The following is a 94327-nucleotide window of genomic DNA, read 5'->3' as shown; positions in this document are numbered from 1 at the left end:
TCCCGCCGATCACAACCCTCGATGAAACGCCCCATCTCACGCCTCCCAAGCAGGCCCGAAACATAGCACATCAACGCGTTTTCACACAGCCTCCAACCCTTCCAGACCTACTCTCTACCGAGCACCTGTTCTAAGAGCGGACGAAAGCGGCAGCCTCAGCCATCGATCCGGCCCTGGGCTCTTTCCAGAACCACCGTCAATCCGGCGGCCGGGGCGGGCTCCTTCAACGAGTAGCGGTGCGCGTCGGCGCGGGCGCGGGCAAGGATGGCTTTGGGGATCAGCGGGTCGTGGATCACCACATCCGCCGCGCCAAGCAAGCGGGCTTCGCGCAAGGTGAGGTCATCAGGATCATCGGTGCGTAGGGTGATGTGAACCCGTTCGGCCTTGTCGGGAGTAGCGCCTTCCAGCCATGCCGCGACATGGCCTGCGCTGTGCGCGACAAGCGGATCGAGCATTCCCCCCGTCGTCAGCGCCGCATCCAGTGCGCGGCGTCGGTCGCCGGCATCGGGAAACCGTTCACGCAAGGCCGCGCGCGCGTTCTGCAACGCCTCGGCCAAGGCACCCAGCGATTGAGGCAGCAGCGCTTCCAGCCGCAGTCGCAACTGCTTGGCCAGTCCGGCGGAGGCGCCCCCGGTCCCCACCGCAACCAGCACTGGCGACCGGTCCAGGATCGAGGGCACGGTGAAATCGCATAGCGCCGGACGGTCAGTGGCATTGACCAGCATCCCTGCCCGGCGGGCCAGCGCGACGTCGGCATTCGCCTGCGCTTCATCGTCGTGGACGATGAAGGCCAGCCTTGCACCTGCCGCCGCGCCTTCTGCCAGGTCGGTGTAAACCACCGCCCCTGCCCGTTCGACCAGCCGCCGCTTGGCCTCTGCCGCCGCCCCTTCGCCCAGCACGACCACCGGACGACCGGAAATGCGGAGGAAGAGGGGGAGCATGTCCATCAGCGGGTCAGTCCAGCCAGTCCGGCACCTGCTCGGCGGCGAGGATCGTGGCCGGATCGATGCGATTGGCGACGAGCGCCCACCTGTCGCCGTCCACCATCACTTCGGGCACCAGCGCGCGGCTGTTGTAGGTGTTAGCCATCGTCGCACCATAGGCACCCGCGGTGCGGAAGATCGCCAGATCGCCCGCCTTCACCACGTCGATGTCACGCGCCATCGCGAACGTGTCCGAGCTTTCGCAGATCGGGCCGACGATGTTCGCGGTCATCGTCTCGCCGGTGGGCGCGACGGCGGCAAAATCATGCCATGCATCGTACATCGCCGGGCGGGCAAGGTCGTTCATCGCCGCATCGACGACGATCCACGGGTTGATGGTGCCCTGCTTCACGCGGACCACTTCGGTCACGAGGACGCCGGAATTGCCGGTGATGACGCGGCCCGGCTCGAACATCAGGGTGACGCCCCAGTTCCGCGCCACTTCGGCCACCATGCGGCCATAGTCGGCAGGCGTCGGCAGGTCGTCTGTCGCCTTGTAGGGCACACCGAGGCCACCGCCGAGGTCCATGTGCGTGACCGTCAGCCCCTGCGACCGCAGCGCCTGCATCAGCGCGCCCATCTTGATGAACGCCTGCCGCGAGGGTTCAAGGTCGCTGATCTGGCTGCCGATGTGGACGGCAAGGCCGCGCATCTCAAGCCCCGGCAGGGCGGAAAGGCGCTCGTAGATGCCGGTGGCGCGGTCGTAGGCGACGCCGAACTTGTTTTCCGCCTTGCCGGTGGAAATCTTGGCGTGCGTGCGCGCGTCGACGTCCGGATTGACGCGCAGGGTGCAGGTGGCCTTCGCACCCTGCTGCACTGCGATTTCGGAAAGCTCCATGCCCTCCTCCTCGCTTTCGAGGTTGAATTGGCCGATCCCGGCGCGAACGGCGGCGATCAATTCGATGCGGGTCTTGCCAACGCCGGAGAACACGATGTCCTGCGCCTTCATCCCCGCCGCCAGCGCGCGGTTCATCTCACCTTCGGAGACGACGTCGGCCCCATAGCCTTCGTTGGCCAGCAGGCGCAGCACGGCAAGGTTTGGGTTGGACTTCACCGCGAAGGCGATGTGGACGCTGGGCAGTGCCGACAGGGCTTCGCGGAAGACACGGGCGTGGCGCGACAGCGTGGCGCGCGAATAGACGTAGACGGGCGTGCCGACTTCGCGGGCGATTTCGGCCAGCGGCACCTGTTCGGCGTTGATGGCGCCGCCTGCGATTGCAAAATGATCCATGGAAATTCTTACTCGGGCTGGCCGCTGGCGGCAGTGTCAGGCGCCGGCGTTGACTGGGCCGTTGATTGGGGCGTCGGCTGGGGCGCTTCGGGCGGCGGCAGGTCGAACGGGTCGTCCTGCCGTTGTTCCGAACGTGTCCGCAGTTCGACGCTGCGTTCCGGGATGGCGATGGTGGGCGTGGTCAGCAGTTCCGCCGATCCCGGCTTGTCGGCTCGCCCGTAAGGCGCTGGGGGAAGCTGCTGCCCCGGTTTCAGGCCGAGCGCCGATTTCTGCCCGCATGCAGCAAGCGTCAGAACCAGCAGAGCGACAACGGCCTTCTTCATCGACTTACTCCAGACCCAGCACGGCACGCGCATCGGCCACGCGCAGGCGCACCTGTTCGGGCGCGGTGCCGCCATGCGAATTGCGCGCGGCGACCGAAGCCTCGACCGAGAGCGCCTTGAATACGCGCTCGTCGATGCGGCTGTCGATCTCTTTCAGGTCTTCCAGCGGCAGCTTGTCCAGCGCCACGCCGCGCTGTTCGGCCAGCTTCACGGCAGCGCCGGTGATGTGGTGCGCTTCACGGAAGGGGATGTCGGCCTGGCGCACCAGCCAGTCGGCAAGGTCCGTGGCGGTGGCAAAGCCCAGTTCGGCGGCGGCGCGCATGCGATCGGTCCGGAACCGGGTATCGGCGACCATGCCGGTCATCGCCGCGATCGACAGCGCCAGCAGGCCGGCAGCCTCGAAGACGGGCGGCTTGTCGTCCTGCATGTCCTTGGAATAGGCGAGCGGCAGGCCCTTCATGGTCATCATCAGGCTCATCAGGCAGCCGGAGATGCGCCCCGAGTGGCCGCGCACCAGTTCGGCGGCGTCGGGGTTCTTCTTCTGCGGCATGATCGAGCTGCCGGTGGACAGCGCATCGGGCAGCGCCACGAAGCCGAAGGGCTGGCTGGCCCAGATGATGAACTCCTCGGCCAGCCGCGACAGGTGCAGCGCACACTGGCTGGCGGCCATCAGGTAGTCGAGCGCAAAGTCGCGGTCGGACACCGAATCGAGGCTGTTGTCGGTCGGCGATTCGAAGCCCAGCGCCTGCGCGGTCATCAGCCGGTCGATGGGGAAGCCGGTTCCCGCCAGCGCCGCCGAACCCAGCGGGCTGCGGTTCATGCGCTTGCGCGCATCGGCGAAGCGCGAACGGTCGCGGCCGATCATCTCGTAATAGGCCATCAGATGGTGGCCCAGCGTGACCGGCTGCGCGGTCTGCAGGTGGGTGAAGCCGGGCATGATCGATTCGGCATGCTCTCCGGCGCGAGTGACGAGCGCCACTTGCAGCGCCTGAAGCCCGGCGTCGGCCTGATCCATCGCATCGCGCACCCACAGGCGGAAATCGGTGGCAACCTGATCGTTGCGCGAACGGGCGGTGTGCAGGCGACCGGCGACAGGGCCGATCAGCTGCGCCAGCCGCGATTCGGTGGTCATGTGGATGTCTTCGAGATCCCAGTCCTCGGGCACGCCGCTGGCTTCGTACTCCGCGGCAACGGCGTCCAGACCGTCACGGATGGTCACCGCATCGGCGTCCGAAACGATGCCGCAGGCGCCCAGCATCGCGACATGGGCCTTGCTGGCGGCGATGTCCTGACGCCACAATGCCTTGTCGAAGGGAATCGAGGCGTTTATCTCGCGCATGATCGCCGACGGTCCCTGTGCGAACCGTCCGCCCCACATCTGGTTGGAGCCTGCCACCTTGCTGTCTTCCCGTTCGCTCAAGTCGCTTGTCCTGTGTTCGCTGGCCGGGGCGTCCGCCCTCGTGGTCGCGGGCTGCGATAGTAAAGGGAACAAGGACGCGCAACCGGCGCCTTCGGAAGAAGCATCGCAGGCCGGTCCCGCCCAGCCGCCCGAAGCCGGCGGAAAGCTGGACCGTTCGCACAAGGGCGAGCCGATGCCGACCGTAAGCCTGGTCGACAACACCGGTGAGAGCCTGGAACTGTCCTCGTTCAAGGGCAAGCCGCTGCTGGTCAACCTGTGGGCCACCTGGTGCGCGCCGTGCATCGCGGAAATGCCCACGCTCAACAAGCTGATCGACCGCGAACAGGAGTTGGGCGTGACTATCCTGCCGATCTCGCAGGACATGGGTCAAACTGACAAGGTGGTGGAAATCCTGCGCCGCCGCGAACTGGAGCAGATCCAGCCCTGGGTCGACGAACAGGGCGACCTCGGCTTCCAGTACGGCGGCAACCTGCCGGTGACGATCCTGTTCGACAGGCAGGGCAAGGAAGTCTGGCGCTACACCGGCGGCAACGACTGGACCTCGCCCGAGGCGCTGAAGCTGATCTCGGAAGCGAAGTAAGCGGAAATCCAGATAACCACCTAGCGCAGATAGAGGTAGTTTCGCTCCCCGTCGAAATGGCAGCAGGCGTAGCCCTGAGAGCGCAGCAGTGCGTCGATACGCTCGACCTGCGCTTTGCTTTGCGCGTTGGCGCTGCGCAGGACGTCGAATTCGACTAGGAGCTGGCGTGGCAGAACGGGCCATTGCGCGATTGACGACAGGATCTCCGTTTCCGCGCCCTCGATGTCCATCTTGAGCAGCGCGAACCGGTCCTGCGGCAGGTTTGCCAGAAGGCCGGCCAGCGTGACGGTGGGGACAAGAATGTAGTCGGCGTTTTCCTCTTCGGCGCCGAAACATACGGAATGGCTCACGTGGGCCGGATTGGCGGGCTTGTAGAAGCGCACCGGCTCCTCGTCGATCCACAACGCCTTTGGTTCGAGCCTCAATTGTTCGGGACGAATGGCGGACATGTCATAGGCCTCGACCGGTTGACACCCGCCTTTTACATATGCCGTGCTCGCGCTCTGGCCGACGTGGGCCACAAGCTGGTCGTAATGCGTGACTGATCGGGGGGTCGGGTCCACCAGGACCATGTCGGCGCCATAACGGGCGGCGAATTCGACATCGAAGCTGGCGTCTTCTCCAAGCCCGCAACTAATAGCCACGCAACCGACCAGATCTTGCGCATCCTTTATGGTCCATCCACCGTAGACAGACCCCAGCCGAGTCAGGCCAGCTACTTCTTCAACTATGATGGAAGGACGAAATATGCGCCGGTTAATTGACCCGGTGATACGATCTGCCAACTTCGATATATTGCCGATCATGTATTCTTATCCTCATCCCAGCCGCAGCATGTTGAGACTCGGTCATGGTATCTTATCGAAGGGTCGTGACAAGACGTTAATATCCTCGTCCTATCGCTATTAGAGGCGCCTTTCTATCCTGCTATTTATCAGCGCATGCCGATCTGGCAGGGATTTACATTGCAATGAACGTCTCATCGACGCAATCGCACAATCCGTCGCCCATTGATCGAACGATCCGATGAGACCAATCGGATGAAGGCGCTACAAATCGTCACACCCCCGGCCTATCTCCCTCCTCGACAGTTTCAACCACCCATCTGAGGGAGCATACATCCATGGGTATCGTCGGCAGCACCATCAAGCCGTTCACCAACACCGCCTTCCAGGCCGGCAAGGACTTCTTCGACGTCTCCGAAAAGGACATCGCGGGCAAGTGGGCCGTGTTCTTCTTCTACCCGGCGGACTTCACCTTCGTGTGCCCGACCGAGCTGGAAGATCTGGGTGAGCAGTACGAGACGCTCCAGGGCCTCGGCGTCGAAGTGTACGGCGTTTCGACCGACACGCACTTCAGCCACAAGGCATGGCACGACACTTCGGACAAGATCGGCAAGATCAAGTACGCGTTCCTGGGTGACCAGAACCACGCCCTGACCAACAACTTCGGCGTGCTGCGCGAAGGCGTCGGCCTGGCAGACCGCGCAACCTTCGTGGTCGATCCGGACGGCGTGATCCAGCTGGTCGAAATCACCCCCGAGGGCGTGGGCCGCAACGCCACCGAACTCGTCCGCAAGATCAAGGCTGCCAAGTACTGGCGTGAGCACCCCGGCCAGGTCTGCCCTGCCAAGTGGGAAGAAGGTTCGGAAACCCTCGCTCCCTCGCTCGACCTCGTCGGCAAGCTCTAAGACCCTCGCGAACCTTTAGGGTCGCGTACTGACGGTGTGCGGCCCCGGGGCTCCCTCTCCCCGGAGCCGCACCTCTGTGCGCCCTCCGCGGAACCGGATCCCGGGCCGCCCCGTTCACAACGAAATCTAAAGGACCAAAGACATGCTCGACGCCAACCTGAAGCAACAGCTCTCGCAATACCTCGCCATGCTGCGCGAGCCGATCGAGCTGGTCGCCTCGCTGGGCGACGATGTGAAGTCCACCGAGACCCGCGAGCTGCTTGAGACCATCGCCTCGCTCTCGGACAAGGTCACAGCCACTTTCGACGGCGACGATGCGCGCCGCCCCAGCTTTATCATCCGCCGCGCCAGCGACGCCAGCGCCTGGGTGCGCTTCGCAGGGCTGCCGCTCGGCCATGAATTCACCTCCCTCGTCCTTGCCCTGCTGTGGACCGGTGGCCATCCGCCCAAGGTCTCGGACGAAGTCATCGAACAGGCAAAGGCGCTGGAAGGCAGCCTGACGTTCGAGATGTACTTCTCGCTTTCCTGCCACAACTGCCCCGACGTGGTGCAGGCGCTGACGCTGATCGCGCTTAACAATCCGCACGCCGACGTGACGCTGATCGAAGGCGGCACGTTCCAGGCCGAGGTCGAGGAGCGCGGCGTGATGGCCGTGCCCGCCGTCTTCCTGAACGACCAGATGTGGGGTTCGGGCAAGATGAGCATCGAGGAGATCCTCGGCAAGCTCGACACCGGCGCCGACGCCAAGGCCGCCGCCAGGCTGGCCGAAAAGAAGCCTTTCGAGGTGCTCGTGGTCGGCGGTGGCCCCGCTGGTGCCGCCGCATCGGTCTACACCGCGCGCAAGGGCTTCAGCACTGGTATCGCGGCGGAGCGTTTCGGCGGCCAGGTGCAGGACACCATGGGTATCGAGAACTTCATCTCGGTCCCCTACACCGAAGGCCCCAAGCTGTCCGCCGCGCTAGAGGCGCATGTGGGTGAGTACGATATCGACGTTATGAACCTGCAGCGCGCCGAGAAGCTGATCCCGGCCAGCGACGTGGGTGGCTATCACGAAGTCGTGTTCGCCAACGGCGCCTCGCTCAAGGCTCGCAGCCTGATCCTCACCACCGGTGCCCGATGGCGGAACCTGGGTGTGCCCGGCGAGGCCGAATACAAGAACAAGGGCGTGGCCTACTGCCCGCACTGCGATGGCCCGCTGTTCAAGGGCAAGCGCGTGGCGGTGATCGGCGGCGGCAATTCGGGCGTCGAAGCGGCGATCGACCTTGCCAACATCGTCGGCCATGTGACCCTGATCGAGTTCGATTCGAAGCTGCGCGCCGATCAGGTTCTGGTCGACAAGCTGGCGTCGATGAAGAACGTCGACATCTTCACCAGCGCCCAGACTACCGAGGTCGAGGGCGACGGCGAAAAGGTCAACGCGCTGGTCTACAAGGACCGCAATTCGGGCGAAGAGCGCAAGGTCGAACTGGAAGGCGTGTTCGTCCAGATCGGTCTGGTGCCCAACACCGAATGGCTGAAGGACAGCGGCGTGAAACTGACGGGCCGCGGCGAGATCGTGATCGACGAGAAGGCGGCGACCAACCTGCCCGGCATCTTCGCGGCGGGCGACGTTACCACGGTGCCCTACAAGCAGATCATCATCGCCATGGGCGAAGGCTCCAAGGCGGCGCTGTCCGCGTTCGACTACCTGATCCGCAACGAGGCTCCGGAAGAGATCGCCCAGGCTGCGCAGGCTGCCTGAACTGCCAGACGGTTGAAAATGAGAGGCGGGTGGGGATCGCAAGATTCCCGCCCGCATCTCGTTGCACGGTTACAGGATCAGCACGCTGAAGGCCGTGGCGACCACCAGCGAAGCCATCGTCGCTGCCACCACCGGCATCGCCGCTTTCCACCCCATCTGCATCACCAGATCAAGGCGCGATCGCATCGCCGTCGCCGTGACCGCCAGCAACAGCAGCGCCTTCGACAGGGTCAGGTTCAGGTGAACCACGAAGGCGGGGATGGTCACCAGTGAATTGACGACAACCATGGCCAGAAACAGGGTAATAAACCAGGGCATCGCAAGTTTGCGGATCCAGTGCCGCTGGCCTGCCTCCTCGTCTGCATAGATCAGCGAGACAACCGCCACGATCGGCGCCAGCAGCGCCACGCGCGATAGCTTGACGATGGTGGCATAGCTGCCCGCGATGTCGGAATAGGCATAACCGCCGCCGATCGCCTGCGCTACGTCGTGGATCGATGCCCCGATCAGGAAGCCCGCCTGCCGGTCGTCCAGATGCATCAGGCCGGCCAGTGGCGGATAGAATGACATGGCGATGGCGCTGGCCATCGATATGACCACCAGCGTCAGCGCGAACTGCGCTTGGCTGATCCGCTTCGCCCCCAGCACCCCGAACAGCGCCAGCGCGGCGGAGGCCCCGCAGATCGCCGTGGCGCCACCCGCCAGAATGCCGATCGCGGTCGTGGCGCCGGTGATGCGCGCCACCCCCAGTGCAGCGGCCATGGCGGCGGCCATGACCATCAACAGCGCCAGGAACGGCACCGGCCCCAGCGCCGTGATCTGCGCCACGGTCACTTGCGTGCCCAGCACCACGATGCCCCAGCGCAGGCACGCCTTGGATGCGAAGTCGAGACCCGGGTGCGTGCGCGCCTCGCTCGTCACGAAGTTCAGCGACAGTCCGATCAGCAGCCCCATGAGGATGATCGGCGCGCCGTAATGCTCGGACAGCCAGGCGGCGGCGATGCTGGCGATGGCGCAGATGGCAAGGCCGGGCCACAGGGTCTTCCATATGTCGATGCGGCGGGCAGGCGCTTCCGGCTGGGCCAGGAACATCTCGCCGTAAAGATCGCCTGCGTGGTCTGCGCTCACTGGTCCCGTCCTTTCGCCGCACCCTTCTTTCCTGCGAGGGTGCGTGGCGTTGCGCGGTCAGGACGAAGGCGCTTGCCGTCTGTCCTGCGCTGTCATATCCACTTCTATGACCATGCCCGCGATGGAGCAAGCGCTTTGCGGAGAAGGGCGATGGCGAATTGCCGCTGGACGAACGGCGGGATAGGGAGAGCGTGATGACCATCCACCAGCCGACACCGGAGTCGCCCCCGGACCGGGCCGCAATCCGCACGCAGAACGTACTGATCGCGCTGATCTTTTTCGCGACGGCGCTGAACTATGTGGACCGGCAGGTGCTGGCCCTGCTTAAACCGATGCTGGTGGCGGAATTCCAGTGGGATGACCGGCAGTTCGCGCATCTCGGCTCCATCTTTCAGCTGGCGGCGGCGGCATCGCTGCTGGGCGTGGGCTGGTTCGTCGACCGGTTCGGCGTGCGCTTTGCATACGGCCTTGCGGTGGCGGTGTGGAGCCTTGCCGGCATGGCCCACGCGCTGGCGGCCAGTGTGCAGCAGTTCGTCATCGCGCGCGCCGTGCTGGCAACGGCGGAATCGGTGAACACCCCTGCAGCGATGAAATCGGCGGCGATCTACCTACCTGCCGCGCGCCGCTCGGTTGGCATCGGCATCATCAACACCGCGCCCAACATCGGCGCGATCCTCACTCCGCTCATCATCCCGCCCTTCGCGCTGGCATTCGGGTGGAAGGCCGCGTTCCTTGTAACCGGCGCACTGGGGCTGGTGTGGCTGGTGGCGTGGCGGCTGAACACGGCCAGGCTGGCACCGGTATCCGGGCAGGCAGCCAGTACGCGCGCGAAAGTCGAGTGGAGCGCGATCCTCTCGGACCGGCGCAGCTGGACGGTGATCGGCGCGAAGGCCTTCACCGACCTCGTCTGGTGGTTCGTGCTGTTCTGGACGCCGGACTTCTTCGCCCGCCGGTTCGATCTGGGGCAAGGCGAGCTGGGCTGGCCGATCGCGGTGATCTTCGCGCTGGCGGCACTGGGCGCGATCAGTTCAGGCGCACTCTATCCGGCACTGCTGCTGCGCGGCGCGTCGATGAACGCCGCGCGCAAAGGGTCGATGCTGGCCTATGCGCTGATCGTGCTGGCGATGCCGCTGGCACTACTGGCGAGCAACCCATGGGTGGCGGCAGTGTGCATCGGGCTGGGCCTGTTCGCGCATCAGGGGTTTTCGACCAACATCTTCGGCATGGCGACCGAGATCGTGCCTGCCCGCCACATGGCCACTGTGATCGCACTGGGCGCGGTGGCGGGAAACCTGACGGGGACCGGCATCATCGAATTCGCCGGATGGTCGCTGGCCACGGGCCTCGGCTACGCGCCGCTGTTCGTGATCTGCGGGTCGGCCTATCTGGTGGCGACGGGGTTCATCCACCTGATGCAGCCAAAGCTGACGGCGGCGGACTGAACTGATTTCCGGGGGAGGAGTTCGGGGGCCTCACCGGTGCCCCCCACCATTCTTCGGAAAAGCTCCCTCCCCGGCAGGACCGGGGGAGGATGAGCCTTACTGGAAGCGCGCGCGCAGGTTGAGGCCCGCGTAGCGATCGGCATCGCGCGGGATCATCAGGCGCTGGCCGGCCGTGGTGTTGAGCAGCACGTAGCTGTCATCCAGGATGTTGCGCACCATGAACGTCAGGCGATACCTGTCCTCGGCGTCAGACACGCCGACGCTAGCGTTCCAGATGCCGTAGGCGTCGATCGGCCCGCTTTCGCCAAGGTCCGAGAACTGCTTCGACACATGGTGCCAGTCGCTGGACAGGTACAGCTTCACCGGGCCGACGGGCACATCGTAATCGGCGCCGATGGTGTAGCTGAACTTGGGCGCCAGCGGCAGGCGGGTGCCGTCGCGCGCGTCAGGCGCGTTGGTCAGCGGGTTCGGGTTGAAGCGGCGAACCTTCGCATCCGCATAGGCAGCGTTGGCGCGCAGGGTCAGCCCTTCGGTCAGCGCAACGGTCAGGTCGGCTTCGAAGCCCTTGGACCGCACGGTGCCCGCATTGGTCAGGTTGGTGACCACGGCGCCGTTCAGCAGCACGAAGTTGTTCGCCTGGAACCCCTTGTAATCGACCAGAAACGCCGCTGCATTCAGCTGCACCATGCGATCCAGGAACTGGCTCTTGAAGCCCACTTCGAAGCTGTCCGACTTTTCGGGGTCGATCGGCGTCGAGTTGGTCGGCGCGACGTGGTTGAAGAACACGTTGAACGCCGGGCCCTTGTAGCCACGGGTGTAGCTGCCATAGAGCATCACGTCGTCCACGACGTCGTACTGCAGCACCGCCTTGCCCGAGAAGTTGTCGGCGCTGGTGCTTCCGCGCGAGGTGTTGGTGCCGTTGCCGCCGCCGGCGATGGTGCCGCCCGCGCCTACGCCCGAAAGACCGGCGCCGGTGGCCGGAAGGCCCGTGGTCGCATTGACCGCAGGTGCGCGGGTGTGGACGTAGCTGACGTCGTCATGCGTAAAACGGCCACCCAGCGTCAGGCGCAGAGCCGGGGTGAAGGCATAAGTCGCCTGCCCGAAGACCGCCCAGTTGCGGAACGACACGTCGCTGCGCGAGGTTGCGGTGGGGAACAGCGTGTTGACCGTGTCCGACAGGTTGCAGGGCCGAGCGCCGGTTGCCGGGTCGAGCGGCGAGGTGGACGTGGCACAGGTCACGTCGGCGCGGGTGAAGTCCTGCGTGTTCTTGGAATACCACAGGAAGCCGCCGACCTGATACGTCAGCGCCTGATCCTGCGGCGAGGCAAGGCGGACTTCGGCGGAAACCTGGTCGGTCTCCACCGTGCCGCGATCGTGCAGCTGCGGCGTGCCGACGATGGCGCGCGGCAGGAAATCGCCGTCGCGGATCTCGGTGTTCTTCCAGTTGCGGTATCCGGTGACGATGCTGAACGTGTGGTCCGCAAAGGTGTCGATGTCGGCGCTCATCGTGAAGCTGTACTGGCGGTCCAGCGAGCGGGTGACGAGGTTCTGGTTGACATCGCGGGTGTCTTCGCCGCGCGGCACGATGCCCAGTTCTCCATCGATTACGGCCCCGCGCGAAACGCCGGTCACTTCGGCGCAGCAATCGTCGTTGGCCCTGAAGTAATCCGCGATCAGGCGCAGGCGGCTGCCGCCCGCGTCATAGTCCACCACGCCGCGCGCACCGTAATGCTCGTAACCGTTGACGGTCCTGTCGTGATAGGTGTTCCTGATGTTGCCGTCGAAGTTTCCGTAGAAGCCGGTCAGGCGGCCGGTCAGGTTCTCGGCGATGGGGCCGGAGAGGGTCAGGCGGGTGCGGTACTCGTCGTCCGTGGTGCCGGACACGTTGGCCTCGGCCTCGAAGTGGTCGGTGCCGCCCTTGGAAACGATGTTGACGAGGCCCGCCGACGCGTTCTTGCCGAACAGCGTGCCCTGCGGCCCGCGCAGCACCTCGAGCCGCTCGAAATCGACGAGGTCGAGGAACGACTGGCCCGACCGGCTGAGCACCACGCCATCGACGACGGTGGACACGCTGGGTTCCGCCGCGATCGAGAAGCTGATCGTTCCCACGCCGCGCATCACGATGGCGCTGTTGGCGTTGGTGGTGCCCTTGCGGAAGGTCACCGAAGGCACGATGCTGGTGATGTCCTCAAGGCTTTTCGCGCCCGAGCGCTGGAACGCCTCGCCGGTGACGGCGCTGATGGCGATCGGCACGTCCTGGACGTTCTGCTGCACCTTCTGGGCGGTGACGACGATTTCCTCGACCTGCGCGTGGGCGGGCGTTGCCGCTGCCAGCAGCGCGGACGCGGACACCGAAAGGCCCAGCGCAACGCGCCCGAGCATACGACTACCTTGTGCGGAAACCATGATTCTCCCCTCCTGAATCCGATGAGACCGGGTCTTCGAAACCTCAGGTTGTCCTGTCGGTTGCGCCCCTACTTGATTGGCCGGGATATTTCTGTCAACCGTTGTCACATAGGGACAGGACAGTGGCGTCGCATGTGCTGCGCGATAGCCACAAGACCATGCTGATGGGATCGGGACACGTGGCGCTGACGTTCGATATTCACGAAGACGGCTTTGCCTGCACTCTGGCCGGGCGCGCCGTCCTGCGCGGTTCCCCCGCCGGGCCTGCCTGCGCGGTGGCGCGCGGCGCGCCCGACGTGAAGATGGTGCGCGGCAACTTCGCCATCGAGGACGCGCCGACGGACCGGGTGGAGCTGGGCTTCGCGCAGGCCGACGGCGACGGCCTGCTTCTGTCCGCCAGCGCCGGAAGCGCGCCAATGCTGCGCCTTTCGATCAACGGCAATGCGCTGGACGTGGCGGTGCTGGACCCCGCCCATGACCGCGTATGGATCGATCTGGCGGCACAGCCGGACGAGCATGTCTGGGGCGGCGGGGAGCAGATGAGCTACCTCGACCTGTCGGGCCGCCGCTTCCCGATCTGGACCAGCGAGCCGGGCGTCGGGCGGGACAAGTCCACCGAACTCACCCGCCTGATGGACCAGAACGGCATGGCCGGCGGCGACTACTGGTGGACCAACTACCCCCAACCGACCTTCCTGACCTCCACGCTGTGGGCCTGCCATCTGGGCAGCACCGCCTATTCCGTGCTCGATTTCACCGACCGCGCGCGCCACCGGATCGAAGTGTGGGAAGGCGCGTTCTCGCTGGAGTTCTTTGCAGCGGACGACCTGCCGGAACTCGTGGGACAGCTCAGCACCCGTTTCGGTCGCCAGCCTGCCTTGCCCGACTGGGCGATCAGCGGCGCCGTGGTCGGCCTGAAGGACGGGGACAACAGCTTCGCCCGGCTCGATGCGATGCTGGAAGCGGGCGCGGAGGTGTCCGGCCTGTGGTGCGAGGACTGGATCGGCATTCGCCAGACCAGCTTCGGGCGCCGCCTGTTCTGGGACTGGTCGTGGAACGAGGCGCGCTACCCCGCCCTCCCCGCCCGCATCGCCGCGCTGGCCGACAGGGGCGTGCGCTTCCTGGGCTATGTGAACCCCTACCTCGCCAACGACGGCACGCAATATGCCGAAGCCGAGGCGCTGGGCTATCTGGCGCTGCGGCAGGACAGCGACGCGGTGTACCTGGTCGATTTCGGCGAGTTCGACTGCGGCGTGGTGGACTTCACCAACCCCGCCGCGATGGACTGGTTCGCAGAGCGCGTGATCGGGCGAGAGATGCTCGATTTCGGCCTCTCCGGCTGGATGGCGGACTTCGGCGAATACCTGCCGGTGGACCTTCGGCTTCATGACGGCAGCGATCCGATGCTGATGCACAACCGCTGGCCGGTACTCTGGGCCGAAGCGAACGCGCAGGCCGTGGCGTCGCGCGGCAAGACGGGCGAGGCGGTGTTCTTCATGCGCGCCGGGTTCTCGGGCGTGCAGGCGCATTGCCCGCTGCTGTGGGCGGGCGACCAGTCGGTGGACTTCACCCGGCACGACGGGATCGGCACGGTCCTGACCGCCGCGCTGTCGGCGGGGCTGGTGGGCAACGCCTATTCGCACAGCGACGTCGGCGGCTACACCAGCCTGCACGGCAACGTGCGCACCGCCGACCTCATCATGCGCTGGTGCGAACTGGGTGCATTCTCGCCGGTGATGCGCAGTCACGAAGGCAACCGCCCGGACGACAACCTGCAGATCGATTCCAGCCCGGAACTGCTGGCGCATTTCGCCGCCATGTCGCGCGTGCACAAGGCGCTGGCACCCTACGTGCGCCACCTCAGCGACGAGGCGGTGACCAGCGGCCTGCCGGTGCAGCGCCCGCTGTTCCTGCATTATTACGAAGAGGCGCTGTTCGCCGTGCAGGACCAGTACCTCTACGGCGCAGACATGCTGGTCGCCCCCATCGTGCAGGCCGATGCCCGGTCCCGCACCGTGATCCTGCCCGGAGACACGCCATGGCGGCACCTGTGGACCGGCACGGACTTCGCGCCCGGCACCCACACGGTGGCTGCGCCTTACGGGCAGCCGCCCGTTTTCTACCTGCCGGACAGCCCGTTCGCCCCTCTGTTCGCCTCCTTGCAGGAGAGCGCATGAGCGAACGGTCCAATATCAAGGACGTCTCCGCACTGGCGGGCGTGTCGATCAAGACCGTCAGCCGGGTGCTGAACGGGCACCGCTACGTCAGCACGGACACCCGTGAGAGGGTGGAAAAGGCGATGCAGGAACTGGGCTTTCGCCCCAGCATCGCCGCGCGCATCCTGGCGGGCACCAAGTCCGGCCAGATCGCGCTGATCTACGACAATCACAGCCCCTACTACATGAACCAGATCCAGATGGGCTGCTGGGAGGCGTGCCAGCAGGCAAGCTCGCGCCTGCTCGCCCAGCCGGTTGACGTGGCCGACCCGATGGTGGGGGAGCAGGTGCGCGGCCTCATCACCGAAACCCATGTAGACGGCGTGGTGCTGTCTTCCCCGGTGACCGATTGCGTGCCGGTGCTGAAGGCGCTGGAGGGCATGGACATCCCGTTCGTGCGGATCTCTCCGGGGACGAACCATGCGCTCACCTCCTCGGTCTTCATGGACGATGCGCAGGCGGCCGACGACATGACCAGCCACCTGATCGCGCGCGGCCACCGTCACATCGGCTTCATCAAGGGCCACGCCAACCACATGGCATCGGAGGAGCGCCTGTTCGGCTATCGCCGCGCGCTGGACCGCGCCGGGCTCGCCTTCGAACCGGCGCTGGTGGTGCCCGGAGCGTTCGACTTCGAAAGCGGCGCGGCGGCGGCCCGGTATCTGCTGGACATGAAGCGCCGCCCGACCGCGATCTTCGCCAGCAACGACGACATGGCCGCCGGCGTCCTGTCCGTGGCGCACGACATCGGCCTCAACGTGCCCGAGCATCTTTCCGTGGTCGGCTTCGACGACACGATGGTGGCGCGGATGGTCTGGCCGCAGTTGACCACCATCCGCCAGCCCATGCGCGAACTGGCGCTGGCGGCAACGCAGCTTCTCCTCGACGGCGCGCAGGCCACGCACCGCCGCCTCCCCCACGACCTGATCGAGCGCGCCTCGGTCGCCCGCATCAACCCCGACCTTCTTTCCTGACAGGACAGCCCATGACCTATCTTCCCGCCCCCGCCGCCCGACGCCCGCTGGGCAAGAGCGGCATAGAAGTCTCCGCCCTAGCCTGGGGCAACTGGCGCATGGCGGGTGAACCCGCCGACGCGGTGCGCCTGCTGCACGCCGCGCTGGATGCGGGGATCGACTTCATCGACACTGCCGACATCTATGGCTTCGACGGCAATGGCGGCTTCGGCGATGCGGAAGTGCTGCTGGGCAAGGCGCTCGCCAGCGAACCGGGCCTGCGCGACCGGCTGGTGATCGCCACCAAGGGCGGCATCATGCCCCCGCTGCCCTACGATTCCAGCGCCGAATACCTGACCGGCGCGATCGACGCCTCGCTCACTCGCCTCGGCATCGACAGCGTCGAGCTGTGGCAGATCCACCGTCCCGACATCCTCACCCACCCGGCGGAAATCGCAAAGGCCGTCGAAGCGGCGCACAAGGCCGGCAAGATCCGCAGCCTGGGCGTATCCAATTTTACCACCAGCCAGATCGCCACGCTGCAGCAGTTCGTGGACCTGCCGATCGTCTCCACCCAGCCCGAACTCTCGCCCCTGCGGCTTGCCCCGATCGAGAACGGCGAACTGGATCAGGCGATCGCGATGGACATGGCGGTGCTGGCATGGTCGCCGCTGGGCGGTGGCCGTATCGCCGAGCCTGCGGACGCGCGCACCCGCGCCGTTGCCGCGCTGCTCGACGCCGCCGGTGAGGAGTTCGGCGTATCGCGCACCGCCGCGGCCTACAGCTGGATCATGGCGCACCCCGCGCGCGTCATCCCCATCGTCGGGTCGCAGAAGGCCGAACGCATCGCCGAGGCCGCCGACGCGCTCAAGGTCCGCTGGACCCGCGCCAACTGGTACGCCGTGCTGGTCGCATCGAAGGGAGAACCGCTGCCGTGACCAATACCAAAACATGCGAAGTCAGCTGGTTTTCGGCGCTGTGCGACGATGACTACGAGTTCCTCGGCCAGCCCGATCCCGCACTGGCGTCCAGCTGGGAGCATTGCCGCAACATCGTGCTGCAGGCGGAAAAGGGCGGGTTCGACAACATCCTGCTGCCGTCCGGCTATGCGCTGGGCATCGACACGACGATGTTCGCCGGAGCCATTGCCCCGCTGGTGGAAAAGATCCGCCTGCTCTGGGCGGTGCGCATGGGAGAGGACTGGCCGCCGCAGCTCGCCCGCCGCATCGCCACGCTGGACCGCATTCTGGGCGGGCGGCTGACGGTGAACATCATCTCCTCCGACCTGCCGGGAGAAAAGCTGGGCAGCCGCGAACGCTACCAGCGCACGCTGGAGGTGATGCAGATCCTCAAGATCATGCTGTCGGGCCAGCACCTGAAGTATCAGGGCGAGTTCTATGACCTCGACCTCGCCCCACCGCGCATCGGCACGGTTTCGGGACAATGCCCGCCGCTCTACTTCGGCGGTCTGTCAGAAGACGCGCGCGAAGCGGCGGCGCAGGGCTGCGACGTCTACCTGATGTGGCCGGACACGATGGACAAGGTGCGCGAAACCATCGCCGATATGACCGCGCGTGCCGCGAGGCATGGCCGCACGCTGAAGTTCGGCTATCGCGCCCACGTCATCGTGCGCGAGACCGAGGACGAGGCGCGCACTTATGCCGACCGCCTGCTGTCCAAGCTGGACGATGCCGCCGGCGAGGAAATCCGGCGCAAGTCGCTCGACAGCGCCAGCGTCGGCGTTACCCGGCAGGCGGAGTTGCGCTCTGCGGCGGGCGGCGACGGCTTCGTGGAGGATAACCTGTGGACCGGCATCGGCCGTGCGCGTTCGGGCTGCGGCGCCGCCATCGTCGGCAACCCCGATCAGGTACTGGCGAAGCTGCGCGCGTATCAGGCCGAAGGGATCGATGCCTTCATCCTGTCGGGCTACCCGCACGCGGCGGAAGCCGACCTGTTTTCGCGCCACGTGCTGCCGCAGATGAACCACGCGCCGCTGACGTTGTGAACACTAATCCCGATCCCATCGGGTCGCAGGAAGGGGAGGAGGGCTGGAAAGGCCCCCTCCCCTTTTTCGTATCAGTGGCCGTCGGCGGCGCAGACGGCGATGCTGGTCAGGTTCAGGATGCCGCGCGCGGTCACGCCCGGCGTCAGGACGTGGATCGGCTGCGACAGGCCCAGCAGCATCGGCCCGACCGTGGGCGAGCTGGACGATGCGGACAGCGCAGTCAGCGTGATGTTGGCCGCATCCAGGTTCGGCATCACCAGCAGGTTCGCCGCGCCCTCGAAACAGGAATCGGGCACCAGCTTGTCGCGCAGCGCCTGGCTGAGCGCTGCGTCGGCGTGCATTTCGCCATCGACCTTCAGTTCCGGCGCGATCCTGCGGACCAGCTTGCCCGCGCTGCGCATCTTGCGCGCGCTGGGGCTGTTGGACGAGCCGAAGTTGGAGTGCGACAGCAGCGCCACCTTCGGGTCCAGGCCGAACCGGCGCACTGCGTCGGCGGCCAGCACAGTCATCTCGGCGATCTGTTCGGGCGTGGGATCGGGCACCATGTGCGTGTCCGTCAGGAACAGCACACCCGCATCGAGGATCAGGCCCGACAGTGCGTAGACGCGCTTCACGTCGGGCGCGCGGTCGATGATGCGCAGGACGTGTTCGATCTGGCCCCAGTATTCCGAATTGCCGCCGACCAGCGCCGCATCGACCTTACCGGTACGCAGCAGCATCGCGGCAGTCACGGTGGGGCGGCGATAGGTGTGGCGCAGCACTTCGGCAGTAGGAACGCCCTTGCGGCTGGCGATGGCACCGTAGGCCGCGACCAGTTCACCGAAAAGGTCATGGTCGGTCTCGGGATCGACGACATCGACGTCCTCGCCCAGTTTGAACGACAGGCCGAGGTCGGGCAGCTTCTGTTCAAGGATGCGGCGGCGGCCCACCAACGTCGGGCGCACCATGCCTTCGTCCAGCGCATCCTGCACCGCGCGCAGCACGCGCTCGTCCTCGCCCTCGCCATAGGCGACGCGCTTCATCGCGCCGCGCGCGGCCTGATAGACCGGCAGCATGAGCTGGCCCGAGCGGGTGTTCATGTTCGCCAGAGAGCGCTTGTACTCGGCGATGTCGAGCGTCCGGGTCGCCACGCCCGAATCCATCGCCGCCCGAGCGACGGCGCCCGCGATCTCGACGATCAGGCGCGGGTCGAACGGGGTGGGAATGATGTATTCGGGGCCGAACACCAGCTTGCGCCCGCCATAGGCCTGCGCGACGCTGTCATGCGCGGGCATCCGGGCAAGAGCCGCAATCGCCTCTGCCGCCGCGGCCTTCATCGCTTCGTTGATCTGCGTCGCGCCCGCGTCCAGCGCACCGCGGAAGATGTAGGGGAAGCACAGGACGTTGTTGACCTGATTGGGATAATCCGAGCGGCCGGTGGCGATGATCGCGTCGGGGCGCACTTCGCGCGCGGCTTCGGGGCGGATTTCCGGCTCCGGGTTGGCCAGCGCGAAGATCAGCGGCTTGTCGCCCATCAGCGGCAGCCATTCGGGCTTCAGCACGCCCGGCGCGGACAGGCCCAGGAAGACGGTGGCGCCGGGCAGCACGTCCGGCAGCGAGCGGGCGTTGGTGTCGCGGGCATAGCGCGCCATGTTGGGCAGCATGCCTTCGCGGCCCGAATGGATCACGCCATCCTTGTCGGTCAGCGTGACGTTCTCGATCGGCAGGCCCATCGAGACGAGCAGATCGACGCAGGCCAGCGCCGCCGCGCCCGCACCCGACGTCACCAGCTTGGCGTCGGCCAGCGTGCGACCCTGCAGCACCAGCGCGTTGCGCACGGCGGCGGCCACGACGATAGCGGTGCCGTGCTGGTCGTCATGGAACACCGGAATGTTCATGCGCTTCTTCAGCTCGGCTTCGATGTAGAAGCACTCGGGCGCCTTGATGTCTTCAAGGTTGATGCCGCCGAAGGTCGGCTCCAGCAGGGCTACCGCCTCGATGAACTTGTCGGCGTCGGTGGTGTCCACCTCGATGTCGAAGACGTCGATGTCGGCGAACTTCTTGAACAGGACGGCCTTGCCTTCCATCACCGGCTTCGATGCCAGCGCGCCGATTGCGCCGAGGCCGAGCACGGCGGTGCCGTTCGAGATCACGGCGACGAGGTTGCCGCGCGCGGTATAGTCCAGCGCCTTGGCGGGATCTTCGGCGATTTCCACGCAAGGGACGGCGACGCCGGGGGAATATGCCAGCGCAAGGTCGCGCTGGTTGACCATACGCTTGGTCGGCTCGATGGTCAGCTTGCCGGGCCGGGGCAGGCGGTGGTAATCCAAAGCGGCGCGGCGCAGCGTCTCGTCCATGTTATCGTCCCGTGCGTGTTCTTCCAGATACGCTGCCTCCCCAACACGGTTCGTGCGCCCGTGTCGAGTGCCATGAGCGCGAAATCGGACCTGAAAACACACTTCGTCACGGATGATCGCGCAAATAACTGCGGACGTCCCGCGCCCCGCAACCGGCCCGGCAAAAAACGCATCAGTCGGGGAGTATCGCCCCGCCCTCTGGCGCAGAGAGAGCGGGGAACCGGTAGTTACGGCTGCGTGGTGCCCACGGGCGTGGTGTCTTCCAGACCGCCGCCTAGCGAGCGGTACAGCTCGACCAGGTTGCTTGCCTGCGTCAGGCGGGCGGTGACCAGCTGCTGCTGCGCGCCATAGGCCGTGCGCTGCGCATCCAGAGTGGTGAGGAACGAGTCCACGCCCGACCGGAACCGCGCATCCGACAGCTTTGCCGCCACGCCTGCCGCCTCTGCGCGGGTGCTCTGCGCGCGGATCTGGTCGCCGATGCGGCCACGCTGGGCCAAAGCGTCCGACACTTCGCGGAACGCAGTCTGCACGGCCTTCTCATACGTTGCGACCGCGACCTGCTGCGATGCCTTGGCGTAATCCAGGTTGCCCTTGCGCCGCCCGAAATCGAACAGCGGCAAAGTGCCCGTACCCACCGCGTTGTAGACGTAAGTGCCGTCCTTGAACAAACCGGACAACGCTGTGCTCAGCGTGCCCAGCGTGCCGGTCAGCGAGATCGTCGGGAAGAAGGCGGCGCGCGCGGCACCGATGTTGGCGTTCTCGGCAATGAGCAGGTGTTCGGCCTGCAGCACGTCGGGACGGCGCAGCAGCACTTGCGACGAGATGTCCTGCGGCAGCGCATCGCGGGTCAGCGGTGTGGTGCCAAGGCCCATCGGCAGTTGCTCTGCCGGAACAGTGGTGCCCGCCAGCAGGTTGAGCGCGTTCTGATCGCGCGCGACGCTGGTTTCCAGAGCGGCGATGTCGTTCACCGCGCCCTGATAGCTGGCCTCTGCCTGACGCACTTCCAGTTCCGAGCCGACACCGACGCGGAACTGTTCACGCGTGAGCTTCAGCGTCTGCTCGAAGGCCTTCGCCGTCTCGCGAGAAAGACGAAGCTGTTCATTGTCGGACGCCATCGTCAGCCAGGCATTGGCGATTTCCGCGATCAGGCTGATGCGGGCGGTGCGCTGGGCTTCCTCGCTGGCGAAGAACTGCTCCTGCGCAGCGCGGGACAGGTTGGCCACGCGACCGAACAGGTCCAGCTCGAACTGCGACAGGCCCAGCGATGCCTGGTAGATCTCGATGTGGCTGGGCGTACCGCTGGTGCCGCCGGGTGTGGCGCCGCCTGCACCGAACAGGTTGTTGGTGCTGGTGACGGTGCCCGTGCCGTTGATCGTCGGCAGGCGGTCAGCGCGCTGGACGCGGTACTGCGCCCGCGCCTGCTGCACATTGCCCGCCGCGATGCGCAGGTCGCGGTTATTGGCAAGACCCGTCTCGATGACCTGCCGCAGCCGGTCATCGAGGAAGAAATCCCGCCAGCCGATACGCGAGACGTCCACGGCATCGGTCGGCGCACTGGGGTAGACGCCGCCCTGAGGCAGCGCCACCGGCACTGCGCCTGTGGGCCGCTCGTACTTGGGAGCAAGGTTGCACCCGGCCAGCAGCGTGGTTCCGGCGAGCAGGACAAGGATAGACTTTTTCATGTTCAGCTTTCCTGCGGTGCGGCGCCATGGGCGTCGTCGGCATGAGGCTCGTCACGGTCGCCGTGCTTCTTGCCGTCGGTCTGCCCGTGGTTGAACAGGCGGGCGACGACCACGAAGAACATCGGCACGAAGAAGATCGCGAAGATCGTGGCGGAAAGCATGCCGCCCACCACTGCGCGACCGATGGCATTCTGGCCGCCCGCGCCCGCGCCGGTCGATACCGCCAGCGGCAGCACGCCGAAGACGAACGCCAGCGAGGTCATCAGGATCGGTCGCAGTCGCAGCCTTGCCGCTTCCATTGCCGCGTCGAAGGCGTTCATTCCTGCCAGCACGCGCTCTTCCGCGAATTCCACGATCAGGATCGCGTTCTTGGCTGAGACACCGATCGTGGTGATAAGGCCGACCTGCAGGTAGATGTCGTTGCCCAGACCCGTCAGCCAGCCTGCGAACAGCGCACCGACGACGCCCAGCGGCACCACCAGCATGACCGCGATCGGGACCGACCAGCTTTCGTACAGCGCGGCGAGGCACAGGAAAACGATGCCCAGCGAGAGCGCATAAAGCGCAGGCGCCTGACCACCGGAGAGCTGTTCCTCATAGGACAGGCCGGTCCATTCGATGCCCGTGCCCGGAGGCAGCTTCTTGTGCATCTCCTCCATCGCCTGCATCGCGGTGCCGGTGCTCACACCTTGCCCGGTCGCGCCCTGCAGGTTCATCGCCGGACGACCGTTGTAACGGTTGAGGATGACGGGGGCCTGCTTCCATGCCAGAGTTGAGAAGGCACCAAAGGGAGCCATCTGGCCGCCCGAGCCGCGCACGTAGAGGTTCTCCAGAGCCTCGGGCGAGGAACGGTACTGCTCGTCCGCCTGGATATAGACGCGCTTGGTGCGGCCACGATCAAGGAAGTCGTTGACGTAGGATCCACCCCAGGCCGTCGCGATTTCCGAGTTGATCGAGCCGATGTCGATGCCCAGCGCGCTGGCCTTGTCCTGATCCACCTTGACGTCGAGCTGCGGCGCATCGTCAAGGCTGACCGGGCGGACCTGCGCCACGCGGCTATCCTGCGCGGCCATGCCCAGAAGCTGGTTGCGGGCTGCAAGCAGCTTTTCGTGGCCCATGTTGGTCTCGTCCACCAGCCACATGTCGAACCCGGTGGCGTTGCCCAGCTCCATGACTGCAGGCGGAGTCAGCGCAAAGATCATGGCGTCGCGGTACTGAGAGAAAGCGCCCATCGCGCGACCGATGATGGCGGGCGCACGATTGTCCGCGCCGCTGCGATCCTTCCAGTCCTTGAGCATGATGAAAGCCATGCCCGCATTCTGGCCCTGACCCGAGAAGGAGAAGCCGTTGATCGTGAAGACCGACGTGACGTTCGCCTTTTCGTCCTCGAGGAAGTGCTTGCGCACGACATCAAGGCCCTTTTGCGTGCGCGGCAGGGTGCCGCCGGCCGGACCCTGGACCAGCGCGATGACCACGCCCTGATCCTCGTCCGGCAGGAAGCCGCCCGGAAGACGCGTGAACAGGAACACCATGCAACCCACGATCAGCAGGTAGACGAGGCCCGACCGCTTCCACCCGCGCGCGGTACGGCGCACGCCGCCGCGATACTTTTCGGTGCCCCGATCGAACTTGTCGTTGAACCAGCGGAAAAAGCGCGCCAGCAGACCGTTGCCCTGCCCCTGATCGGGGTTGTGGGGCTTCAGGATCGTGGCGCACAGTGCCGGGGTCAGGATCAGCGCGACCAGAACCGACAGCGCCATCGACGACACGATCGTGATCGAGAACTGACGATAGATGACGCCGGTGGACCCTCCGAAGAAGGCCATCGGCAGGAACACCGCCGACAGCACGAGGCCGATGCCGATCAGCGCGCCGCTGATCTCGTCCATCGACTTGCGCGCGGCCTGCTTGGGCGAAAGATGCTCGTCCTGGATCAGTCGCTCGACGTTCTCGACGACGACGATCGCGTCATCGACCAGCAGGCCGATCGCCAGCACCATGCCGAACAGCGTCAGCGTGTTGATGGAATAGCCCAGCATGGACATCACGCCGAACGTGCCCAGCAGCACCACCGGCACCGCGATCGTCGGGATCACCGTTGCGCGCCAGTTCTGCAGGAACAGGAACATGACGAGGAACACCAGCACCACCGCTTCCACCAGCGTATGCACGACCTGCTCGATCGAGAGGCGCACGAACGGGGTGGAGTCGTAAGGGTAGGCGACCTTGACGTCGGACGGGAAGTTCTTGGCGATCCGGTTGACCTCCGCCTTCACCGCATCGACGGTGTCGAGCGCGTTGGCACCCGAAGCCAGACGAACGCCGAAGCCCGATGCAGGCTTACCGTTGAACTGGGTTTCGAAGCCATACGTCTCCGCGCCCAGTTCCACTCGCGCCACATCGCGCAGGCGCACCACGGCGCCGGTCGCATTGGTGCGCAGGCGGATGTTGCCGAACTCCTCAGGCGTCTGCAGGCGCGACTGCACCGAGACGGTCGCGTTGAGCATCTGCTCCTTGGGAGCCGGCAAAGCACCGATCTGGCCCGCCGAAACCTGCGCGTTCTGCGCGGTGATCGCCGTCGTGACGTCAGCGATGGTCATGTCGTAGCTGCGCAGCTTCAGCGGATCGACCCAGATGCGCATCGCGTACTGCGTACCGAACACCTGAAGTTCGCCCACGCCGTTGATGCGGCTGACGGGGTCCTGCACCTGGCTAACGATGTAGTCCGACAGGTCGTTGGCGTTGTGGCTGCCGTCCTCGGAATAGATCGCCGCGACGACGAGGAAGCTGGCCGCAGACTTCTGCACCTGCACGCCCTGACGCTGCACTTCCTGCGGAAGCAGCGGCGTGGCGGCCTGCAGCTTGTTCTGGACCTGGACCTGCGCGATGTCGGGATCGGTGCCCTGCTCGAACGTCAGGGTGATCGTCACCGTGCCCGCCGAGGAAGATGCCGCCGAGAAGTAGCGCAGGTTGTCGATGCCCTTGAGCTGCTGCTCGATGATCTGCGTCGTCGTGCGCTCAAGCGTCTCCGCATCGGCGCCCGGATATGTCGCCGCGATCGACACCGTGGGGGGCGCAATCTCGGGGAACTGGGCGACCGGAAGGCCGCGGATGGCGATGATGCCGGCCATCATCAGGACGATGGCGATGACCCATGCAAAGATGGGCCTGTCGATGAAATAGCGTGACATGACGGCTTACTGCCCCTTGTTGGCAGAGGCGTTGGCAGCGGCGTTCGCAGGGCCGCCGGCGGCGGGCTTGCCGCCCGCCGGCCCCTGGCCCTGCGGCGCTACCGGCTTCACCGGCATACCCGGACGCAGCATCTGCGCGCCATCGACGACGACCTTGTCCCCGGCCTTCAGACCCGAAGTGACCAGCCAGCTGTCACCCACGGTACGGGGTGCCGTGACCTGCCGCTGCTCCAGCTTGTTCTGTGCGCCGATCACGAGAACGGTCGGCTGGCCCTTCTCGTTGCGGGACACGGCAACCTGCGGCACCATCAATCCGTTGGTCTTGGTCGCCTGCGCGAACTCGGCACGAACATACATGCCGGGGAGCAGCAGGCCCTGCGGATTGGGGAACTGCGCGCGGATGACCTGACTGCCGGTGGCAGGATCGACCGTGACGTCAGTAAACTTGAGCACGCCCGTCTGGGGGTACGTGCTACCGTCTTCCAGCTTGAGCTTCACGCTGATGTTCTTGCCGTCGCTCGACAGTTCGCCCGACAGGATCTGCTGGCGCATCCGCAACACGTCGGCGCTGGACTGCTGGATATCGACATAGATCGGGTCGAGCCGCTGGATCGTCGTCAGCGCATCGGTCTGCGATGCCGAGACGAGCGCGCCGGTGGTATAGGTTGAGCGTCCGATCCGGCCCGAGATCGGCGCGCGGATGGTGGTGCGCGCAAGGTCGATCTGGGCGGTACGCAGCAGCGCCTGCTGGGCCGAAACGTCGGCGCGCGCCTGCTGCGCGCTGGTCACGGCGTTCTCATAGTCCTGCTTTGAGATGGCGTTGATCTTCACCAGTTCCCCATAGCGACGGGCCAGCGCCTCGCTCGACGCGATCGCGGCACGCGAACGGGCCACTGCCGCCTGCGCATTGGCGACCGCAGCCTGATAGGGCGCAGGATCGATGCGATAGAGCGGCTGGCCGGCCCGGACCTGGTCGCCTTCGGTGAACAGGCGTGCCTGAATCAGACCGTTGACCTGCGGGCGCACATCCGAACTTTCATACGCACTGGTGCGACCGGGAAGCTCGTTGGCAAGCGATACCGACTGCTCGCGCACGGTCACTACGCCCACCTGGGGCGGCCCGGCAGGCTGCTGCTGCTCCTGCCCTCCGCCGCAAGCGGAGAGAATCAGCACAAAAGCCGGGGCGATCTTTTTCATGGAGTTCATCCACCAAGAGGGTTAAAGCGTGAGTGAGCGTTCACTCATGATTCGCGCGACTGTTATTGCGTCGCACCATGGAATGCAAGTCGGGCTGGAAAATGACGAACGAGAATACTCTGGAGCGCCCCCGCGCAGCGAAGTCGGCCGCACGCCGCCAACATCTGCTGGATACCGCGCGTAACCTTTTCATGGAGCGCGGGTTCCATCAAACCGGTGTTGCGCAGATCGCGGCGGCTTCCGGAATTGCCGTCGGGCAGATCTATCGCGACTTCGCGAACAAGGAGGCCATCATCTCGGCGATCTGCGAAACGGAGATGACGGCGTGGCTGGACGAGGCGCACCTGACCGCCGCAGTCGCCGCGAACGATCGCAGGGCCATCCATGCATGGATCGAGCGGGTCAGTTTCGACGAGCCTGAGCCGGAAGATCGCCGGATGATGTGCGAACTGCTGGCCGAAATCGCACGAAATCCTGCCATGACGCAGATGAACATGAAGTGCGACACCCGGCTGCGTACCAGCCTGGAGGCGGCGCTCCGTTCCCTCGCGCCGCAATCTTCCAGGGAGCGGCGTTCCACCGTGATGGACTTCATCGTGGCGTCGTCCTGGGGGATGGTCGCCCTGCACGAACTCTCGCCAATGAGCGATCACGCTGCCCTGCGCGACAGGCTGGCCACGCTGCTGCGTCAGGAACTGGCCGCGCTGGAGGAATAGCCGCACTTTTTGTTGCGCCGCACAATCGCGGAACGCAACAAAACCTGTTACTTTGGCCTGCTGGACAATGTTTCCAAGCTGTATCATGCTGCCTCCAATGCAGACCCAAAGGTCGCCAGAGAGGTGATGCGATGATCGAGAATAGCGAAGTCGATTCCGGTGACAAGGCCATGATCCTGCTCCAGAGCCTGATCTGTTACCTGCGCGAAAAGAATGTCCTGTCCCGCGCCGACATCGAGGAACTGCGCGACCGCGTGGAAGCCCGGATGGCCGCCAGCGAAACATCCCTGCCCTGCACGGCCGCCATCGCGAGCGCCGCCGCGACAGAGATGCGTGAACTCGACGATTATTGCGGCAAGGCTTACGGCGGCAAGCACCGTCGCCGGATGAACTGACCGCCCCGTTGCGCCCCCAGGCGTCCGGGACAGTTCCGCAAGGCTGAACTTCAGGGGCACACCCTGCCCGTGCTGCCTCTGACGACCATGGCGTGGGCCAGCTTCAGGCGGTATGCACGATTGCGACTGTTGCGGCGGAAGGCCGGATCGGCGAGTATGTCGATCGCCGCCGCCGCCATTTCCGCATTGGGCTGACGGATCGTGGTGATCTGCGGCCAGGCCGCGCGCGATGACGCCACATCGTCGAAACCACAGATCGAGAGCGCCTCGGGGACCGCGATCCCCCGCTTCAACGCAGTGATCTGCATCCCCAGCGCCATGTCGTCGTTGCAGGCGAAGATCGCGGTCGGCGCCTCGGGCAGGTCCAGCAGCACTTCGCCCAGTTCCAGGCCCGCCCGCAGGCTGAAATCGCCGCGCACCATCGCCTTTTCGTCAACCGCCACGCCGGCGGCGGCCAGCGCATCGCGGAAACCCTCCTCGCGCCGGGCGGAGGCAGAGTGGCTCTCTGGCCCCTGGATGAAACCGATATGCCGGTGGCCCAAGTCCAGCAGATGCTCCGTCATTTCGCGCGCGGCGGCGCGATCGTCCATCCACACCGCCCCGGCTGCGCTGGACGAGCCTGCCGCCGGTTCCGGCACCGACGGGCCGATCAGCACGCAGGGCACTCCGGCTTCGGCAAACAGCGCCAGCAGTTCGGCATGATCGCAGATCGGCGGCGCGACGATGGCCCCGTCCAGCTGCAGTGCGGACAGGCTGGCCCGTACCTGGTCCTGCCAGCCGGGCCGCTGCGGCTCGACCGGTTCGACGACCAGGTGGTAGCTGCGCTCCCGGCATTGCAGCAGCGCGCCGTGCTGGACCTCTGCCGCATAGCCGGAAACGGGATCGTCGATGAACAGTCCCAGCAGGTAGGAGCGCGAACTGGACAGGCTGCGCGCGAAGGCATTGGGGCGATAGTTCAGCTCCGCCACGACCCGCTGCACCGCCTCGCGGATTTCCGGGCGGACATGATCCTCTCCATTGATGACGCGCGAAACCGTCTTGGCCGAGACGCCCGCTCGCGCGGCGACGTCCTTGATGGTAACCGTCTTCATGCCCGCCCTTCCCGGCAGATGGCCGCGAACGCCGCGATCAGAACATAGCACCCGGCAGGCACCACCAGCGATTCCAGCAGGCCGGACGCATCCGCCACCACGCCCGTCAGCACCGGCACGATCGCCCCGCCGACCACCGCCATGCATAGCCACATCGAGGCGACCGGCGCCGCCCGTGCATCTTCGGGCAGGGCCAGGGCATAGATCGTCGGATACATGATCGCGTTGCACAACCCGACTGCGACAAGCACCAGCGCGCCCGCCGCTCCCGGCAGCACGCTTGCCGTAACCGTCAGTGCCACTGCGCCCAGTGCCGCCAAGTGCAGCAGCCGCGCTTCCGCCATGTGCCGCATGATCCAGGCGCCGGCAAAGCGGCCCACCATCGCCCCGCCCCAGTAGAGCGCCACCAGCTGGCCCGCCGTCACCGCGCCCGCGCCCAGCCGATCCGGCCGCATGAGCACGCTGGGCAAAAGACCACCAATCGTCACTTCGGCGCCGACATAGACGAAGATCGCCGCCGTCCCCCAGCGCAGCCGGCGCGATTCGCCCAGTACGGCGAACAGCCTGCGGATAGGCACGAAGCCCTCGCCCCGCTGCCCGCTTTCCAGTACCCGGCGATGCCCCGCATAAGCCAGCGCCAGCGCGGCGGTGACCAGCGCCGTCAGCACGAACGGCAGGGCTGCCGCCGAAAGGCCGATGAGCGGGCGCCATTCGCGCCCTCGGTCCACTTGCGCCAGCAGCAGCGGCGCGCTCAACAGCGGCCCGGCGACGGTCCCCAGCGAGTTGAACCCCTGCAGCAGCGTAAGCCGCCCTGCCGCTCCGCGCGCTGGCCCGATCACGGCGACCACGGTGTTGGAGGCAATCTGCAGGAACGTCTGCCCGCCGGACAGCAGCAGCAACGCCCCCAGCACCAGCGCGAACGACAGGCTGCCCTGCGCTACCGCCAGCGCGACGCACCCCGCGCTCATCACCGCTAGCCCGGCCACGATCGCGCGTGTGTAACCGGAGCCGACGATGAAGGCGGTGATCGGCAGCGCGAACAGCAGGTAGCTGGCATGGAAGGCCAGCTGCACCAGAAATGCCTGCGTGTAATCGAGCGAGAGCATCAGCTTGAGCTGCGGCACCAGCAGGCTGACCGACGAGGTCAGGAATCCGCCGATGAAGAAGACGCCCACCGACAGGCGGAACAGGAGCGTAGCGGCAGCACGCGGTTCAGGACCGGCCGCGTCAGAAATGGCAACGTTGCATGTGTCCAAGGAAGTCGGGGCCTTTGCCGTCGGTGCTGTCATTGTGATCGGAGCATCTTTGCCGGGCATCCTTACTGCGCTTGCCATCCTCGGGGAAGCTACAGCTTCTTGACATCGATGTCAGAAACAATGTTGACATCGATGTCAAGCTTTGGTCTACGAACCGGCAGAAAGCAGCGAAGGTCTGCTTCAGGGAGAGAGAGATGAGAAGGAACGCGCTTATCGCGAGCACTGCGCTTGCGTCCGCATTGTGCATGGCGGCCACGGCCCAGGCCCAGCAGGCCGGCCCGCAGGATACAGCAAGAGCAGTCGCCCCGCAGGCATCGGATGGCGATATCATCGTCACCGCCACCCGCCGCGAAACCACGTTGCAATCCACCCCGATCGCCGTCTCCGCCTTTGGTCAGGCCCAGCTGGACAAGCAGCAGGTTCGCGACGTCACCGACCTCGCGCGTTTCGTCCCTTCGCTCCAGTTCAACCAGCAGGGCGACCAGTCGGCGGTGCTGCTGACCCTGCGCGGCATCGGCAACGACAGCGCCTATACCGAAGTGGCCGACCCGGAAGTGGCCATCTACGTCGACGGCATCTATTCGCCGCGCTCTCAGGGCGCATCGGTGCTGATGTACGACATGGAGCGCGTCGAAGTTCTGCGCGGGCCGCAGGGCACGCTGTTCGGCCGCAACGCCACCGTCGGCGCCCTCAGCCTGATCTCCGCCAAGCCGAAACTGGGCGTGTTCGAGGGGAATGTCGAAGTCGTCGGCGGCAATTACGATCGGCTGGGCATTCGCGGCGCGATCAACCTGCCGATCACCGATACGCTGGCGGCGCGCGTAGCCTTCGTTACCGACCGGCACGATGGCTATGCCGATTACCAGCCCGCGCCGGACATTGCCGGCATCAACAAGTCCGCCTTCGTCACCAGCGGCAAGAAATATTACGCCGCCGACCAGAAGTCGGTCCGCGGCTCGCTGTTGTGGCAGCCGAGCGAAAAGTTCAGCTGGAACTTGTCGGCAGAAGGGTTCTGGGACACCGGCGCCCCGGTCATCGGCCTGCTGCAGACGCCGCGCCCCGGCACCAAGCGCTGGTCCACCCTGTCCGACACTGCGCCCGACACCGACCGTTATTCCGTCGCCGTGCGCAGCACGATGAACTACGACATCACCGACGGCATCCAGCTGAGCTACATCGCCGGCTGGTCGCGCATCGGCGGTTCCACCCAGACGGATGCCGACGCGGGTGCCCTGCCCCCGACCGGCGAAGTGGATGCGGCGGGCAACGACCTGCCGCTGGGCGCCTTTGGAGAAAACCGCACGCTGTCTTCGCGCTATGACTTCCAGAGCCACGAAGTGCAGCTGAAATCGACCGGCGAACAGGCGTTCGACTGGATTCTGGGCGCGTACTACAGCCACGAAAAGAACCGCATCCGCTTCGATATCGACCAGCGCAACGGCTACCGCGACGGCACCTTCAGCTGGGCGGGCAGCTTCATTCAGGCCAATCGCCAGATCGATTCGCGCGCAGTGTTCGGCCAGGTGGTGTGGCACGCGACCGATGCCATCCGCGTCACCGGCGGCCTGCGCTACACCTCGGACAAGAAGGAGGACATCGGCGGGCGCAACGTGACCTTCTCGGGCGCGGGCTGCACCCCTGCCGACAGCGCCCCCGGCGGCGCGTGTCAGGCGGGCATCTTCGGTGCCTATCCGGGTGCAACGGCGGAAGAACTGGTCAACCTGCTGCCGGGATTCTCGATCTCCAGCAACGACGTGAAGGGCAAGTGGGACAAGCTGACCTACCTTGCCCGCGTCGACGCCGATCTGGCCGAGGATGTGCTGGGTTATGCCAGCATCAGCACCGGCTTCAAGTCGGGCAACATCCAGGACAACGCCGGCCTGACCGATCCGGAAACGCTGACCAACTACGAAGTCGGCCTGAAAAGCCGGTTCCTGGACCGCGCGGTCACACTGAACCTTGCCGCCTACTACAGCGACTTCAAGGGCTATCAGGTGAACCAGGCCGTCACCTTCCGCGACGACGAAGGCAACGTGGTGCGCAGCCAGATCGTGACGCAGAACGCCAAGGGCGCAAAAGCCTATGGTCTGGAAGCGGAACTGACCGCCAACTTCACTCCGAACGACCGCCTGCAGTTCTCCGGGACGCTGCAGAAGACCAAGCTGGACGATCTGGAAAGCGTGGACGGGCGGCTTTACGATGGTGGCAAGGCGTCCTCCATCGTCCAGCTGCGCGGCAACGAACTGGCCCACGCGCCGCGCTTTTCCGCGACGGCCAGCTACGAGCACGATTTCGTGATGGCCAGCGGCGCCACGATCACCCCGCGCCTGACCACGCATTACGAGACACGCAGCTGGCTGAGCTACTTCAACGGCGACGCCAACCCCTTCGTCAATGCCAACGACCCGGCAGACAACATGCCAAACCGGGGCACCAACGGCACTGCCTGGGACCGCCAGAAGGCCTACTTCCGCTCCGACGCGGCGCTGCGGTTCACTTCCGCCGACCGCAACTACACGGTGGAGGCGTTCGTCCAGAACATCGAGAACGGCAAGATCCGCACAGGCGCAGGTGCATTCGGCACGCCGCGCTACGATCCGGTGTTCCTGTCCAACCTGCAGCCGCCGCGCACCTGGGGTGTGCGGGCCAAGGCGAACTTCTGATTCGCGGTTTCAGCCCGGCCTTGCGCGATCAAATCGTTGCAAGGTTCGGCATGACCCGCAGTAGAACCCCCCGGTGACGCGCAGCCCTGCACCCTCCTCCGCAGGTTGCGCGCCACTTGTGGGCGGCGGTGTGGCCTTGCCGCCCGCCGCCGCCCGCTTCGTTTTCCCGGCCATCCTTTGGTCGCAATTGCAAACCAGGGACATACCATGACCGCGCTTTCCCGTACCCAGCTGGTTCCGATTTCCCTTGCCGCCCTCTGCGCGGGGCTGGTCGCGGTTCCGATCACGGCGCAAGATCAGCAGCCCCCGGCCTCCATCGCGCACCCGGACCTCTGGCCCACGATCAAGGCCCAGCCGCAGCGCGACCCGGCGATCGAAAAGCGCATCGATGCGCTGCTGAAAGCCATGTCGGTGGAGGACAAGGTGGGCCAGCTGATCCAGGTGGACATCGGCTCCATCACGCCGGCGCAAGTGCGCGAAACCCGCATCGGATCGGTGCTGAACGGCGGCAATTCCGGCCCCTATGACGACGAATACGCCCCGCCCGCCAAGTGGCTGAAGCTGGCCGACGAATACTACGATGCGTCGATGGCGGCGCCTACGGGCAACAAGGGCGGCCCGAAGATCCCGATTATCTGGGGCACGGACTCGGTCCACGGCAACAACAACATCGTCGGCGCCACGCTGTTCCCGCACAACATCGGCCTCGGCGCCGCGCGCGACCGCGACCTGATCCGAGAAATCGGCAGGGCCACCGCGCTGGAGACGGCAGCGGCGGGCCTCGACTGGACCTTCGCGCCCACCCTTGCCGTCGTGCAGGACGACCGCTGGGGCCGTACCTACGAAAGCTATTCCGAAGAACCCGAGATCGCCGCCGACTATGCCGGCGCGATGATCGAGGGCGTGCAGGGCAAGGTGGGCACGAAGGATTTCCTCTCGCCCGACCACCTGATCGCCACCACCAAGCACTTCCTGGGCGACGGCGGCACCGGCGGCCGCGATCAGGGCGATACGCGCGTGTCCGAACAGGTGCTGCGCGACGTGCACCTTGGCGGCTATCCCGCCGCGATCGAAGCGGGCACGCAATCGGTCATGGCCAGCTTCTCCAGCTGGAACGGCGAGAAGATGAGCGGCAACAAGTCGCTCCTCACCGACGTGCTAAAGGACCGCATGGGCTTCGACGGATTCGTGGTGGGTGACTGGAACAGCCACGGCCAGGTCAGGGGCTGCTCCAACGAGGATTGCGCGCAGGCGATCAACGCAGGGCTGGACATGTTCATGTACTCCGGCCCGGCGTGGAAGGAGCTTTACGCCAACACCCTGCGCGAGGCGAAAGACGGCACCATCCCCGCCGCACGGCTGGACGATGCGGTGCGTCGCATCCTGCGGGTGAAGCTGCGCGCGGGCACGTTCGACCGGGGCCGCCCTTCATCGCGCGCGTTCGCAGGCAAGTTCGGCAACATCGCCTCTCCCGATCACCGCGCCGTCGCCCGCCGGGCCGTGCGTGAGTCGCTGGTGCTGCTCAAGAACGAAGGCGTTCTGCCGCTTAAGCCGACCGCGAACATCCTGGTCGCGGGACAGGCGGCCGACAGCATCAGCCAGCAGGCGGGCGGCTGGTCGATCACCTGGCAGGGCATCGACGTGCCGAACTCCGCCTTCCCCAATGCACAGTCGATCTGGAAGGGCATCGAGCAGACCGTCAAGGCCGGCGGCGGCACCGCAACTTACGCGCCCGACGGCACGTTCACGAAGAAGCCGGATGCCGTCATCGCTGTCTTCGGCGAAAAGCCCTACGCCGAGTTCAAGGGCGACATCCCCAATCTGGAATACAGCCCCGGCGACAAGCACGATCTGGAAATGCTGCGCAAGTTCAAGGCAGCGGGCGTTCCGGTGGTGGCGGTGTTCCTGTCGGGCCGCCCGCTATGGGTGAATGCCGAACTGAACGCGTCCGACGCGTTCGTCGCCGCGTTCCTGCCCGGCAGCGAGGGCGGCGGTGTGGCCGATGTCCTCTTCGCCGGCACGAACGGCAAACCGCAGCACGATTTCCGCGGCAAGCTCAGCTTTTCCTGGCCGAAGCGTCCGGACCAGTACGTCCTGAACCGCCGCGACGCGAACTACGATCCGCTGTTCCCCTTCGGCTATGGCCTGACTTACGCCGCGCCCGGCAAGGTCGGAAAGCTGGACGAAACCCGCCCCGCCGGGATGGAACAGGCCACTCCCAGCGCCTTCTTCGAACGCGGCCAGACCCCGCCGGGCTGGGAAGTGGCCGGCGAAGGCGTGCGCCAGTCGGGCATCGACCACCGCGCGCAGGAAGACGCGAAACGGCTGACGTTCGGCGGCCCCGGCACCGTCGCCTTCACCGCCCCGCGCCCCTTCGACCTCTCTCGCGAGAGCAACGGAGAGATCAGCCTGGTCTTCGAGTATCGGCTGGAAGGCAAGCCGGCAGACGCCCTGTCCGCAGGGCTGCGCAGCGGCGACAGGCTGGTCGAAGTGCCTGTCACCGCCTCGTTGTCCGCAACCGGTGTCGGCCAGTGGGGCCGTCTTGCGATCCCGCTCAAGTGCTTTGCCGCACGCGGCGCGGACATGTCCCGCGTCACCGCACCGCTGGTGCTGAAATCGACCGGAGCAGCGGACGTCAGCCTGTCCGACGTCAAGCTGGACTACGTGTCCATCCCGATGACCCAGTGCGGCGACGCGCGCTGAGCCCTGCCCTGTCGCGGGCGAGGCGGAGCAACCCAGGGAAAACTCGGCAGCACCCCTGGATTGCTTCGTCTCGCCCGCGCAGGAGAATCAGGCCGCGCGCCGTACTCCGTTGAGGGTGCCTTCGTACAGAGCGAAAAGATCGGCGAAGTGATCGACGCTGGTGCGCGCGAGTTGCGGGCGATGGTTGCCGCGCTTCAGCATCCGCACGATGGCCCGCGCCGCCGCCGCCGGATCGCCCGCCGCATAGGTGATGCCGCCAAGGTTCGCGGCATGGTCCACGGCACCGCCTTCGTCGGGGACGACCACCGGCACGCCGCTGGCCCGCGCTTCCGCCGCCGCCATGCAGAAGGTTTCCGCCTCACACCCATGCACCAGCGCGTCGGCACTGGCGAGAATGCGCGCGAAAGTTTCGCCCCGCTGTGGCTCGAACAGCCGGACGTGGGGGTTGCCGCCAATGTGCTTGAGGATCGTTCGCGCCTCGCGCCCCTCTCCGAACAGGGCCAGCCCGATCAGCATCGTGCGGGAAGCGGCGTTGACGGCATCGATCACCATCGGCCAGCGTTTTTCCGGTGCCAGCCGCCCCACGCCCAGCAGCAGGCTGGCCGTTTCCGGCAGGTCGCAGGCGGCCAGCATCCGCGCCCGCAGCGCCCGATCGCGGTTGGCGGGAGAGAAGCGGCCCGGCTCCACCCCCATCGGTACCGTGACGGTCGCCGCGACGCCGCCCTCGGCCAGTCGCCGAGTGAGGCTGGAATTGGCGCAGACGACATGGTCGAACCGGCGGCTGTGGCGTCGCAGATGCTCCCAGTAGATCGAGAACTGCCGGTCGATGGTATTGCGCGAAAAGACATTTCCGAACCAGCGATAGGCATAGGCCGACAGCGGATCGGCATGCATCACCAGACTGCGCGGGGCGGCCCCGTCCCAGTCCGCCACCAGCCCGGCGCTGCGCCAGGGCGATGTCGCCTCCACGAAGTCCGGGCTCAATCCATCGAGCGCGTCATGCAGCTGCCGGGCCGAGGCGAAGTACCAGTATTTGCGATCGAGCGGGAAGCGCGGGCTTTTCAGCGTGACGATGCGCGCGTTCGCACCGCGATCGATCACGGCGTCCTCGTCTCCGGGGGCCAGGATGACGATCTCGTGCCCAAGTTCGGCCCCGATGCGCAGCTTCTGCTCGACGTAGGTTCGCACGCCCCCGCCATGCGGCGAGTAGAAGGCGCAGACGTCCACGATCCTCATGCGACGGTCCTTATCTGCGCGGCAGCGGGGCAACACCAAGGCCCCGGCGATAGTTGAGCGTGATCGAGAGCGGCGTCGGACCGCTGCCCGCATCGGCGCTGGCGACGGCGGCGCGCGGCTTGCCCCAGCCCAGTTTCGGATTGCCCGCAAAGCCGATGCCGTCGATGCGCCAGTTGAACTTGCGGTCGCTGTCCCGGTCGTGAAGCAGGCTGACGCCATAGCGCCCCGGCCCCGGCAATCGCACGCACAGCCGCACCGCTCCGCTTGCGGGGGTGGACACGACCACGCGGCGGAACGTCTTGCCCGCGCCGACCAGCACGTTGTCGTCGGCCAGAAAATCCGTTTCGTTGGCGGGGTAGACTTCCAGCTTCAGGTTGCCGGTGCGGTCCTTCAAACCTTCCACCGAAACGTCGAAGGAGGGGCCGCTCTCATGCGCGCGGCAGCGGCCCTCTGCCTGTCCCAGATCGGGCGACGAAGGGATCGTGACGGCAGCGATGGCCAAAGCCGCGATCATGCCCGCTTCTCCGGGTCGGCCAGATCGTTGAGCGCGATCACCGCGCCCAGCACCAGATGTGCCGCCAGGATCAGCGCCGCCATCAGCGCCATCAGGGCACCGATGTCGCGGGCCTCCCCAAGAACCACCACGGTGATGCCGGCGAACAGCAGATCCTTGTTCGGAACCAGCGGCAGGCGCGACACCAGCAGGCGCAGCGTCGCGAGGTAGATCCACCAGCTGAGCGTCACGTCCGGCAAAACGATATGCCACAGCAGCGCCGACAGTACGGTCGAGGCGAAGATGCGGGCCAGATGAATGCGCCCGATCATCCATAGCTCGGCGCGCGGCAGTGTGAAGACACGGCGGTTGAACGCCATCGCCCCGATCGAGATCGCCAGGATGACGCCGAGCGACAGCGTCAGCACCCGCCCGTCGATACCCAGCTTGTCGAAACCGAGGTAGGGAACCGCGATCACCAGCAGCGCCAGCGTCACCAGGTTGCCGGTGATGGCGGAAAGGATCGCCACGTCCTTGACCGCCCCGAACGGCGCGGCGGACAGCGCCACCCGGCGGCGCGCCCAGGTGTAGAAATACGCCTCGCCCAGATAGCCGAGCAGCAGTTCGTTGTAGACCTTCTTGCGCAGCAGCGCGAGCATGCCGCTGGCCGGAATACGCCAGAGGCGATGGAAGATCAGCCATTCGCTGGCCGGGGTGACGACGTAGGACGCCGCAAATATCAGCCAGAAACCGGGCGTCAGCGGGATCATGTCGGACACGCGTCGCAAGTCGATGCCGCGCGATTCGTGGATGACCGCCGCGATCACCGCCAGAGACAGCAGGATGGAAAACACCGCGTTGCGCCCGCGCCGCGACGTGCGATCCTGCGGGGTTAGCTCGACCGGCGCCAGATCGACCGGGGACAGGTCCATCTCGGCACCATCTACGACTGCGGGTTGGGGCAAGGGCATCTCCTGATTACCGAGAGCGCCGCAGCGATCGGCACGGCGCAAGCGTGCTGATCGCCAGATCGCGGCGGCGGTCCTGTTCGCGACGCTGCCCCACGTCGCGCATCAGTTCGACATAGCGCGCGGCGGCGCTTTCCAGTTCGTAGCGCGCCGCAACGGTGCGGGCGCGGTCCGGGTCGCCGCGCATGTCGCGCAGCCGCACGATCCCCTGCGCGAAAGCTCCCGCGTCGCGCGGCGGCACCAGCAGGCCGGTGCGCTCATGCTCCACAAGGCTGGCCATGCTGACGCAGCAATCGGTGGCAAGTATGGGCAGGCCCGCCGCCAGAGCTTCCACGACGACACCGGGCAACCCTTCGTAGTCGGAGCTGAGCAGCAGCGCGTCGGCCTGCTCCAGCAGCGGATCGACGGCAGCGACATGCCCGGCGAACGTCACCCGATCGGCGATCCCCAGTTGCCGGCAGAGCGCCTGCAGGCGGCTGCGTTCGGGGCCGTCTCCGGCGATGGTCAGGCGGTCTTCGGCCCGCGATGCCGTGGCGAAGGCCCGCAGCATCAGCGCAAAGTTCTTCTGCGGCGCCAGCCGCCCCGCCGCCAGATAGCGCATCCCCCATGCGGACGGTGCGCCATGGCGGATCCGCCCCAGCTGGATCAGGCGCCGCCGCGTCAGGATCGGGTTGGCGATGACCTGCACCTGACCGGCCTCTGCCCGCATTCGTTCCCGCACTTCGCGCCGCATCGGCTCCGACAGGGCGACGAGCGCGTCGAACGTAGAGCCCTGCGCGCGCAGCCAGACGTCATAGGCACCGCGCATCGGCGGGGCCATGTCGGGCCGGTCCAGCGCATTGCTGACTTTCAGCACCATCGCCGGGGTATGACTGCCCAGAAGCAGCTTCATCGCCGCGCCGACCACGGCATACGTGTTGCCCGCGCAGAACAGCACGTCGATGCGCCGCTCCATCAGGAAGCTGTAGAGCGTGTGGATCATCCACGGCGTCTCCCACGATGCCGTGGAGAGCCGCGTGGGCACGCTCCAGTAATCCAGCGCGGGAGCACTGCACAGGCCCGCCCCGCCGTACCCCGCATTGCCCTTGCGCCCCAGCACGATCGTCACGTCATGCCCCGCAGCGCGCCACTGGGCGGCAAGGCCCAGCGCCACACGCTCTACGCCGCCCGGTTCCAGGCTGTGTATGGGTACTGCAATGCGCAAGGGTGACTGCATGGTTCCTGAGACGCCGTCGATCCTGGTTTCCCGCATCCTTCCCCCGATCGGCAGTGACCGGATGACGAACAGCGGCTTTCGCGGCGGCCTCTATGGGCAGGCCGTGTCGGGTTTGTGACGCTGCCTCCACTGTCAGTCCGCGGTCACCGAAACGACTGCGAACTGTCTCGGAACTGTCTGCACCGCGTCAGAAAACTTCCCCAGATGCTGCGCCGCACAAGCGTTGCGTACGCAACACATCAGGTTTTGCATCAGGGGGTATTTGCATCATGCGCGTCCAAGCCATCCGCCGTTTCTGTATTCTGGGCACCAGCCTTGCCGCCATCGTGGTTGCGATGCCGGCCTTCGCCGATGAGGCCGCCGACGCTGCTGCCGAAGCGGGCTATGACGGTGCCGACGCCATCGTGGTGACCGGCCAGCGCACTACGTACAACAACGCCGCGCTGGACGAGACGCTGATCGACGACAAGTCGCCGATCGCCTCCGCCATCGACCTCATCGGCACCCTGCCCGGCGTGCAGGTGAACGAAGGCGACGCCTTCGGGTTCGACGACTGGTCGACCACCTATTCCATCCGCGGCTACCAGACGAACCTCGACACGCAGCAGGTCGGCCTGACCATCGACGGTCTGCCCAACGGCGGTTCGGGCTACGGCGGCGGCTCCAAGGCCAATCGCTTCGTCGATACCGCCAACATCGGCACCGTCGAAGTGTTCCAGGGCACCGCCGACATCGCATCGCGCTCGAACGAGGCGCTGGGCGGCACCATCAACTTCGTCACCGCCGACCCTATCGACGACATGCGCGTGCGCCTGTCCGGATCGGTCGGCGACTTCGATTCCAGCCGCTACTACGGCCGCTTCGACACCGGACTTGTCGGCGGCGTCGCCAAGGCATGGTTCTCCTACGCACACCAGGAAGCGACCGACTGGCTGGAAGGTTCGGCCAACAACCGCCGCGACAACTTCGCCATGAAGTTCGTCGTCGATACGCCAGTCAAGTTCACCGGCTACGCCAGCTACGATGAGGCGGTCGAAAGCAACTACGACCAGATCTATTCGGAAGCGCAGTACAACCGTTCCTACACCGACGGCCTCGTCGGCGTGTGGACCGGCGTGCCCGTGGCCGACCAGCAGTTCCGCCAGGTGTGGAACACCAAGCGCAAGAACTTCTTCGGCTACCTGAAGGCCGAAACGAAGATCGCCGATGCGCTCGATCTCAAGGCCTCGGTCTACTACCACGACATGGCCGGGCGCGGTGACTGGGCGCCGCCCTACATCGTCAACGTCGCGCAGGACCCCTCGGGCGTGCAGAGCGAGATCGACGGCACGTCCACCGTCAAGGGCACGCCCGCATGGTGGGCCACGCTGCCCGCCGGCACGGGTACGCCGACCTATTTCGCCACCAACGCCGCCGGCCAGATCGTGGCTCCGACGGCGGCCGGCGCCATCCAGCAGCAGTCCTATCGCCACACTCACTATCGCAAGGATCGCCTCGGCGGCACGCTGGACGGCGCCTGGACCGCGCAGTTCGGCATGCTGGAGAACACCCTGCGCGGAGGTATCTGGTACGAGGACACGAACCGCCGCGAATGGCGCGACTGGCACCACGTGTCCGACACCAGCGTCGGCCCGGCTTACGACGCAATGCCTTACTGGACCCAGTACGACCGCAAGTATCCGCAGAGCACCTTCAAGTGGTACGCCGAGGACCAGATTCAGTACGGACCGGTGACCGCCAACTTCGGCGTCAAGCAGTTCATCAACCACCTCGACCGCAACGATCTCTTCGGTGAAACCGAGAACACCAGCCTCAAGTCCAAGTCGAAGGTGTTGCTCTCGGGCGGTGTCCAGGTGGAGCCGGTGACCGGCCTCGACCTGTTTGGCGGCTATTCGGAGAACTTCAAGGCGCTGTCCGACACGCTGCTGGAATACAGCGGGGACGCGATCGCCGACATCGAGCCCGAGACCGCCGAGAACTGGGAAGCGGGCGCGCGCTACGAAGGCGGCATCTTCCGCGCCTCGGCAACCTGGTTCAAGAGCAAGTTCTCCAACCAGGTGATCTTCGTGCCGAGCAACTCCTCGGCAGGTCCGGACTACCTGAGCGAGGGCGACGGCCGCTTCTTCAACGCCGGCGGCATCGATTCCGAAGGTTTCGAACTGCTCGCCGCCGTGCGTCCGGTCACCGGCCTGTCGCTCTACGGATCCTACACCCATATCGATGCCAAGTACCGCGGCACCGGCAACGCCGAACTGGATGCGGAACAGGGCGTGACTGCGGGCAACCGCGTCGCGGGCATCCCGCGTGACATGTGGGTGCTGTCGGGCACGTACAACTACGGCCCCGTCACCGTAGGCCTGACGGGCAAGTACACCGGCAACCGCTTCGTCGATGCGGACAACAGCTGGACCGCGAAGAACTATTTCATGACCGACCTTTCGGTGGCCGTGAAGGGCGAAGCGCTTACCGACACGCTCAAGGATCTGCAGTTCGCGCTCAACGTCACCAACCTTACCGACGAGCAGTATATCGGCGGCATATCGGGCAACTACGCGTTCCTCGGCGCGCCGCGCACGATGGTGTTCAGCGTCACCGCCGACTTCTGATCGTCACGCCAGGGAAGGGTCGATGCTCGGGGGAGCGTCGGCCCTTCTTTCTTATTGTTCCCGCAACCGAATCACAGGACCGCCCGCCATGACCTCGCATCGCTCCGTTCAGGTATCCCGCCGCGCCCTGCTTGCAGGCATTGCCGGAGGGGTGGCGATGGCTGTCCTGCCGATCGGCGCCATCGCTGCGGCAGCGGTCAACCCGGTGTTCCGCCACGGCGTGGCCGCCGGCGATCCCGATGCGTCGAGCGTGGTGCTCTGGACGCGGGTGACGGCACCCGCTCCGGCGACCGTCGAATGGGAACTGTCCGACAGCCCGGCCTTCACCCGGATCCTGAAGTCGGGCACCGTGGCCACCGATGCCGCGCGCGACTTCACGGTCAAGGCGCTGGCTACCGGGCTTCGGGCGGGCGGCACGTTCTTCTACCGCTTCCGGCTCGGCAAGGCGGTGTCGCCGGTCGGACGCGCGCGCACCCTGCCGACCGGGCGGGTGGACACGCTGGGCATCGCGCTGGCTTCGTGCTCCAACTATGCGTTCGGATACTTCAACGCCTATGACGCCATCGCGCACGATCCCGCCATCGACTTCGTGCTGCACACGGGCGACTACATCTACGAATACGGCGGCAAGGACGGCTGGGGAGAGGACATCGCCCGAACCATCGGGCGCGAACACGCCCCCGCGCACGAAATCGTCACCCTGTCCGACTATCGCACCCGTCACGCGCAGTACAAGACCGACGCCGGATCGCTGGCGATGCACGCGCAGCACACCCTGCTGGCCTGCTGGGACGACCACGAAAGCGCCAATAACCCCTGGACCGGCGGCGCGCAGAACCACCAGCCCGATACCGAAGGCGACTGGGCGACCCGCCGCGCCGCCTCGATCCAGGCCTATTATGAATGGATGCCGGTGCGCGAACCGGAATGGCTGGAGGTGAAGGGCCGCAGCCGCGCGCAGTTCTGGCGCGCCTACAGCTTCGGCGACTTGGCCCTGCTGCACACGCTGGAAACGCGCCACACCGCCCGCGCGCAGCAGATCGAATATATCGACCACGCGCACGAGATCGTCGATGCCGCCTCTGCCGAGCGGTTCAAGCGCGACGTGCTGGGCGCCCCGAACCGCCCCCTCATCGCGCCCGAGCTTGAGGCCGACCTCGAGGCCGCGCTGGCCCGTTCAGTGCAGCAGGGCCAGCCATGGCGGGTGATCGGCTGCCCGATGATCATCGGCCGGCTCAACGTGCCAGACATGGTGGCGCTGGGCGTCCTGCCTGACCCTGCCCCCCGCCTTGCCGCCGTGAAATCGAAGGAGGAACTGGCGAAGATCGCCGCCGATCCCGCCGTCTCCTTCGCTTGGCGCGGGCGGTTCAACCTGCCCGACTATACCGACGCCTGGGGCGGCTACCCCTGGGCGCGCGAACGGTTCTACGACCTGTCGCGCCGCGCGGGTGCGGGCGATCTGGTGTTCCTCTCGGGCGACAGCCACAGCTTCTGGACCAACGACCTTGCCGATGCGCAGGGCCGCCCGGCGGGGATCGAGTTCGGCACGGCGGGCATCTCCTCGCCGGGGGACTTCATCTCCAGCGGCTTCGACCCGGACATGTCGCGCCGGCTGGACAAGGTCTATGCCGAGCACATTCCCGAGGTCGTGTGGACCGACAACATGCACCAAGGGTACGTGCGCATGGAGTTCGGACGCCACGCAGGCACGGCGACTTTCGTGGCGGTCAGCACCCTGCTTTCGCGCGAATACACGACGCAGGTGATCCGCAGGGACGCCTTCCGCCGCGACGGAGCGCGCGTGCGGCTGGCCTGACGGCCCTTTGCTTCGGGCGTGGGGGCCGGGTACGGTGGCGGTTCCCCGTCGCTGACGCCGAGTCCCTCCCATTCCGCTGCCCGAAGCCGCAAGCCTGCCCCCTGCCCCGATCCCCTCCTCGGCCCCGGCCTTCCGCCACTTCATGGCGATCGACTGGTCGGGCGCACAGGGAGAACGACACAAGGGCATCGCCGTGGCCCTGTGCGAACAGGGCACCGCCGCACCCCGGCTGCTGCGCCCGCCGTCCCATGCACTCTGGTCGCGGGCGGACGTGCTGGACCTGCTGCTGCACCGCCTGCCGCCCGACACGCTGGTGGGGCTGGACCTTGGCATATCGCTGCCCTTCGCCGATGCCGGGGCGTTCTTTCCCGGCTGGCCCGACAGCCCTGCGGATGCGCGTTCGCTGTGGGCGCTGGTGGATGCGCTATGCGTCGACGATCCGCATCTTGGCGCATCGGGGCTGGTCGACCATGGTGAACTCAGCGCCTATTTCCGCCGCCACGGCGGGCGTGAGGGAGCGCATTTCCACTTGCCCGGCGCACCCCACCGCAAGGGCCGGATGCGCGTGACCGAGGAGGCGCAGGCCCGCGCCGGGTGTCGTCCCTATTCCAACTTCAATCTTGTCGGCGCGGCGCAGGTCGGCAAGTCCAGCCTGACGGGCATGCGGCTGCTGCACCGGCTGGAGGGCCGCGCGCCGGTGTGGCCGGTGGACCCGCTGCCCGCCACCGGCAGCGTGGTGACGGAGATCTACACCACGCTTGCCGCCGTCGAAGCCGGGCGTCCTGCCGGGCGGGCGAAGATGACGTCCTATGCGGCCCTTGATGCGGCGCTGATGGTGCTCGGCTCGGAACCTGTCGGCGGCAGCGGCCCCATCGACGATCACAGCGCCGACGCCCTGCTCACCGCCGCCTGGCTGCGCATCGCCGCACCGCGCCGGGAACTGTGGCACCCGGCCGAACTCACGTCCGAACTGGCACGGACGGAGGGGTGGACTTTCGGCGCTGTTTAGGCCGGCGCTGTCTGGGGAAATTCGCTGGTGCCGGTTGAGGGATTTGAACCCCCGACCTTCGGTTTACAAAACCGCTGCACTACCACTGTGCTAAACCGGCGCACCAGCGAAGTGGCGCCATAGCTTTACTGCGCGCGCCTGCAAAGCCGGTTTTTCACTTCTCCGCCACCCATTCGCGCCTTAGGCCCGGCCCCGCCAGCGTCATCAGCAGCGCCGCCAGCAGGTAGAGCACCAGCGCGAACAGCATCGAATAGCGCAGCGATTCCGCGCCCCATACCGGCACCAACGCCTTGGACAGCGCGCCCAGCGCATAGATGCCCCCGCCCAGCCCGATCAGGTTGTTGATGAGCAGGAACATCGCCGAAGCCGTGGCGCGGGCGGGCGGATCGACCAGATGCTGGATCGCGCCGGTCACAGGGCCCAGCCAGAAATAGGCCAGCACCTGCGGCAACAGGAACAGCACGAAGGCCATCGGTACGCTGGAGGTCCAGATCCCGCCCGCATAGAGCGGCACCGCACAGACGAAGCCGATCGCCGGAACCCGCCCGTACCACGCGCGATCTGCCCGCCCCAGCCGGTCCGCCAGCGCACCGCCGGCCAGCACGCCTGCGGTGCCCCCTACCAGCAGCACCGCGCCGAAGAACCACGACGTTTCGACGAGGCTGAGGTGGAAACTGCGCTGCAGCAGGCTGGGCAGCCAGAAGGCGATGCCATAGCCCAGCATCGAACTGGACGCCGCCCCGAAGCTGAGCAGCCAGAACGCCCGCTTGCGCGCCAGCATGGCCACCACTTCGCCGAAGCGCACCGTGGGGGCGGATACGACCCTCGGCTTGTCCTTCACCACCAGCTTGAACAGCGGCGCGATCAGGATGCCGCACAGGCCCACCACCACGAACGCGGTGCGCCAGTTCACCGCCTGCGCGACATAGCCGCCCGCCATTACCCCCGCCGCCGAGCCAAGCGGAATGCCCAGCGAATAGACCGACAGCGCAAAGGCGCGGCGGTGACTGGGGAAATGGTCGCCGATCACCGCATAGCTGGGCGCCACGCCGCCTGCTTCCCCGACGCCCACGCCCAGCCGCGCCAGAAAGATGTGCCAGAACCCCTGCGCCAGCGCGCAGGCGGCGGTGAACACGCTCCACACCACCAGCGATCCGGTGATGACCCAGGACCGGCTGGTGCGATCCGCCACCCAGGCCAGCGGCACGCCCAGCGTCGAATAGAGGATGGCGAAGGCCAGCCCGCCCAGCATCCCCATCTGCGCATCGTCAAGGCCCAGATCCGCCTGGATCGGCCCTGCAAGGATGGACAGGATCTGCCGGTCGACGAAGTTGAAGATGTAGACCAGCAGCAGCATCGCCAGCACCAGACGCGGCGACGTGGACTTGTGCTCGATCATCGTGTTCTTTCCTTCGTCACCCCCGATCATGCCGGGGACGATGCCATATGCGCTTCCAGAAACGCCTCGATCGCGGCCAGCGCAACCGGTTCGTCCAGAATCGGCGCATGGCCCACGCGTGGCACTTCCACCGCCGCATAGGGGCCGGAGTGACGACGCGCCATCTCTTCCACGGTCGCCGCGCTGAGCAGGTCGGACAAGGCGCCGCGCACCACCAGCACCGGCACTGCGTCCAGCAGATCCCACAAGGGCCACAGATCGGGCGGCACCGTCTGCGGATCGTCACCGGCCACGCTTTGCGAGATTGCGGGATCGTAAGCGAAGGATACGGTGCCGTCGGCATTCTCGCGCGCGATGCGGCGGGCGAAGGCGTGCCAGTGCGCGTCGTTCGCATCGGGGAAGGCCGCCCGGTTGATGGCGCGCGCCCGCTCCGTCGCCTCGGCCCAGTCGGCCATCGCTGCGCCCGGGCCGACGTAGCCCTGTATCCGCGCCAGTCCCGCCGGGTCCAGCACCGGCCCGATGTCGTTGAACACCACCGCCTGCGCAAGATCAGGGCGCAGCGCCTGCATGACCATCGCCATCAGCCCGCCCATCGAGGTGCCGACCAGCCCCGCGCGTGTTATGCCCAGCCCGTCCAGCAGCGCCAGCATGTCCTGCGCGTAGACATCGGGCCGATATTGCGCCGGGTCTGTGTCCCATTGCGACAGCCCGCGCCCGCGCTGGTCGGGCACGATCATGCGGTATCGCCCCGCCAGCTTCGCCACCAGCGGCTCGAAATCGGCGCTGTTGCGGGTCAGGCCGTGCATCAGCAGCAGCACCGGCGCGCCGGCATCCGCCGCATAGTCGCGCGCGGCAAGGTCCAGCCGCCCGTCGGCGCTGCGATAGCGATGGACGCGGTAGTCCATGATCGTATCTTCCTTCGCCGTCAGAACGCCAGCGTCGCGGTGGCGAACACCTGCCGCGGGTTGCCGTAGTAGGCCGTCAGCGTTCCTTCGGTGCCCAGCGTCGGGATGAACCGCCCGTTCGGCGCCGTCAGCAGCGCGCCGGTGATCGGGTTGGTCGCCAGGAACGTGTATCCCGACGTCTTGTACCGCTTGTCGAGGATGTTCTTGCCGTGGACGCCCAGGCTCCAGCGTCCGTCCGGCGCAGTGTAGACGAGGCTGGCGTCCAGCAATCCGAAGCCCTTCTGGTCGAGATAGGGATTGGGAATCTCGAACTGATAGGTCTTGGAGCGGTAGGAATACGTCGTGCTGACGTTCAGGTCGCCCCCGCCGACCGGGGTGGAATAGGCAAGCGTGCCGCTGGCAGTCCACTTGGGCGTGTTCTGCACCTGCCGGAAATCGGCCACGTCGGTTGGGGTGGCGGCGATGTTGGCGATGTATTCCTTGTATTCGGCATCGATGTAGCCAAGCGATCCGGACAGATTCAGCCGGTCTCCCGAAGATACCAGATCGCGGCCCATGCGCAGGTTGGCTTCCAGTTCCACGCCCTTGAAGCGCGCCTTGCCGGCATTGGTGATGATGCCGCAGAACGTCGGCAGCCCGCCGACGGTGCAGCCCGCAGAGCCCGGTATCTGCACGTCCTTGTAATCCATGTAGAACCCGGCTGCCGCGACGTAGAGCGCCCCGCCCAGCAGGTTGCCCTTGTACCCGATTTCATAGCTATCGACCGTTTCCGGCTGGAAGCTGAGGTAATCGGTGACTTCGGCATTGGTCGGCGCGCCGGGGACCGCCGCCGGAGCGTTGACGCCGACGCCGCGGGGATCGAAGCCGCCGCCCTTGAAGCCTTGGCTGTAGCTTGCATAAAGCGTGTGATCGGGCGTTGGCTTGAAGCTGACCGAGGCGCGGGGCGTGAACTTGTTGAACTTCGCCTTGCCCGAGAAGTTGGTGCTGGGCGCACCCAAGGGTATGCCCGCGCCGCCGAACACCGGCGAACCGCCGCCCAGATAGTTCTGCCGCAGGATCTGCGCCTCGCGCTCGTCCCAGGTGTAGCGCCCGCCCACGGCAAGGCTCAGTTGCTCGGTGAAGTCGAACGTGAAGTCACCGAAGATGGCGAAGGTGTTGGTGTTCACGTTGGCCTGCGTGAACGCGGTCAGTCCGTTGAGCGCCGTGAACAGGCGCGTGTCGAACTGGGTGTCGGCTTTCGCGGTCAGGTAGTACGCGCCCAGCAGGCCCTGCACCATGCCGCCATCGTCCCACAGAAGCTGGACTTCCTGGCTGAGCTGTTCGTTGCGGTAGTATGCCGGTACGTCGAGATCGACGGCAGGCAGCGCGTCGAAGTCGATCGGCGATGCGCTGTCGTCCTTGCGCCACGAACTGATCGAGCGGAACGTCAGCGCGTCGGTCAGTTCGGCAGTGGCGTTGATCGCCAGGCCATAGGCTTCCACTTCCTGACGCGGATCGTTCAGCCCGCCGCGCGTGTCGTAGACGTCGCCCAGCACCGGCGCGCCGGACACGTAGCCCGGGATCAGGCGGTGGCCGCCACGCGCGTTGGACTTGTCCTTGCTGTAATCGCCCGAGATGCGGATAAGCACCGGCTCTCCGTATCCGCCGATGTCCACGCTGGCGCGGCCCGCCCAGATGTCCTTGTTGTAGTTGTCCTGCCCCGTCGTCAGGTTCTTGCCGAAGCCGCCGCGCGACAGCCGCGCCACCGATCCGCCGACGCGGATGAGATCGCTGATCGGCGCTGATGCGGTAGCGATCAGGTCCGCCTGATCGTAGCTGCCGTAAGTCCCCTTGACCTTGAACGCAAAGTCCTGCGGCAGCTGCTTCGTCACGTACTTCACCGCGCCGCCGATGGTGTTGCGGCCATAGAGCGTGCCCTGCGGCCCGCGCAGCACTTCGATCCGCTCCACGTCGTAGATGTCGAGCACGGCAGCCTGCGGGCGGTTGAGGTAGACGTCGTCGAGATAGATGCCCACACCCTGCTCGAACCCGGACACCGGATCCTGCTGGCCTACGCCGCGGATGAAGGCCGACAGCGTGGAGTTGGTGCCGCGCGACGGTTCCAGCGTGACGTTGGGAGAGACGTTGGCCACTTCGGTGATGTCGACCGCGCCGGACTTCGCCAACTGGTCGCCGCTGAAGCTGGATACCGCGATCGGCACATCGACCAGCCGTTCCTCGCGCCGGCGCGCGGTGACGATGATGTCGCCTCCTTCGGCGTCCACGGAGGTGGGCGACGTCGCATCCTGCGCAAGGGCCGGAACCGTCATCAGCCCGCCCGAAAGCGCCAGCATACTTGAGGAAATCGCACGGAATCCAGCCTTGCGCATCACGTAACTCCCACTCGTCGCTTATTGTTGAAGCGATGCATATTGATAGTTGAACCGAGTTTCAACTTTGAAAGTTTGCCAAGCGCGAAACTCCGGTCTAGCTGTGTCTCTGTGACCACAGATGACGCTCAGGGCGCGCCGATCGGCAAGGTGCCGCGCACCGAACGCGGGCGGCGAACCTTGCGCAAGCTACTGGATGCCGCTGCCGTTGAATTCGGGGAGCATGGCTTCCACGAAGCCTCGATCACCGGCATCACCCGGCGCGCGGGCACGGCGCTGGGCAGTTTCTACACCTACTTCGATTCCAAGGACGAAATCTTCCGCGCGCTGGTGGACGATCTGTCCGGCAAAGTGCGCGAAGCGGCGCGCAATGCCCGCAAGCAGGATCTGCCGGCGCTGGAGATGGAGCGGGCCTCGCTGATCGGGTTCCTGCGCTTCGCGGCGGAGCACAAGGAAATCTACCGCATCATCGACGAGTGCGAATTCGTCGATCCCGCCGCCTTCCGCCAGCATTACCAGTCCACCGCCACCCGCATCCACGAACGACTGGCCGAGGGCATCCGCAGGGGCGAACTGCGCGCCGATCTGGGGGAAGCGCATGCCTGGGCGATCATGGGGATGAACGTCTTCCTGGGCCTGCGCTTCGCGGTCTGGGGTGAAGATGCGCCCGAAGATATCGCGGAACTCGCGAACTCGATCCTGCGCGACGGGATTGCCAGGCGCGGTTAGCGACTGGTTATACTGGCACCTAACCGCTATTTACGGGATGCTAAGGCCGGCCTGCCAGAAGCGGGTTCGTCAACGGAACCGGATCTCAAGTGGACTCGCGCATTTTTCTCGCCTCGGGCTTCGTTGCCCTTGCCGCCATCGCCGGCGTGCTGGTCCTCGCGGCATCGCCCGAGAAGCCCGCTCCTGCCTCGCTGGCGGAAGCAAAGCTGGCGCAGCCTGCAGCCAAAACTGCCCTTGCGCCGGTGGCCAGCCTCGTCGCCCGGGACGAACCCTTCGTCATCAAGCGCATCCTGCCGATCAAGGGCGCCATCAGGTACGGGGACTGGCACTGGGACGAAAAGGACGTGCCCGCCGGCCCCATCGTCGTCACCGTCGACCTTGAAGCGCGGGTGATCTCGGTGTTCCGCAACGGGTACGAAATCGGCACCGCTGCCGTCCTGCTGGGCACTTCGGACAAGCCGACGCCACTGGGGATCTTCCCGATCACCGAGAAGGACAAGGACCATGTGTCCAACATCTATACCGGCGCGCCGATGCCCTACATGCAGCGGCTGACCAACGACGGGATCACCCTGCACGGCTCCGACGTGGCGCTGGGCTATGCCAGCCACGGCTGCGTGGGAATGCCCGATGCCTTCGCCGCCAAACTGTTCGCGACGACGAAGATCGGCGACAAAGTCTACATCACCAAAGGCAAGCAGGTGGGCATGGGCGACAGCCTGGTGGGCGGCTGATCGCCCTCACCTCTCGCGGCGGGCGGCCCTGACCGGGGCCTTGGCGAAACTCCACCCGCCCGCATTGGGGCGCGCCACCAGATTGCCGATCGAGGCAGGTTGACCGGCGGACAGCCCGTCCACCAGCCGCGCCACGGCACCGCCGCGCGCCTCCTCTCCGTCCAGTTCGCGCACGATCCGCGCCACGACCCGCAGCACGACCGCACGCGGCGCCTGCGGGCGATACTTCAGCCCCATCGGTTCCTTCTTGACGCAGGAACGCCATTCCAGTGCCGCCATCCAGTCCAGCGCGGCGTCGGCCTCGGCGATGTGCGCGGCGCTTTGCGCGATCGCGGCAACATCCAGCCAGTCCGCTTCGGCCAGCGCCTTGCGGATACGGACGCGGTCGAACCGGTCGTTGGCGTTGCTGGGATCCTGCACCGCGACCAACCCTGCTGCCTCCACCACATCGCCCAGTGCGCTGCGCCGCCAGCCAAGAACAGGGCGCAGCAGCGGCAGCTCGCCACCCGGCACCCTGCCCCGCCCCCGCGTCCCGGCAAGACCGGCGACGCCACTTGCCCGGTTGAGGCGCATCAGCAGCGTCTCGGCCTGATCGTCGGCATGGTGCGCGGTCGCCAGCGCGGCGATGCCCCGTGCCGCCGCCCATTCGGACAATGCCGCATAGCGCGCCGCGCGAGCTTCGGCCTGCACGTTGCCGGGGGCCACCTTTACCGCCAGGATCGCGTGGGGAATGCCAAGATCGCCGCAGACGCGCGCAACTTCGGCGGCTTCTGCGGCGCTTTCCGCGCGCAGAGCGTGGTCGACGGTGGCCGCCTCCACACGCCCAGGCAAGGCGGCGTGGGCCAGCAGCAGCAGCGCAAGGCTGTCCGGCCCACCCGACACCGCAATGCCCAGCCGGGCCGCCCCGTCTTCTATCCTGTCAGGCCAGACGCTTCCGAGATCATCCCGAAAGCGTTCGACCTCAGCTGCAGGTAAGCCCATTGCGCGTGTTCAGGTAGACGCTGGACAGACGACCGGCGGCTTCTGCGGCATACGTCTCGCTGAACTCGCTAAGGGCGATGCAGGCGCGCTTGGTGTCCTTGAGCTGCTTCATCGAAACGGCAAGGTACAGCAGGCTGTCCGGCGCGCGATCGCCGCGCTTGTCGGCCTGGAAGTTCTGCAGGAACCACTTGGCCGCTTCCGTCGGGTTGCCATCGTCCAGATAGGCGCGGCCCAGCAGGTTGCGGCCGAAGCTGGCGCGGGCATGACGGGGGTACTTTTCCAGATACAGCTTCAGCTGCTGCTGCGCCTCGGGGTAGAATTTGGCTTCCCACAGGCGGAATCCGTAGCTGTATTCGTCATCGCCGGCATCCGCGCTCTGCGGTTTGACAATGGCCTTGACAGCATCGATCCGCGAGTTGGACGGAGCCACCGGACGGGGCGGGGGCGTGACCGGCTTCGGCGCTGCCGCGACCGGCGCAGGCGCCAGCGGAGCGGCACCAACAGGAGCCGGAGCAGGCGTGTTCGCGGGAGCAGGCGTCAGCGGCGCAACCGCTCCGGGGCCGGGTACGAAATCCGACTGCGGCGGCGCGGCGGCCGTCAGCTTGGCTTCAAGCTGGTTGATGCGATTGGTGTTCTGTTCGACTTGCGCGGTCAGTTGCGTGATCTGCGCTTCCACCGAATCCATGCGGGTGAGCACATCGGTCAGCGGCGTGATCGACGGCATGCCGGGGGCCGGCGCAGGCGTGGTCGGCGCATTGATCTGCGGCTCGAAGAACTTGCCGTCGGCGCCGGGGAAAACCTTGCGCTGCAGGGCGCGTACTTCGGATTCGACCTTGTTGAGGCGCGCGCTGGTGTTGGCATCCTGCGCAACGGCAGGAGCCGCACCGAACAGGACCGAGGCCGCAGCGACCGTCGCGAGAAGGCCGGACCGGAGCCTCATCGGGTCGCGCAATAAGCCAGAGGAACGTTTCATCGCCAAATCAACTCCATGCCGGGATCATCTTTCGCCTGCGCCATGGCAACGTCGGGTGAAACCGGGGATTAACCAGTGGACTGCACCGGTGTTGCCCGAAACCGCCCCTACCTGTCGAGGCACGGACGCCCGGAAAATCGTGGAAACCGCAGCGCCGCCAGCCCGCCCTTTCCGATCGCGCCTTACTGGACGGAAGGCGGCAGCAGCGATTCCGGGGTCGGTACTTCGGCAGGTTCGCGCGCTGCTGTTGCCGTCGATCGCGCCGCAGGGCGAGCGTTCTGGCGGCGTTCCGTAGGGCGAGCGGATGCCGGGCGCTGGCTTGCGGCAGGCGCGGCAGCCACAGGGGCAGGTGGCGCGCTGGACGGCGCCGCCGACGGTGCAATCGCGGATCCGGGGGCGCCCTGCGGCGGCGATGCGCCATTGCCGCGCGCCAGCAGATCCGCCGCCGCCAGCGAGACGCCGGAAATCAGCCTGGGTTCGGTGGACAGCGGCGGGATCGCCTTGCCGCCGATGGAAATCGCCAGCGCGTCGGGCCTGCCGGTGCGCAGCTGCAGGCCGGGCACGTCGCCGGGCACCGTCCAGTTCTCACCCATGGCGAGTTCCTTCTGGAGCACTTGGTCGCCCTTGGCATCCGTCACCTTCACCCAAACGCGGTCGCCGGTTGCAGTGAGCACGACCGGGCCCTGCGCTGGTGCGGGTGCCTGCGAAGCCGGTGCGGCAACCCTGGGCGCTGCGGGCGCCGGTGTCTGTTCGGTGATGAGATCGGGCAGTTGCCCTTCTGGCGAGAAGAAATTGCTGCGGAACGCGAAGAGCGCCACCACCACGGCGACCACGCCGATCGCGGCAATCCACGCAAGGCCCCGCGTGGGCACGCGGGCCGGATCACCCGGTTCGAAGCTGGGCACGTATTCGACGCGCTGCCCCGCTTCGCTGTCCAGTTGCTCGCGGACCTTGGCGGCGATCACCCGCTCATCCTCTCCCACGGCGCGGGCATAAGTGCGGGCAAAGCCGACAGCATATGTGCGCGCGGCAAGGTCGCCCAGGCGGTCCTCCTCGATCGCGGCCAGATGACGCTCGGCGATCTTGGTCTGCGACGCGATTTCGGCACGGCTGCGGCCCAGCGCCTCACGCGCTGCGCGAAGCTGGCTGCCGACGCTGTTCGGTCCGCGCGCAAGGCCTTGGGTTTCGACGTTTTCCATTCCGCTCCGTTAGGCGTGGTTAGTGCGACCTGATCGGCCACTAACCAAACCTTCTGACCGGCCAATGTCAATCGGGCCGCGTCCGTTCAGGTTAAATTTATACGGTAAATCCTGAACCGGATCGACCCCAAATCGGAACAGGATGCGAACCGATCGGAAATGCCCATCCGACCAGCCCCGTCAGTCCACCGAAATGTCGCGCGCCGCCGCCCAGGCCGACATTTCCGCACGCAGGTCGGCCGGCGGCGCGGCTAGCCAGCCGTCCATTGCAGCGGCCGCTTCGGCAACATCAATCTTGCCGACCAGCTCCTTGATCGGGCCAACCGCAGCAGGCGTGATCGACAGGCGCCGGATGCCGATGCCCAGCAGTGCCAGCGCCTCCAGCCGCCGCCCGCCCATTTCGCCGCAGACGCTGATGTCCACGCCGGTGCCGTCCAGGGTGCGCACAACCCGGCGCACGAAGCGCAGGATGGCGGGGCTGAGCCAGTCGTAGCGCTCCGCCAGCTTGGGATTGGAACGGTCGGCGGCGAACAGGAACTGCGTGAGGTCGTTGGTGCCGATCGACAGGAACTGGATCTTCGGCGCCAGCAGGTCCAGCTGTTCGGCCAGCGAAGGCACCTCCAGCATGACGCCATAGCGGATCGCTTCGGGCAGTTGCTTCTTCTGGCGGCGCAAATAGGCCAGTTGGCCGTCGAACACGGCCTTGGCGGCGTCGAACTCCCACGGTTCGGCGACCATCGGGAACATCACGTTGAGGGGGCGCCCCCCCGCCGCTTCCAGCAGCGCCCGCGCCTGCACCTTCAGCAGGGCATCACGCTCCAGCGCGACGCGGAGCGCACGCCAGCCCATTGCCGGGTTCTCCTCCCCTTCGCCGTCATCGTGACGCAAGTAGGGAAGGGTCTTGTCGCCACCGATATCGACGGTGCGGAACACGACCGGGCGGTCGCCTGCAGCATCCATCACGTCGCGGTAGAGGCGCGTCTGCTTCTCGCGCTGGGGCAGCGTGGCGGATACCAGGAACTGAAACTCGGTCCGGAACAGGCCGATGCCGTCAGCGCCCGTGGTGATGAGGTTGGCGACGTCGTCGCGCAGCCCCGCGTTGATCATCACGTTGATGCGGGTACCGTCGCGCGTCGTGGCCTGCACGTCGCGCATTCCGGCATAGACCGCCTGCCGTTCGCGGCTGCGGGCAAACCGCGCGTCGAATGCCTCGACGATGCCGGCGGAAGGGCGCACCATCGTGGTCCCCTGATCCGCGTCCAGCAGCAGCGGATCGCCTTCGCGCACCACCCCGCGCAAGCCCCGAACGCGGCCCAGCACCGGAATGCCCATGGCGCGCGCGACGATGACGACGTGGCTGGTGAGCGAGCCTTCCTCAAGGATCACGCCCTTAAGGCGGCGCTTGTCATATTCCAGCAGTTCCGCCGGGCCCAGGTTGCGCGCTATCAGGATCGCATCGTTGCGCAGCCCCATCGACGCTGCCGTGCCCAGCTGCCCGGAGACGATGCGCAGCAGGCGATTGGCCAGATCCTCAAGATCGTGCATCCGGTCGGCCAGCAGCGGATCGTCGATCTGGCGCATGCGCATGCGGGTACGCTGCTGGACGCGCTCGATCGCAGCTTCGGCGGTGAGGCCGGAATCGATCGCCTCGTTGATGCGACGGGTCCAGCCTTCGTCGTAGGCGAACATGCGGTAGGTTTCGAGCACTTCCTCATGCTCCCCGCCGACGCCGAATTCGGCCTGATTGGCCATGCGGTCGATCTGTTCGCGCATCCGGTCGAAAGCCAGGATCACGCGCTGGCGCTCGGCCTCCGTGTCTTCGGCGACGATGTGTTCGATGGTGACACGCGGCTGGTGGTAGACGGCAACACCCGAGGCCAGCCCTTTGACCAGCGTCAGGCCACGCAACTGCTCCGGCCCGGTCTGTGCGGCGCTGAGGGCGCGGGCGTCCTCCTCGTCGATGAGGTCGGCGTTGACGATAAGCTCGGACAGCACCATCGCCACCGTCTGCAGCGCCTCGATCTCCACCTCTTCGTAGCGGCGCGGCTCTACGTGCTGGACGCACAATGCGCCCACCGCACGTTCGCGGCGAACGATCGGCACGCCGGCGAAGGAGTGGAACTTGTCCTCCCCGGTTTCGGGACGATACATGAAGTCGGGGTGAGCCGCCGCTTCGGCCAGGTTCAGCGTCTCTATCCGGTCGGCGATGGAGCCGACCAGCCCTTCGCCCACGGCCATGCGGGTGACGTGGACCGCCTCCTGCGCAAGGCCTCGCGTGGCGAAGAGTTCCAGCATGCCTTCGCGCAGCAGGTAGATCGAACATACCTCGCTATCGAGGCATTCGCCGATCACTTCGACCACGGTGTTCAGCTTGCTCTGCGCATTGCTGCGCGAGGCCATGACCTCGTGGAGGCTGGTCAGGATAGTGCGGGCTGCTTCGACGGCTCCGATGCTCATTCCCATGGCGTACCGCAAAGTCATCGCTTTGGGAACGCGCCGGATGCCGTCGAATCAACTTAGGTGCTTGATTTCGGAAATTTCCCGGTTGTCCGGTGGAATTCTCCGCTCATTCAGACCCGAAAATCACGCTCAGAAGCGCGCAATTTCTTCCTTGATGCGCAGCTTGCGCTTCTTGAGGGACTGAACGACCACGGCATCAGGGATCGGGCGGCTCAATTCCTCGTGGATCTGCCGTTCGATACCGGCATGCTTGAGCTGCAGAGCGCTGACGTGCGAATTATCCATTGGACGTTCCTCCTTATAGGGGCCGGACCCTCTTGCGAACGGTGCCTGCGGGCAGGATGCGGGCAGGCTGATGTCAAGCGACCTTGCGGCGACTCGGCATCGGGTGATCCGGCGCGGTAATCATGGAAACACATCGGGGGCACCTTGCGAAGACCCCTATTGCTTCATATCGGTGAGATGGATGAGACGTGCGTTGACGGGAATCGATTCCATGATTCCTTCTCGGCGTGGCAAGTGGCTCGAATACTGAGGAATTCCGGGTTGACCGAAGAGGAAATGCGCAAGCGCCTGGAGATCCTGCGGGTCGAGCATCGTGACCTCGACGCCGCGATCGATGCGCTTGCGGTGGCGGGCGGCGGCGACATGCTGCAGATCGCCCGGCTCAAGAAACGCAAGCTGCGCCTGAAGGACCAGATTTCCCAGATCGAGGACTATCTGATCCCCGACATCATCGCCTGACGGCGTACCGTTCAGGGACAGCATCGACATTGGCGCGGGATTAGCCGCCCGCACCGCTTGCCGCCGATTCGACGGTGAGAAATACCGGGCGCATGTCCAACCCGGCGTCCATCAATACGCGCATCGTCGAGGCGCTCTACTGCGAGGCTCTCGTGCTGTCGGAGGAGGTGCGCGCCGCTTTCGCGCCGGCTGCGCAGCCGGCCGATCATGCAGTTGACGAAGACCTGGCCCGCGTCGCCCTGTCCGCCGAAGGCCTGCGCACGACGACGCGGATGATGCACGCCACCGCGTGGCTGCTCAACCACCGCGCCCGCCTGCGGGGCGAGATCAGCGACCTGCAACCGCGCCGCCAAGGCCGCCTTTCCCCCGCGACCGTTCAGGGCGAACCCGCCTTGGCAGATCTTCTGCCGCCCGGTGCTGCACTGGTGGCGGAAGCGACGCGCCATTTCTGCGAACGCCTGCTTCGTCTCGATCGTGCCTGGCAGATGGCCTGCCCTGCCGCGACCGGTGCGATCGCGCGCCTGCACGAACGGCTTGCGGCGCAGCAGGCAACGCGCGGCGCCGTCTGACGGTCGACAGCGGGGCCTGGACGCCCCATATCGCGACCATGAACGCCTTCGCCGACATCGAACGCCCCTACGCCGTCGCCCAGCAGGTCGGCCCGCTGGTCCGCCGGGTGCTGGCGCACAACCCCTCTCCTTTCACGTTCACCGGGACGCAGAGCTACATCGTCGGCGGCAGCGAAGGCGCTGGATGCGGTGAGATCGCGGTGATCGATCCCGGCCCGAACGACGCGGAGCACCTGAGCGCCTTGATGGCGGCGATCGGCGATGACCGGGTCGTCGCCATCTGCTGCACGCACACTCATCGCGACCACTCGCCCGCCGCCGCGCCCCTATCGGCCCTGACCGGAGCGCCGGTGATCGGCTGCGCTCCGCTGTCGCTGAACGACGACGGGCCGCGCGCCGATGCCGCCTTCGACACCGATTATGCCCCTGACCGCGTCCTGTCCCATGGAGACGCGCTGACCGGCACCGCCGCCGACGGCACCGGCTGGACCCTGCGGGCGGTTGCGACACCGGGCCATACCTCGAACCACTTGTGCTTCGCGCTTGAGGGAACCGGCGCGCTGTTCACCGGCGACCATGTCATGGGCTGGTCGACCAGCGTGGTGTCGCCCCCCGATGGCGACATGACCGACTACATGGCCAGCCTGGCGCTGCTCTACGAACGCGAACAGGACACCGTCTACTACCCCGCCCACGGCCCCGAGGTGACCAAGCCCCGCCAGTTGGTGCGCGGCATGATCGGCCACCGCCGCCAGCGCGAACGGCAGATCCTGCGCCAGATGGAGGAAGCCCCCGCACGCATCGCCGAAATGGTGCCGCGCATGTACAAGGGCGTCGATGAAAAGCTGTGGCCCGCCGCCGGACGCTCGGTACTGGCGCACCTGATCGACCTCGAACGACGCGGCCTTGCCCGACGCGACGAGGATCGCTGGAGCCTGACGGCAGACACGCCGACACCATGAATTTTCCGCTTGGGTCCGCGCCGTCGCATCCCTAGATAGGCCGCGCCCGGCGTCAGGACCGGGCCAAGGATGTAGGGATAGCCATGACCGTAATGCCCGCCGATCTTTCCGGTATCGACGTGCGCGCCGAAATCGAGCGCCTGCGCAAGGAACGCAATGCGGTCATCCTCGCCCACTACTACCAGAAGCCCGAACTTCAGGATCTGGCGGATTTCGTGGGCGACAGTCTGGAACTGAGCCGCAAGGCCGCCGAGACCGACGCCGACGTCATCGCCTTTTGCGGCGTGAAGTTCATGGCGGACACCGCCAAGATCCTTTCGCCCAACAAGATCGTCGTCCTGCCCGACCTCGACGCCGGATGCAGCCTTGAGGATTCGTGCCCGCCGGAAAAGTTCAAGGCCTTCCGCGAGGCGCATCCCGACCACATCGCCCTGACCTACATCAACTGCTCGACCGAGGTTAAGGCGCTGTCCGACGTCATCGTCACCAGCTCCAGCGCCGAGACGATCCTGCAGCAGATCCCGCTGGACCAGAAGATCATCTTCGGCCCCGACCGGCATCTGGGCGGCTATCTGGCGCGCAAGTTCAACCGCGAGATGCTGCTGTGGCCGGGCGTGTGCATCGTCCACGAAGCCTTCAGCGAGACCGAACTGCTCAAGCTGCGCGCCCAGCACCCCAATGCGCCTATCGCCGCGCACCCGGAATGTCCGCCGCACATCGTCGATCACGCGGACTACGTGGGGTCCACCAGTGGCATCCTGCAGTACGCCAAGACCATGCCCGGTGACACGCTGATCGTGGCGACCGAGCCGCACATCATCCATCAGATGCAACTGGCGATCCCGGACAAGACATTCATTGGCGCACCGGGGGCCGACGGCAACTGCAACTGCAACATCTGCCCCTACATGGCGCTCAACACGCTTGAGAAGCTGTACCTTGCCCTGCGTGACCTGATCCCGCGCGTCGAGATCGAGGAACCGCTGCGCCTCGCCGCCAAAAAGAGCCTGGACCGCATGCTGGACATGGCCAGCGGCACCATCGGCAAGGGGGACCTCGGCGCGCGCTGAGCGCTCCCGCCCCGGTACGCGAGGATCGATGGTGGCGAAACCTCTTCGCAGTTCCTACGTTCGTTGTGAGGAACTGACGAAGGGGCCATCTTGCGCGATCACCTCATCCTGAGGAAACTGAAAGTCTGGTGCCTGCTGCTGCTGGCCGCCGTCTTTGCGCATGCCCTGCTGCCCATCCCTGAGGCCCGCGTTTCGGGTTCGGCGTTCAGCCCCTCCACTGTCGAAGTTTCCACGGGGCACACCCATCGCACTACCGCGGTGCGTATCGCCATCCCACGGCGCGATCCGCCGACCGGGGACATCGCGATCGCGGAACCGGCCCTTGCCGCAGTCCCTTGCAAGAACGCGCAGGTCCGGCCGGCCCGCGCGGACGCCGCGCCCCGCCCCGGCTGGCGCGGTGCCCGGTCGCAGCCGCGGGCGCCACCCTTCGCCTGAACCGCCACCGGATCGCCATCGGTCGATCCGAGAGTTTCAGGAAACGCCGGACGAAAGACGCATGGTCCGGCGGCGAAGGACGGAACGTCAATGCCCCATCATACACCACTTATCGGCACGATCGTCGCCGGTCTGGTGATCGCCTTCTTCATGGGGGCGCTTGCCCACCGCCTGCGGGTTTCGCCCATTGCAGGCTATCTTCTCGCCGGGGTCATGGTAGGCCCCTTCACCCCCGGCTTCGTCGCCGATACGAACCTTGCACAGGAGCTTGCCGAGATCGGCGTGATCCTGCTCATGTTCGGCGTCGGCCTCCATTTCTCGCTGCGAGACCTGCTGGCGGTCAAGGCCATCGCCATTCCCGGCGCGCTGGTGCAGATCGCCGCCGCGACCCTGCTGGGCATCGGCATCGGCCATATGATGGGCTGGACGCTGGCTGCGGGCTTCGTCTTCGGGCTCGCGCTGTCCGTGGCCAGTACCGTGGTCCTGCTGCGCGCATTGCAGAGCCGGAACCTCGTCGAGACGGAGCGCGGGCGCATCGCCGTCGGCTGGCTGATCGTCGAGGATCTGGTGATGGTGCTGGCGCTGGTCCTGCTGCCCGCGCTCGCTTCGGCCCTGAACGGCGGCGAAGGAGCGGCGACGCTGCCATGGGTCATCTCCACCACGCTGCTCAAGGTCGCCGGGTTTGTGGCGCTTATGCTGATCGTGGGCCGCCGCGTCCTGCCCTGGGCGCTGCACTGGGTGGTTCACACCGGATCGCGCGAACTGTTCCGCCTGGCCGTGCTGGCAGTGGCGCTGGGCGTCGCGTTCGGGGCTGCCTACGTCTTCGACGTCAGCTTTGCGCTGGGGGCGTTCTTCGCAGGCATGATCCTTGGCGAAACGCAGCTTTCCCGCCGCGCCGCCGAAGAGACCCTGCCCCTGCGCGATGCCTTCGCGGTGCTGTTCTTCGTCTCGGTCGGCATGCTGTTCGACCCCGCCGTCGTCACCGAGCAGCCGATCCCGCTGCTGGTCACGGTGCTGACCATCGTGGTCGGCAAGTCGCTGGCGGCATGGCTGATCGTGCGCGCGTTCGGCCACGACAATGAAAAGGCGCTGACGATTTCCGCCAGCCTTGCCCAGATCGGCGAGTTCTCGTTCATCCTGGCCGGGCTGGGCACCGGCCTTGGCCTGCTGCCCGAAGCGGGGCGCGACCTGATCCTGGCGGGCGCGATCATCTCCATCTTCCTCAACCCGTTCATCTTCAACCTTGCGGTGGGCAGCACCGGATCGGTCAGGAAGCAGCTGGTCGAGGAAGCCGAACGCACCGAGATCGAGCACGAACAGAAGCGCGAGGAGCACGTCATCCTCGTCGGCTACGGCCGGGTCGGCAAGCTGGTGGCGCGGGGTCTGCGCGCGACGCCGACCGCCGTCGTGCTGATAGAGGCGCAGGCCGACCTTGCCCGCGAAGCCCGCAATGACGGCTTCGAGACGATCACCGGCAATGCGCTCGACGCCGGTATCCTCAAGGAAGCGGGCATCGCGCAGGCTCACCGCATGCTGATCGCCATTCCCGAGGGATTCGAAGCCGGAGCCATCTGCGACAAGGCCAAGCAGCTGCGCCCCGACCTGTCGGTGATCGCCCGCGCCCACAGCGACGAACAGTTCGACCACCTCGTCCAGCACGGCGCGGACAAGGTGGTGCTGGGCGAACGCGAGATCGCCCGGCAGATGCTGGAGCTGATCGGGGCGAATGCAAACCGCATCGCGGCAGTACCCCTGAGCAATCCGGGGCGGTCGGCGTGAGGGCGCGGCGCGGATTGGGCGGGCGCCCTTACCGCAAGCCGCCGGGGTGGTTCCGGTGGGCTATCCTGGGCGCGATGCTGCTGGCGGTGGCGATCCCCACCGCCTGCGTCATCAACCACGGCGAAGTCCCCGGCTACGATGCACTGATGGCGCAGTGAGCTAGACCGAAACCTCGCGCCATTCGCCGGGCGCCAGCGGCCCCAGCGACCATTCGCCGATGCGCTGGCGCACCAGCCGCAAGGTGGGATGGCCGACGGCGGCGGTCATGCGGCGGACCTGCCGGTTGCGCCCTTCGCGGATGCTCAGTTCGATCCAGCAGTCGGGCACCGTCTTGCGGAACCGCACCGGCGGGTTGCGCGGCCACAGTTCGGGGTCGGCGATGCGGCGCGCTTCTGCCGGGCGGGTCGGCCCGTCGTTCAGCATCACGCCCTCGCGCAGCGCCTCCAGCGCGGCTTCGTCCGGTTCGCCTTCGACCTGGATGAGATACGTCTTGGCCGCCTTGAAGCGCGGGTCGGAAATGCGCGCCTGCAGGCGTCCGTCGTCGGTCAGCAGCAGCAACCCTTCGCTGTCGCGGTCCAGCCGCCCGGCCGGGTAGACGCCCGGCACCTTCACGTAGTCCGAAAGGGTCGCGCGCGGGGACGGCGACCGGGCATCGGTGAACTGCGAAAGCACGTCGTAAGGCTTGTTGAACAGGATCAGGCGGGCCATCGCTCAGGGTTCTCCCACCATCGGTGCGGCTTTGGCGGCAGGCTTGTCCGCCACTTTCGCCAGCAGCAGCGCGCCAGCCAGCAGCACCATGCCCACCATGTCCAGCCCGCTGAGCGTCTCTCCGAAAGCGAACCATCCGACCGCTGCCGTCAATGCAGGCTGCGCCATCAAGGCCAGTCCGATGACCAGCGGGGTGAAGTGCCGCAGCGAATAAATCAGGAATCCCTGCCCGATCAGCTGGCTCGACACGGCAAGCGCAACCAGCGGCGTCCAGTTGTGCGGCATGATCGTCTCGCCCAGCAATACCGCCACCAGCAGGATCACCGGCACGCTGGCCGACGTCGACACCGCCAGCATCGAATAGGATCCCAGCCGATCGCGCGGACCGTTCAACATGATGATGTAGATGGCGTAGAATACCCCGCCCAGCAGGCAGAACAGGTCGCCGATCAGATTTTCATGGCTGATTTCCAGCGATCCGCCCATCAGCAGCCCCGCGCCGAAAACCGCTGCGGCAATGGCGCCGATCTCCAGCGCGTATGGCCTGCGATGCGCGGTGCACAGGCCCCAGACCATGACGATCAGGCTGCCCGAATTGCCGAACAGAGACGCATTGCCCAGCTTTGTGCGCACGATGCCAAAATGCCACGCGGCAAGGTCCAGCGCGAAGAACACGCCCGCCCCCAGCACCAGCGCCACCACCCCTGCCGACATGCGCCTTTGCGCCGCCGGTTCGCGTGCTGCCAGCAGCACCAGCACCGGCAGCGCCAGCGTCAGCCGCCAGAACCCGGCGGCAACCGGGCCCACATCTGCCAGCCGTACCAGCCACGCACCCAGCGCCAGCGCGATGTTTGCGGTGAGCAGCGCCAGCAAGTGGCGCGGGGTCCAGTCGGGGTGGCGGGCAGTCTGCGTCGAAGTCATGCCCGCCTCGTAGCGGCAGGACAGGGGCGGCGCACCTGCTTATTGCCGCCCCCGTTCAGGCAGGAGGGATCAGTGCGGCAGCACCGCTCCTTCCCCGCGCGTCTTCCACAAGGACCAGCCCACGCCGCCCGCAATCAGCGCCAGCGTGATGCCAAGGCTTGCCAGCGGCGGGAACTTGGCCCCGCCCAGCGCGAAGTCGGCGATCAGGATCTTGCCGCCAATGAACACCAGCACCAGCGCCAGCGCGTACTTCAGATAGTGGAAGCGGTGCACCATCGCCGCCAGCGCGAAGTACAGCGCGCGCAGGCCCAGGATCGCCATGATGTTCGACGTATAGACGATGAAGGTGTCCGTGGTGATCGAGAAGATCGCCGGCACCGAATCGATGGCGAAGACCAGATCGGCCAGATTGATGACCACCAGCGCCAGAAACAGCGGCGTCGCCGCCCAGACCAGCTGCCCCTTGCGGTTCGGCTCGCGGACGAAGAAGTGTTCTGCATGGTGCCCGCGGGTCACGCGCATGTGGCGCGATATCCAGCGGATCGCGGCGTTGTTGCCGATGTCGGGATCATGGTCGCTGGTGAACAGCATCTTCACGCCGGTGAAGATCAGGAACGCGGCGAACAGGTACATCACCCAGTGCGCATGGGCGACCAGCGCAGCACCGCCCGCGATCATCAGGCCGCGCAGCACGATCACCGCCAGAATTCCCCACAACAGCGCGCGATACTGGTACTTGGGCGCGATGGCGAAGTAGCCGAAGATCATCGAGATCACGAACACGTTGTCGATCGACAGCGCCTTTTCGATGAAATAGCCGGTGTAGTAATCGATCGCCGGGGCGCTGCCCTTGGCCCACCATATCCACGCGCCGAACACCATCGCGATGGCGATGTAGAACACGGAGAGGCGCAGAGATTCGGCGATGCCCATCTCCCGGTCCTCCTTGTGCAGGACGCCAAGGTCGAAAGCGGTCAGCAGCAGCACCACGGCGGCGAAAGCCAGCCAGAACCACGCAGGCGTGCCCAGCCAGTCGGCAAAAAGAAACTCCATCGTCGGCGCTCCCCTTACAGGCTGAAAGCGTGGCGCTGCGTCAGGGCAAGGCGCGACAGGCGCTCACGCAGTCGCAGCTTGCGTCGTGTCAGGCGGGCCACGGCTGCGGCATCCGCGCGGCCGGTTTTCAGGGTGCGCAGGGCGGCATCGAGCTTCTGGTGAAGTTCAAGCAGGCGGAACATGCGTTCGGTCATCGTCGTATCCCTATCGAACGGGTTGTGGTTCGATCGGATGAGTGCCGCGCAGGTTGCGTAAGGAATCAATGCTGACCTGCATCGGTATCACCCGATGCGGTCCGACATCACGAGGCGTTCAACCAGAAGGTCAGGAACGCCGCGCCAGAGGGGCCCGGCCCGCATTCCCCAGATACTACCGATCGCCGTCCGGTTCAAGCATGCCGATTGACGAACCTGCCTAATTCGATATTAATATGATATCACTTTTATGGGGGTAATCCGATGTTCGATTCGCACCTGCCCATCAACGCCAGCCGGGAAAGCACCGCCTCCACGCAGAGCGGGTACCTGATGCTGGTGGTCTCGCTGGTCCTGTTCCTGGCGGTCGCTTTCTGGGTGGTCACGCTGGCCAGCGGCGATCCGGGTCCGGGCACGGTGCTGGCATTCCTGGCGTTCATCGTCCCTGCGATCGCGCTGCAGGTGCTGATCCTGTCCGGCTTCTACATGATCCAGCCCAATCAGGCCGCCGCGATAACCCTGTTCGGCAGCTACAAGGGTACTGACCGCACCGCCGGGCTACGCTGGGTCTGGCCGTGGATGGGCAAGACCAAGATTTCGGTACGGTCCAACAACGTCGTCTCGGAAAAGCTCAAGGTCAACGACCTGCGCGGCAACCCGATCGAGATCGCCACCAACGTCGTCTGGCGCGTGGCCGATACCGCGCAGGCGCTTTACGACGTCGACGACTACAAGGCCTTCGTGAACGTCCAGATCGAGGCTGCGGTGCGCTCCATCGGCTCGCGCTATGCCTATGACGACGTGGAGGATGCCGAAGTCACCCTGCGCGGCAGCCATGAGGAAGTGAACGCCGAATTGCGCACCGAACTGATCGCGCGGCTGCATGTGGCGGGCCTGACGGTGGACGAATGCGGCCTGACCCACCTGGCCTACGCGCCCGAGATCGCCGGCGCGATGCTTCGCCGCCAGCAGGCCGAGGCCGTGATCGGCGCCCGCCGCAAGCTGGTGGAAGGCGCGGTGTCGATGGTGGAGATGGCGCTGTCGCAGCTTTCGGAAAAGAACGTGGTGGAACTGGACGACGAGCGCCGCGCGGCGATGGTGTCCAACCTCATGGTCGTCCTGTGCGGCGAACGGGATACGCAGCCGGTCGTCAACGCCGGTTCGCTCTACCAGTAAAGCCGGATCATGGCGTCTCCCGGCAAGAAGGCCTTCGCGCTCCGTCTCGACCCGGCGCTCTACGGAGCGCTGGAGCGGACGGCGGCGGCCGACTTGCGCTCGGTGAACGCGCAGGTCGAAGTGCTGCTGCGCGAAGCGCTGGCGCGGCGCGGGATCAAGGTGGAAGCAGGCGAACCGGCCCGACGCGGCAGGCCGCCCAAGGAGGACGGATGATGCTGCACAAGCTGTTCGACGACACCGCGTGGTTCGCACCGAAGCGCTATGGCTACGGCAGCGGCCTGCCGATCAGGCGGGAAGGCTGGCTGCTCTGCGTGGCTTATCTGGCTGCACTGGCGGGGATCGGATTTCTCGACCGGACCGGGCAGCAGTCGGGCGGCGGTGCCCTGAGAGCGATCGCCTTCACGCTGTTCCTGCTGGTGACGTGGCTGTTCTGCGCCATCGCCGCCCGCCACACCCGCGGCGGATGGAAATGGCGCTGGGGTGAGGATTAGGCGCTCACAACGTCGCGAACAGTTTCAGCATCGCCTTCCACGCCCGGTCCGCCTCGCCCGGATCGTAAGCGGGGGAGTCCGGCACGCACCAGCCGTGGTCGGCGGCATAGACTTCCACATCAGCGGGGCGCTTCGCGGCATCGGCAGCCTTGCGCAGTTCCACTTTCTGGTCGGGCTGCTTGGCATCGTCGTTGCGGGCAATGGCAAAGAGGTACCCTGCCTTCGTCTTCGGCAGCAGGCGATGTGGACTGTCAGGCGCATCGGTCACCAGCCCGGCCCCGTGGAGAGACGCCGCCGCCCCGACCCGCGCGGGCACGGCAGCCGCCGTGCGCACCGTGAATGGCCCGCCCATACAGTACCCGTTGCTGCCGATGCGGCGCTTGCGGTCCACGGCCTGCTGGCTGTCGAGGAAGGCAACATAGGCCGTAGCATCGCGCGTGATCGCCTCGGGCGTCAGCTGCGCGCGCATCGGGCCGATCTTCGCCTGCCCTTCGGGGGTGCGGAACTCTGCAAAACTCTTCATCACCGGCGCCGGGCCTGCGCGGTAATACTGGTTCACCACCAGCACCGCATAGCCCTGCGCAGCCAGACTGCGCGCCATGACCTTTTTCGCTTCACGCAGACCGGCAATGTCGGGCCACATGACGATGCCCGGATGCCTGCCCTTGCCGGGATGCACGAAGAACGCATCGCACACCCCGTCCGCAGTGGTGATCGACACCATCCGCTCCGTCACCGAGCCGCCATCCGCCGCGATCGAAGCCGTGCATCCCGCCAGCGCTGCCCCGACGCCCAGCACGGCAAACCCGCGCCGGTCGAGCCCTGCCATGCGCTGCTCTGCGTTGCGGAAATCTTCAGGAGTGAAATCGTCGCACATGGGCCGGCCTTTCGCTGATTGCGCGCAGCCTAACCTGCCCCTTGCCCGACCTCAATCGCCGTTGAAATTGAGTTCCAGATTCACCGCGTTGGGATCGGCCAGGAACAGCTGGCGCAGGCCGATGTGCGGCAGATCGTTGAAGCGATAGGGAATGCCACGCGCATCCAGCCTGGCGCGCATCGCGTCGAAACCGGTGCAGCGCAGGGCAACGTGGTGCAGCCCGTTGGTCGATTCGCCGGGCACATGATCGTCATAGCGGCCCGGCGCCGTGGTGCGGTCCACCAGATGGATGATCGGCGCGCCGGCGGCATCGCGCATCCAGTACCCGGCCGTGCCCGCGCGGATCGAGGGGTTTTCGCTGCGGATCAGGTCCAGCACCTGTTCGTAGAACGTAGCGGTGGCTTCCAGGTCGTCCGTTAGCACGTTGACGTGATCGATACCGTTGACCTGCATGCCCTGCTCTCCCCTTCGATCCTGCCGCCTTAGCTGCGGAATACTACCGTGCGCGCACCGTTCAGCAGCACGCGGTCCTCCAGATGGAGCCGCACCGCTTCGGCCAGCACGCGCCGTTCGATGTCGCGGCCCTTGCGCACCATGTCCTCGGGCGTGTCGGAATGCGTCACCGGTTCCACATCCTGATGGATGATCGGCCCTTCGTCGAGGTCCGCCGTGACGTAATGCGCCGTCGCGCCGATCATCTTCACGCCGCGCGCATGGGCCTGGTGATAGGGCTTGGCGCCCTTGAAGCCGGGCAGGAACGAATGGTGGATGTTGATGCAGCGGCCCGAAAGGAACGCCGCCATCTCGTCCGAAAGGATCTGCATGTAGCGCGCCAGCACCACCAGTTCCGCACGGGTTTCATCGACGATGGCGCGGACCTGCGCTTCCTGCGCGGCCTTCTCGCCCTTTGCCATCGGCAGGTGGTGGAACGGGATGTCGCCCAGCATCAGCGTGTTGATCGCCTCGCGCGGGTGGTTGGAGACGACGCCGACGATCTCCATCGCGATCTCGCCGATGCGGTGGCGATACAGCAGGTCGGCCAGGCAGTGGTCGAACTTGCTGACCATCAGCAGCACCCGGCGCGGACGGTCGCGCCGCTGCATTGACCATGCCATGCCGTATTCGTGCGCTATGGGGCCGAAGCCTTCGCGAATGTCCTCGCGGTCGGTGGCGCCCGGATCGAAGGCCACGCGCATGAAGAAGCGGCCCTGCTCCAGATCGTCGAACTGCTGCGCTTCGACGATGTTGGCGCCCATCTGCGCCAGATAGCCCGTCACCCGCGCGACGATACCGGGACGGTCCGCGCACGAGAACGCGAGGATCAGCGGGCTGGCCTGCGCGGCATTCGGCAGTGCGGGCATCCGGGCGTTCCTCAGGCGGCGGCGCGGTTGGTGAGCGCGGCTTCGCTTTCAGCCATGAGAGCGGCGATGATCTCCGCCACCGGCTCTTCCTTGCCGACCATGCCGACCGACTGGCCCGCCATGATGGAGCCGTTCTCCACGTCGCCATCGATCACCGCGCGGCGCAGCGCACCGGCCCAGAAGTGCTCGATCTTGAGCTGCGCCTCGCCCATGTCCACCTCACCGGCGTCGAGCAGGCGCGCGACCTCGATCTGCTTGGCGGTGAATTCCTCGGTGCCCTTATTCTTCAGGGCGCGAACCGGAATCACCGGCAGGCGCGGATCGACCTGCACCGAAGCGATCGCATCGCGCGCCGATGCGCGGAAGAACGCCTTCTTGAAGTCCGCATGGGCGATCGATTCGCTGGCGCAGGCAAAGCGGGTGCCAAGCTGCACGCCCGCCGCGCCCATTTCCAGATAGCCGGCGATTGCCTCGCCCCGGCCAATGCCGCCTGCCACGAACACCAGGTTGTCGGCGGCCAGGCTGGGCAGGATCTCCTGCGCCAGAACCGAAGTGGAGACCGGGCCGATGTGGCCGCCCGCCTCCGAACCCTCGATCACCAGCGCGTCGGCGCCCGAACGCAGCAGCTTCTTGCCCAGCGCAAGCGTGGGGGCGAAGCAGATCACCTTGGCGCCGTTCTGCTTGATCGCTTCCACGCTGCCCTTGGGCGGAATGCCGCCCGCCAGCACCACATGGGTCACGCCGTGCCGGGCGCAGACGTCGATCAGGTCGAACAGCTGCGGGTGCATGGTGATGAGGTTGACGCCGAACGGCTTCGTGGTCAGCACCTTGGTCGCGGCGATCTCCGCGTCGAGCAGTGTCGGGGTCATCGCCCCGCACGCGATTACGCCGAAGCCTCCCGCGTTGCTGATCGCCGACACCAGGTTGCGCTCGGACACCCACGACATGGCCCCGCACAGGATCGCAGTCTCGCTGCCGAGAAATTCGCAGCCACGCGCCATCAGCGCTGAAGTCTTGGTATTGGCGGTCATGATGGTTCCATAGCCCGGAATTTGGTTCAGCCGTGCGCCATAGGGTGACGAATCGCCCTCGACAAGCGGCGAGCGACGGAACCGATGGAAGACAGGTGCGTTTAAGTCCGGCATCATCACGCCGGAATATGGGGGCCTGCTTTTTCATCATGCATCACGACGACGAACCGCTCGCGACCGCAGGCAACCCCGGCGCGATCGGTCTTGCCCCCGCCGCCGCCGTGGACGAACACCTGTTCGAGGACATTCTCGACCTTGAAGGCGCACTACGGCTGACCACTCAGGCAACCGCCGGCATCGGCGCGCCACGCGCCGGAGAGATCGAGGCACTGGGCTGGCGCGTGCCCAATCCCACCGCCGCTCGCCTGCTGGCCCTTGCCACCGAAATCCGCACTGCAACCCAGTCCGCAGACGTGTTGCGCGTCCGCGAAGCCCAGCTTGCCGTCATCGACGCGCTCGTGGGCCTGCGCGCTGCCCTGTGGCGCCGGGAATCACAGGATTGAACGCCGTTTAATCGCTTTACCCGATTACACTTAGATGTTCGTATAGCTTCTCCGCACCGGCGGGCTCCGATAGCTTGTTTGTCATCGCCGCCCCTCAGAACAAGCCGGGCGGCCACAGACAACCATGACCCGAAGGAGCCTCGCGATGCACGGTTCAGATTCCAACAACTCCGGCGGCAAGTGCCCTTATGGGCACGGCGCCACCCCCCTCACCACCCAGTTCGGCGCGCCCGTCGTCGACAACTCGAACTCCTACACGGCCGGACCACGCGGCCCCCTGCTGATGCAGGACGTGTGGCTGCTTGAAAAGCTGGCCAACCTCAACCGCGAAGTCATCCCCGAACGGCGCATGCACGCCAAGGGTTCGGGCGCGTTCGGCACCTTCACCGTCACCGGTGACGTGTCGCGCTACACCCGCGCAAAGTTCCTCTCCGAGCCAGGCAAGCAGACCGAACTGTTCGCCCGCTTCACCACCGTGGCGGGCGAGCGTGGCGCCGCCGATGCAGAGCGCGACATTCGCGGCTTCGCGGTGAAGTTCTACACCGAGGAAGGCAACTGGGACATGGTCGGCAACAACACGCCGGTCTTCTTCGTGCGCGATCCGCGCCACTTCGCCGATCTCAACAAGGCGGTGAAGCGCGATCCCCGCACCAACATGCGCAGCGCGCAGAACAACTGGGACTTCTGGACCCTGCTGCCGGAAGCGTTCCACCAGGTCACCTACGTCATGGGCGACCGGGGCATTCCCAAAAGCTACCGCCACATGGACGGCTTCTCCAGCCACACCTACTCGTTCTACAACGAGGCCGGTGAGCGGTTCTGGGTGAAGTGGCACTTCAAAACGCAGCAGGGCCACGCTCACCTGACCGACGCCGAGGCCGCCGAAGTGGTGGCGGGTGACCGCGAGAGCAACCAGCGCGATCTCTACGAAGCGATCGAACGCGGCGACTTCCCCAAGTGGAAGGTCATGGTCCAGATCATGGACGAGGCCGAGGCCGAAACCTGCGGCTTCCACCCCTTCGACCTTACCAAGGTGTGGTCGCAGAAGGTCTATCCGCTGATCGAAGTCGGCATGATGGAATTGAACCGCAACCCGGAAAACTTCTTCGCGGATGTGGAGCAGAGCGCCTTTTCGCCGTCCAACCTCGTCCCCGGCATCGGCGTATCGCCCGACAAGATGCTGCAGGCGCGCCTGTTCGCCTATTCGGACGCGCAGCGCTATCGCCTGGGCGTGAACCACCACCAGATCCCGGTGAACGCCGCGCGCTGTCCGGTGTTCAACAACCACCGCGACGGTCAGGGCCGAGTCGACGGGAATTATGGCGGGCTGCCGCACTATCACCCGAACTCGTTCAACCAGTGGCAGGGCCAGCCCGAGTTCCGTGAACCGCCGCTGCGCCTGTCGGGTGACGCGGATTTCTGGAACTTCCGCGAGGATGACGACGACTACTACAGCCAGCCGCGCGCGCTGTTCCACCTGATGGACGATGCCCAGAAGCAGCGCCTGTTCGCCAACACCGCCCGCGCGATGGGCGATGCGCCCGCCTTCATCAAGCAGCGCCACATCGACAACGCCACCCGCTGCGACCCCGCCTACGGCGCCGGCGTGGCGGCAGCGCTGGGCATGAGCGTGAACCCGGACCTGTCGCCGGTGCCCGAACTGGCGGATTGATTCGATCGAACCGCTCGCTTGACGCGGCGCGGTGGCATTTTGAATGGCCTCATGCCTGAACGGTGTGAGGCCATTCTTCCCTGAAAATACCTGCTGCATCACGCAGCGTCGCTTTACGCCCGCGCCGAACGGCTTATAGTCGATCGTCTTGGGGCGGGGGCCACTGGTGAAGTTGTTCAAATATCTGGCCATTGCGGCCGCATCGCTTTTCTCGGTCACTACTGATGCGCAGGCCGCATGGTTCGAAGCGCGGACCAGCCATTTCATCCTTGTCACCAGTGGCACGGAAGAACGCGCGAAGGAATTCGCCGCCCGGCTCGAACGTTTCGACATGGCGCTTCGGCGGCTTTACGACATCGCCGACAATCCGGACCTGCACAATCGTCCGGTGGCGATCTATGCCCTTGAGCCGGCATCGTTCATGGTCGCGTGCGGGTGCATGAACTCCGGCCTGCTGGGCTGGTATGCCCGGCGGCTGGACAGCCCAACGATCACGGTGATCACGACACTGGAAGAAAAGGCCAAGTTCCAGCAGGTTGGCTATCTGAACTCTCAAGCCCTTCTGCTGCACGAGTACAGTCACCATTTCATGCTCGCAAATACTCCCGGCCCTTACCCCTATTGGTATGTTGAAGGTTTTGCCGAGTTCAACGCCAACACCGTGTTCGACGCCGACGGATCGACCGTGATCGGCTATCCGGCCAGCTATCGCGGCGGATCCCTGCTAAGAGACTCACGCATACCGATGCGCAAGCTCGTTGCCCCCGAAGTCTTCGGTTTCGGCAAGGACGTTGACCAGACCTACGGTCGCGCCTGGCTGATGACACATTATCTGATGGTCCGCCCGGAAAGATCGGGACAGCTTGGCCGGTATCTGTCCGCGATGGCATCGGGCAAGCCCAGCCTGCAGGCAGCGCAGCAGGCCTTCGGCGATCTTGACGCCTTCGACAACGAACTTGATCGCTACATCCGCGCGGACATCGTGCCGGTCCGCATCGGTGCGCCGCCCCGGACCCCCGCCGTCACCGTACGCGCCATGTCGGAAGGTGAAGGCCGCTCAATGCTGCTATGGCTTGCAGCCCGACGCGGCATCCAGCGCGGCCATGGCAAGAGCACCGCCATCGAAGTGATGAAGCAGGCTCAGGCCTTCCCCGACGATGCGCGCGCCCAGATTCTGCTGTCCGAAACCGCCCTGCTCGCCAAGCGGTACGAAGAGGCGGACCAGTTAGCTACACGCGCGCTGCAGTTGGACCCGGGTTCCGCCCGAGCGCTGGTACTGAAGGGCCGGATAGTCACGGGACGCGCGGTGGAGGCCAACACCGGAGACCACACTGCTTGGGCGACGGGGCGCAAATGGTTCGCCCGCGCCAATCGTGCCGACCCGAACTGGGCCGAGCCGTTCTATCGCTATTACACCAGCTTTCTGTTTGCCGGGGAGCAGGTGCCGGAAAACGCGGTCACCGGCTTGCAGCGCGCTCACGTTCTGGCGCCCGAGAACGGCGACATTGCCTGGGCCATGATTCGCGAGGATTTGCACAAGGGTGACGCCGCGCGCGCGCGCCGCCTGCTGATGCCGCTGGCATTTGCACCGCACAGGCGAAACGACGATAACAAGCCGGCCGCGGTCATCGCCTTGATTGACGCAGGCCAAATCGCCGAGGCTGCCGACGCTGTCGACGCGATCTGGCGTAAATCCCGCGACGGTGACGACGATTGACCGCCGCCGCCGCGCGGAAAAGATCAGGCTGCCGCGTCCAGCCCGTAAGCGGTGTGCAGCACGCGCACGGCCAGTTCGGTTTCGTCGGTGTCGATCAGGACCGAAACCTTGATCTCGCTGGTGGAGATGGCGATGATGTTGATCCCGCGATCGGCCAGGGTCTTGAACATGGTGCTGGCGACACCTGCGTGGCTGCGCATGCCGACGCCCACAACGCTGATCTTCGCCACGTTGCCTTCGGCGATCATGCGGTAGTAGCCGATCGCGTCCTTGCGTTCTTCCAGCAGCGCCTGCGCGCGGGCAAGATCGGCCTGCGGGACCGTGAAGGTCACGTCGGTCTCGCCCTTGTCCTTGGCGACGTTCTGGATGATCATGTCGACGTTGATGTTGGAATCCGCCAGCGGCGCGAAGATCGACGCCACGGCGCCCGGACGGTCTGCAATGCGGGTCAGGGTGATCTTGGCTTCGTTCTTGTCGGCAGCGATGCCGGTGATGAGCTGGCGTTCCATATCGCTTCCTTCTAGTTCTTCGTCGCTGACGATCAGTGTACCGGGGATGGTGTCGGCGGCGGGCGCGTTCTCGTCGATGAACGATGACAGCACCTGCACGCGCACGTTCTCCTTCATGGCGAGGGAGACAGAGCGGGTCTGCAGCACCTTGGAGCCGACCGAGGCCAGTTCCAGCATTTCCTCATACGTCACCAGCGGCAGCTTGCGCGCCTTGGCGACGATGCGCGGGTCGGTGGTGTAGACGCCATCGACGTCGGTGTAGATGTCGCAGCGGTCGGCCTTCACCGCCGCCGCCACGGCCACCGCCGAGGTGTCCGAGCCGCCACGGCCCAGCGTCGTCACGCGGTTGTCCGGTGAAACGCCCTGGAAGCCGGGGATAACGGCGATCTCGCCCGCTGCCATCGATGCGATCACGGCGTCCGAATCGATCTCCTCGATGCGGGCCTTGGCGTGGGCGTCGTCGGTCCTGATCGGCACCTGCCAGCCCAGCCACGACCGCGCCTTGCAGCCCATCGACTGCAGCGTCAGCGCCAGCAGGCCGGACGTCACCTGTTCGCCCGAGGCGACGACGACGTCGTATTCGGCCGGGTCGTAAAGCGCGTTGGCTTCACGGCAGAAGTTGACGAGACGGTCGGTCTCTCCGGCCATCGCGGATACCACCACGGCCACTTCGTGTCCGGCTTCCTGCTGGCGTTTGACGATCCCCGCCACGCGCCGGATGCGCTCGGACCCGGCCATCGAAGTGCCGCCGAATTTCATCACGATACGAGCCAAGGCGTCGTTGCTCCCCTGTGAAATGACCCGCACGACATGCGCGAGTGTGGATAAGAGTCGGTCGCGCTGTTAGGAGGGAGCCATGAACAATGCAACTGCCTCGATGACCCCGCCGCGCGCAACAATCGATCCGAAGGAGGCCGCTCACTTCGGTTCGCTCGCCGCTGAGTGGTGGGATCCTAAAGGCAGCTCCGCCATGCTGCACAAGCTGAACCCGGTGCGCCTGGGCTTCATCCGCGAGGCTATCGACGGACACTTCGGCGCCGATTCGCGCGGCCTGAAGCCGCTGGCAGGCAAGCGCGCGCTCGATGCAGGGTGCGGTGCCGGGCTGCTGTGCGAGCCGCTGGCGCGCATGGGCGCCGCCGTCACCGGGGTGGATGCCGCCCCGGAAAATGCTGCCGCCGCCCGCGCCCATGCACAGGCGATGGGCCTTGCCATCGATTATCGCGCAGGCGAACTGGGGTCGCTGGACCTATCCGGCTTCGACCTCGTCTGCTCGCTTGAGGTGATCGAGCACGTCACGGACAAGCCCGCGTTCATCGGCCACCTTGCCGCCGCGCTGGCGGACGACGGGCTGATGATCCTGTCCTGTCCCAACCGCACCGCGCGTTCGCGCGTGCTGCTGGTGGAAGCGGCGGAGCGGCTGGGTCAGGTGCCGCGCGGAACGCATGAATGGAGCCAGTTCGTAACGCCAGACGAACTGCGCGACCTTGCCGGGGACGCGGGGCTGGAACTGGGCACGCCGCGCGGCATCGCCTGGTCTCCGGTGAAGGGATTGCACCTGTCGGACGATCTGGCGCTGAATTTCATCGCCACCGCCCGCAAGCGCTGATTCAGGCCAGCAGCGCCTCGATCGCGGCCACGGCCTTCGCCTCGCGCTCGGCCCACGTGCCCACGATCCGCACGAAGGGCACCGCGGCACGCACCAGCATCTCCTCCGCCAGCGCGGCAAAGCGTCCGCGCGCGTCGTCGGCCCCGAAGAAGCGGGTGCCGTCCTCCTGCCAGGGCACGTCAGGCTCGAACAGCAGGTAAAGATCGGCCTTGGGATAGGCGAGCAGCTGTGCGGGCACTTCGCCGAACAGCATCTGCGCCCAGGCGGCCGTCATCAGCTGGTCGGTATCGAGCAGCAGCACTGGCGACCTGTCGTCATCCTCCAGTGCGCGGCGATTGGCGCGTGCCTGCCCTTCGGCAATAACGAGCAGGTCGGTCATCGTCAGGTCGATGCCGTTTTCCTCGCAATAGGTACGCCCATATTCCGGCACGAACGGCCACCCGCGCGTGACGAGGAGGCGTTCGCACAACACCGATTTTCCGGTGCTTTCGGCGCCGTGGAGGCAGACGGTCTTCATGCCTGCCTTCTGTAGGCGACGGTCCATTCACGCAAGGCCAGCACCGACATCAGCAGGAATACGAGGTACAACCCCGCAGTCGGCCACAAGTCCTTGTGGATGTAGACCGCGATGGATGCCACATTGATGGCGATCCACAGCACCCAGTTCTCTATCCGGCGAAAGGCCAGCAGGATCTGCGCGGCGATGCTGGCACCGGCGATGGCGGTATCCGCATAAGGCAGCGCGGCATCGGTGAACCGGTCCATGACCCACCCGAGGTTAAGCGCCAGCGCGGCAGTCCCAGTCAGCCAGACCAGCCGCCCGGTCGTACTGAGGCGGCGCACGGGCACCTGATCGGCGCCGTCCCCGTGATCACCGCCGCCGGGCTCGGCTCGGGCTGCGTTGGCCTGAGCCGCTTTGGCCCACAACGCCCAGCTCCACGCCTGCGCGACGAAGAAGAACACCTGCAGCCCCGCTTCGCCATAAAGTTTCGCCTCGAAGAACACGGTCGCGTAAAGCGCCACCATGGCCATGCCGAACGGATAGTTCCACGCGCTGCGGCGCACCAGCAGCGCGATGTTGACGAGGCCCAGCGCCGCCGCGATCCATTCCACCGTGTTCATGCGGGGCCGCTCGCGCGCTTATCGGGCCAGCGCCGCCGCCCACTCCGGCTCCCTGAAGCCGACCAGCACGCCGCCGGGATGTTCGACCACCGGACGCTTGATGGTGCTGGGGTTCGCTACCATCAGCGCGATCGCCCTGGACGTATCGAGATCCGCCTTGTCCTCGTCCGGCAGCTTGCGGAAGGTGGTGCCGGCGCGGTTCAGCACCTTGCCCAGCCCCGCAGCGTCGATCCACGCCGCCAGCCGTTCGGGCGACGCGCCTTCCTTCTTGTAGTCGTGGAAGGTGTAGGCAAGCCCCTGCCCGTCAAGCCAGACGCGCGCCTTCTTCACCGTGTCGCAGTTGGGGATGCCGTAGAACTCGATCGCCATGCCGTACCTATCGCCCTGATTCGCAGGCATAAGTCATCGTTCGCCCGCACGGTTCCGGCGATACACCAAGCAACGCGGCAAGGATAGCGGGCGGATCAGCCCTGCGCGGCGTGGCTCATTTCAAAGCGCTGCACGTTGGGCGCGTCGCAGGTATAGAGCGTATAGCTTTCGTAATACTCGTCCCGCCCGCGCCGCTGGACGATGAGATGTTCCGCGTTGCGCGACCATGCGGCGGCATGCGCCTCGCTTTCCCACTCCGACATCGACAGCACTTCGCCATCGTCGGCGGTATAGCTGCGAAACAGCAGGAACCCCGGCTGCGCCTCTGCCAACGCCTCCATCGCGAAGGAGTCGTGGATATAGCCGTCGACGTCGAGATCGGGGCGCTTGCGGTTACGAAATACGACCAGAAACATCGCATTTCCCTGCAATCGATACACCGAGTCTACAAGAGGCCAAAAAAGCCATTGTGGAACACGATCTGTCCCGCTTCGGGAAGATCGCAGCCGCTTCGGCACAATGCGCTGCTCCACTGGACAAATCGCGCGATTCGCGACAAGGCGCGAGGCACTATGAGCGTGAACAGCTTCGGCCGCCTTTTCCGTTTCACCACCTGGGGCGAAAGCCACGGCCCGGCCATCGGCGCCGTGGTCGACGGGTGCCCTCCCGGCCTTGCCATCGACGAAGCGGTGATCCAGCCCTTCCTCGACGCGCGCCGCCCCGGCCAGTCCAGGTACACCACCCAGCGGCAGGAACCGGACCAGGTCCGCATCCTATCCGGCGTGTTCGAGGCGCCTGACGGCGTGCGCCGCACCACCGGCACCCCGATCAGCCTGATGATCGACAACGTCGACCAGCGCTCCAAGGACTATTCCGAAGTGGCCGTGGCCTACCGCCCCGGCCATGCCGATTACGCCTACGACGCCAAGTACGGCTTTCGCGACTATCGCGGCGGCGGACGTTCCTCCGCCCGCGAAACCGCCAGCCGCGTGGCCGCGGGCGCGGTGGCCCGGCTGGTCATCCCCGAAGTCACGATCCGCGCCTACGTCTCCGAGATCGGCGGCGACATGATCGACCCGGGCAAGTTCGACGAGGCGGAAATCGCCAACAACCCGTTCTTCTGCCCCGATGCCGCAGCCGCCCTGCGCTGGGAAAAGATAGTGGATGACGCGCGCAAGAGCGGGTCTTCGGTCGGCGCGGTGGTGGAATGCTATGCAACCGGCGTTCCGGCCGGATGGGGCGCGCCCCTCTATGGAAAACTCGACGCCGATCTGGCGGCGGCGATGATGGGCATCAACGCGGTCAAGGGCATCGAGATCGGAGACGGTTTCGCCGCCGCCCGCCTCTCGGGCGAGCAGAACGCCGACCCCATGCGCCCCGCCGCCGAAGGGCCGGACGGCGCGCCGCAGTTCCTCGCGAACCACGCGGGCGGCATTGCCGGCGGCATCTCCACTGGCCAGCCGGTGACCTGCCGCGTCGCCTTCAAGCCGACCAGCTCGATCCTCACCCCGCAGCAGACCATCAACCGCGACGGCACCGCCGCCGAGATGTTCACCAAGGGCCGCCACGACCCCTGCGTCGGCATCCGCGGTGTTCCTGTGGTGGAAGCGATGATGGCTCTGATCCTCGCCGACCACAAGCTCCTCCACCGAGGCCAGTGCGGCTGAGCGCCGCGCTCATCGCAGCCTGGGGGTCCATCCGGACCTCCGGCAAGGGCTGTGTCCAGAAATCGAGAACCCTTAGCCCTGCAAAAGCCCTAAGCGCGCCGTGCCTGCCAATATGACGGAATTTGGCTGGGGCGACGCTTCCTTCTCGGAAAGCACCAATGTCTTTGGGAAAGCGCCCTCGGGTGAATGGTGCCGCTTACGGGACTCGAATTTAGACTTTAATAGATTGAATTCTCATAATTTAGTTTTCAGCCCTATCATCAGGGCCACCATGTAAGCCCCCAAGAAAGTTGGTGAGGATTCGGCAGGAGTTCGAGTCCCCAACCGGAATTTGGGCGCGCTTTCCCACCATGTTTTACGGCGTAGGAGCGGCGGGAATTGGGACTTTCGGGACGGTCTGCTTCGGAGCGCTGTCGATCGGATAGCGGACATACCTGATCAAGCATTGATGTAAGCTCACGCCGACATAGCGGCCGTTAGATGGCTTGAGATAGGTCTCTGAAACCTGCCGCTCGTTCATCGCGCCGTTGCGAGGAAGCGGCTGGCTGGAATCCAAGTTCGAACCCTCAAACCCCAACGCCAGATTGTTCGTCACCACAAGTTATTGGACCGTCGGCGACCCCACGGCAGCTCGAAATCGGCAATCTTGGTTGTGCGCTGCATATCATCGCCTCCAGCGGATCTGTCCGCCTCTCACTGCTTTTCTATGCCATTCTAGTTCGGCGTCTGTTCCAGTCGGAGGCTCATGGAGTCAAGTCTCGCGCAATCGATGACTGTTCATCGAAATGCTGGAGGCTGTCACGACATGAGTAGAGGCAACCTGTCCCGCACTTCTGCGGCGAGGGCATGGTCAGGAAATCTCTCGATTGCCTTTCGCCAAACCCGCGCCGCAGCGATGAGATCGCCGTCGTTCCAGTGGACGCCGCCCAGGTTGAACATGGCGATGTCATAATCAGGATCGAGTGCTATCGCCTTCCCATAGGCCGCGATCGCCTCAGTCGAGCGCCCGGCGTTCCCATTCGCCACGCCTAGTTGGAACCAGCTCATCGCATCGGGCTGGAGATGCTCGGCCTGCTCGGCAAGGATCGGGCGGCTTTCCTCGTAGCGACCAAGAAAATTGAGCGCAGTGCCGAGGCAATAGCCATAGTGGCCGCCCTCCAATTCATAGGCCTTGCGGTAGCAGTGTTCCGCTTCTTCCCATTTATCGACGTCCTGTGCCCAATGGCCGAGGCGATCCCAGGGCAGCGCAGCATCCTCGGCATCGACTTTCGCAATATGCTGGTCAAACATTGATCGAAACGCGTCGTACGAACCCACATCTTCGCCTTCCTGCCGGAGGTAGAAGCTTGTCAGCAGCCGCTCTGCTCGCGCACGTCCAAGCTCGGGATGCGCCGCTATGCAGCGATCCCAGAAGGGCAGCGCTAAGCGCGCAGTCTCGACGGACATGCGTCCGAATGCAGCGACCTGTCGCGCGCACCAAAGCCAAATCCACGGGGCGTCGTCCGCCTCGCTCAACAGACGATTGATCTCGCGAAAGGCCGCTCGGCCGTCACCGAGGCTAAACAGGATGTTCGTGCGCCAGCCAGAAATGGCCGACGGCCGGCCCATCTGTCGCTCCGTAAAGACGACGCGATCGAAACACTCGAGCGCCTCTTCGTAGCGGCCATTACGATGATGATAATGCGCCAGCGCATTATGAGCCTCCGGAAGGTTCGGGCTCAATCGCAGCGCTTCACGATAGTGCTCCGCCGCAATGTCTTCCTGTCCGAGCCGCTCAAAGCTTGTGCCGAGATTCTTGTAGCACTGCGCTGCCATCTCCGGCGTCCCGGCGAAATCGGGATCGTCGAGCGCCGCCATATAAAGGGACTTGGCCTCTTCTTCGCGGCCCAGCGCCGAAAGCCCATTGCCGATGGTATAGTGAAGGCTGCCAGGCTGGTAGCGGCCCGTCGCAAGTTTCGACCGGAAATGCGCCACGGCTGACTCGATCCGCTTCGTATTGGGCACCTGAAATCCCATACCGAGATTGATCTCCGCCATGTAGCAGAAGCCCATGGCGTCGTTATCCGCGCCAAGCACGGCGTGGAGCTGTTCGAAAGCGGCGCTCAGGACCATGTCCGCGCCGCTGTCGTAAAGCTGCTCGGCAAGCTGCCGCGCGAGCGCCGAATCTTCCGGCACATGAAGCTGCGGCATGGCCGTCCGCAATAGGCCAGGCAGTGCCTCGGGTGTCGCCGTCGACTGCGCGATCCTGCTGTCACGAGCAATTCGTGAACCAGAGCGAGCAAGGTCGGCCAGCCGGGCGAGGCGTTCTAACGTGAGCTCCTCGATGAAAGGGATCGTTAGGGTCCGCTGTACGGTCCAGTTCTTGCCGCTGTGCTCATACTGACGCAGCACGGCTTCGACGAAGCTGACGCGAAGGGATTTCGTTGGTGCGTGATAGGCCACATAGAAGCTGTAGGGCTGCGCGATAAGATAATTCAGGTTGGCCCGATCGACCGAAATGCTGAGCGAGTTGTCGGCATTGAGGGCACGCTCGGTGCCCTTGAGCTGGACATGCACGCGGACATTCGTCGCATGACCATCAATGACCGCTTCGATCTGGCAATCGGTACCATAGTCCTTCCGGTCCGATCCTTGGAGAACGAAGTCGCTGCTTTGCGCGATAAGCGCCTGAAACGCTGCTTCGGTTTCGTCGTCCAAGGCGTGGTTGCGGTCGCGTTTGGGCAGATCATCGAACGAACTCATGCCATCTCTTCTCAGCGTCAGATTGAAACCGAATTCCGGAAGTCGGCCTCGTGGCCGCCCAGCGTGCGGCGTCGACGATAGACTAGAATGAAAAGCACAGAAAGGGAACAAACGGTCGATGGCGCGACCTCTCCACAATATCTCTTGCCGTCGTCGAGTAGACTCGCGGACTTCTGTACGATTTTATGCAGATGAACCTGAAGGCCACGCCGTCACGCCGGAAGAAGCTAGGTTGATGGCACAGTTCGCCGAATGCTTCGATGTGTTCATGGCTGATTTCAGCGCGCTTCAGGCCGGCATCCTGCCATGGGCGCCAGCGCAAGCCCGCCGTGCCGCGCGCGAAGCCGATCGCATCTTTCGCGAAGAACTCGCCGCGCACAAAGCCCAAGGCTGCGGCAGGATCGAACCCGAGGCGTAGCATGACGAACAATGCCACCGAGAAAGCAGACGCCTACGCCGACCCCATCGCCTCGCGTTTCTGGCGCTTGCTCGATTAAGGTAAGCGGGCTTTCGCGCTGGTCTCGAATGCCGCGATCTTCAAACCATTCGATCTCTTGAGGTGCGGCTGGACGCGGAAGAGCTCCCTCTTTAAATGACCTTTGTTGCCACTGAATACTTGGAGGAATGTCCAAGAGGAAAGAGAATGCCGATGGCCCTGAAGCAAAGAGAAAAGACGACGCGAAAAAGCGCACGGGTCAGTAGGCAATCTCTCGTGGAGGCTGGGCAGCTTCCGATAGAGCAACTCGTCGCGTTTGCCATTCGCGAAGGGCGGCGGCCTCGCCCGATCTACACCGCACACAAATGGTTCGCGCGCAGACTGGGATCGGTGTTTCGCAGCTTGCTCATCGGCGTCACGTCGGAGCCGGATGCCGATTTCGGGGAACTTTATTACGGAGGCGCAGATCTTACCGGCTTGAAGGTACTGGACCCTTTCGTCGGTGGCGGTACGTCGGTTTTCGAGGCATCCCGGCTCGGCGCCACAGCATACGGCTGTGACGTAGATCCTGTTGCATGCGCAGTCAGCCGCCTGGAGTTAGGGGCGGCAGACCTACCGGATTTGGGCGCTACCCTCACCGATCTGAAGGAACGGGTCGGGAGCCGCCTTGCAGAGTTTCACGTCAGATACGGCGACCAAGTGCTGCACCACTTCTGGGTACAGGTCGTGGAGTGTGCCGGCTGCGGAAGCCATTTCGATGCACATCCCAATTACGTCCTTGCTGACGACGGCACGACGCGCCACGCTTTCTGTTCCGCCTGCGGCGCAATCCACGATCTACCCGCGCGCACCGCGTCATTCGAATGCGACAGCTGCGGAAACCGTACCGATTGCGATCGCGGAACTGTCCTGCGGGGGCGGGCCGAATGCCCTCACTGCGAGCACAGCGATCAGCTCATTGAGTATGGACGGCGTGGTGGCGCCCCGCGCTGGCGGCTTTTTGCGGTAGAGACGATCGCGGGCGACGCCAGCGTGCGCATGGTGCCCATGTCGGAGCGCACCTTCCGAAAAGCCATCGACGAGGACGTGCGCCAGTACGAGCGTGCAAAGGTGGCACTCGCGGAAGCAGAGTTGGCAGGAGAGGTGTTGATCCCGGGCGACGAGATAGACACGTCGGGCTGGTCGGACGAACGGTTGAGCGCCTATGGCTATTGTCGCTGGCGCGACCTTTTCAATGCCCGACAGCTGCTGCATCTCGGCCTGCTAGCCAAAGAGATCTCGCTTCTTGAACATCCTCTGCGCAGCGCGGTCGCGATGGCGTTCAGCGATCATCTGACCACGAATTGCATGATGGCGTCCTACGCTGGAGGATGGCGGCGTCTCACGCCGCTGTTCTCGCTACGAGCGTTCCGGCATATCCAACGTCCGGTCGAGCTCAATCCATGGATCGAGCGGGCGGGGCGCGGCACATTTCCTAACGCTATCCGCAAGCTCACTGCCGCCGCCGCCTACGCGCGTAGTCCCAAGGAGCCGCTGGGAGCGAAAGCCTTCGTCAATGTACCCACGCGGGCCCGTCGGCGGAAGAACCAAATTCACATGGGGACAGCGGGCAATCTCGCGTTTCTCCCGAGCAAATCCATCGACGTCGTCATGACGGATCCGCCCTATTTCGACAACATCGCCTATTCCGAACTCGCGCGCTTCTTTGGCCCATGGCTACAATGCCTCGAGGTGCTCGACCCCCGCGAGCAACAGGACATATTGGCCAATAGCCTCGTCGCCAATAAGTCGCGTGCCGGGAGTGTCGAACGCTACACGGATGGACTGGGGCGGGCTTTCGAAGAGATCGCCCGGGTGCTGAAGCGCAACGGCATCGTCGCGTTCTCTTACCGGCATACCGATGCTCCAGCTTGGCAGGCGCTCGCGGAGGCAATAGCTCGCACCGATTTGCGGATCACAAGCGTTCTGCCCATGCCGGGCGAAGCTGGCAGCGGCCTGCATGCGCAGGGCGAGCGCGGGCTCTGGGACGCGGTATTCGTCCTTCGACACGGTGCCAAGCCTACTCCCGTCCTAAAAGTCTGGGAGCAGGAAGTGGCCGAGGTTGAGGCAGAGGTCACGGTGTGGCTCAAACGGTACGGCGACCTGGCCCTGCCTTTCAACGCGATCGACGCGACCGCACTGCGTAGGGCCGCGCTTGTCGGCAAGGCATTGGCTCCGAGGCGAAGACAGAGACGATCGGAGCCGATCACGCTTGAGGATGCTCTGCGCTGAACTTAGTTGAGAAAAGTAATTGGGGGAAGTCAATGCCGTATCTCAGCAAACGTGTGGTCAGCAATTACTTCAGGACCGATTGTTCTCGTCAACTTCGTCTTCTCCTTTCGCCGGAAAACAAACAGTATCAGCCGGAGCGCGATGCACAGGGCATGCCGCCGAAGACTGTCGCTCGCGCCGGAATGGCGGCGCTGACTCAGGAAGGCAGCCGCTGGGAGCAGGATAAGCTCAAGGATCTGCAGAGCACGTTCGGTGTTGCATCGGTCATAGGCACCGTGACCGGAACAGAGTTCCAAGACCAAAAATTACAGAACGTGATGTCCCGGGCGCAGCCTGGTGCGTTTCTGGTTAGGCCCGAGTTCGATGTTGGCCTAGGCTTTCAAACTGCCATCGGCATCGACGCTTTGGTTGTCACGCATTCTCTAGGCTTTGCGAAGCTAGTGCCCGACTTGATTCAGGTCCTTTCCCCCGCAGACGTGGGCCGGATCGTGGAGGCAGATGGCTCAGTCCACGACGCGGATGGTCGGATCGGATTGCGCGTCATTGACATCAAGATGACTGCCGAGCCGAGCGCGTCGTACTTTGCGGAGATCACCTACTACTCGTTGGCGCTGGCAGGCTGGCTTGCCGACAACGGTTTTGCCGACAGATACGCGGTCGTCGCCGAGGCGGCCATCTGGCCGGGATCGCACGACGCGGCGGCGATCGTTCGGCTCAAGGCGGATCGACTCAGAGCGGGCACCACACCAACCGCGGACGAATTGGCTACCGCGCTGGGCGAGGACATCGAGACGCTCGAGATCGACGTCTTCTCACCGCGACTCAGGCACTTCTTCGTAGTGGAGCTTCCTCAGGCGCTGGCCAGTCCTTGGAAGGATCTCGACTGGCATGTAGGCACCGGCTGCAGCGGCTGCGAGTATCTGGGCTATGTATGGAACGCGACCACTGCGGAACATCCGGATCACTGCATGCCCATGGCCGAGGCGCAGGGGCATCTCAGTTCCATCGCCTTTCTCCCCCGCGGCGCTCGGCGCGCACTTGGCGACCGCAACATCAGTACCACTGTCTCGCTGGCTCCACTGCAGGCCGACGACGCGGTGTTCGACTGCCATCCAAAACTGCGAGCCACACGGACAGTCGTTGCGGGCCGTGCGCACTCGCTTGCGACCGGTACCAGCGATATTCCCGCCGGCTCGGGCACGTCAGCCGTCATTCCGAACTGGGCGGACCTCAATCTCTATCTGTCGGCCGATTTCGATGTCGGTAGCGGCCTGACACTGGCCTTCGGCGTCGGCGGCCATTCAAATATCAACGGTCAACGCGAGAAGGTCGAGGCGCAGGTCTTCGTGAACGACACGCGCAGCGTCCAGAGTGAAACTCGCGAGCTGATGAGCTTCCTCGCCTATGTCGAAAGGGCGCTCTCCGATGCGGCGAAGGCCAAGGCGGACGCGACGGTCCAGATCTACATCTGGGACACCGTCACCTACGAGCACATGCTACGCGTGATTGGCCGCAACCTCCAGCACGTCCTGGCCGACGGCAATCTCAAGAAGCTGGCGTGGTTGTTTCCGCCAGAGGAGATTATAGAGAACGCAAAGTTGCGCTCGGCAAATGCGCCCATAACCATCGTCCGCAACGCGGTCCAGGCGCTGGTGGCGGCACCCATTCCGCACTACTACTCGTTGCTCGGACTAGCGCGCACCTATGCGCCGCCGCCGAAGCCTGGTGGGACGCCATTTGAGTTCCGCGTGCCTGTGATCTTTGAGGATCCGTTGTCTGATCAGGTCCCGTCGGAGCGGGCGCACGAGATCTGGACCAAGATGGGGCAGCCTCGTCCATGGAGTCAGCAGATCACCCAGCTGCGTTCGACGGTGACGATGAAGCTGCATGCCCTTCATTCCGTCATGTGGCGCTTGCGCCTCGACCTCCAGGGTCAATTGCGTAGCCGTGCGCCGAAGATCGTGGAGATCAAGCCGCCGGCATCGCTCCAGAGGGTAAGTGCCGACGGGCAGATCTGGTATGCCTTCGCTGGGCTCAATGCCCAAGTCATCAGTCTGGAGCACGCTATTTCCTTGGCAATGCCCGTGCACGAGCGGGAGGCCAAGTATCTTGCCGCACGATTGGAGGTGGAGCTCACCGGCGCTGACCTAGCTACCGCCGCATCGACGCTCGGGATCGCGCTGCGTCCTGGGGTACGAATCTATACGCTCGCCGAGGGATCCCGCGAAGCCAAGTTTGAGGAGGGCGACTTCCTCTGCGCGCTCTCGCCCGCTTCCGTACCGGACTTCTATTCGCGCAGGATCGGCGAGTTCACCGGCGGCGTTCCGCTCGCTTTGGATCTACCGGGTTGGATCAGGGAGTTCGGCTTCGCCGGGTCTCTGACGGGAACGCAATTGCTCGCCATCGACCGCGACGCCCGGCTAGTCGCCGTATCCTTCAAACCAGAGGTCGATACCTATCTGCGACAGATCGAATCAACGCTTGACCTGCGCCGTGACGTCGTCCTCGACCGACGGGTCCAAGACTTCCTGACGGGAAGGCTCGAGACTGCGCTCAAGGCGATCGGCAATCCGCCTTTAGCGATGAGTGCTGGAACGCCGACAGCCAACGTCATCGGGAAGGCAGCGCCCAAGACTGCGACCGCGCATGTGCCCGTGGCGGAGGTGCTTTGGGATACGAAAAATGCGGCGCTCGTTCCTACAGGCAGGAATACTGCAGCGACACGGGCGACGCTGGAATCTCTCGATACCAAGCTCAACGATAGCCAGTGGGATGCGTGGCGCGAGGCGATGGAGAAACGCGTCGCTCTTATTTGGGGGCCGCCCGGAACGGGAAAGTCGCAGACGTTGCGCGCCATTCTGCTCGGGCTGCTTTTAGAAGCTAACGCTGCTGGTAGGGCGATCCGGATCCTCGTTACGAGCAACACCTACGATGCGACCGACAATGTCGTGTTGCGCACCTTCCACCAGATAATCTCACTCGGAGAGGCGACGACGGGCAAGGTGCGACTGGCTCGTCTGCGTTCCGGTTCGAAGGAAGATGCTCCGGGCCTGCCGGTGGGCGTCAATCTCCTTAATGATAAGGATGCGCCCGGCATCCGCGACCTGCACGATCTGCTGGTCGCCGGGACCACGTCCACGATTGTGTCGGCGCCACCTCAGCAGGTAACTAAGTTTGCCGGCCTAAAGGGCAATGTGGCCCAGCCGCTCTTCGACGTGGTACTGATCGACGAGGCGTCCCAAATGGACATGGCGAACGCCGTGCTCGCCTTGGCACCGCTCGCCGAAGGCGGCTCGACAATTGTTGTCGGCGACCCCAAGCAGCTACCGCCTATACAGGCAGTGCAGGCCCCCCTCGGTCTCGAAAAGCTCGTTGGATCCATTTACGACTTCGTCGCGGACCATCGAGGGGTGGCTTCAAAAGATCTATTGGAGAACTACCGTTCGAACAGCGTGATCGTCGGCTTCGGGCGCTTCGCCGGTTATCCAGCCGGCCTGACCGCTCGGTTTCCTGATCTGCGTATGCGGCTGGAGACGCCGCTCCCTGCGATAGCACCTGCGAACTGGCCCGGAGGTCTTGCGTTCGGTACCGAACTCGCTCGTTTGCTGGAGCCCAATCAGCCGGTTTCGGCCTTCATTTATCCGGAAGGACGCAGCAGCCAGTGGAATGACTTCGAAGCCCAGACCGTGGCGGCGCTGCTCTGGATGCTTCGGAGCCATCTCGGCGCTGGTCTCGAAGCGGACCCGCATGCGACTGGCCTCGGGCTGCATGACGCGAAGAGCTTTTGGACCGACGCTGTCGGCGTTGTAACGCCGCACCGCGCCCATAAGGCGCTGGTGGTGTCCAAGCTCCAGTCCCTCTTCGAACCGCTCGGTGACGACAGCGGGCTCATTCGCAGCGCAGTAAACACCGTTGAGCGTTTCCAGGGGCAGCAACGTGATGTGATCATAGCCAGTTATGCGCTGGGTGATCCTGACGCGATCGCTGACGAGGACGAGTTCCTCCTGTCGCTCAATCGTTTCAACGTCATGGCCTCGCGGCCCCGCGCCAAGCTGGTGGTGTTGGCGAGCCAGGAGGTGATCAACCACCTTCCCGGTGATCTCGAGGTAATGCGCGATTCGCGTCTTTTGAAATACTTCGCAGAGACTTTCCTCGACGATCGCACCAACTGTGAAATCCCGTTCATAGACGGACAAAGAGTGGTCCGGAAAAGTGGTTCACTTAGATTTCGCAAGTAAATGTAAATTATAGATTGGAATATTGCATTGAGTATGGATCGCAGATCATTAAAAGACGGGTGGATTATATTTTTAGGCGTGACGATCAGGGACGTATTCACAGCCAGTATTTCTTCCAGTTTAATGTCGAATTGGAAGGAATCCGATGCCTCGTCGAGCTTGATCGCTTACACTGCCGCTGGAACCGTTTAGGAATTCCTCGCTGCCGGCGTGCGGCGATGATCGTTTAAATGGCTGACGTGAGCGCCTCGGCGTTCATGTCGTTCCGAACCGGTCGTTGCCTCAAAAGCGGTGGTCTTTTCTGAATATCGCCTGACGCCGGTTAGATAATCCGTGTTATGCGACGGACATAAGGAGAGATTCGAGCGGCGAGTGGAGTATGTTGGGCGACATATTGTTGTGTTGGGGCAACTTCTGGGGTAGCACGAACTTAATGAGAACAATGATGATCCTTGTAGCAATCATTGCCCTGCCGCTTCTGCTCTGGCTTCTGATGTCGCTCGTTGCGGCAATGGCGCGGATTTGGCGCGGGGGAACGGCTGAAGCGCGCGAATTTGGCCGCGCCGGTGTGACTTTGCCGCGTTTCATGTTTGCGAAGGTTCGTCGCCAGGATAGTAGCTCGCTCGTTCCAACGCGTGCGGGCGTTGGCGTACGCTATCGGAACGGCAAGTTCGTCATCCGAGAAACCCGGACAATCTCCAAAGATATCTTTTGATTCTGGACGGGACCGATGGGGGAGGCTCTGAAACCGGACCCGTGGACGGGTGCTTATCGTAGCTACGCTGGCTGGGTTCCCAATGTGAGGAGCCACCTTTCCTATAGCATGATCGGGGCCGCGAAGGATGCCTGCACCTTCACAGAGCCTTATCGCGCACGGCCATCGCGCGTGATGATGGTGCACCAGCACCGCGTCATCAACGACTATCCGCTGCCCAAATGCGTTGCCGCCTGGCTCAATCCTGACATTGCGCTCCATTGGGTTCTGGACGCCGTTACCGAAGTGACCGACATCCCGATCATGAAGGAGGGCGAACCCGAACCGGAAAGGGATCGGCAAGGCCTGTTGCGCGGAACCGTACGGATGCTGTCCTACCTTGAGAACAAGCGATTAAGGCAGACCCAAACGGCCCTCCTGAAGGAAGTTAATCGCAAGCTGAATATCCGGTCTTACGATCCCGATATCAACGGCGATGCGGAAGCGACCGATCGGACCATCGATGCTCACCGTATCGAAATCATGGGCTGTGTTGAGGACGCAGGGCCGGCGATCGTCCTTCAATTCGCACTCATGCGCACAGGAGAGTGCCGGGTCTGGTATGATGCCCAGCCAGGCGACGTCGGTGCGGCAGGCACGCCTGCCGCGCACATCGAGAAGCAGCTCGATTGGCTGGCCGCCCAAGCCTATTATTTCATCAAGGATGTCGTTCACGATCACACCCATCACGACGCCACCTCGGATCAGATTACGCCGCTCTTCCGCTTCGATTCCTCTCGTAAGGAGCGAGACCATAGCGACGAAATCGCTTGGCGCCGGGAAACGTTGTGGAGCCTTTCACGCGAAATCGAACGGCTCAACCGTGAAGGCGGCCTGACGGATCAGCGCAAGGCGCTCGGCATCATCGCTTATGCGGAAGCATTTCAGGCCTCACTGATGGGCCATGTCCGGACGCAGGGCGAGGGGCAGCGTTTCGAGAAATCGACTTCGGTGCACGACTATGATTTCAAGCATTTGAAAGATTCCATCAAAGCCAGCATCGATGTCAACGCGACGCGGCTAACCCAAAAGATCCAAATCGCAATCGCTGCGCCGACGATCTTCATCGCTACTACCGCGCTCGTGAGCTCGCTTGTCAGCGCTCATAATGGTTCAATGCCTCCCTTGGTAAAAGGCGCCGCTTGGGATCGGACAACCCTGGGCGCCGTCGATCCCTGGCTTCCCTGGCTCGCCGCGAATCCGGCGCTCACCGGCTTCGCCGTCATGATTTGTCTTCTGATGGCCATCGCCTATTTCCTGCTGGACGGACGCGCGGGCATCTACAATGCGGGGCAGCGCATGTTGTCGCAGTTCGGTAGAGCCCTCGCGGTCACACTGTTCGGCTCGCTATTGTGGCAGTGGCTGTTCCTTCTGTTCTACCATCTCCTGCTGGTTGCAGCCGCTTTCGCGCTCACCATGCTGTGTTTCTTTACCGTAATGGGCGCGGTGACGACATGACGCGTCCGGACCTCCAGCTATGGTCTTTGCGCGCCAGCGGCCGGGTCCGGCACGATGACGATGCCCGGACCGATTTTGAGATCGACTATGCGCGCGTCATCCATTCCGGCGCCTTTCGTCGCCTCCAGGGCAAGACCCAGATCCTCTCACTCGGGGACGATGATTTTTATCGCAGCCGCCTCACCCATTCGATGGAAGTGGCGCAGATCGCCGAAGGAATAGCACAGCAGCTTCGCTCGCAAGCTTTATCTGAACCGATCGCGGGCTTGATCCCGCCAGCGCCTCTCATCCAGGCGATAGGCCTGGCGCATGACATTGGCCATCCACCCTTCGGGCATGGCGGCGAACTCGCGCTCAATTATTGTATTCGCGATGCAGGCGGCTTCGAGGGAAATGCCCAGACTTTGCGGCTGCTCTCGCAGCTAGAAAATTTCTCGGATGTGAACGGCGCCGACCTGACGCGGCGAGCGCTCTTGGGACTGCTCAAGTATCCCGCGCTTCGCGCTACCGTCGCGAACCTAGACATCGTTCCGCGCCTCGTGACGGCACCAACGATGATCGCCGTCTTGGATAGTACGAGCTGCAAGCCCGCTAAATCCTGCTATGACGAAGACGCTGCCGCGCTGGACTGGGTACTCCAACCGCTTTCTTCCTCAGACCGCGATGCGTTCGTGGCAGTGACGCCGAAACCCGGAAAGCACGGGGCGACGCAGCATAAATCCTTCGATTGCACCATCATGGATGCCGCTGATGATATCGCTTATGGCGTCCATGATCTGGAGGACGCGATTGCTCTCGGCTTTATCGACCGCGAGGATTTCAGCGCCGCGGTCGATGCGCCGCTCTGCGATCATCTCGAGACCAGCCTCCGACATCGACCGTTGGTTATCGGGGGGCGAGCAGACCGCGCGGAACTCATCGATCGGCTCTTCGGTGCGCCGAGTGCCCGCAAGGCCGCAATCGGCCGGCTCGTGCACTATTTCATCCGCTCGATCCGCGTGACCGAGGAGCCAGTCTTTGCCGAACCGCTCTTGCGGTGGCGCGCCGTTCTCGAGCCGGGCGCAAAGACGCTGCTCCAAGCCCTGCAGGATCTGATCGTGCTCAAGGTCATCGACAGTCCGCGTGTCCAGCATCTCGAATTCAAAGGGCAGCGCATGGTCATGGCGGTATTCGAAGCCATTGCCAGCGATCCGATGCGGCTCCTACCTCCGGCCCTTGCGAGGTCCTTTGCAGAGGCCGGTGCTCCGATGCGGCTTCTGTGCGACCATATAGCAGGCTTCACCGACGGCACGCTCCTGCGCACCTATGAGCGCTTATTTAGCCCACGCATGGGATCGGTCTTCGACCGGATTTAAAGGATCGTCTCAGGCCGCGATCACGCGCGTAGGTACACCTGATTTGCGCGCCACGTCCGCCATATGGCTGGTCATACCGATCGCGCCCATGATCTCGACGCCGGATTCCCCGTTGATGTCAGCGAGGAGCGCGCGAAACGCCTCGAGGCCGGATGCCGCATCGAAGCCGATCCAGTGCGCGCGCTCGCCAGGCACTAGGACATGTTCAGTGCTTTCCGTCGCGCCGCGATGGAGCTGAACGATCCAGACCCGCTCGCCATCATGCACCCATTCTGTGCGGATCGGTCCGAAGGCATCGGCCAAGGCTTCGCCGGCACGAAGGACGTCGGACACAATGCTTCCCGGTAATGCCTCGGGCAAATGAGTGCCGAGCATGAAAGCATCGCCAACGCCCGAAACGCCCTCGACCACGATCCGCCCATCGGCGGTCACAAGGCTGGCGCCTGCATAACGCGCGCGCACGCCGGCCTGTGCGAGTACGGACGCGATTGCCGTGCCGTTGGGATCTTCCTCAGCTAGGAGCTTATAGGGATCGAGCCAGCCGCGGTGGGTGGTGAACAGTCCCGGCTGTTGTTCGGTCGGGCAGGTCCGGATCCAGCTTTCATGCGAGCCCGTCTCAGCGCCGAACACGAATGGAGCAACCCGTCGCGGCAGCGCCATGGTTCTCGGCACGGCAGCACCGCAGAGATGCGCCATGAGAAGGCCATATAGCTTGTCACCAATATGACGGCTGAAGCGGTTGGGCCATTGATAGGTCGCTAAGGCCGACTCGTCGCCCGTGTCTTCCTGTTCCCAAAGAAGCGTGTGCGTCGCCCGCCAGCCGCGCGGCTGTGGATGAATACTGAACTCGACACGACCTGTCGCGCCGCCAAGATCGGGCGCGAAACCATAAACGGTCTTGAGGAGATTGAACCCTAGCGCCTGGGGTAGCGACACGGTGCCGGGCTTTTCGACGCACCGTGGTGTATCGTCGGGCGCGAACTCGATCACGCCGCCCTGAATGACCCCCGAGACGCCGCCATCCTCGACGTTGATCGTCTCATTGGCGATCGTGAAGAGTCCCTCGGCTGTAAGCCGTTCAAGCACTGCCAGGACATCGTCAACCGTCTTCAATGCATAGACGAACTCACGGCTTCGCGGACTGTCGGGCGTGTAGCTGCGGACATTGACCGTACCATCGAGCGCTCGCTCGAACAGGGCTGCCACAGCAGTGCGCGAATCGGGAAACATTTGGTTGGGAGCATGGCCGAGAATACGAAGATAGGCTTGACGTGGGCCCCTCTGCTCAGGAACAAAGCTCACAAATTGGGCCACATTTCCCTTCTCAGCCAGCGCATCAAGCGATTCGTCTTTGCGCAGGTGCATGCATACTCCTCATCAGATCCAAGCGTGCCACAAACGGCCTTGGCCCGCAAATGGGTTGACCGCGAGCCAATATCGATCAGGCTATCGCTTGGCTATTTTAACAAGTGAATGTTCTTTGTATGTTCTCATGTCAAGCATGAGGGGAAGTGAGAACCGTTCTTGTTCCACATCGCACAGCTTGGATAATGCCACCGTTGATAGTCATATTTTATCTGCAAGCCGAAACATTGCTGAGAGGTAGACCAGCGGGCTAGCGGCCATCTTGAGCATCCCTATTGGGGAAAGCGGACGGACCGCATGTGGGAATGACAAATCGACACCCGAATGGCCGACATGGGTCGACGGTGTACAAGCGCCCGGCATGTAGCTATTCGAATTCGGCTGTTTCAGCAGGGCGCATGGGGACAAATCTCGCCGCGTCGATGCCGCGTGCGTGCAGGCCTGCCGTCAGTCGCCGGGCGGGTTCGTCCCAGGGTTCGTCCGTCAGCTTGAATGTCCCCCAGTGCATGCCGACCGCCGCCTTTGCTTCCAGATCCAGCATGATCTGGATGGCATCGTCGGGATCGGTATGCTGGGCTGCCATGAACCAGCGCGGCGCATAGGCTCCGATCGGCAGGATCGCGACATCGACCGGCTCGAAGCGCGCCCGCAAGTCGCGAAAAATCGCACCTGTGCCATAGCCCGTGTCCCCGGCGAAATAGACCGTCCTGCCAAAGGCCTGCAGCATGAAC

80 protein-coding genes and 1 tRNA gene are annotated in these 94327 nt (G+C 65.1%); 39 read left to right on the top strand and 42 right to left on the bottom strand.

Annotated features, from left to right (window positions below):
- Window positions 1–155: 155 nt before the first annotated feature.
- The 4 genes from GGR40_RS20535 to argH are packed head-to-tail and all read right to left on the bottom strand — an operon-like array spanning window position 156 to window position 3915.
- Window positions 156–950 (bottom strand): precorrin-2 dehydrogenase/sirohydrochlorin ferrochelatase family protein, encoded by a 795-nt coding sequence (locus GGR40_RS20535; RefSeq protein ID WP_429278118.1) that lies wholly within the window; start codon window positions 948–950, stop codon window positions 156–158.
- 4 nt (window positions 951–954) lie between these two features.
- Window positions 955–2214: a diaminopimelate decarboxylase gene (lysA, locus tag GGR40_RS20530; protein WP_429278115.1), complete on the bottom strand. Its 1260-nt coding sequence runs from the start codon at window positions 2212–2214 to the stop codon at window positions 955–957.
- Window positions 2215–2222: 8 nt separating this feature from the next.
- Window positions 2223–2537 carry a hypothetical protein gene (locus GGR40_RS20525; protein ID WP_429278114.1) on the bottom strand — a complete coding sequence of 105 codons (315 nt, stop codon included), beginning with the start codon at window positions 2535–2537 and terminating at the stop codon, window positions 2223–2225.
- 4 nt (window positions 2538–2541) lie between these two features.
- Window positions 2542–3915 (bottom strand): argininosuccinate lyase, encoded by a 1374-nt coding sequence (argH, locus tag GGR40_RS20520; RefSeq protein ID WP_429278117.1) that lies wholly within the window; start codon window positions 3913–3915, stop codon window positions 2542–2544.
- Between the two features lie 19 nt (window positions 3916–3934).
- On the opposite strand from argH, the gene GGR40_RS20515 reads away from it, so the two are divergent.
- Complete coding sequence (locus GGR40_RS20515) at window positions 3935–4537, top strand: TlpA family protein disulfide reductase (protein WP_429278113.1); 603 nt, start codon at window positions 3935–3937, stop codon at window positions 4535–4537.
- 20 nt (window positions 4538–4557) lie between these two features.
- On the opposite strand, the gene GGR40_RS20510 is transcribed toward GGR40_RS20515, so the two are convergent.
- Complete coding sequence (locus GGR40_RS20510; RefSeq protein WP_429278112.1) at window positions 4558–5343, bottom strand: FkbM family methyltransferase; 786 nt, start codon at window positions 5341–5343, stop codon at window positions 4558–4560.
- A 317-nt stretch (window positions 5344–5660) separates the two neighbouring features.
- On the opposite strand from GGR40_RS20510, the gene ahpC reads away from it, so the two are divergent.
- Entirely contained in the window at window positions 5661–6227 is a 567-nt protein-coding gene (ahpC, locus tag GGR40_RS20505) for an alkyl hydroperoxide reductase subunit C (protein WP_429278111.1), read from the top strand.
- 142 nt (window positions 6228–6369) lie between these two features.
- The gene (ahpF, locus tag GGR40_RS20500; protein ID WP_429278110.1) at window positions 6370–7968 is read left to right on the top strand and encodes an alkyl hydroperoxide reductase subunit F; all 1599 of its coding nucleotides are present in this window, start codon (window positions 6370–6372) and stop codon (window positions 7966–7968) included.
- A 69-nt stretch (window positions 7969–8037) separates the two neighbouring features.
- Here the strand turns inward: ahpF and GGR40_RS20495 are convergent, their stop codons facing one another.
- Window positions 8038–9096, bottom strand: coding sequence for a YeiH family protein (locus GGR40_RS20495; protein WP_429278109.1), 1059 nt, complete (start codon window positions 9094–9096; stop codon window positions 8038–8040).
- 194 nt (window positions 9097–9290) lie between these two features.
- On the opposite strand from GGR40_RS20495, the gene GGR40_RS20490 reads away from it, so the two are divergent.
- A complete protein-coding gene (locus GGR40_RS20490) occupies window positions 9291–10538 on the top strand; it encodes an MFS transporter (RefSeq protein ID WP_429278108.1) in 1248 nt (415 codons plus the stop codon).
- Between the two features lie 96 nt (window positions 10539–10634).
- Here the strand turns inward: GGR40_RS20490 and GGR40_RS20485 are convergent, their stop codons facing one another.
- Window positions 10635–12920 carry a TonB-dependent receptor gene (locus tag GGR40_RS20485; RefSeq protein ID WP_429278107.1) on the bottom strand — a complete coding sequence of 762 codons (2286 nt, stop codon included), beginning with the start codon at window positions 12918–12920 and terminating at the stop codon, window positions 10635–10637.
- A 188-nt stretch (window positions 12921–13108) separates the two neighbouring features.
- On the opposite strand from GGR40_RS20485, the gene GGR40_RS20480 reads away from it, so the two are divergent.
- The 4 genes from GGR40_RS20480 to GGR40_RS20465 are packed head-to-tail and all read left to right on the top strand — an operon-like array spanning window position 13109 to window position 18118.
- Entirely contained in the window at window positions 13109–15121 is a 2013-nt protein-coding gene (locus GGR40_RS20480; protein ID WP_429278116.1) for an alpha-glucosidase, read from the top strand.
- Window positions 15118–16134 (top strand): LacI family DNA-binding transcriptional regulator, encoded by a 1017-nt coding sequence (locus GGR40_RS20475; protein ID WP_429278106.1) that lies wholly within the window; start codon window positions 15118–15120, stop codon window positions 16132–16134. The genes GGR40_RS20480 and GGR40_RS20475 overlap by 4 nt, the downstream gene beginning before the upstream one ends.
- Before the next feature lie 11 nt (window positions 16135–16145).
- A complete protein-coding gene (locus tag GGR40_RS20470; protein WP_429278105.1) occupies window positions 16146–17051 on the top strand; it encodes an aldo/keto reductase in 906 nt (301 codons plus the stop codon).
- Window positions 17048–18118: an LLM class flavin-dependent oxidoreductase gene (locus tag GGR40_RS20465; protein WP_429278104.1), complete on the top strand. Its 1071-nt coding sequence runs from the start codon at window positions 17048–17050 to the stop codon at window positions 18116–18118. Before GGR40_RS20470 ends, GGR40_RS20465 begins: the two co-directional genes overlap by 4 nt.
- Window positions 18119–18189: 71 nt before the next feature.
- Here GGR40_RS20465 and GGR40_RS20460 read toward each other — a convergent pair whose 3' ends face one another.
- The 4 genes from GGR40_RS20460 to GGR40_RS20445 all read right to left on the bottom strand — a co-directional run bounded on the left by GGR40_RS20460 (window position 18190) and on the right by GGR40_RS20445 (window position 26533).
- Window positions 18190–20454: an NADP-dependent malic enzyme gene (locus tag GGR40_RS20460; RefSeq protein ID WP_429278103.1), complete on the bottom strand. Its 2265-nt coding sequence runs from the start codon at window positions 20452–20454 to the stop codon at window positions 18190–18192.
- Window positions 20455–20681: 227 nt separating this feature from the next.
- Complete coding sequence (locus GGR40_RS20455) at window positions 20682–22136, bottom strand: efflux transporter outer membrane subunit (protein ID WP_429278102.1); 1455 nt, start codon at window positions 22134–22136, stop codon at window positions 20682–20684.
- Between the two features lie 2 nt (window positions 22137–22138).
- A complete protein-coding gene (locus GGR40_RS20450) occupies window positions 22139–25327 on the bottom strand; it encodes an efflux RND transporter permease subunit (RefSeq protein ID WP_429278101.1) in 3189 nt (1062 codons plus the stop codon).
- A 6-nt stretch (window positions 25328–25333) separates the two neighbouring features.
- A complete protein-coding gene (locus GGR40_RS20445) occupies window positions 25334–26533 on the bottom strand; it encodes an efflux RND transporter periplasmic adaptor subunit (RefSeq protein WP_429278100.1) in 1200 nt (399 codons plus the stop codon).
- Window positions 26534–26625: 92 nt separating this feature from the next.
- Between GGR40_RS20445 and GGR40_RS20440 the strand changes: the two genes are divergently transcribed.
- Together GGR40_RS20440 and GGR40_RS20435 are read left to right on the top strand one after the other, a co-directional pair.
- Window positions 26626–27240, top strand: a complete 615-nt coding sequence (locus GGR40_RS20440) for a TetR/AcrR family transcriptional regulator (RefSeq protein WP_429278099.1) — start codon at window positions 26626–26628, stop codon at window positions 27238–27240.
- A 131-nt stretch (window positions 27241–27371) separates the two neighbouring features.
- Window positions 27372–27635, top strand: a complete 264-nt coding sequence (locus GGR40_RS20435; protein WP_429278098.1) for a hypothetical protein — start codon at window positions 27372–27374, stop codon at window positions 27633–27635.
- A 50-nt stretch (window positions 27636–27685) separates the two neighbouring features.
- On the opposite strand, the gene GGR40_RS20430 is transcribed toward GGR40_RS20435, so the two are convergent.
- Complete coding sequence (locus tag GGR40_RS20430; RefSeq protein WP_429278097.1) at window positions 27686–28726, bottom strand: LacI family DNA-binding transcriptional regulator; 1041 nt, start codon at window positions 28724–28726, stop codon at window positions 27686–27688.
- Complete coding sequence (locus GGR40_RS20425; protein WP_429278096.1) at window positions 28723–29982, bottom strand: MFS transporter; 1260 nt, start codon at window positions 29980–29982, stop codon at window positions 28723–28725. Before GGR40_RS20425 ends, GGR40_RS20430 begins: the two co-directional genes overlap by 4 nt.
- A gap of 194 nt (window positions 29983–30176) precedes the next feature.
- On the opposite strand from GGR40_RS20425, the gene GGR40_RS20420 reads away from it, so the two are divergent.
- Window positions 30177–32645: a TonB-dependent receptor gene (locus GGR40_RS20420; RefSeq protein WP_429278095.1), complete on the top strand. Its 2469-nt coding sequence runs from the start codon at window positions 30177–30179 to the stop codon at window positions 32643–32645.
- Between the two features lie 207 nt (window positions 32646–32852).
- Window positions 32853–35348: a glycoside hydrolase family 3 protein gene (locus GGR40_RS20415; protein WP_429278094.1), complete on the top strand. Its 2496-nt coding sequence runs from the start codon at window positions 32853–32855 to the stop codon at window positions 35346–35348.
- Window positions 35349–35435: 87 nt separating this feature from the next.
- Here GGR40_RS20415 and GGR40_RS20410 read toward each other — a convergent pair whose 3' ends face one another.
- The 4 genes from GGR40_RS20410 to GGR40_RS20395 are packed head-to-tail and all read right to left on the bottom strand — an operon-like array spanning window position 35436 to window position 39249.
- Entirely contained in the window at window positions 35436–36584 is a 1149-nt protein-coding gene (locus GGR40_RS20410) for a glycosyltransferase (protein ID WP_429278093.1), read from the bottom strand.
- Window positions 36585–36594: 10 nt separating this feature from the next.
- Complete coding sequence (locus tag GGR40_RS20405; protein WP_429278092.1) at window positions 36595–37098, bottom strand: DUF2141 domain-containing protein; 504 nt, start codon at window positions 37096–37098, stop codon at window positions 36595–36597.
- Entirely contained in the window at window positions 37095–38048 is a 954-nt protein-coding gene (locus tag GGR40_RS20400) for a hypothetical protein (RefSeq protein ID WP_429278091.1), read from the bottom strand. The genes GGR40_RS20405 and GGR40_RS20400 overlap by 4 nt, the downstream gene beginning before the upstream one ends.
- Window positions 38049–38055: 7 nt before the next feature.
- Window positions 38056–39249: a glycosyltransferase gene (locus GGR40_RS20395; RefSeq protein ID WP_429278090.1), complete on the bottom strand. Its 1194-nt coding sequence runs from the start codon at window positions 39247–39249 to the stop codon at window positions 38056–38058.
- Between GGR40_RS20395 and GGR40_RS20390 the strand changes: the two genes are divergently transcribed.
- The 4 genes from GGR40_RS20390 to GGR40_RS20375 all read left to right on the top strand — a co-directional run bounded on the left by GGR40_RS20390 (window position 39242) and on the right by GGR40_RS20375 (window position 44692).
- Window positions 39242–39379, top strand: coding sequence for a hypothetical protein (locus GGR40_RS20390; RefSeq protein ID WP_429278089.1), 138 nt, complete (start codon window positions 39242–39244; stop codon window positions 39377–39379). The genes GGR40_RS20395 and GGR40_RS20390 overlap by 8 nt on opposite strands.
- A 151-nt stretch (window positions 39380–39530) precedes the next feature.
- Window positions 39531–41867 carry a TonB-dependent receptor gene (locus tag GGR40_RS20385; protein WP_429278088.1) on the top strand — a complete coding sequence of 779 codons (2337 nt, stop codon included), beginning with the start codon at window positions 39531–39533 and terminating at the stop codon, window positions 41865–41867.
- A gap of 88 nt (window positions 41868–41955) precedes the next feature.
- The gene (locus GGR40_RS20380; protein ID WP_429278087.1) at window positions 41956–43683 is read left to right on the top strand and encodes an alkaline phosphatase D family protein; all 1728 of its coding nucleotides are present in this window, start codon (window positions 41956–41958) and stop codon (window positions 43681–43683) included.
- A 142-nt stretch (window positions 43684–43825) separates the two neighbouring features.
- Window positions 43826–44692 carry a hypothetical protein gene (locus GGR40_RS20375; protein ID WP_429278086.1) on the top strand — a complete coding sequence of 289 codons (867 nt, stop codon included), beginning with the start codon at window positions 43826–43828 and terminating at the stop codon, window positions 44690–44692.
- 25 nt (window positions 44693–44717) lie between these two features.
- Here the strand turns inward: GGR40_RS20375 and GGR40_RS20370 are convergent.
- From GGR40_RS20370 to GGR40_RS20355, 4 genes are all read right to left on the bottom strand, one after another.
- Window positions 44718–44792: transfer RNA gene (locus GGR40_RS20370), tRNA-Thr, on the bottom strand.
- A gap of 54 nt (window positions 44793–44846) precedes the next feature.
- Window positions 44847–46091 carry a spinster family MFS transporter gene (locus tag GGR40_RS20365; RefSeq protein ID WP_429278085.1) on the bottom strand — a complete coding sequence of 415 codons (1245 nt, stop codon included), beginning with the start codon at window positions 46089–46091 and terminating at the stop codon, window positions 44847–44849.
- Window positions 46092–46117: 26 nt separating this feature from the next.
- Window positions 46118–46996: an alpha/beta fold hydrolase gene (locus GGR40_RS20360; RefSeq protein ID WP_429278084.1), complete on the bottom strand. Its 879-nt coding sequence runs from the start codon at window positions 46994–46996 to the stop codon at window positions 46118–46120.
- A gap of 20 nt (window positions 46997–47016) precedes the next feature.
- Window positions 47017–49365, bottom strand: a complete 2349-nt coding sequence (locus GGR40_RS20355) for a TonB-dependent receptor (protein WP_429278083.1) — start codon at window positions 49363–49365, stop codon at window positions 47017–47019.
- 111 nt (window positions 49366–49476) lie between these two features.
- Here GGR40_RS20355 and GGR40_RS20350 point away from each other — a divergent pair, with 111 nt between their 5' ends.
- Window positions 49477–50094: a TetR/AcrR family transcriptional regulator gene (locus GGR40_RS20350; RefSeq protein WP_429278082.1), complete on the top strand. Its 618-nt coding sequence runs from the start codon at window positions 49477–49479 to the stop codon at window positions 50092–50094.
- A gap of 89 nt (window positions 50095–50183) precedes the next feature.
- A complete protein-coding gene (locus GGR40_RS20345; RefSeq protein ID WP_429278081.1) occupies window positions 50184–50828 on the top strand; it encodes a L,D-transpeptidase family protein in 645 nt (214 codons plus the stop codon).
- 6 nt (window positions 50829–50834) lie between these two features.
- Here GGR40_RS20345 and tilS read toward each other — a convergent pair whose 3' ends face one another.
- From tilS to GGR40_RS20320, 5 genes are all read right to left on the bottom strand, one after another.
- Window positions 50835–51809: a tRNA lysidine(34) synthetase TilS gene (gene tilS, locus GGR40_RS20340; protein WP_429278080.1), complete on the bottom strand. Its 975-nt coding sequence runs from the start codon at window positions 51807–51809 to the stop codon at window positions 50835–50837.
- Window positions 51790–52749, bottom strand: a complete 960-nt coding sequence (locus GGR40_RS20335) for a tetratricopeptide repeat protein (RefSeq protein ID WP_429278079.1) — start codon at window positions 52747–52749, stop codon at window positions 51790–51792. Before GGR40_RS20335 ends, tilS begins: the two co-directional genes overlap by 20 nt.
- A gap of 215 nt (window positions 52750–52964) precedes the next feature.
- Window positions 52965–53981: a helix-turn-helix domain-containing protein gene (locus GGR40_RS20330; RefSeq protein WP_429278078.1), complete on the bottom strand. Its 1017-nt coding sequence runs from the start codon at window positions 53979–53981 to the stop codon at window positions 52965–52967.
- A gap of 180 nt (window positions 53982–54161) precedes the next feature.
- The gene (ptsP, locus tag GGR40_RS20325; protein WP_429278077.1) at window positions 54162–56438 is read right to left on the bottom strand and encodes a phosphoenolpyruvate--protein phosphotransferase; all 2277 of its coding nucleotides are present in this window, start codon (window positions 56436–56438) and stop codon (window positions 54162–54164) included.
- Between the two features lie 132 nt (window positions 56439–56570).
- Window positions 56571–56726, bottom strand: coding sequence for a YdcH family protein (locus GGR40_RS20320; RefSeq protein WP_429278076.1), 156 nt, complete (start codon window positions 56724–56726; stop codon window positions 56571–56573).
- 261 nt (window positions 56727–56987) lie between these two features.
- Here GGR40_RS20320 and GGR40_RS20315 point away from each other — a divergent pair, with 261 nt between their 5' ends.
- From GGR40_RS20315 to GGR40_RS20285, 7 genes are all read left to right on the top strand, one after another.
- Window positions 56988–57185, top strand: a complete 198-nt coding sequence (locus GGR40_RS20315) for a YdcH family protein (protein WP_429278075.1) — start codon at window positions 56988–56990, stop codon at window positions 57183–57185.
- Window positions 57186–57277: 92 nt separating this feature from the next.
- The gene (locus tag GGR40_RS20310) at window positions 57278–57754 is read left to right on the top strand and encodes a DUF1465 family protein (protein ID WP_429278074.1); all 477 of its coding nucleotides are present in this window, start codon (window positions 57278–57280) and stop codon (window positions 57752–57754) included.
- A gap of 38 nt (window positions 57755–57792) precedes the next feature.
- Entirely contained in the window at window positions 57793–58716 is a 924-nt protein-coding gene (locus GGR40_RS20305) for an MBL fold metallo-hydrolase (protein ID WP_429278073.1), read from the top strand.
- Between the two features lie 83 nt (window positions 58717–58799).
- Complete coding sequence (gene nadA, locus GGR40_RS20300; RefSeq protein ID WP_429278072.1) at window positions 58800–59786, top strand: quinolinate synthase NadA; 987 nt, start codon at window positions 58800–58802, stop codon at window positions 59784–59786.
- Between the two features lie 90 nt (window positions 59787–59876).
- Window positions 59877–60221 (top strand): hypothetical protein, encoded by a 345-nt coding sequence (locus GGR40_RS20295; protein WP_429278071.1) that lies wholly within the window; start codon window positions 59877–59879, stop codon window positions 60219–60221.
- Window positions 60222–60311: 90 nt separating this feature from the next.
- Window positions 60312–62000, top strand: coding sequence for a YbaL family putative K(+) efflux transporter (ybaL, locus tag GGR40_RS20290; RefSeq protein WP_429278070.1), 1689 nt, complete (start codon window positions 60312–60314; stop codon window positions 61998–62000).
- Window positions 61997–62158, top strand: a complete 162-nt coding sequence (locus GGR40_RS20285; RefSeq protein WP_429278069.1) for a hypothetical protein — start codon at window positions 61997–61999, stop codon at window positions 62156–62158. Before ybaL ends, GGR40_RS20285 begins: the two co-directional genes overlap by 4 nt.
- Window position 62159: 1 nt before the next feature.
- Here the strand turns inward: GGR40_RS20285 and GGR40_RS20280 are convergent, their stop codons facing one another.
- The 4 genes from GGR40_RS20280 to GGR40_RS20265 form a co-directional block, all read right to left on the bottom strand.
- Window positions 62160–62708 carry a pseudouridine synthase gene (locus GGR40_RS20280; protein ID WP_429278068.1) on the bottom strand — a complete coding sequence of 183 codons (549 nt, stop codon included), beginning with the start codon at window positions 62706–62708 and terminating at the stop codon, window positions 62160–62162.
- Window positions 62709–62711: 3 nt separating this feature from the next.
- Entirely contained in the window at window positions 62712–63629 is a 918-nt protein-coding gene (locus GGR40_RS20275; protein ID WP_429278067.1) for a DMT family transporter, read from the bottom strand.
- 69 nt (window positions 63630–63698) lie between these two features.
- Window positions 63699–64682, bottom strand: a complete 984-nt coding sequence (locus GGR40_RS20270) for a TerC family protein (protein WP_429278066.1) — start codon at window positions 64680–64682, stop codon at window positions 63699–63701.
- 14 nt (window positions 64683–64696) lie between these two features.
- Window positions 64697–64876, bottom strand: a complete 180-nt coding sequence (locus tag GGR40_RS20265; RefSeq protein ID WP_429278065.1) for a DUF465 domain-containing protein — start codon at window positions 64874–64876, stop codon at window positions 64697–64699.
- Between the two features lie 264 nt (window positions 64877–65140).
- Here GGR40_RS20265 and GGR40_RS20260 point away from each other — a divergent pair, with 264 nt between their 5' ends.
- From GGR40_RS20260 to GGR40_RS20250, 3 genes are read left to right on the top strand one after another with little or no spacing between them, the layout of a single operon-like run.
- Window positions 65141–66052: an SPFH domain-containing protein gene (locus GGR40_RS20260; RefSeq protein WP_429278064.1), complete on the top strand. Its 912-nt coding sequence runs from the start codon at window positions 65141–65143 to the stop codon at window positions 66050–66052.
- Window positions 66053–66061: 9 nt separating this feature from the next.
- Window positions 66062–66265, top strand: coding sequence for a type II toxin-antitoxin system antitoxin (locus GGR40_RS20255; RefSeq protein WP_429278063.1), 204 nt, complete (start codon window positions 66062–66064; stop codon window positions 66263–66265).
- The gene (locus GGR40_RS20250) at window positions 66262–66543 is read left to right on the top strand and encodes a hypothetical protein (RefSeq protein ID WP_429278062.1); all 282 of its coding nucleotides are present in this window, start codon (window positions 66262–66264) and stop codon (window positions 66541–66543) included. The genes GGR40_RS20255 and GGR40_RS20250 overlap by 4 nt, the downstream gene beginning before the upstream one ends.
- Before the next feature lie 4 nt (window positions 66544–66547).
- Here the strand turns inward: GGR40_RS20250 and GGR40_RS20245 are convergent, their stop codons facing one another.
- The 4 genes from GGR40_RS20245 to GGR40_RS20230 are packed head-to-tail and all read right to left on the bottom strand — an operon-like array spanning window position 66548 to window position 69812.
- Window positions 66548–67420, bottom strand: coding sequence for a dienelactone hydrolase family protein (locus GGR40_RS20245; protein WP_429278061.1), 873 nt, complete (start codon window positions 67418–67420; stop codon window positions 66548–66550).
- Window positions 67421–67471: 51 nt separating this feature from the next.
- Window positions 67472–67873, bottom strand: a complete 402-nt coding sequence (locus tag GGR40_RS20240; protein ID WP_429278060.1) for a VOC family protein — start codon at window positions 67871–67873, stop codon at window positions 67472–67474.
- Between the two features lie 29 nt (window positions 67874–67902).
- On the bottom strand, window positions 67903–68781 hold the full coding sequence (gene purU, locus GGR40_RS20235; RefSeq protein WP_429278059.1) for a formyltetrahydrofolate deformylase: 879 nt from the start codon (window positions 68779–68781) through the stop codon (window positions 67903–67905).
- An 11-nt stretch (window positions 68782–68792) separates the two neighbouring features.
- Entirely contained in the window at window positions 68793–69812 is a 1020-nt protein-coding gene (locus GGR40_RS20230; RefSeq protein ID WP_429278058.1) for an NAD(P)H-dependent flavin oxidoreductase, read from the bottom strand.
- Window positions 69813–69961: 149 nt separating this feature from the next.
- Between GGR40_RS20230 and GGR40_RS20225 the strand changes: the two genes are divergently transcribed.
- The 3 genes from GGR40_RS20225 (at window position 69962) to GGR40_RS20215 (ending at window position 73704) form a co-directional block, all read left to right on the top strand.
- A complete protein-coding gene (locus tag GGR40_RS20225) occupies window positions 69962–70315 on the top strand; it encodes a hypothetical protein (protein ID WP_429278057.1) in 354 nt (117 codons plus the stop codon).
- A 145-nt stretch (window positions 70316–70460) separates the two neighbouring features.
- A complete protein-coding gene (locus GGR40_RS20220; protein WP_429278056.1) occupies window positions 70461–71987 on the top strand; it encodes a catalase in 1527 nt (508 codons plus the stop codon).
- A 166-nt stretch (window positions 71988–72153) separates the two neighbouring features.
- Entirely contained in the window at window positions 72154–73704 is a 1551-nt protein-coding gene (locus tag GGR40_RS20215) for a hypothetical protein (protein ID WP_429278055.1), read from the top strand.
- 23 nt (window positions 73705–73727) lie between these two features.
- On the opposite strand, the gene GGR40_RS20210 is transcribed toward GGR40_RS20215, so the two are convergent.
- Entirely contained in the window at window positions 73728–74987 is a 1260-nt protein-coding gene (locus GGR40_RS20210; RefSeq protein ID WP_429278054.1) for an aspartate kinase, read from the bottom strand.
- An 82-nt stretch (window positions 74988–75069) separates the two neighbouring features.
- Here GGR40_RS20210 and ubiG point away from each other — a divergent pair, with 82 nt between their 5' ends.
- On the top strand, window positions 75070–75819 hold the full coding sequence (ubiG, locus tag GGR40_RS20205) for a bifunctional 2-polyprenyl-6-hydroxyphenol methylase/3-demethylubiquinol 3-O-methyltransferase UbiG (RefSeq protein ID WP_429278053.1): 750 nt from the start codon (window positions 75070–75072) through the stop codon (window positions 75817–75819).
- Window position 75820: 1 nt separating this feature from the next.
- On the opposite strand, the gene GGR40_RS20200 is transcribed toward ubiG, so the two are convergent.
- The 4 genes from GGR40_RS20200 to GGR40_RS20185 all read right to left on the bottom strand — a co-directional run bounded on the left by GGR40_RS20200 (window position 75821) and on the right by GGR40_RS20185 (window position 77726).
- On the bottom strand, window positions 75821–76336 hold the full coding sequence (locus GGR40_RS20200; RefSeq protein WP_429278052.1) for an AAA family ATPase: 516 nt from the start codon (window positions 76334–76336) through the stop codon (window positions 75821–75823).
- A complete protein-coding gene (pnuC, locus tag GGR40_RS20195; protein WP_429278051.1) occupies window positions 76333–76941 on the bottom strand; it encodes a nicotinamide riboside transporter PnuC in 609 nt (202 codons plus the stop codon). Before pnuC ends, GGR40_RS20200 begins: the two co-directional genes overlap by 4 nt.
- 18 nt (window positions 76942–76959) lie before the next feature.
- The gene (locus tag GGR40_RS20190; protein WP_429278050.1) at window positions 76960–77310 is read right to left on the bottom strand and encodes an arsenate reductase; all 351 of its coding nucleotides are present in this window, start codon (window positions 77308–77310) and stop codon (window positions 76960–76962) included.
- 95 nt (window positions 77311–77405) lie between these two features.
- Complete coding sequence (locus tag GGR40_RS20185; protein ID WP_429278049.1) at window positions 77406–77726, bottom strand: antibiotic biosynthesis monooxygenase family protein; 321 nt, start codon at window positions 77724–77726, stop codon at window positions 77406–77408.
- Between the two features lie 156 nt (window positions 77727–77882).
- On the opposite strand from GGR40_RS20185, the gene aroC reads away from it, so the two are divergent.
- Window positions 77883–78977, top strand: coding sequence for a chorismate synthase (aroC, locus tag GGR40_RS20180; protein ID WP_429278048.1), 1095 nt, complete (start codon window positions 77883–77885; stop codon window positions 78975–78977).
- A 798-nt stretch (window positions 78978–79775) separates the two neighbouring features.
- Here aroC and GGR40_RS20175 read toward each other — a convergent pair.
- On the bottom strand, window positions 79776–81719 hold the full coding sequence (locus tag GGR40_RS20175) for a tetratricopeptide repeat protein (protein WP_429278047.1): 1944 nt from the start codon (window positions 81717–81719) through the stop codon (window positions 79776–79778).
- A 235-nt stretch (window positions 81720–81954) separates the two neighbouring features.
- Here GGR40_RS20175 and GGR40_RS20170 point away from each other — a divergent pair, with 235 nt between their 5' ends.
- The 6 genes from GGR40_RS20170 to GGR40_RS20145 all read left to right on the top strand — a co-directional run bounded on the left by GGR40_RS20170 (window position 81955) and on the right by GGR40_RS20145 (window position 92231).
- Window positions 81955–82137 carry a hypothetical protein gene (locus GGR40_RS20170; protein WP_429278046.1) on the top strand — a complete coding sequence of 61 codons (183 nt, stop codon included), beginning with the start codon at window positions 81955–81957 and terminating at the stop codon, window positions 82135–82137.
- Window positions 82138–82362: 225 nt separating this feature from the next.
- Window positions 82363–84426 (top strand): hypothetical protein, encoded by a 2064-nt coding sequence (locus GGR40_RS20165; RefSeq protein WP_429278045.1) that lies wholly within the window; start codon window positions 82363–82365, stop codon window positions 84424–84426.
- Between the two features lie 32 nt (window positions 84427–84458).
- Window positions 84459–88664: a DEAD/DEAH box helicase gene (locus GGR40_RS20160; RefSeq protein WP_429278044.1), complete on the top strand. Its 4206-nt coding sequence runs from the start codon at window positions 84459–84461 to the stop codon at window positions 88662–88664.
- A 442-nt stretch (window positions 88665–89106) separates the two neighbouring features.
- Window positions 89107–89379, top strand: a complete 273-nt coding sequence (locus GGR40_RS20155) for a hypothetical protein (RefSeq protein WP_429278043.1) — start codon at window positions 89107–89109, stop codon at window positions 89377–89379.
- 108 nt (window positions 89380–89487) lie between these two features.
- Window positions 89488–90876, top strand: coding sequence for a hypothetical protein (locus GGR40_RS20150; RefSeq protein ID WP_429278042.1), 1389 nt, complete (start codon window positions 89488–89490; stop codon window positions 90874–90876).
- Window positions 90873–92231 carry an anti-phage deoxyguanosine triphosphatase gene (locus tag GGR40_RS20145; RefSeq protein ID WP_429278041.1) on the top strand — a complete coding sequence of 453 codons (1359 nt, stop codon included), beginning with the start codon at window positions 90873–90875 and terminating at the stop codon, window positions 92229–92231. The genes GGR40_RS20150 and GGR40_RS20145 overlap by 4 nt, the downstream gene beginning before the upstream one ends.
- A gap of 9 nt (window positions 92232–92240) precedes the next feature.
- Here the strand turns inward: GGR40_RS20145 and GGR40_RS20140 are convergent, their stop codons facing one another.
- Window positions 92241–93596 (bottom strand): hypothetical protein, encoded by a 1356-nt coding sequence (locus GGR40_RS20140; protein WP_429278040.1) that lies wholly within the window; start codon window positions 93594–93596, stop codon window positions 92241–92243.
- A gap of 367 nt (window positions 93597–93963) precedes the next feature.
- The coding region (locus GGR40_RS20135; protein ID WP_429278039.1) for an MBL fold metallo-hydrolase at window positions 93964–94327 on the bottom strand (364 nt) is incomplete at its 5' end.

Source organism: Novosphingobium gossypii (assembly GCF_050433305.1).
Lineage (GTDB): Bacteria > Pseudomonadota > Alphaproteobacteria > Sphingomonadales > Sphingomonadaceae > Novosphingobium > Novosphingobium gossypii.
Note: the sequence above shows the minus strand (reverse complement) of the source record. Positions and strands in the feature narration are given on the sequence as shown.

Excerpts from the sequence above, each read along its gene's own strand:
- lysA (WP_429278115.1), bottom strand. The coding sequence starts at position 2,214 with ATGGATCATTTTGCAATCGCAGGCGGCGCCATCAACGCCGAACAGGTG.
- GGR40_RS20525 (WP_429278114.1), bottom strand. The coding sequence starts at position 2,537 with ATGAAGAAGGCCGTTGTCGCTCTGCTGGTTCTGACGCTTGCTGCATGC.
- argH (WP_429278117.1), bottom strand. The coding sequence starts at position 3,915 with ATGTGGGGCGGACGGTTCGCACAGGGACCGTCGGCGATCATGCGCGAG.
- GGR40_RS20510 (WP_429278112.1), bottom strand. The coding sequence starts at position 5,343 with ATGATCGGCAATATATCGAAGTTGGCAGATCGTATCACCGGGTCAATT.
- ahpC (WP_429278111.1), top strand. The coding sequence starts at position 5,661 with ATGGGTATCGTCGGCAGCACCATCAAGCCGTTCACCAACACCGCCTTC.
- ahpF (WP_429278110.1), top strand. The coding sequence starts at position 6,370 with ATGCTCGACGCCAACCTGAAGCAACAGCTCTCGCAATACCTCGCCATG.
- GGR40_RS20490 (WP_429278108.1), top strand. The coding sequence starts at position 9,291 with ATGACCATCCACCAGCCGACACCGGAGTCGCCCCCGGACCGGGCCGCA.
- GGR40_RS20485 (WP_429278107.1), bottom strand. The coding sequence starts at position 12,920 with ATGCTCGGGCGCGTTGCGCTGGGCCTTTCGGTGTCCGCGTCCGCGCTG.
- GGR40_RS20480 (WP_429278116.1), top strand. The coding sequence starts at position 13,109 with ATGGGATCGGGACACGTGGCGCTGACGTTCGATATTCACGAAGACGGC.
- GGR40_RS20475 (WP_429278106.1), top strand. The coding sequence starts at position 15,118 with ATGAGCGAACGGTCCAATATCAAGGACGTCTCCGCACTGGCGGGCGTG.
- GGR40_RS20470 (WP_429278105.1), top strand. The coding sequence starts at position 16,146 with ATGACCTATCTTCCCGCCCCCGCCGCCCGACGCCCGCTGGGCAAGAGC.
- GGR40_RS20460 (WP_429278103.1), bottom strand. The coding sequence starts at position 20,454 with ATGGACGAGACGCTGCGCCGCGCCGCTTTGGATTACCACCGCCTGCCC.
- GGR40_RS20455 (WP_429278102.1), bottom strand. The coding sequence starts at position 22,136 with ATGAAAAAGTCTATCCTTGTCCTGCTCGCCGGAACCACGCTGCTGGCC.
- GGR40_RS20450 (WP_429278101.1), bottom strand. The coding sequence starts at position 25,327 with ATGTCACGCTATTTCATCGACAGGCCCATCTTTGCATGGGTCATCGCC.
- GGR40_RS20445 (WP_429278100.1), bottom strand. The coding sequence starts at position 26,533 with ATGAACTCCATGAAAAAGATCGCCCCGGCTTTTGTGCTGATTCTCTCC.
- GGR40_RS20440 (WP_429278099.1), top strand. The coding sequence starts at position 26,626 with ATGACGAACGAGAATACTCTGGAGCGCCCCCGCGCAGCGAAGTCGGCC.
- GGR40_RS20435 (WP_429278098.1), top strand. The coding sequence starts at position 27,372 with ATGATCGAGAATAGCGAAGTCGATTCCGGTGACAAGGCCATGATCCTG.
- GGR40_RS20430 (WP_429278097.1), bottom strand. The coding sequence starts at position 28,726 with ATGAAGACGGTTACCATCAAGGACGTCGCCGCGCGAGCGGGCGTCTCG.
- GGR40_RS20420 (WP_429278095.1), top strand. The coding sequence starts at position 30,177 with ATGAGAAGGAACGCGCTTATCGCGAGCACTGCGCTTGCGTCCGCATTG.
- GGR40_RS20415 (WP_429278094.1), top strand. The coding sequence starts at position 32,853 with ATGACCGCGCTTTCCCGTACCCAGCTGGTTCCGATTTCCCTTGCCGCC.
- GGR40_RS20410 (WP_429278093.1), bottom strand. The coding sequence starts at position 36,584 with ATGAGGATCGTGGACGTCTGCGCCTTCTACTCGCCGCATGGCGGGGGC.
- GGR40_RS20405 (WP_429278092.1), bottom strand. The coding sequence starts at position 37,098 with ATGATCGCGGCTTTGGCCATCGCTGCCGTCACGATCCCTTCGTCGCCC.
- GGR40_RS20400 (WP_429278091.1), bottom strand. The coding sequence starts at position 38,048 with ATGCCCTTGCCCCAACCCGCAGTCGTAGATGGTGCCGAGATGGACCTG.
- GGR40_RS20390 (WP_429278089.1), top strand. The coding sequence starts at position 39,242 with ATGCGCAAGGGTGACTGCATGGTTCCTGAGACGCCGTCGATCCTGGTT.
- GGR40_RS20385 (WP_429278088.1), top strand. The coding sequence starts at position 39,531 with ATGCGCGTCCAAGCCATCCGCCGTTTCTGTATTCTGGGCACCAGCCTT.
- GGR40_RS20380 (WP_429278087.1), top strand. The coding sequence starts at position 41,956 with ATGACCTCGCATCGCTCCGTTCAGGTATCCCGCCGCGCCCTGCTTGCA.
- GGR40_RS20375 (WP_429278086.1), top strand. The coding sequence starts at position 43,826 with ATGGCGATCGACTGGTCGGGCGCACAGGGAGAACGACACAAGGGCATC.
- GGR40_RS20365 (WP_429278085.1), bottom strand. The coding sequence starts at position 46,091 with ATGATCGAGCACAAGTCCACGTCGCCGCGTCTGGTGCTGGCGATGCTG.
- GGR40_RS20360 (WP_429278084.1), bottom strand. The coding sequence starts at position 46,996 with ATGGACTACCGCGTCCATCGCTATCGCAGCGCCGACGGGCGGCTGGAC.
- GGR40_RS20355 (WP_429278083.1), bottom strand. The coding sequence starts at position 49,365 with ATGCGCAAGGCTGGATTCCGTGCGATTTCCTCAAGTATGCTGGCGCTT.
- tilS (WP_429278080.1), bottom strand. The coding sequence starts at position 51,809 with ATGGGCTTACCTGCAGCTGAGGTCGAACGCTTTCGGGATGATCTCGGA.
- GGR40_RS20335 (WP_429278079.1), bottom strand. The coding sequence starts at position 52,749 with ATGAGGCTCCGGTCCGGCCTTCTCGCGACGGTCGCTGCGGCCTCGGTC.
- GGR40_RS20330 (WP_429278078.1), bottom strand. The coding sequence starts at position 53,981 with ATGGAAAACGTCGAAACCCAAGGCCTTGCGCGCGGACCGAACAGCGTC.
- ptsP (WP_429278077.1), bottom strand. The coding sequence starts at position 56,438 with ATGAGCATCGGAGCCGTCGAAGCAGCCCGCACTATCCTGACCAGCCTC.
- GGR40_RS20320 (WP_429278076.1), bottom strand. The coding sequence starts at position 56,726 with ATGGATAATTCGCACGTCAGCGCTCTGCAGCTCAAGCATGCCGGTATC.
- GGR40_RS20310 (WP_429278074.1), top strand. The coding sequence starts at position 57,278 with ATGTCCAACCCGGCGTCCATCAATACGCGCATCGTCGAGGCGCTCTAC.
- GGR40_RS20305 (WP_429278073.1), top strand. The coding sequence starts at position 57,793 with ATGAACGCCTTCGCCGACATCGAACGCCCCTACGCCGTCGCCCAGCAG.
- nadA (WP_429278072.1), top strand. The coding sequence starts at position 58,800 with ATGACCGTAATGCCCGCCGATCTTTCCGGTATCGACGTGCGCGCCGAA.
- ybaL (WP_429278070.1), top strand. The coding sequence starts at position 60,312 with ATGCCCCATCATACACCACTTATCGGCACGATCGTCGCCGGTCTGGTG.
- GGR40_RS20280 (WP_429278068.1), bottom strand. The coding sequence starts at position 62,708 with ATGGCCCGCCTGATCCTGTTCAACAAGCCTTACGACGTGCTTTCGCAG.
- GGR40_RS20275 (WP_429278067.1), bottom strand. The coding sequence starts at position 63,629 with ATGACTTCGACGCAGACTGCCCGCCACCCCGACTGGACCCCGCGCCAC.
- GGR40_RS20270 (WP_429278066.1), bottom strand. The coding sequence starts at position 64,682 with ATGGAGTTTCTTTTTGCCGACTGGCTGGGCACGCCTGCGTGGTTCTGG.
- GGR40_RS20265 (WP_429278065.1), bottom strand. The coding sequence starts at position 64,876 with ATGACCGAACGCATGTTCCGCCTGCTTGAACTTCACCAGAAGCTCGAT.
- GGR40_RS20260 (WP_429278064.1), top strand. The coding sequence starts at position 65,141 with ATGTTCGATTCGCACCTGCCCATCAACGCCAGCCGGGAAAGCACCGCC.
- GGR40_RS20255 (WP_429278063.1), top strand. The coding sequence starts at position 66,062 with ATGGCGTCTCCCGGCAAGAAGGCCTTCGCGCTCCGTCTCGACCCGGCG.
- GGR40_RS20250 (WP_429278062.1), top strand. The coding sequence starts at position 66,262 with ATGATGCTGCACAAGCTGTTCGACGACACCGCGTGGTTCGCACCGAAG.
- GGR40_RS20245 (WP_429278061.1), bottom strand. The coding sequence starts at position 67,420 with ATGTGCGACGATTTCACTCCTGAAGATTTCCGCAACGCAGAGCAGCGC.
- GGR40_RS20240 (WP_429278060.1), bottom strand. The coding sequence starts at position 67,873 with ATGCAGGTCAACGGTATCGATCACGTCAACGTGCTAACGGACGACCTG.
- purU (WP_429278059.1), bottom strand. The coding sequence starts at position 68,781 with ATGCCCGCACTGCCGAATGCCGCGCAGGCCAGCCCGCTGATCCTCGCG.
- GGR40_RS20230 (WP_429278058.1), bottom strand. The coding sequence starts at position 69,812 with ATGACCGCCAATACCAAGACTTCAGCGCTGATGGCGCGTGGCTGCGAA.
- GGR40_RS20225 (WP_429278057.1), top strand. The coding sequence starts at position 69,962 with ATGCATCACGACGACGAACCGCTCGCGACCGCAGGCAACCCCGGCGCG.
- GGR40_RS20220 (WP_429278056.1), top strand. The coding sequence starts at position 70,461 with ATGCACGGTTCAGATTCCAACAACTCCGGCGGCAAGTGCCCTTATGGG.
- ubiG (WP_429278053.1), top strand. The coding sequence starts at position 75,070 with ATGAACAATGCAACTGCCTCGATGACCCCGCCGCGCGCAACAATCGAT.
- GGR40_RS20200 (WP_429278052.1), bottom strand. The coding sequence starts at position 76,336 with ATGAAGACCGTCTGCCTCCACGGCGCCGAAAGCACCGGAAAATCGGTG.
- pnuC (WP_429278051.1), bottom strand. The coding sequence starts at position 76,941 with ATGAACACGGTGGAATGGATCGCGGCGGCGCTGGGCCTCGTCAACATC.
- GGR40_RS20190 (WP_429278050.1), bottom strand. The coding sequence starts at position 77,310 with ATGGCGATCGAGTTCTACGGCATCCCCAACTGCGACACGGTGAAGAAG.
- GGR40_RS20185 (WP_429278049.1), bottom strand. The coding sequence starts at position 77,726 with ATGTTTCTGGTCGTATTTCGTAACCGCAAGCGCCCCGATCTCGACGTC.
- aroC (WP_429278048.1), top strand. The coding sequence starts at position 77,883 with ATGAGCGTGAACAGCTTCGGCCGCCTTTTCCGTTTCACCACCTGGGGC.
- GGR40_RS20175 (WP_429278047.1), bottom strand. The coding sequence starts at position 81,719 with ATGAGTTCGTTCGATGATCTGCCCAAACGCGACCGCAACCACGCCTTG.
- GGR40_RS20170 (WP_429278046.1), top strand. The coding sequence starts at position 81,955 with ATGGCACAGTTCGCCGAATGCTTCGATGTGTTCATGGCTGATTTCAGC.
- GGR40_RS20165 (WP_429278045.1), top strand. The coding sequence starts at position 82,363 with ATGCCGATGGCCCTGAAGCAAAGAGAAAAGACGACGCGAAAAAGCGCA.
- GGR40_RS20160 (WP_429278044.1), top strand. The coding sequence starts at position 84,459 with ATGCCGTATCTCAGCAAACGTGTGGTCAGCAATTACTTCAGGACCGAT.
- GGR40_RS20155 (WP_429278043.1), top strand. The coding sequence starts at position 89,107 with ATGATGATCCTTGTAGCAATCATTGCCCTGCCGCTTCTGCTCTGGCTT.
- GGR40_RS20150 (WP_429278042.1), top strand. The coding sequence starts at position 89,488 with ATGATCGGGGCCGCGAAGGATGCCTGCACCTTCACAGAGCCTTATCGC.
- GGR40_RS20145 (WP_429278041.1), top strand. The coding sequence starts at position 90,873 with ATGACGCGTCCGGACCTCCAGCTATGGTCTTTGCGCGCCAGCGGCCGG.
- GGR40_RS20140 (WP_429278040.1), bottom strand. The coding sequence starts at position 93,596 with ATGCACCTGCGCAAAGACGAATCGCTTGATGCGCTGGCTGAGAAGGGA.